The 115,343-nt window shown below is 45.6% G+C and carries 105 protein-coding genes and 12 pseudogenes (1 of these 117 running past the window's edge); 27 read left to right on the plus strand and 90 right to left on the minus strand.

The genetic code is table 11. The features are described from left to right. Positions 1–367 precede the first annotated feature (367 nt). The 3 genes and pseudogenes from J7E85_RS34520 to J7E85_RS08495 all read right to left on the minus strand — a co-directional run. Positions 368–493, minus strand: coding sequence for a hypothetical protein (locus tag J7E85_RS34520; RefSeq protein WP_285228798.1), 126 nt, complete (start codon positions 491–493; stop codon positions 368–370). After that, on the minus strand, positions 490–969 hold the full coding sequence (locus tag J7E85_RS08490) for a DUF5946 family protein (protein ID WP_285228799.1): 480 nt from the start codon (positions 967–969) through the stop codon (positions 490–492). The genes J7E85_RS34520 and J7E85_RS08490 overlap by 4 nt, the downstream gene beginning before the upstream one ends. A 108-nt stretch (positions 970–1,077) precedes the next feature. Then, positions 1,078–1,428 (minus strand): annotated as a pseudogene (locus J7E85_RS08495) (DMT family transporter); the annotation flags it as partial. On the opposite strand from J7E85_RS08495, the gene J7E85_RS08500 reads away from it, so the two are divergent. Beyond that, complete coding sequence (locus J7E85_RS08500) at positions 1,403–1,603, plus strand: EamA family transporter (protein ID WP_483311309.1); 201 nt, start codon at positions 1,403–1,405, stop codon at positions 1,601–1,603. The pseudogene J7E85_RS08495 and the gene J7E85_RS08500 sit on opposite strands and share 26 nt — an antisense overlap. Before the next feature lie 322 nt (positions 1,604–1,925). On the opposite strand, the gene J7E85_RS08505 is transcribed toward J7E85_RS08500, so the two are convergent. Beyond that, positions 1,926–2,951 (minus strand): SGNH/GDSL hydrolase family protein, encoded by a 1,026-nt coding sequence (locus tag J7E85_RS08505; protein WP_215156855.1) that lies wholly within the window; start codon positions 2,949–2,951, stop codon positions 1,926–1,928. Between the two features lie 269 nt (positions 2,952–3,220). On the opposite strand from J7E85_RS08505, the gene J7E85_RS08510 reads away from it, so the two are divergent. Continuing rightward, positions 3,221–4,282, plus strand: a complete 1,062-nt coding sequence (locus J7E85_RS08510) for a GntR family transcriptional regulator (RefSeq protein ID WP_215156857.1) — start codon at positions 3,221–3,223, stop codon at positions 4,280–4,282. A 42-nt stretch (positions 4,283–4,324) separates the two neighbouring features. Next, entirely contained in the window at positions 4,325–5,332 is a 1,008-nt protein-coding gene (locus J7E85_RS08515; protein ID WP_215156859.1) for an SGNH/GDSL hydrolase family protein, read from the plus strand. Positions 5,333–5,402: 70 nt separating this feature from the next. Here the strand turns inward: J7E85_RS08515 and J7E85_RS08520 are convergent, their stop codons facing one another. The 3 genes from J7E85_RS08520 to J7E85_RS08530 form a co-directional block, all read right to left on the minus strand. Further along, positions 5,403–6,941: an extracellular solute-binding protein gene (locus tag J7E85_RS08520; protein ID WP_215156861.1), complete on the minus strand. Its 1,539-nt coding sequence runs from the start codon at positions 6,939–6,941 to the stop codon at positions 5,403–5,405. 447 nt (positions 6,942–7,388) lie between these two features. Further along, positions 7,389–8,300 carry a carbohydrate ABC transporter permease gene (locus J7E85_RS08525; RefSeq protein WP_215156863.1) on the minus strand — a complete coding sequence of 304 codons (912 nt, stop codon included), beginning with the start codon at positions 8,298–8,300 and terminating at the stop codon, positions 7,389–7,391. Positions 8,301–8,332: 32 nt separating this feature from the next. Next, positions 8,333–9,244 carry an ABC transporter permease gene (locus J7E85_RS08530; protein WP_251035570.1) on the minus strand — a complete coding sequence of 304 codons (912 nt, stop codon included), beginning with the start codon at positions 9,242–9,244 and terminating at the stop codon, positions 8,333–8,335. A gap of 301 nt (positions 9,245–9,545) precedes the next feature. Between J7E85_RS08530 and J7E85_RS08535 the strand changes: the two genes are divergently transcribed. Further along, positions 9,546–11,837: an AraC family transcriptional regulator gene (locus J7E85_RS08535; RefSeq protein WP_215156867.1), complete on the plus strand. Its 2,292-nt coding sequence runs from the start codon at positions 9,546–9,548 to the stop codon at positions 11,835–11,837. A gap of 111 nt (positions 11,838–11,948) precedes the next feature. Here J7E85_RS08535 and J7E85_RS08540 read toward each other — a convergent pair whose 3' ends face one another. The 7 genes from J7E85_RS08540 to J7E85_RS08570 all read right to left on the minus strand — a co-directional run bounded on the left by J7E85_RS08540 (position 11,949) and on the right by J7E85_RS08570 (position 22,254). Beyond that, on the minus strand, positions 11,949–13,559 hold the full coding sequence (locus tag J7E85_RS08540) for a DUF4185 domain-containing protein (protein ID WP_215156869.1): 1,611 nt from the start codon (positions 13,557–13,559) through the stop codon (positions 11,949–11,951). Between the two features lie 368 nt (positions 13,560–13,927). Then, the gene (locus J7E85_RS08545; RefSeq protein ID WP_251035571.1) at positions 13,928–14,302 is read right to left on the minus strand and encodes an SGNH/GDSL hydrolase family protein; all 375 of its coding nucleotides are present in this window, start codon (positions 14,300–14,302) and stop codon (positions 13,928–13,930) included. Positions 14,303–14,418: 116 nt separating this feature from the next. Continuing rightward, positions 14,419–17,466, minus strand: coding sequence for an alpha-mannosidase (locus J7E85_RS08550; RefSeq protein WP_215156871.1), 3,048 nt, complete (start codon positions 17,464–17,466; stop codon positions 14,419–14,421). Between the two features lie 93 nt (positions 17,467–17,559). Next, positions 17,560–19,185 carry an ABC transporter substrate-binding protein gene (locus J7E85_RS08555; RefSeq protein ID WP_215156873.1) on the minus strand — a complete coding sequence of 542 codons (1,626 nt, stop codon included), beginning with the start codon at positions 19,183–19,185 and terminating at the stop codon, positions 17,560–17,562. 110 nt (positions 19,186–19,295) lie between these two features. After that, entirely contained in the window at positions 19,296–20,192 is an 897-nt protein-coding gene (locus tag J7E85_RS08560) for a carbohydrate ABC transporter permease (RefSeq protein ID WP_215156875.1), read from the minus strand. Between the two features lie 11 nt (positions 20,193–20,203). Beyond that, positions 20,204–21,118: an ABC transporter permease gene (locus J7E85_RS08565; RefSeq protein WP_215156877.1), complete on the minus strand. Its 915-nt coding sequence runs from the start codon at positions 21,116–21,118 to the stop codon at positions 20,204–20,206. 287 nt (positions 21,119–21,405) lie between these two features. After that, the gene (locus J7E85_RS08570; RefSeq protein WP_215156879.1) at positions 21,406–22,254 is read right to left on the minus strand and encodes a helix-turn-helix domain-containing protein; all 849 of its coding nucleotides are present in this window, start codon (positions 22,252–22,254) and stop codon (positions 21,406–21,408) included. Between the two features lie 146 nt (positions 22,255–22,400). Between J7E85_RS08570 and J7E85_RS08575 the strand changes: the two genes are divergently transcribed. Both J7E85_RS08575 and J7E85_RS08580 read left to right on the plus strand, forming a co-directional pair. Then, positions 22,401–23,342: an MTP-1 family protein gene (locus J7E85_RS08575; protein ID WP_215156881.1), complete on the plus strand. Its 942-nt coding sequence runs from the start codon at positions 22,401–22,403 to the stop codon at positions 23,340–23,342. Positions 23,343–23,673: 331 nt separating this feature from the next. After that, the gene (locus tag J7E85_RS08580; RefSeq protein WP_215156883.1) at positions 23,674–24,753 is read left to right on the plus strand and encodes a substrate-binding domain-containing protein; all 1,080 of its coding nucleotides are present in this window, start codon (positions 23,674–23,676) and stop codon (positions 24,751–24,753) included. A gap of 349 nt (positions 24,754–25,102) precedes the next feature. On the opposite strand, the gene J7E85_RS08585 is transcribed toward J7E85_RS08580, so the two are convergent. Then, a complete protein-coding gene (locus tag J7E85_RS08585) occupies positions 25,103–25,867 on the minus strand; it encodes an ArsR/SmtB family transcription factor (protein WP_215156885.1) in 765 nt (254 codons plus the stop codon). Between the two features lie 199 nt (positions 25,868–26,066). Between J7E85_RS08585 and J7E85_RS08590 the strand changes: the two genes are divergently transcribed. The 4 genes from J7E85_RS08590 (at position 26,067) to J7E85_RS08605 (ending at position 28,852) form a co-directional block, all read left to right on the plus strand. After that, entirely contained in the window at positions 26,067–26,621 is a 555-nt protein-coding gene (locus J7E85_RS08590) for an NADPH-dependent FMN reductase (protein WP_215156887.1), read from the plus strand. A 186-nt stretch (positions 26,622–26,807) separates the two neighbouring features. Beyond that, a complete protein-coding gene (locus J7E85_RS08595; RefSeq protein ID WP_215157164.1) occupies positions 26,808–27,974 on the plus strand; it encodes an SGNH/GDSL hydrolase family protein in 1,167 nt (388 codons plus the stop codon). 57 nt (positions 27,975–28,031) lie between these two features. Next, positions 28,032–28,379, plus strand: a complete 348-nt coding sequence (locus J7E85_RS08600; RefSeq protein ID WP_215156889.1) for an ester cyclase — start codon at positions 28,032–28,034, stop codon at positions 28,377–28,379. 71 nt (positions 28,380–28,450) lie between these two features. Then, positions 28,451–28,852, plus strand: coding sequence for an ester cyclase (locus J7E85_RS08605; RefSeq protein WP_215156891.1), 402 nt, complete (start codon positions 28,451–28,453; stop codon positions 28,850–28,852). 161 nt (positions 28,853–29,013) lie between these two features. Here the strand turns inward: J7E85_RS08605 and J7E85_RS08610 are convergent, their stop codons facing one another. From J7E85_RS08610 to J7E85_RS08645, 9 genes and pseudogenes are all read right to left on the minus strand, one after another. Continuing rightward, a complete protein-coding gene (locus tag J7E85_RS08610; protein WP_215156892.1) occupies positions 29,014–29,322 on the minus strand; it encodes a hypothetical protein in 309 nt (102 codons plus the stop codon). Further along, positions 29,319–29,555, minus strand: a pseudogene (locus J7E85_RS08615) (helix-turn-helix domain-containing protein); the annotation flags it as partial. The pseudogene J7E85_RS08615 and the gene J7E85_RS08610, both read right to left, overlap by 4 nt. 12 nt (positions 29,556–29,567) lie before the next feature. Further along, on the minus strand, positions 29,568–29,927 hold the full coding sequence (locus tag J7E85_RS33900; RefSeq protein WP_251035573.1) for a GNAT family N-acetyltransferase: 360 nt from the start codon (positions 29,925–29,927) through the stop codon (positions 29,568–29,570). Positions 29,928–30,054: 127 nt separating this feature from the next. Then, complete coding sequence (locus tag J7E85_RS33905; RefSeq protein WP_251035574.1) at positions 30,055–30,285, minus strand: hypothetical protein; 231 nt, start codon at positions 30,283–30,285, stop codon at positions 30,055–30,057. Positions 30,286–30,353: 68 nt separating this feature from the next. Further along, positions 30,354–30,845 carry a hypothetical protein gene (locus J7E85_RS08625; protein WP_251035575.1) on the minus strand — a complete coding sequence of 164 codons (492 nt, stop codon included), beginning with the start codon at positions 30,843–30,845 and terminating at the stop codon, positions 30,354–30,356. Positions 30,846–31,119: 274 nt separating this feature from the next. Next, entirely contained in the window at positions 31,120–31,416 is a 297-nt protein-coding gene (locus tag J7E85_RS08630) for a putative quinol monooxygenase (RefSeq protein WP_215156894.1), read from the minus strand. Between the two features lie 10 nt (positions 31,417–31,426). After that, positions 31,427–32,065 (minus strand): nitroreductase family protein, encoded by a 639-nt coding sequence (locus J7E85_RS08635; RefSeq protein ID WP_215156896.1) that lies wholly within the window; start codon positions 32,063–32,065, stop codon positions 31,427–31,429. A gap of 27 nt (positions 32,066–32,092) precedes the next feature. Beyond that, complete coding sequence (locus J7E85_RS08640; RefSeq protein ID WP_215156898.1) at positions 32,093–32,551, minus strand: MarR family winged helix-turn-helix transcriptional regulator; 459 nt, start codon at positions 32,549–32,551, stop codon at positions 32,093–32,095. A gap of 252 nt (positions 32,552–32,803) precedes the next feature. Beyond that, complete coding sequence (locus J7E85_RS08645) at positions 32,804–33,490, minus strand: endonuclease/exonuclease/phosphatase family protein (RefSeq protein WP_215156900.1); 687 nt, start codon at positions 33,488–33,490, stop codon at positions 32,804–32,806. Between the two features lie 460 nt (positions 33,491–33,950). Here J7E85_RS08645 and J7E85_RS08650 point away from each other — a divergent pair. Both J7E85_RS08650 and J7E85_RS08655 read left to right on the plus strand, forming a co-directional pair. Next, positions 33,951–34,514: pseudogene (locus J7E85_RS08650) on the plus strand (sigma-70 family RNA polymerase sigma factor). Beyond that, on the plus strand, positions 34,504–35,007 hold the full coding sequence (locus J7E85_RS08655; RefSeq protein WP_215156907.1) for a DUF3600 domain-containing protein: 504 nt from the start codon (positions 34,504–34,506) through the stop codon (positions 35,005–35,007). The pseudogene J7E85_RS08650 and the gene J7E85_RS08655 overlap by 11 nt, the downstream one beginning before the upstream one ends. 90 nt (positions 35,008–35,097) lie before the next feature. Here the strand turns inward: J7E85_RS08655 and J7E85_RS35125 are convergent. Next, positions 35,098–35,236 (minus strand): annotated as a pseudogene (locus tag J7E85_RS35125) (DNA alkylation repair protein); the annotation flags it as partial. Positions 35,237–35,412: 176 nt separating this feature from the next. Between J7E85_RS35125 and J7E85_RS08660 the strand changes: the two are divergent. Continuing rightward, positions 35,413–36,567, plus strand: coding sequence for a lyase family protein (locus J7E85_RS08660; RefSeq protein ID WP_215156909.1), 1,155 nt, complete (start codon positions 35,413–35,415; stop codon positions 36,565–36,567). Positions 36,568–36,677: 110 nt separating this feature from the next. On the opposite strand, the gene J7E85_RS08665 is transcribed toward J7E85_RS08660, so the two are convergent. The 3 genes from J7E85_RS08665 to pruA form a co-directional block, all read right to left on the minus strand. Next, positions 36,678–36,827, minus strand: coding sequence for a hypothetical protein (locus J7E85_RS08665; RefSeq protein ID WP_215156911.1), 150 nt, complete (start codon positions 36,825–36,827; stop codon positions 36,678–36,680). Between the two features lie 53 nt (positions 36,828–36,880). Beyond that, a complete protein-coding gene (rpoN, locus tag J7E85_RS08670) occupies positions 36,881–38,191 on the minus strand; it encodes an RNA polymerase factor sigma-54 (protein WP_251035576.1) in 1,311 nt (436 codons plus the stop codon). 142 nt (positions 38,192–38,333) lie between these two features. Then, positions 38,334–39,881 carry an L-glutamate gamma-semialdehyde dehydrogenase gene (pruA, locus tag J7E85_RS08675; protein WP_215156913.1) on the minus strand — a complete coding sequence of 516 codons (1,548 nt, stop codon included), beginning with the start codon at positions 39,879–39,881 and terminating at the stop codon, positions 38,334–38,336. Between the two features lie 191 nt (positions 39,882–40,072). On the opposite strand from pruA, the gene J7E85_RS08680 reads away from it, so the two are divergent. Together J7E85_RS08680 and J7E85_RS08685 are read left to right on the plus strand one after the other, a co-directional pair. Then, a complete protein-coding gene (locus tag J7E85_RS08680; protein WP_215156915.1) occupies positions 40,073–40,993 on the plus strand; it encodes a proline dehydrogenase family protein in 921 nt (306 codons plus the stop codon). An 85-nt stretch (positions 40,994–41,078) separates the two neighbouring features. Beyond that, on the plus strand, positions 41,079–42,818 hold the full coding sequence (locus tag J7E85_RS08685) for a sigma-54 interaction domain-containing protein (protein WP_215156917.1): 1,740 nt from the start codon (positions 41,079–41,081) through the stop codon (positions 42,816–42,818). A 456-nt stretch (positions 42,819–43,274) separates the two neighbouring features. Here the strand turns inward: J7E85_RS08685 and J7E85_RS08695 are convergent, their stop codons facing one another. From J7E85_RS08695 to J7E85_RS08725, 7 genes are all read right to left on the minus strand, one after another. After that, positions 43,275–44,501, minus strand: a complete 1,227-nt coding sequence (locus J7E85_RS08695) for a copper amine oxidase N-terminal domain-containing protein (protein WP_215156919.1) — start codon at positions 44,499–44,501, stop codon at positions 43,275–43,277. A 345-nt stretch (positions 44,502–44,846) separates the two neighbouring features. Beyond that, complete coding sequence (locus J7E85_RS08700) at positions 44,847–45,209, minus strand: hypothetical protein (RefSeq protein WP_215157168.1); 363 nt, start codon at positions 45,207–45,209, stop codon at positions 44,847–44,849. 12 nt (positions 45,210–45,221) lie between these two features. Continuing rightward, the gene (locus tag J7E85_RS08705; protein ID WP_215156924.1) at positions 45,222–45,413 is read right to left on the minus strand and encodes a putative immunity protein; all 192 of its coding nucleotides are present in this window, start codon (positions 45,411–45,413) and stop codon (positions 45,222–45,224) included. A 457-nt stretch (positions 45,414–45,870) separates the two neighbouring features. After that, positions 45,871–46,104: a transcriptional regulator gene (locus J7E85_RS08710; RefSeq protein ID WP_076106729.1), complete on the minus strand. Its 234-nt coding sequence runs from the start codon at positions 46,102–46,104 to the stop codon at positions 45,871–45,873. Between the two features lie 231 nt (positions 46,105–46,335). Beyond that, entirely contained in the window at positions 46,336–46,473 is a 138-nt protein-coding gene (locus J7E85_RS08715; RefSeq protein WP_251035577.1) for a DUF2992 family protein, read from the minus strand. Positions 46,474–46,622: 149 nt separating this feature from the next. Continuing rightward, positions 46,623–47,015, minus strand: a complete 393-nt coding sequence (locus J7E85_RS08720; RefSeq protein WP_215156925.1) for a peptidase M56 BlaR1 — start codon at positions 47,013–47,015, stop codon at positions 46,623–46,625. Positions 47,016–47,385: 370 nt separating this feature from the next. Next, positions 47,386–47,733 carry a MerR family transcriptional regulator gene (locus J7E85_RS08725; protein ID WP_353049479.1) on the minus strand — a complete coding sequence of 116 codons (348 nt, stop codon included), beginning with the start codon at positions 47,731–47,733 and terminating at the stop codon, positions 47,386–47,388. A gap of 267 nt (positions 47,734–48,000) precedes the next feature. On the opposite strand from J7E85_RS08725, the gene J7E85_RS08730 reads away from it, so the two are divergent. Beyond that, positions 48,001–48,756 carry an SDR family NAD(P)-dependent oxidoreductase gene (locus J7E85_RS08730; RefSeq protein ID WP_215156927.1) on the plus strand — a complete coding sequence of 252 codons (756 nt, stop codon included), beginning with the start codon at positions 48,001–48,003 and terminating at the stop codon, positions 48,754–48,756. Between the two features lie 648 nt (positions 48,757–49,404). Here J7E85_RS08730 and J7E85_RS33910 read toward each other — a convergent pair. Together J7E85_RS33910 and J7E85_RS08735 are read right to left on the minus strand one after the other, a co-directional pair. After that, a pseudogene (locus tag J7E85_RS33910) lies at positions 49,405–49,524 on the minus strand (virginiamycin B lyase family protein); the annotation flags it as partial. A 40-nt stretch (positions 49,525–49,564) separates the two neighbouring features. Then, on the minus strand, positions 49,565–50,053 hold the full coding sequence (locus J7E85_RS08735) for a DUF6022 family protein (RefSeq protein ID WP_215156929.1): 489 nt from the start codon (positions 50,051–50,053) through the stop codon (positions 49,565–49,567). Positions 50,054–50,206: 153 nt separating this feature from the next. On the opposite strand from J7E85_RS08735, the gene J7E85_RS08740 reads away from it, so the two are divergent. Beyond that, positions 50,207–50,899 (plus strand): MerR family transcriptional regulator, encoded by a 693-nt coding sequence (locus J7E85_RS08740; protein WP_215156931.1) that lies wholly within the window; start codon positions 50,207–50,209, stop codon positions 50,897–50,899. A 312-nt stretch (positions 50,900–51,211) separates the two neighbouring features. Here J7E85_RS08740 and J7E85_RS33915 read toward each other — a convergent pair whose 3' ends face one another. From J7E85_RS33915 to J7E85_RS08815, 13 genes and pseudogenes are all read right to left on the minus strand, one after another. After that, positions 51,212–54,244, minus strand: coding sequence for a DUF4855 domain-containing protein (locus J7E85_RS33915; protein ID WP_251035578.1), 3,033 nt, complete (start codon positions 54,242–54,244; stop codon positions 51,212–51,214). 329 nt (positions 54,245–54,573) lie between these two features. Next, the gene (locus J7E85_RS08760; protein ID WP_215156933.1) at positions 54,574–55,833 is read right to left on the minus strand and encodes a Gfo/Idh/MocA family protein; all 1,260 of its coding nucleotides are present in this window, start codon (positions 55,831–55,833) and stop codon (positions 54,574–54,576) included. A 96-nt stretch (positions 55,834–55,929) separates the two neighbouring features. Continuing rightward, complete coding sequence (locus J7E85_RS08765) at positions 55,930–57,612, minus strand: response regulator (RefSeq protein ID WP_215156935.1); 1,683 nt, start codon at positions 57,610–57,612, stop codon at positions 55,930–55,932. 12 nt (positions 57,613–57,624) lie between these two features. Then, positions 57,625–59,351, minus strand: a pseudogene (locus J7E85_RS08770) (sensor histidine kinase). 39 nt (positions 59,352–59,390) lie between these two features. Then, complete coding sequence (locus tag J7E85_RS08775) at positions 59,391–60,275, minus strand: carbohydrate ABC transporter permease (protein WP_215156937.1); 885 nt, start codon at positions 60,273–60,275, stop codon at positions 59,391–59,393. 37 nt (positions 60,276–60,312) lie between these two features. After that, positions 60,313–61,218, minus strand: coding sequence for an ABC transporter permease (locus tag J7E85_RS08780; RefSeq protein WP_215156939.1), 906 nt, complete (start codon positions 61,216–61,218; stop codon positions 60,313–60,315). A 115-nt stretch (positions 61,219–61,333) separates the two neighbouring features. Further along, positions 61,334–62,943 (minus strand): annotated as a pseudogene (locus J7E85_RS08785) (extracellular solute-binding protein). Positions 62,944–63,448: 505 nt separating this feature from the next. Beyond that, positions 63,449–63,670: a hypothetical protein gene (locus tag J7E85_RS08790; protein WP_215156941.1), complete on the minus strand. Its 222-nt coding sequence runs from the start codon at positions 63,668–63,670 to the stop codon at positions 63,449–63,451. Between the two features lie 39 nt (positions 63,671–63,709). Continuing rightward, positions 63,710–64,978, minus strand: coding sequence for a cytosine deaminase (locus J7E85_RS08795; RefSeq protein ID WP_215156943.1), 1,269 nt, complete (start codon positions 64,976–64,978; stop codon positions 63,710–63,712). Then, a complete protein-coding gene (gene codB, locus J7E85_RS08800) occupies positions 64,947–66,224 on the minus strand; it encodes a cytosine permease (protein ID WP_215156945.1) in 1,278 nt (425 codons plus the stop codon). Before codB ends, J7E85_RS08795 begins: the two co-directional genes overlap by 32 nt. Positions 66,225–66,537: 313 nt before the next feature. Then, the gene (locus J7E85_RS08805; protein WP_215156947.1) at positions 66,538–67,905 is read right to left on the minus strand and encodes an MFS transporter; all 1,368 of its coding nucleotides are present in this window, start codon (positions 67,903–67,905) and stop codon (positions 66,538–66,540) included. A gap of 188 nt (positions 67,906–68,093) precedes the next feature. Beyond that, complete coding sequence (locus J7E85_RS08810; RefSeq protein ID WP_215156949.1) at positions 68,094–68,381, minus strand: hypothetical protein; 288 nt, start codon at positions 68,379–68,381, stop codon at positions 68,094–68,096. 21 nt (positions 68,382–68,402) lie between these two features. After that, positions 68,403–68,759: a HesB/IscA family protein gene (locus tag J7E85_RS08815; protein ID WP_076321491.1), complete on the minus strand. Its 357-nt coding sequence runs from the start codon at positions 68,757–68,759 to the stop codon at positions 68,403–68,405. Positions 68,760–68,920: 161 nt separating this feature from the next. Between J7E85_RS08815 and J7E85_RS08820 the strand changes: the two genes are divergently transcribed. Beyond that, complete coding sequence (locus J7E85_RS08820) at positions 68,921–69,571, plus strand: helix-turn-helix transcriptional regulator (RefSeq protein ID WP_215156951.1); 651 nt, start codon at positions 68,921–68,923, stop codon at positions 69,569–69,571. A gap of 147 nt (positions 69,572–69,718) precedes the next feature. On the opposite strand, the gene rplD is transcribed toward J7E85_RS08820, so the two are convergent. The 14 genes and pseudogenes from rplD to J7E85_RS08875 all read right to left on the minus strand — a co-directional run bounded on the left by rplD (position 69,719) and on the right by J7E85_RS08875 (position 79,317). After that, on the minus strand, positions 69,719–70,318 hold the full coding sequence (gene rplD / locus J7E85_RS08825; RefSeq protein ID WP_483311310.1) for a 50S ribosomal protein L4: 600 nt from the start codon (positions 70,316–70,318) through the stop codon (positions 69,719–69,721). Positions 70,319–70,767: 449 nt separating this feature from the next. Beyond that, on the minus strand, positions 70,768–71,031 hold the full coding sequence (locus J7E85_RS08830; protein ID WP_076321494.1) for a CD3324 family protein: 264 nt from the start codon (positions 71,029–71,031) through the stop codon (positions 70,768–70,770). A gap of 150 nt (positions 71,032–71,181) precedes the next feature. Further along, positions 71,182–72,237 (minus strand): Cfr family 23S rRNA (adenine(2503)-C(8))-methyltransferase, encoded by a 1,056-nt coding sequence (locus J7E85_RS08835; RefSeq protein WP_215156956.1) that lies wholly within the window; start codon positions 72,235–72,237, stop codon positions 71,182–71,184. Positions 72,238–72,627: 390 nt separating this feature from the next. Next, a complete protein-coding gene (locus tag J7E85_RS08840; protein WP_215156958.1) occupies positions 72,628–72,972 on the minus strand; it encodes a hypothetical protein in 345 nt (114 codons plus the stop codon). A 6-nt stretch (positions 72,973–72,978) separates the two neighbouring features. Further along, positions 72,979–73,410, minus strand: a complete 432-nt coding sequence (locus J7E85_RS08845; RefSeq protein WP_215156960.1) for an SHOCT-like domain-containing protein — start codon at positions 73,408–73,410, stop codon at positions 72,979–72,981. Between the two features lie 79 nt (positions 73,411–73,489). Beyond that, on the minus strand, positions 73,490–73,855 hold the full coding sequence (locus tag J7E85_RS08850) for a DUF2089 domain-containing protein (protein WP_215156962.1): 366 nt from the start codon (positions 73,853–73,855) through the stop codon (positions 73,490–73,492). A 321-nt stretch (positions 73,856–74,176) separates the two neighbouring features. Then, positions 74,177–75,997: a sensor histidine kinase gene (locus tag J7E85_RS08855; RefSeq protein ID WP_215156964.1), complete on the minus strand. Its 1,821-nt coding sequence runs from the start codon at positions 75,995–75,997 to the stop codon at positions 74,177–74,179. After that, positions 75,994–76,671: a response regulator transcription factor gene (locus J7E85_RS08860; protein WP_215156966.1), complete on the minus strand. Its 678-nt coding sequence runs from the start codon at positions 76,669–76,671 to the stop codon at positions 75,994–75,996. The genes J7E85_RS08855 and J7E85_RS08860 overlap by 4 nt, the downstream gene beginning before the upstream one ends. A 179-nt stretch (positions 76,672–76,850) precedes the next feature. Continuing rightward, positions 76,851–76,982 carry an SGNH/GDSL hydrolase family protein gene (locus J7E85_RS34525; protein ID WP_285228800.1) on the minus strand — a complete coding sequence of 44 codons (132 nt, stop codon included), beginning with the start codon at positions 76,980–76,982 and terminating at the stop codon, positions 76,851–76,853. After that, positions 76,979–77,194, minus strand: a complete 216-nt coding sequence (locus tag J7E85_RS33920) for an SGNH/GDSL hydrolase family protein (protein ID WP_353049477.1) — start codon at positions 77,192–77,194, stop codon at positions 76,979–76,981. The genes J7E85_RS34525 and J7E85_RS33920 overlap by 4 nt, the downstream gene beginning before the upstream one ends. 31 nt (positions 77,195–77,225) lie before the next feature. Continuing rightward, positions 77,226–77,609 (minus strand): SGNH/GDSL hydrolase family protein, encoded by a 384-nt coding sequence (locus J7E85_RS33925; protein WP_251035580.1) that lies wholly within the window; start codon positions 77,607–77,609, stop codon positions 77,226–77,228. A gap of 151 nt (positions 77,610–77,760) precedes the next feature. Further along, positions 77,761–77,961 (minus strand): annotated as a pseudogene (locus J7E85_RS33930) (hypothetical protein); the annotation flags it as partial. Positions 77,962–78,204: 243 nt separating this feature from the next. Beyond that, positions 78,205–78,774 carry a YdeI/OmpD-associated family protein gene (locus J7E85_RS08870; protein ID WP_215156968.1) on the minus strand — a complete coding sequence of 190 codons (570 nt, stop codon included), beginning with the start codon at positions 78,772–78,774 and terminating at the stop codon, positions 78,205–78,207. A 79-nt stretch (positions 78,775–78,853) separates the two neighbouring features. After that, positions 78,854–79,317: pseudogene (locus J7E85_RS08875) on the minus strand (VOC family protein). 98 nt (positions 79,318–79,415) lie between these two features. Between J7E85_RS08875 and J7E85_RS08880 the strand changes: the two are divergent. Beyond that, a complete protein-coding gene (locus J7E85_RS08880; protein WP_215156970.1) occupies positions 79,416–80,333 on the plus strand; it encodes a helix-turn-helix transcriptional regulator in 918 nt (305 codons plus the stop codon). Between the two features lie 496 nt (positions 80,334–80,829). Here the strand turns inward: J7E85_RS08880 and J7E85_RS08885 are convergent, their stop codons facing one another. After that, a complete protein-coding gene (locus tag J7E85_RS08885) occupies positions 80,830–81,726 on the minus strand; it encodes a LysR family transcriptional regulator (protein ID WP_215156972.1) in 897 nt (298 codons plus the stop codon). 144 nt (positions 81,727–81,870) lie between these two features. Between J7E85_RS08885 and J7E85_RS08890 the strand changes: the two genes are divergently transcribed. Continuing rightward, on the plus strand, positions 81,871–82,890 hold the full coding sequence (locus J7E85_RS08890; protein ID WP_215156974.1) for an alpha/beta fold hydrolase: 1,020 nt from the start codon (positions 81,871–81,873) through the stop codon (positions 82,888–82,890). A gap of 370 nt (positions 82,891–83,260) precedes the next feature. Here J7E85_RS08890 and J7E85_RS08895 read toward each other — a convergent pair. The 6 genes and pseudogenes from J7E85_RS08895 to J7E85_RS08920 form a co-directional block, all read right to left on the minus strand. Then, positions 83,261–84,008, minus strand: a pseudogene (locus J7E85_RS08895) (ABC transporter permease). Continuing rightward, positions 84,009–84,769 (minus strand): annotated as a pseudogene (locus tag J7E85_RS08900) (ABC transporter ATP-binding protein). A gap of 13 nt (positions 84,770–84,782) precedes the next feature. After that, the gene (locus tag J7E85_RS08905) at positions 84,783–85,646 is read right to left on the minus strand and encodes a pentapeptide repeat-containing protein (protein WP_215156976.1); all 864 of its coding nucleotides are present in this window, start codon (positions 85,644–85,646) and stop codon (positions 84,783–84,785) included. 14 nt (positions 85,647–85,660) lie between these two features. Next, positions 85,661–85,990, minus strand: coding sequence for a PadR family transcriptional regulator (locus J7E85_RS08910; RefSeq protein WP_215156978.1), 330 nt, complete (start codon positions 85,988–85,990; stop codon positions 85,661–85,663). Between the two features lie 249 nt (positions 85,991–86,239). Continuing rightward, positions 86,240–86,851, minus strand: a complete 612-nt coding sequence (locus J7E85_RS08915) for a hypothetical protein (RefSeq protein ID WP_215156980.1) — start codon at positions 86,849–86,851, stop codon at positions 86,240–86,242. 504 nt (positions 86,852–87,355) lie between these two features. Continuing rightward, positions 87,356–88,240, minus strand: a complete 885-nt coding sequence (locus J7E85_RS08920; RefSeq protein WP_215156982.1) for a LysR family transcriptional regulator — start codon at positions 88,238–88,240, stop codon at positions 87,356–87,358. 107 nt (positions 88,241–88,347) lie between these two features. Between J7E85_RS08920 and J7E85_RS08925 the strand changes: the two genes are divergently transcribed. Continuing rightward, complete coding sequence (locus J7E85_RS08925) at positions 88,348–89,091, plus strand: MBL fold metallo-hydrolase (protein ID WP_215156984.1); 744 nt, start codon at positions 88,348–88,350, stop codon at positions 89,089–89,091. 314 nt (positions 89,092–89,405) lie between these two features. On the opposite strand, the gene J7E85_RS08930 is transcribed toward J7E85_RS08925, so the two are convergent. The 5 genes from J7E85_RS08930 to J7E85_RS08950 form a co-directional block, all read right to left on the minus strand. Continuing rightward, complete coding sequence (locus J7E85_RS08930; RefSeq protein WP_215156986.1) at positions 89,406–90,038, minus strand: Vat family streptogramin A O-acetyltransferase; 633 nt, start codon at positions 90,036–90,038, stop codon at positions 89,406–89,408. A 190-nt stretch (positions 90,039–90,228) separates the two neighbouring features. After that, positions 90,229–91,026, minus strand: a complete 798-nt coding sequence (locus J7E85_RS08935; RefSeq protein WP_215156988.1) for a sulfite exporter TauE/SafE family protein — start codon at positions 91,024–91,026, stop codon at positions 90,229–90,231. A 340-nt stretch (positions 91,027–91,366) separates the two neighbouring features. Then, positions 91,367–91,627: a nuclear transport factor 2 family protein gene (locus tag J7E85_RS08940; RefSeq protein ID WP_215156990.1), complete on the minus strand. Its 261-nt coding sequence runs from the start codon at positions 91,625–91,627 to the stop codon at positions 91,367–91,369. A 2-nt stretch (positions 91,628–91,629) separates the two neighbouring features. After that, positions 91,630–92,517, minus strand: coding sequence for an RCC1 domain-containing protein (locus tag J7E85_RS08945; RefSeq protein WP_215156992.1), 888 nt, complete (start codon positions 92,515–92,517; stop codon positions 91,630–91,632). A 391-nt stretch (positions 92,518–92,908) separates the two neighbouring features. Then, positions 92,909–93,766, minus strand: a complete 858-nt coding sequence (locus J7E85_RS08950) for an SDR family oxidoreductase (protein WP_215156994.1) — start codon at positions 93,764–93,766, stop codon at positions 92,909–92,911. Positions 93,767–94,037: 271 nt separating this feature from the next. Between J7E85_RS08950 and J7E85_RS08955 the strand changes: the two genes are divergently transcribed. Further along, positions 94,038–94,631, plus strand: coding sequence for a TetR/AcrR family transcriptional regulator (locus tag J7E85_RS08955; RefSeq protein ID WP_215156996.1), 594 nt, complete (start codon positions 94,038–94,040; stop codon positions 94,629–94,631). A gap of 95 nt (positions 94,632–94,726) precedes the next feature. Here J7E85_RS08955 and J7E85_RS33935 read toward each other — a convergent pair whose 3' ends face one another. From J7E85_RS33935 to J7E85_RS08975, 4 genes are all read right to left on the minus strand, one after another. Then, positions 94,727–95,707, minus strand: a complete 981-nt coding sequence (locus J7E85_RS33935; protein WP_251035581.1) for a sigma factor — start codon at positions 95,705–95,707, stop codon at positions 94,727–94,729. A gap of 125 nt (positions 95,708–95,832) precedes the next feature. After that, entirely contained in the window at positions 95,833–96,636 is an 804-nt protein-coding gene (locus J7E85_RS08965) for an undecaprenyl-diphosphate phosphatase (protein ID WP_213646690.1), read from the minus strand. Positions 96,637–96,844: 208 nt separating this feature from the next. Next, positions 96,845–97,678 carry a squalene/phytoene synthase family protein gene (locus J7E85_RS08970; protein ID WP_251035582.1) on the minus strand — a complete coding sequence of 278 codons (834 nt, stop codon included), beginning with the start codon at positions 97,676–97,678 and terminating at the stop codon, positions 96,845–96,847. Between the two features lie 405 nt (positions 97,679–98,083). Further along, complete coding sequence (locus J7E85_RS08975; protein ID WP_215157000.1) at positions 98,084–98,398, minus strand: ArsR/SmtB family transcription factor; 315 nt, start codon at positions 98,396–98,398, stop codon at positions 98,084–98,086. 156 nt (positions 98,399–98,554) lie between these two features. On the opposite strand from J7E85_RS08975, the gene J7E85_RS08980 reads away from it, so the two are divergent. Together J7E85_RS08980 and J7E85_RS08985 are read left to right on the plus strand one after the other, a co-directional pair. After that, the gene (locus J7E85_RS08980) at positions 98,555–99,721 is read left to right on the plus strand and encodes an MFS transporter (RefSeq protein WP_215157002.1); all 1,167 of its coding nucleotides are present in this window, start codon (positions 98,555–98,557) and stop codon (positions 99,719–99,721) included. A 45-nt stretch (positions 99,722–99,766) separates the two neighbouring features. Continuing rightward, the gene (locus J7E85_RS08985) at positions 99,767–100,675 is read left to right on the plus strand and encodes a pyridoxamine 5'-phosphate oxidase family protein (protein WP_215157004.1); all 909 of its coding nucleotides are present in this window, start codon (positions 99,767–99,769) and stop codon (positions 100,673–100,675) included. A gap of 109 nt (positions 100,676–100,784) precedes the next feature. Here J7E85_RS08985 and ppsA read toward each other — a convergent pair whose 3' ends face one another. From ppsA to J7E85_RS09020, 7 genes and pseudogenes are all read right to left on the minus strand, one after another. Continuing rightward, complete coding sequence (ppsA, locus tag J7E85_RS08990) at positions 100,785–103,439, minus strand: phosphoenolpyruvate synthase (RefSeq protein WP_215157006.1); 2,655 nt, start codon at positions 103,437–103,439, stop codon at positions 100,785–100,787. A gap of 313 nt (positions 103,440–103,752) precedes the next feature. Then, positions 103,753–104,493 (minus strand): metal-binding protein ZinT, encoded by a 741-nt coding sequence (locus J7E85_RS08995; protein ID WP_215157009.1) that lies wholly within the window; start codon positions 104,491–104,493, stop codon positions 103,753–103,755. Positions 104,494–104,724: 231 nt separating this feature from the next. Then, complete coding sequence (locus J7E85_RS09000) at positions 104,725–106,068, minus strand: FAD-binding oxidoreductase (RefSeq protein WP_215157011.1); 1,344 nt, start codon at positions 106,066–106,068, stop codon at positions 104,725–104,727. 176 nt (positions 106,069–106,244) lie between these two features. Beyond that, positions 106,245–106,625, minus strand: coding sequence for a VOC family protein (locus J7E85_RS09005; protein WP_215157013.1), 381 nt, complete (start codon positions 106,623–106,625; stop codon positions 106,245–106,247). Beyond that, positions 106,625–106,902: pseudogene (locus J7E85_RS09010) on the minus strand (ArsR/SmtB family transcription factor). The gene J7E85_RS09005 and the pseudogene J7E85_RS09010 overlap by 1 nt, the downstream one beginning before the upstream one ends. Positions 106,903–107,045: 143 nt before the next feature. After that, positions 107,046–107,507: a phage tail protein gene (locus tag J7E85_RS09015; RefSeq protein ID WP_215157015.1), complete on the minus strand. Its 462-nt coding sequence runs from the start codon at positions 107,505–107,507 to the stop codon at positions 107,046–107,048. A 78-nt stretch (positions 107,508–107,585) separates the two neighbouring features. Beyond that, positions 107,586–108,065 (minus strand): GyrI-like domain-containing protein, encoded by a 480-nt coding sequence (locus J7E85_RS09020; RefSeq protein WP_215157017.1) that lies wholly within the window; start codon positions 108,063–108,065, stop codon positions 107,586–107,588. Between the two features lie 111 nt (positions 108,066–108,176). On the opposite strand from J7E85_RS09020, the gene J7E85_RS09025 reads away from it, so the two are divergent. Then, positions 108,177–109,139, plus strand: a complete 963-nt coding sequence (locus J7E85_RS09025) for a helix-turn-helix transcriptional regulator (RefSeq protein WP_215157018.1) — start codon at positions 108,177–108,179, stop codon at positions 109,137–109,139. 409 nt (positions 109,140–109,548) lie between these two features. Here the strand turns inward: J7E85_RS09025 and J7E85_RS09030 are convergent, their stop codons facing one another. Further along, positions 109,549–110,217, minus strand: coding sequence for a phosphotransferase (locus J7E85_RS09030; protein WP_353049480.1), 669 nt, complete (start codon positions 110,215–110,217; stop codon positions 109,549–109,551). A 195-nt stretch (positions 110,218–110,412) separates the two neighbouring features. Here J7E85_RS09030 and J7E85_RS09035 point away from each other — a divergent pair, with 195 nt between their 5' ends. Both J7E85_RS09035 and J7E85_RS09040 read left to right on the plus strand, forming a co-directional pair. After that, a complete protein-coding gene (locus tag J7E85_RS09035; protein ID WP_215157020.1) occupies positions 110,413–111,159 on the plus strand; it encodes an EcsC family protein in 747 nt (248 codons plus the stop codon). Between the two features lie 318 nt (positions 111,160–111,477). Continuing rightward, entirely contained in the window at positions 111,478–112,827 is a 1,350-nt protein-coding gene (locus J7E85_RS09040; protein ID WP_215157022.1) for a glycoside hydrolase family 64 protein, read from the plus strand. A 317-nt stretch (positions 112,828–113,144) separates the two neighbouring features. Here J7E85_RS09040 and J7E85_RS09045 read toward each other — a convergent pair whose 3' ends face one another. Both J7E85_RS09045 and J7E85_RS09050 read right to left on the minus strand, forming a co-directional pair. Further along, positions 113,145–114,593, minus strand: coding sequence for an MFS transporter (locus tag J7E85_RS09045; RefSeq protein ID WP_076321536.1), 1,449 nt, complete (start codon positions 114,591–114,593; stop codon positions 113,145–113,147). A 452-nt stretch (positions 114,594–115,045) separates the two neighbouring features. Continuing rightward, positions 115,046–115,343, minus strand: the 3' portion of a protein-coding gene (locus J7E85_RS09050; protein WP_215157024.1) for a dihydrofolate reductase family protein. The gene runs 290 nt beyond the window's last position; 298 of the gene's 588 nt are visible here — the last part of the coding sequence; the start codon falls outside the window, past its right edge; its stop codon occupies positions 115,046–115,048.

Here is a 115,343-nt window from a genome sequence, read left to right on the forward strand (position 1 = left end):
TTTGACGGAGCAGACTGTCCTTCGGTACAACGATGTCATACAGTACCGCATAAGGACTCAGAACCAAGGCTTGTTGTTGTCGAATCATCCGCTCACCCGCTTTCCATGATGCGTTAATTATAAACGAAAAAAAGGTACGGCTCCTCAACTTTCTTGAGGAGCCGTACCTTTTTTTATGAGAAGGACTTTTTCAGTGGCCTCCCGGTGCCGGAAGAGTCTTTGGTCGTAAAATGCATGTTGGATGTAGTAGACGCCTGGTTATCAAGCAGGCATTCATACTGAAGTTCGTATCCCTGATCAGAGGCATACTTGCGGATTGAACGCACCACTTCGCGATCGAGAGTATTTCCCCTAAAAGGCGTCAGAGTCAGTACGCCGCAATCCGCAATTTGCGCATTCTTCCAAGAATAGATGCTGGCAGCGCTGACCCATCGGTTTTGCTCAAAAGAGCCGCACGCCGTTTGACTTGGTTCTGATTCGCATCATTCATCATAAAACAAGCGCTCCCATCTCTTTAAGCGTCGTACGCCCCCACTGCTCAATGAGCTTACAATAGCTTTCGGCGTCATGCATCTGTACAGCTACGTCGGCAATCGTCATGGTCCAAGCCACCTTGGGGAGAGGCGACGCATTCACTGGCCTTCGAATCCCCTTGGTGCTCCCTGGTCCTCTGGCCATATCTTGGCGAATCAACTCCGTAGCGTAGCCTTCTTCCAGATGCTTCTGTAATGCAGTTTGGACCCAGACATACATCTCATCGCTATAGCCTTCATGTTGAACCATGTAAGATGCAACAGTGAGAAAGTGAACCCGTCCATAGCTAGAATCGGTGAATTCAAGTGCCATAAATTCGTTAAAAATCGATTGACATGTATTCCCCATAGGTAGATGGGCACTGCATTTTTCGCAAGTATTCGACACGATTTCCCCTCCTAACAGCTCATAATCCCCTCTTTCCTTTAGTATCATAATCCTTAACCTTGCGAGAAAGTCAATACCTAAATGAATGGAGTCGTTCTTATCCGCCCAAATCTTACCGAAAAACCGCTAATGTTATGCGGAGATCCGTTTGCAGCGCATTCCAATTGAATTCAGAAGTGGTGGAAGGACGCCGCTGAATATGCCCAGAGCTAATCCATAAGGAATGATTCCCATAAGTACATCCAAGTCAAACAACAACGTTGGCGGAAATACGATAAATACGGTCAATGCGCCTCCCGTGGAAAGAAGTGCGCTTTTTAAAATAGGAGGGGTCTCCTTTTCAATCGACCCACTCAAAAAAACGAATGTGGAAAAGGATAATGCCGCAAGCATTCCCCAAAAGCTTCCCTGCCATGACAACGCCAAGGGTTCCTGAAATAGGATATTGGCAGCCAACACGGAACCAACCAGAAGCAATGCGATGGAAATAAGTTTTGTTGGTTCGGGATTGGGAACCATTCTTACGTCATCCGAATTGCCGGTTGTCGTTATCATGTCCTCTTTAGTGCTGGGAGAAGCCATAAGCTGGCCTCAGTGGATAGGGGTGATTATTATTCTATACGGGATTGTTAACAGTAACATTCGATTTCGATCGTACCGCTCAGCAAAATCCTATATGTAGGTTATTAGGCTCTCATATGCTTGTAGTACGCACTTTTTTGTATGGTCCGATCATTTTTGTAAGGGTAGGATACATTTTGATCCTGGGATTATGAGGAGTCATCAAGAATCTTTAGCGAAAATAGAAAAGGTTCATGACGTTTAACGCCATGAACCTTTGTTGTCCGAAGAAAATAATATGGGCAATTCATTACATACAAGAGCCGGGCATTATGGGAATCCGGTTCTTGTAATAGCAAAGCAGCGGGGCGAGTCTATTGAACTCAATATATTTTTTGTTGCAGCCATATATCACAAGTTTCCTTCCCAATAAACGAGCGATTTCAAAACACGCATTCCGTGGCGATCGACGGACGCTTAAGCAATTCCCATCCGGTCTTGGCGGATATAAACGAGGCAAGCTCCAAGCCCATTCGGTAATGCGTCTGATAGCCGGGATGATATCGGCCGCCCCATCCTTCCACCTCCGGATGAATCAACCCCAGATCAACTACGAATACCTTCCCGTTTCCGCTTTGATTGAAATAGGACACGACCTTATTCACGCTCGCAAGATAGTTGTTATTCATGGTTCCGACACAGCAAAAGACGTAGGGATTGTTATACTTTTCCTGGATAACCTGAATGAATTCAATATAAGCGGCAATATACGCCTCATCGTCAATTGGCGTAGAATAATCGTTCTGGCCCAAATTAATGACGATTCCATCAGGCATATACCGGGAAAAGTCCCATGGCGCCGTCCCTTTGCCGAGCGTCCCCGAAAAATGTTCCGGCAATCCTTGCTTGTTCCCTACCGCATCCTGCCAAACGCCAATTCCGCATATGGCCATCGTATGATATTCCGCATTCAACATTCTGGCGCTGATCCCGACATAGGACATGTATCCGTCGTCAAGATGCGGAGCTTCAGCGAGCACATGCGGATGACCGATCCCTGCTCCATCCGTGATGGAATCCCCAAAGTATTCAAGCCGGACAGGTTTTGCCGCGGGCGGGGCAAGGAAGCTTCCGCCGTCAGGTAGAGAAAAATGATGAAATGCTATACTTCCGGTGAGGATCCCCGTTCGCTTGTGGATCTCTAAAGTGTGTTCACCCTCCGGCAGCCCCTGTTCGATTATGTATTCATGTACCCCCTTCTTCAAATTGATCCAATTACGAGCGACACCGTCCACTACGATTTCAACATAATCCTGGCCGTCGGAATCCTCAGCCGTCATCGAGATGGCCGTACCTCGGAAGGCAACAAAAACCGCGCTGTTGACCCATCCGCATTTCGGCTTCTCTTTCACGGTCAGATCGAATCTCCCCATCAGCCTGGCATATTTGATAAAACTAAACTCCAACATAATTCCTCCCTTCAGCTTTTGCATAGACAAACGAAATCCTTATAGTGCAAATTAAAGTATACTTTATTTAGTCAATAACTATATTTATATTATCAATCGATATACTTTTAGTCAATTACAAAGCAATGAAACTCCCTTAATTTATACGTATACATGTGCATGAAATTCAAGATAACAGCCTTGATTTCAATCCATTAATAAAGTATACTTTTATAAAATCATTTGAAGTACCGTGATTAAGCACCAGTCTGTAAAAGAGGAGAATTTTTGTGAACGAGCCGAAGTACATGAAGGTAAAACAAGCGCTGCTGCATCAGATTCAAGTCGGCAAGCTTCGCTCTGGCGATAAGCTGCCGAATGAAGAAGATCTTATGAAACAATTTCATGTAAGCGGAATAACGATTCGAAAAGCAATGACGGAACTGGCCAACGAGGGCGTAATCACCAGAATCAAAAGAAAGGGCTCTTTTGTAAATGGAGATCAAGCCGCAGACCATTCGAGTCACTTGATCGCGTTCATTTTATCGGCGGAGGACAATTACGATGTATCGTATATGAAGATCATCAAAGGCGCCCAACAAGTGGCCGCCGAATTCAATTACTCCTTAATCGTGGAATGGAGCAACGAAAATTTGGCCGTTGAACAAGCATCCATTCAGAAAATGCTGGACCGGAAAGTCGACGGCTTCTTGATTTATCCGTTCGATCCGATCCAGAGCAAGGATAACTACCTATTCATCGAACAAAATAACATCCCATATCTATTGGTAGACCGGTACAATGTGGATCATCCCAGCTATTTTTCCGGATGCAACAATTATGACGGAGCGATCCTGGCTACCCGGGAGCTGATCCGTCTGAAGCACACCAAAATAAAGTTCGCAAGCTATCACTTCTTTCTTCATTCCGAGCAGGAGCGGTTCGCCGGCTATTGCAGCGCCATGCGTCACGCAGGGTTTCCGTTAACCGACGATAACTTGCTGACCCGCGTGGACTATGACGCACTAGCCGACAGTATTTTGAAGCGGAATGTTACTGCTTTGTTTTGCTGCAATGACAAACTTGCCATAGAAATGATCGAGAAGCTGACGGACCGCGGCATTAGAATTCCGCAGGATGTTTCCATTATGGGATTCGACGATTGGGACCATGCCAGCAACCTGTCGATCGGTTTGTCTACCGTCCGGCAAGATTTCGAGGAAATCGGCAGAAACGCTGCGCATTTACTCCACCAAGTTATTCAAGGCAAAACTCTTGGAGGCAACACGAAAATATTGTCTGGCGTTTCTTTGGTGATTCGGGAGTCTACATGCGAGAACCCTTACGGGTAACGTTGTCAGCTCAAATAAATCAATGAGAGGAAGGAATGCGTTATGAAATTCGACTTTGCGTCTTCCAGTCTGAGGCACGGGCTCTTTCATCAAGAACCGGATGGCATCTCCTGTTTTCTTCCCGGAAGTGCGTTAACTGTACGCTTTCAAGGACGGGAAATAACGGCCGAGATCGAGGATGTCAACGGAGAGGGGAAAAGCTGGGTTAACGTCTATATCGACGATCTTCCGGTAAGGGTGATGAGAATCGATCCGGATAACCGGCTGTACCAGCTTGCGGATGACCTTGAGGACTCGCCACATACCTTAACGCTGCAGAAACGTACGGAAGCGGCATTCGGCAGCATTAAATTTACTGATTTGACGACAGAAAAAGGAACCTTTCTGAGCCCGCCAGCCCCTCTTCCCCACCAACTGCTCATCATCGGCGATTCGATCACGTGCGGCTTTGGTAACGAAGCGCAGATTCCCTGCGACTGCGATGCTTCACGCGAAAATATCGCGCTCGCTTACAGCTCGCTGACCGGTCAACTTTTGAATGCCGAAACTTTGATTGTGGGCGCGTCCGGCACGGGATGCTATCAGAATTTCGGCGGTGGCCAGGAAGGCCGCATGTCGGATTATTTCATGGAAACCATCTGTCCTGATCTTGATCAACAAGCCATGGATCCGTTTCATCCTGAAATGGTTGTCGTTAATCTCGGAACCAATGATTGGTCCGCGCCCATCGAGCCTGCGGATTACCTTGAACAATATCGCAAATTGACGGGTTTTATTCGCGATAGATATCCATCGGCCCCTTTGTTCTGCGCAATCGGTCCGATGACGCTGGATCCCGCTCCCCATTTGAAGGCTCTCGTCAAAAGCCTCAACGAAGAAGGCGACGACAATATTCATTTTGTCGAATTCCCGCTCATCAAGCGGCTGGAAGACGGAATGGGAGGCTGCGGGCATCCCTCCGTCAAGAAGCATCGGCAAATGGCTGAACAGTTGGCCGGGACAATCCGTCAGGTTATCTCCGGTCCTGCCCCGTTTACCGGAAGCCGTTAGAACAAAAGGACCGCTTCCTATAGGAAGCGGTCCCTTTTTTTACGGTCGTTGTTCCGATGAACAGCGATTACTATTTTTCCAAGAAGGCGTCGACCTGTTTCTGCAGCTCCGTCTGGATTTGCTTGAGCACCGCTTTACCTTCCGTTTTAAATCTGGCAAAGTATTCGTCCGAATCAAGCGCGCCGTTAAATAGTCCGCTATAATATTTGGCTTGAATGGTCGCGAACTGGGCCACTTCGTTCTTTACCGGAGTCGGATCGAATGTGAAGCCGGTCATGATATCCTTCGTGAAGTTGTCGGCTTGCGTAATGAATTGACTATACTCTCGGGTCTCTTCGTCGATACCGGCCCACTCCCGCTCTAACGTAGGATTCAACATGAGCTGGAACGAGACGATGCCGCCATCGTTGTTCAGCGTGTCGTATTGATGATCGCCGACCGATTTCCAGTTCACGCCTTCGATGCCGTGCTCCAACAAATCATAATTCTCCTGCCGGTTCGCCCAATCGAGGAACATCATCGCGCGGTCTTTATGTTTGCTCGTCTTTACAATGCAGATGAAATTATCCATCTTGAAATTGGATAGGTTCTTTCCAGGGGTCAGATCGAATAGACGAACGGCTTCCAGCTCTCCATCGGACACAACCTGCTTCAACTGGTCGTTGTACGTTTTGGGAATGCCAAAGGCCATTTGGGGCGTGGCCGCGACTTTATTCTGGAGCTGCATGTCCCCCGGACTGCTTTTATTCGTCAAGACGTCCTGCGACATGACTTTGTCAACGAATAGCTTGCGGACATCCTGGATGCCGGACCAGATCTTAGGTTCCTGGGTTTCAAAGAAGTTGTAGACCTTGCCATCGTTGCCCTTGTAATACAGCATCAGACTGGCTCCGGCAAAATTCGTTGGACGAATGTTGACGCTGGTATCGTCCCGGATCAGCCAGTTGACCCAGCTGTAGGTGACGTCGTCTGCGCCAGCGAGGAGCGGCGTAATACCGGAGTTACTGTCACGAACGGCGTAGAGATAAGCTTTTAAATCCTCATATGTCTTTACGGGCGGCAAGTTTAACTGCTCCCTCAGATCCTTTCGGATGAAGATCGATCTCTGTTGGGTATAGGCGCTTCCCAAGGGAACGCCGTAGATGCTCCCGTTAATTTTGTTCGCGTCCCACATTTGTTGCGGCCTCGTCTTTTTTACGTTAGGGCCGTATTGCTCCAGCAGTTCGCTTAATTCTTCGTAATAGCCCTGGGAAGCCATCGTGTCCAAATGCAGCCACGGGGCATCAAACATCAAATCCACGCTCTCTCCCGAGGCCAGCATGACGTTGGTCTTCTGATTCAGATCGGCAAAATCGACAAATGTAAATTTAACCTGCGTATTGATTTCGGCTTTTAGTCGCTTGTTGACTTCGGTCAGCACCTCGTCATAGTTAGCCCCCTTTGCCCCCGGAATGACAACCTCCAAAGTGACCGGTTCAAGGGACGGATCGCCGGTTTCCCCGGAATCGCCCGGCGCGGAGGCGTCCCCGCCGGATCCGGAGCACCCGGACAATGCGATGGCTAGTCCGAGCAGTGTCGTCGCCAAGAACTTGCGTTTTGATTTGACCATGTAAATTACTCCCTTCAAATCATCATCTTATAGTGCGTGTTCAAAAAGTCAGGTTTTCAGGACCAAGAAGATTGGATGAAGCTAGGGACGCCCGGTAGCGCGGCAGTGTAACGGACCGTAATGTCCTTATTTGCCCATTTTCCGGCTATTTCCCGCTGTAACGGACTCCAGAGGCCTTATTGGTCCCTCATGACGGCCATTTAGCCGGTTTTGACCGAAATAAGGTCTCCTCGGTCCGTTAGAATCAGGAACTACCACAAAGCGGACCAATAGCGTTTCTGGTGTCCGTTAGCTTGCTGGGGGCTACGTGAGCAACTGAAATGTTTCCGCATGAAACATGCTTCGGGAGCATACGCTTTGGTCCAGCTGAATTCAAGATTCGACCTCGAAACCACTTCATAATCTGCTTCGTCATGGAAAGATGGCATTTTGAACAACCTCTTATACTCAACCTTTCACCGAGCCGAGCGTCAGACCTTTGACAAAATATTTCTGAACCATTGGATAGACGAGTATAATCGGGCCGATCGTCAGGCATACCGTTGCCAGCTTGACTCCTTCCGCCGGCGGCAGCGTCAGCACATTGCCGTGATTGAGCGACGTGAGCTGCATCTGCGACATGAACTGCCGAAGAAGCAGCTGGAGCGGGTACATATCGCTGTTATCGATAAACAGAAGCGACAGCCACCAATCGTTCCAATATTGCAGTGCGTAGAACAAGCTGATCGTCGCAATAACCGGCGTTGAGATTGGCCGGATAATTTTGAAGAAGATCGTCCACTCTCCGGCGCCGTCCATGTTAGCCGATTCGTTCAGCTCATAAGGCAACGAGCGATAGAACGAGACTAAGATAAACGCAAAGAACGGATTCATGACATAAGGGAGCACAAGCGCCCACAGCGTATCTTTCAGATGCAGCCATTGGACAACCAGAAGATAGAAGCCGACGAGCCCCGAGCCGAAGACCATCGGCACGTAGGTCATAAACGAGAGGAAGCCGCCGTATCGGTTCTTCGGATGGCCCAGCACGTAAGCAAACAACGCAGTGACAACGAGGCCGAAAACGGTTCCGATGGCTGTTACCGCAATCGTGATGCCATAGCTGGTAAACATTTGCTTGCCCTTAAGGAGGAAACGATACGACTCCAGCGTAAATTCATCCGGCCATATGGAGTATCCGTTCACCGCCAAGCTTCGGGTGCTGGAGAACGAATTAATGACCATCAGCCAAAAAGGAAACAAACAAACCAGCGCAAATAAAATCAAAAACAGTCCGAACAACAACACCGCCATTTTATCGGAGAACCCGTTTGTCCGTTGGACTCGTGTGGGCGGGATCAGAGCATCCGGACGATTCATATGGAATTCACCCCCTTTACATTCCGCAAAATTTAAAATAATCTGGAGTCTTTATCGATTTTCCGAACCAGTGCATTGAACGAAACGACGGCGATAAGCCCCATGATAGACTGATAGAATACGATAGCCGATGACATGCTGAAATTGCCAAGCTGCCTTAACGCCCGATAGGAATATGTATCGATGACATCGGTCGTCGGGAATAGAATTCCGTTGTCCCCGATAATTCCGTAGATCATGCCGAAATCCCCGTAGAAGATCCGTCCGACTCCCAAGAGGACAAGAATGGTGATTTGCGGCTTCAGCAAAGGCAGTGTAATGTATTTCATCTGCTGCAGCCTCGTGGCTCCGTCCAGACGGGCGCTCTCATAATAATCGGAGGAGAAACCGGTAATGGCAGCGAGCAGAATAATCGAGTAGTAACCGGCGCTCTTCCATATTCGCGTTAAGGTTAGAATAATCGGCCATACCCACGGGGTCTGGTACCAATCGACGGCTTGAAGTCCGCTCATGTTCAGCACACGGTTAATCAGTCCGTCCGTGTTGTTGAATAGAATGAATGTCATATATCCTACGACGACCCAGGAAATGAAATAAGGCAGGAAGACGACGGATTGGATCGTACGTTTAAACCATTTCAAGCGAATCTCATTCAAGAAGAGCGCAATGAGAAGCGCAAAGACCATCTCGAAAATAATGAACAGCGCATTTAAATAAACTGTATTGACCGTAACTTGAATCCAATCCCGATTGGAGAAAAAGAAGCGGAAGTTTTCCAGCCCCACCCAATTACTGCCCCATATGCCTTTGCTGATCTGAAAGTCCTTGAACGCTAGCAGATGTCCGGACAGAGGAATATAGGAGAAGACAACGAGAAAGACGATTCCCGGTATCGCCATCGAATACAAGCCCCGGTTCTTTACAAGATCCCTAAACATTCTCAATTTATAGTATCCCTCCATTCGATCTGGTCTGTCCGATGTGGCCATATCCTGACAGTGTTTATTATGTACGGAAGGATGACTTTGGAATAGTCCTCATTGTGTCACAAGGAGTACTTAAACTTAAGGATTGTGAGTTCTTTGGGCTTCCGGTATTATCTTGATTTCTACTTTTGTCAAAATGAGGACTTCACATGAAGGTCAGGATATGATTGAGTAAAGAGGTCTCGGTTCGTTACTTCTATCGAACGGTTACGTTATGCCCTTAAACCGTCAATCCATCAGCAAGGGGTGCTGGCATTATATGAAGATCAAACCTATTTTACAGAAGACCTATTTTCGAACCTTTCTTTTACTGACCACTGTTCTGATCTGTTCCATTATTCCCTTCGTCTATTTACTGTCTGCGGAATTCGCAAAATACACCATGCTGGAGGTGCGCAGCAATTCGCAGAACGAAGTCAACAACCTGGCTTCGAAGGCCGAAATGATTCTCGGCAATTTGAAAGCTAACGGGCTCAGCATGTACGCCGATCAGAATATTCAGAACTGGTTCTTCAATACAAGCAACGATCCGCTCATCAACCATGCTGTACTCGTCGCCCAATCCAACTTCATGTCCACCGAACCGCTCATCCAGCGATCCTATCTGATTAATTTGAAGCAAAATCTTGTCGTCGATTCCAAAGCCGGAATCGTCCGCAATGAATCCTTTGCCGACCCGAGCATGCTGGAGCGCGTGAAGTCATCCCACCCCCAATATTTGCGGTTCTTTAATCATTCGCTGGATGGCTCGGACTCCCTGGCCCTTATTCTGCCTGCAACCCCCGAGAAGCCGTCTGACTTCTATCTCGTGCTGCTCGTTGATAAACCGCTGCTGTCGAAGCTTATGTTCGGCCAAACGGTCTCCTCGCAGCAAGACATTCGGATTCTCGACGAGCATGGGCAACTCCTATTGGGCGTGTCCAATCCCGCACTGAGCGGACAGCTTTATCAAGCGAGCCGGGAGCAGCAGGGCAGCGATTTTCAAGTTCGGCTCCCGCATCAGAGATGGTTCGTCAATACAGCAAAGCTGACTACTGAAAATTGGTCGGTATACTACTCGAACGAGTATCATATTTTGACTCGTCATATCTCCTTATTCCAGCACAAAATGATAGCGTATACATTACTGCTGCTGGGGATCGTCTCCGCGTTGTTCTTCTGGAGTTCGCGCCGTTCCTTGCGTTCCATCACCTTTTTGTCGGAAAAGCTGAAAGGAAAGGTGGCATTCGCAAACTCCACGCCTGATGCCAAGCCGGATATCCAGTGGATCAACGACGGCATCGATATGCTGCTGAACAACGTGGAACAGCTTCATGTATCCATGCGAAACCAATCCGAGCTCGTTCGAACGGAATTACTTGCCCAGTGGATGCTGCACGGTACGCCGGGTACCAAGGGTTATGAATATATCCAGACCCAGACCAAACTTGCTTCCTGCGACGTTCTGTTTTTGGCCGTCCTTCGGATCGAAGCCTATACGGTTTTTTGCGAACGTTACGATTTCCCCTCCCGGAAATTGATGAAGTACGCCATACGCAATATTAGCGAAGAAGTGTTTGGTGCAGGTTCTTATGCGGCCGAAGGCTTGGATATGGGCGGCGACCACCTTATCCTGGTCCTCGGAGGCCAAGAATTGGGCGAGCTTCAGCTACAACGTCTTCTGGAGGAGACGCACCATCAGATCGCACGCATTCTGAACGTTGATACAACCGCTGCAGTCAGCAATGCCTATGACTTCGGCGCCAATATCCGAAACATCTACGACCATATTTACGAATTGACGAAACTGCGATTTCTTAACGGAGAAAAGCAAATTTTTCTGGAGAGCGATTATGAAGAGTTTATGGCAGGGTATCCTTCTGCGTCTGAGGCGCTGGAGACAACCGAGATCCTCAAGTCGATCCGTCGCGGCCGCCCGGACACCGCCGTTGTTTTGCTGCGCCAGCAGATGAAACACGTCCAAGAGCTGCCTTATCGCGATTGCAAGCTTAACCTGACCTACTTTACTTATGACCTGCTCAAAAATTTCAACAAGTCCAGCGTCCTGCATGAAATCAGCAGCATCCATCAATTGCTTGAACGGTACAGCACGCTGTCCGAGTTTCAAGCATGGCTGGAGAGCATCGTCACGATGCTCTCGTCCGAGACCGAAGTTCCGAAATCTTCGAGCCGCAAGGAAGAGGTCGTCTTGGAGATCAAAGAATACGTGGACAACCACTTGCAGGATGCGCAGTTGTCGATCGAGCAGGTAGCCGACAATTTTTCCTTCTCGGTGAGCTATATCCGGCAGTTATTCAAAGAGATCATGAACGTGTCACTGTCCGAGTACATCCTTCAGGAACGAATCGAGAGAGTGAAAGAAAAACTGACATCCAGCCAGCTATCGGTGCTGGAGATCGCAGATCTATGCGGTTTCATATCCAAAGGACATTTTTTCTCCGCATTCAAGAAGTTCACGAATCTAACTCCGAAGCAGTATCGGGAAATCCACAGGGACTCCGCCGGTAAAGATATCGCTCCTCCCAGCTTATCGTGGAGAAGCAACAGCTAAATACGCTTGTCCCTCAGGAACAGGCTCAAGATGAAAAGGACCTTTCCGGTAAAGCCCCAAAGCGCTTACGGAAAGGCCCTCATTCGTTTAACAAAAACGCTCTGGCGCTATTTATTGAACCGGCTCAAGCCCTAGCTTCGGATTCGCCAAGTCAAGTTTATACATGACTTGATTGTAGTTATACCGCGGCGTTGGGACATGATTCGTGAATGTATTCGTATAGGTTCCTTCGAAGTAGATGACCCGGCCGCCGTCCTTGTTGAAGTGTTTATGCTGGGCTACGTTATAAAAAGTATAGTCGTTATGCGTAACGATATGCTTGGCATTGGTCCAAGGACCTTGAGGCGATGGTGCTTCCGCGTACCAGATTTCCCCGAGCACCGACGTCTTGCCCTGCAGCTGCTGTCCGATCATCACGTAACGCTGCCGATATTCATTCCATTCAATGGAGCTTTGGGCGATTTGAACGTCTTCAACAGTATCGATATCCTTCAATTGATAATAACGCGGGTCGTCAGCTTTTATCAGGCCTAATTGGATCAGTTCTTTCTCTTGTTCTTGGTTGAGCGGCTGAGTGTCCTTTTTCCAGCCCCATACGAGCTTGCCGTCCGCATCGCGTTCCAGCGACGTTTGAGCCCCGTTGTATGTCGTTCCCGGCATCAAGCAAGTAAACGATTCGTATTGGGTATAGTCGATGATGGCGTCATAGCTGGCCGCAACGCGTAAATTCGGAATTCGGTGTTCGGTAAAGAGCCAGTATCCCTTACCACCCTCCTCGTAGTAGGTCGCCTGTCCGCCCGGATGACGCCAGTCGTCTTTGGAAGGGAACTGGACAACTTGTTCAAATTCCTTCGTCTTGTCGTTAAAGGCGAGAATGCCGAAGGCGGTGGGTTCAGGATTGTGCGTGCTGTAGCCGGCGAGCAGACGCTCCTGTCCGGCGCCGTCCTTAGCGGTCATCAGACCGAATACCCAGGCTATGCCTGCACCATCAGGCAGAGGCGGCACCAAACTTTTGACGAAACCGTCTTGATTCGTAAAATAGTCCAGGTTCACGCCGACATCCGGGTCCAGTCCCCCCTTACTCGGAAGCTTGGAAGTCGCACCGGTCACGCGGAAGTTCCCCAGCGGATAGGCCGGTCTGTCCGTATCGCCCCAGAACCAGTACAGTTTATTGTTGTACTCGATCGTCTGCACAGAATCCTGTCCCATGACCAGACCGTTGATCAGCGGCTCCTTAATGGGCGGCTTCTGGCCAACGAGTAAGCTGTCGCGATAAATGCCTTGGCCTGTCAGCCGGTACAGCCGCTCTGCAATGTTGATCCGATTCATCTCCAGCGTTACACTGCCCTTGGGCTTAACCTCTACAGCCTGCCCCCGGTTGCCGAACATATCGGCAGGAATATCGTAGCCGTCACTCGACATATGGAAAAAGACCGTCTGATCCATCAGACCTGGCTCGTCGAATGCCACAATACCGGCACTGTCCGTATAATATAGCACACTGTTCGTCGTCTTCAGTTGGACATGAGGAATGCCCCTGCCTGTCTCGGCATCCACAACCTTGATCATGAATGGCTCCTGGATTTTCATCTTCTCGCTGCTCACATTCTGCTCGGCGCTGCTTCCGGCCGCCTGCGCTGCCATCGCGGCGCCCGGCGTCGTCATGACCGTCAGCAGGATGCACGTCCATATTCCCGCACGTTTCCACTGTTTCATTTTCATTTCCTTACCTCCCGACCTTTTATCGTTTTGATAGAATGAAATCGTTGCATTGACCGGACACCGTCTGTTCATACCCTATTTCTACAGCTATGGTTACGAAATACATCTGGATGCGTTCGGTCTATCGGCCAAGCGATCGAAGCGATGCTGAACAGCAGCGCTTCTCCGTTGATGAACTCCTCACTAACCACCTCCTTTCGCAGCAGGGGAGCAATGTTCGAAATAGAGCAATAAAAAAACGTCTATCGACTTGCATTTTCAATGAAGCCAAAACACATTTAGCGGAAGTTTTTCTTGCCATATGAGGAAGCACCGTCTCGAGGCTTATAATGTAAGCGAATACAATACTCTGTATGTGTAACAGCCGCTCAAGCTGCGCGGCCGTTCTCTGTGAAGAAATGTCTTTCGAACCCATAATTCTGCTTATGAATATCAATGACCCGATCGGACGCCAGCGCAGTCGGATGCACGTAGTCGAGATGGTTGGCGAAAGCCGCCTGCGTATCCACAAACAATGCGCCTGCCCCCTCAGCAACCCTCTTGGCAGCGCGCCCGAACTCATCCATCCGGCTGCGCATGTGATCTTCGGCATTCGGTTCCAGATAGAACGGCGTCATGATCACAAATCCTTGCAGGCCGGGGAGTGCCGATCGAACCAGCTCCCGAACCGTATTGCCACCGATACCCATATTCGTTACGCGAATGGAGAGCTCGGGATATGCCGCCTGCAGCATCGCGTCCACGAGTTCGACATACCCTTTGCAGACGCCCTGGAACAGTCCTTCCCCTTACGGATATTTACGTTCGCAGTCCGTGATCGAGTCGCCGATCATGACCAAGCGTTGTCCTTCTTTCAGCTTCATCCTCTATTCCTCTCATTCGGCCGGAGCCTGATCGTCTTCACCTCGAATGGACGGAACCAAAGCGATACCTCTTCGCCCTCGTGCGGCAAATCCGCCAACTTCTCCTCCAGCATATTTGCCTCATAAACCGCCGCAACGGACAGGCCGAAGGTAAGTTCGCACGCTACGGAGGCTCCCTTGCTCTCGTACAGACGTACGATCCAATCGCCCGTTCCGTCTTCGGCAAGCTTGACCGTCTCCGCGATCACATGGGCTTGATCGATGCTGAGCAACGATTGCTCCTCCCGGCCTCCTCCAGACGCTAGACTGACTGGATAGTTCAACTCGTAGGCTTCACGTATGACAGGACTACCCAGGAACGCGCCGTTCCAGAACGTAAATCCATATGTAAAATGGTGCGTCCCTTGGTCGGACGTCTCATCCGGCCACGTCGGAGCCCGAAGCAGCGTTAGGCTCATCGTGTTGTCGTTGACGGAAATCCCGTATTTGCAATCGTTCAGCAGCGCGAAGCCGCGATTTGCTTCAGCAAGCGCCGACCATTTATGCTGAACCACTTCGTAACGATCCGAATCATGCGGACGAGAAGCATGATTCGGCCGCTTAACGTAACCGAACTGAATTTCCTGCAGCGACTCATTCGCATGAACGCGAACAGGGAAATCGACTTTTAGCAGCTTGTTCTTCTCGCGCCAGTGAATCGTCGTATGGAATTCCACCCGGCGGCTGCCGGCACAAAGCCGGATATCCTGGATCAGGGTCGATTGGTTCAGTTCTCGCTCAACCCGAATATTCGCGAAGAGCGGGCCGTTCGCGGTAACAGATACCTTGGCGCTCGCATTCAGCTCGATGGGTGCCAAGCGGTAGCGCCGATCGATCTCCCAAGCATCGAAATCCGAATTTTGATCCCGGTACATTCGCATGACGTTGCAGCGATCCGCTGCCCATTCCGTGCCGGTCTCCTTATCAAAAATAGTCGTTAACTCGCCCTGTTCGTTTATTTCGATGGCGATCCATTCGTTCTCCAGATGCGATTTTGTTGCAGTAACTGCAGACACGGCAGGAACATCTGCCGCTACCGATTCAGCCTTGTACGTTGACCAGCCCATGGAAGGAGCCTCTACCTCGGCATAGCGAACACCTTCATGCAATTGCACCGGCATAACCGCTCCATTCCCGTCCGCAATTCCGTGGACGCCGGCAGGCAATGCGACCAGTTCCTTTCTCGGCCAGGACAGCGAATTAAAGATGGTAACCCGGGAGGCATCATCGTCCGTGAGCGCATCTCTTGCGTCTGAGGCCATGTCATATACGTTCTGATTCAATTCCTTCAGCTCCAGCTGCGCCTCTTCGTGGACGCGATGAATGGAGGAGCCCGGCAGAATATCGTGGAATTGGTTCAGCAGCAGAACCTTCCATAGACGGTCCATATCCTCGTGAGGGTAGCTCCGGTTAAACAGCAGCTCCGCCGCAGCCCCCCAAAGTTCCACCTCGCGGAAACCGATTTCCGCCTTCCGGTTCAGCTTTTTGATGATCGCTTGCGTCGTGTAAGTCCCGCGGTGAGCAGGGTAATAGAGCTCTCCTACATATTTGGCGTCAGGAATGCCTTTTTCGATCTGATCTTCGAAAAATTCAATCGGCGAACCATGCTTCGTCTTGGGAACGTCCTCCAAATTGCCGAGCCTGCGCATAAATTCGAGATCATCCCGATTGGAGCCGCCGCCTCCGTCGCCGTGTCCGAACTGCGTGAGCCGCGTGGAAATTCCTTCAAGCTGGACGCGATCGTTCCACTGATGGATCAAGAACGACGGGTTGATCCGAATTGGATAGTAATCGCCGTAATTCATCAGATGCGTCAAAATTTGCGAACCGTCGATCCCTTCCCACATGAACGTATTATGCGGGAACGGGTCCGCTACATTATCATAAGTACCGAACAATTTTGTAGACGCGAAATAATGGATCCCGCAGCCCTTCATAATTTGCGGCAGGTTCCCGGAATAGCCGAATACGTCAGGCAGCCACAGCATCTCGTTGTCCACGCCGAATTCGTCCTTGAAGAACCGCTTGCCGTGCAGCGCCTGACGGATCAGGCTCTCGCCGCTGGGCAGATTCGTATCAGGCTCTACCCACATGGAGCCTTCGGGAATGATCCGCCCCTCCTTCACAGCCTGTTTGATGCGAGCATACAGCTCCGGATACAACGTCTTGACCAGCTGAAACAAATACGGCTGGCTCTGGGTGTAGGTGTATTCCGGATATTCGTCCATGAGTGCCAACTGATTGGACATGGTCCGCGCAATCTTCCGCTTCGTCTCCGCGATCGGCCACAGCCAGGCGACATCCAGATGGGACTGTCCCATAAGGTACAGGGTCGGCGCCGTTGAACCGTTCACGCAGGCCAAGAGCGGCTCCATCAACTTCCGGCACTGCTTTGCGTTCTCACAGAGCGATTCCTGACGCAGGGTCAGGTCGATCGTCGCGAACACCTGAGTCAGGCAACGATCAATCTCCGCGACGCGGAGGGATTTGGCATCCAGATGATTGCGAAGATCGTACAAACATTCCAAATCGATGAAAAACTGGTAGACTTCCTCTTCAAAAACGCAGAGCTGCGACTCTCCGAACATTGGCCTGGAATCCGAATGGCCGGCGTACGCCTCCGCGACGATTTCAAATGGCTCGCCGGCTTTCGCCGAATGGGTTAAAGTTACATAATGATGGTTGAGGTCCTTTGCGCCGCTCACGATGCCATTTATGTATATGGTCGCTTCGGATCCAAAATCAAGCATGGCCACAAGCCGTTTGCCTTCAGCCTCTTCGGGAACGACGATGGTCGTGCGGAACCAGCCGTATCCCCAATGTTCTCCCCACCGCTGACCCGGAGCGAAACTCTCAAACGGTTGTCCATCCATTTCATGAATGAACCGTTGTTCCATTGTCGTAAAACCGGAAAAATCTATAGCAGAAAGCTTCGTCATCATAAATTGATCTCTTTTGTTTAACAGCTTTTCCACATGGAATAAAATCTCTTTTTTTTCATTCAAGGTTTCTCACATCCTATGGTTTCGTTATCTATGATCCTATCGCCTTGCGACATGTTGCCCCTCCGCGGCGGCCTTGCAGTGGAGGGACGATTTCTATCCGTTTCCTAGAGATCTTTGGGCAGCATCATTATAGATTTTCAGCGCTTCATCAATGTTACCCATTTTTTGGACCTTATCGATGAATGCCTGCCAATTGTCGAAGCTGTTCTTGCCTGCTACGAATTTAGCCTGTTCTTCCGTAACGAACGTCTTGATCGGGTTCATAATCTCCGAGACCCGCTGGCTTTCACTGCCCGTAAGTTGAATCGACGGCTCGCTCAGCCAGGAAGGAACATAGTCGTTCTCGGGCATGGGCAGACTCGTCAGAAATTCCGCCTTCTCAATCGGCACCTCTTCATATTTGCCGTTAAATACCGTATAGTCTGTCGCGGCAAAATCCACGAACGCTCTTGCGTCGCTCACCATCTGCAAACCGGGGTTATGGTTTCGGCTTGCGCGCATGCCGTATTTATCGCCCTCCAACCAGGGATCCTTGGCCGTTTTCAGCGAGTCGACAAAGGTTGGAACGCCGTCCTCCCCGATCGTGTAGGTCGTGCCCTCGATTCCCCAAGTGATGAGCTGGATCATTTCATCCGAATACTGATAATCGATGAATTTGATCAATCCTTCAGGGTTTTTAACTTTCGAGCTTACGCCGTAGACTCCCCAGCCCAAGTCAGGGGTATTGCCGTTCACAACCTCCTGCCAGGCTTTTCCGTACTTCGGATTGTCGGGATACAACGAAACCGCGAAAATCTTCCCGTCGTCGGCCGTTCTCGTGTACTCGGCCGGCGTCGTAAACCACTGCGTCAGCCACATGAGGTTGTCGCCGTTCAGCGCTTTTCTTTTCAGCGTATCGTCTGTATCAATGGTATACTCCGGATCTAACAGCTTCTCGGCATACAGCTTATTCGCAAATTGGAGCGCATCTTTATATCCTTCATCCAGAACTCCGTATACGTATTTCTCGCCGTCCCAGAAAATTTCATCCCGGATATGGTTCGCGGAGAACAGCGATCTCAAGCTGTTCCATTTTGTCGCGACGGGATATTTGTCGGGGTAGAGCTCTTTAAGTTTTTTGGCAGCCCCATAAAATTCATCGAGCGTTTCCGGAATTTTGATGTTATTGGCTTCGAACACGTCATAGCGGTAAGCAGACGTATTCTGGATGAGCATGCCTCGATCCTCGGGGAATCTCGGCGTGGAGGTTTCTTTAAAGGTGAACATGTTGCCGTCGGCATCCGTTACCCGCTTCCTCCCGTTCTTTACCTTGCTAATGTAGTTCATATAGTTCGGCATTAAATCTTGATACTGGCCTAGCTCAAGAAGCTGGCCTTGTTCGGCCATTTCGGTCGTATCATAGAATAACGGCGTCACGAAGAAATCCGTCAGATCGTCGCTTGCGATCATGAGCTTGACCTTCTCATCATATTCGGAAGAAGGAATATAGTTATATTTGATTTCTATCTTTTTGCCCATATAAGCTTCCATGCGTTTGTGCCATTCCTTGCCTACCAGACTGTTCGGATTATCCACACCGTTCGCAGGCAGCGTCACCGAGAAGCGCATCACTTCTTGATTGTCTTCATCGGTAACGGATTTTTTGGAATCATTTGAACATCCGGAAAAAACCATCAGCGCGATCAACCCAAGAACAAGCATTTTTGCCAATTTGTTCATTCCATTTCCCCCTAATTTGCACAATTAACCGTTTCTTCTTCAAATCTGCTATTTATTACTGGTCATGAATGACTGCACACTCAGCTTGCTTGCACCGGCGCATCCGGAATTTAGCCTTTGATGGAGCCGACAAATATCCCTTTGGTGAAATGCTTCTGGAAGAGCGGATAAATACACATGATCGGAAACATGGTAATAATGATGACGCTCATTCGTACCGCCTTCGGATCAAGCGTTTCCCCCGGAGCATTAATGGCGACCGCGCCGCCTCCTACTCGTCCTTGAATCGCAGTCGTATCCAAGGTAAACAGGTAGTTTCGGAGCACCATCTGCAATGGATACTTATCCTGATCTCGCAAATAAATCAAAGCCTCGAACCAACTGTTCCAGCTTCCCACCAGACCGAATAGAGCAAAGGTTGCAAACAGCGCTTTCGACAACGGGAGTATGATCCTGAAAAGAACCACCAAATCACTCGCCCCATCGATATAGGCGGAGTCCTTCAGTTCAGAAGGAATATTCAGAAAGAAGGTCCGAAACAGAAACACATTATAAGCACTGATCGCACCGGGGAGAATCATGACCCAGACCGTATCCAACAGGTTCAAACCGCGCATAAGCAGATAGGTCGGGATTAAGCCGCCGCCGAAAAACATCGTAATCATGAGAAAAATGGTCAGAAATTTCTTGCCCGCAAATCCCGGGATCGTGAGCGGATACGCCATCAGTGCCGTAAACAGCAGCATGACGCCCGTAGAGCCGGCCGCATAAATAATCGAGTTCAGGTATCCTTTAAAAATGTACGGATCCTGAAATACCGTCGTGTATGCTTCCAGATTAAATCCCTTGGGCCAAATCGTTACGCTCCCCGAGGAGATGTAACGCGTGCCGCTTAGCGATGTCGCGATAATGTTCAGAATCGGATACAGCACGACAACCAGGATGAATAGCATGAAGACAATATTGAATACATCGAAAGCTCTGGAACCCAAGCTAGCCTTTTTCAACATCTCACCACCTAGAACAAACTCGTTTCTGATACTTTCCGGCTCATCCAATTGGTCAAGTAAAGGATCGTAAAGGAAATAACCGACATAAATAATCCGATTGCCGTCGTATACTCGTATTGTGCGCCTAGTATACCTTGTCGATAAACATAGGATCCGATGACATCTGCTACTTCGTAAGTCTCAGGCGAATAGAGCAGAATGATCTTCTGGAAATCGCTCCCGAGGATTCCCCCCACGGCGAAAATCAGCAAAATGATTGTGGTCGGCTTAAGCGACGGCCATGTGATGTGCAAAACCTTCTTCCACCGGCCTGCGCCGTCTACCTCGGCTACGTCATACAGCGTAGGATCGATTCCGCTTAAAGCAGCAAGGTAGATGATCGTGCCAAACCCGACGCCCTGCCATATGCCCGAAGAGATGAAGATGGTCCGGAAATAGTCAGATTCAAGAAGAAACATGATCGGATCTCCGCCGAAGAAACCGAAAATATGGTTAAACAAACCGTCTCTCGCCGTAAATTCCTTAAGCATCCCCGCAACAATGACGACCGAAATAAAATGCGGGAAATAAGAAACCGTCTGCACAAGCTTCTTAAACCCCTTGTTTTTCAGTTCATTAAACAATAGAGCCAATATAATCGGTGCTGGAAATGACCAAAATAAAGTATACAAACCGAGAAGCAATGTATTCTTTAATACCCTGAACGCCATCGGATCGTTAAAAAAAGAAGTGAAGTACTTTACCCCCACCCATTCGCTTCCCCATATCCCTTTGGAAGCATTGAAATCTTTGAAAGCGATTAATATTCCATACATCGGAAAATAGTGAAAGATTAACAGAGTCAGAAAGCCGGGAAGCACCATAAGGTAGAGATAGCGGTGCCTGATGATTCTGGCCACTAGCCTGTTATTGGTTGTTTTCAAAGGAACACCTCCTGACTGTTAACATGTTGTGATCGGATACGGCTGGTGCTATTGCTCCAGATCGCATGAGGCTGACCATTTGGTTCGTTTTATATGTAAGCGCATTCATTTTCACCCCCAGACTGTATCCTAACGTTCGTCGAAAGCGCATTTGCTTCCGGCTACCGTCCCCTATAGATATGATCATCATGATGTCTAACAAGTTATTATGCTAAGTAGAAAATAACACATACCATTTTCTTCGTCAACACATAAATAGGTTTGTAATTCCATCGGTAATTAGCATACTATCTTTGGATTATTCCGAACTGACGATACCGATGCGGCGTTAAATTATGCCTCCGCTTAAATAAATCGTAGAAGTAGCTGACGTTATCAAGTCCGATCTCAAGGCTGATGTCAACGATATCCATATCCGTGTTTAGCAGCAAATTCTCGGCGTAGGACATTCTCAATTCGTTAATGTACTGGGTCGGGGACATCCCGATATGCTTCCTGAACATTCTGCATACGTAGGCATGCGATTTGCCCGACAGCTGGGCAAGCGCAGCCGTTCCCCGCGTGAAGTGCTCTTTCTTCCTCGCATCTCTGCATAGGGCCTTAAACCATTCCGGCTGTCCGGTAAGATCAATGGGATCCGCTTCGGCCTTGATGTACCTGGAGAACAGGTCGGTCAAGATAGCTCTTACCTCCGCTTTGACGACCAGCTTCTTCTCCTGCGGAATCAGACTGAGCTGGCCCAGCCGGTATCGCACATATTCCTTCTCCGTTTTGGACAATAAGGTTGACGGCGGCATGGCCGGCTCAAGCAGTCTTTCACTTGGGAACCCTTCTCCCAAGAAAGCAATCAGGTCGTCCAGAACTTCTCGATTGAACGACAAATTGATGAACTGGCAATCGCCATCCGTCGTCTGCTCATAGTAATGAACGTCCCGGTCCCGTATGAACACGAGTGTATTTTCCTGCAGCAGCTGCCTTTTACCGTTAATGACATGCACAACGCTTCCCTTCAGGATAAGAAACAATTCAAAGAAGTCGTGTGTATGCATGCCGATCGTATCGCGCACCGAAGCGATCAGTCGATAGTGGGCCTGAATTTCAGAATCAATGCCGTCTGCCGCAAGAAGCTTCAACATATGCGATATCCCTCCTTGTTTGTGTATTGAACTAGTTCCTCCGATGTCAAAACACCATAATGCATTCAAAAATAGAGCAAGATTGGGAGCAGCACTTTCGATTAGGATAGAGTTGTTACTATAGCTTGAAAGGAGATTTGCCACGAATGAACTTATTAGAACTGCGTCAGCAATTCGAAGAAAACAAACGCATTTATGAAAGCTCCAAGCTTGTCTTCCACGGAGTCGAAGGCTTCGATGTCTACAATCCTTCCATTCCGTTCGAATGGAACGGCAAGCGCTACATTTACGGACGGATGGAGAAACGCCAAGAGTGGGCGAGGTCCTGGGTTCGCCTGTTCGAGCAGAGCGGTCCGGACGAGTGGACAGCCGTGCCGAATACGATGATTTATCAGCTTGAAGATCCTTATATCAGCGTGATCAACAAACAGCTCGTACTGGGCGGCACGCATGTCCGTTACAAGCAGGGACGGCTCGATACGTTCTACGGTTATTTCTACAAAGGCAGTGATCTTCATGATCTCTTCTACTTCACGACCGGTCCGGATTATATGAAGGACATTCGGCTCGTAGAGCTCCAGGACGGGAGGATCGGCGTGTTCTCCAGGCCGCGCGGCGAAGAGATTCGCAAGGAATTCGGAAGCGAATCCTTGGTAGGATTCACCGTCATCGACAGCCTCGACGACCTGTCTCCGGAAGTCATCGAGAACGCTCCTTATATCCGCGGACTGTTCCGAAAAGATGAGTGGGGCGGCTGCAACCAGGCCTACTTGCTCGAGAGTGGGAAGATCGGCGTCATCGGCCATATCTGCTACGCTCAAGGAGATACATCGACCTATATGAACATGGCCTTCGTATTGGACCCGCAGACGAATCAATTCTCGGATTTGAAAATCATCGGCACCCGTCCTTGTTATCCGGATGGCCCCGCCAAGAAGCAGCATCTGACCGACTGCGCGTTCACCGCCGGCATCGAAATGCGTCCCGACGGAAAGGTCAATCTGTACAGCGGCATCGGCGATACCGAATCGGCGCGCATCGTCATCGACTACCCGTTCGAGAAGGATGGCGCCATTGTAACCTTCTAGATGAACTTCCAAGATCGAGCTGCTGGATTCCCCAGCGGCTCGTTTTTATGTCCGATTACGGCTCGATATAAAACCATTCATTTTTTTCTAAGGTGTCCATTTCGAAGTTATTATTATAGGTAAATGAAAACACATACTTTATTCGACCCCATCGTAATACAGACCTCTACGAAATTCAAACCTTTTATATCATTTCACTCTTTTTCTGCTTGATTTCCGAATATTTCCGGCCTATTCGACAAAATTTTCAACGAGATGTGAATCAAGTACGTATACTTTTTAAAGCAATGTGCGTTATAATTGAGGAAATGTTGAGACGAGGTGAACCTACTTGAGCAATAAGGACTTGGCTCAGCCAAAGTACCAGATGGTAAAAGACTATGTCTTATCCCAGATCGAGAATCGGGAATTTACGAAGGACGATCGGATTCCTAGCGAGTCGGAATTCTCCAAGCTGCTGGATGTCAGCTCCATCACTGTGCGTAAAGCGCTGTCAGAGTTGGTGAACGAAGGCGTGATCTACCGCATCAGAGGTAAGGGGAGCTTTGTCGCCAGCCAAGCAGCCGTCTCGGAGAAGACCTCCAATTTGGTGGCCTTCGTCATCTCCGGCATCGACCTTTACGACAGTTCGTATATGCAGATCATGAGAGGCATTCAGTCATTTCTAGGCCAGCATGGCTGCAAGCTGATCATCGAATTCGTGGAGAACGACTTCGAACAGGAACGTGAGCTCATTCTGGGACTGATTCAAACGGAGCTAAGAGGATTACTCATCTATTCCTCTGATCCCGAAGCTGCAAAGGGCTATCTTGGAGAGATTCGAAAAAAATCGATTCCATTCGTTATGCTTGATCGTTCCCCTTCCGGCTATCCGGTCAACGTTGTCACCTGTAACAACCATGACGGTGCTTATGAAGCCGTAGAATACTTGATCCAGCAAGGACATCGACGAATCGGATTCGCGGCTTACGACTATCATCTGAGCCCGGAGATTGACAGATATAACGGTTATTGCAATGCCATGTCGAATGCGTCCCTTCCTATACCCGATTCGCTCTTGTTCCTGAATAAGGAACTGGACTATGCTGCGCTTGCGCGCCTTATCCAAGACGGAGAGCTGACCGCGCTGTTCTGCGCGAACGACAAGCGGGCCCTTGAGGTAATCGAACAGCTCACCGTACTTGACATACGTATCCCCGAACAAGTATCCCTAATGGGCTTTGACGATTTCGAAAGCTCCAAATTCGCCAAGGTGGCCTTGAGCACCGTGAAGCAATATTTCGACGTCCTCGGCTATGAGAGTGCCAAGCTGCTGCACGACATCACCGAAGGCTCGTCTTACGGCAAAAAGAAAGTCATGCTGCCTACTAGCTTGGTCATACGTGACACGATCAAGATAGTCCAAGGTTAAAGCAAAGCTAAAAAGGCAATGGATTCCAGGATATGCTGGTATCCATTGCCGGTCATAATGCCGCAAAACATGCTAAGGGAATTGGTCCATTGTAATTGCGTGGAAGATTATGGATCAGCCCCTATCCATAATCCTCCACGCGATTACTAATATCACAATTGGGCTTGATGATCTTGTTTTCTGTTTCAATTGGCCAGCTATCCAGGTTTAACATCATGAGAAACTCTGTACTTTTGATGATATATCCCTCCGCATCATAACCATCCGTTTTTCATCAGAAAACACAGTGAGCCAGTAGTCTTCTTTGATGTCTTGTTTATTAATGGTTTCAATAACATGTGCTGGGTTTTTAGTGGTCAGCGAGCATCTCTCCGGTTTCAAGCAACGTCTTCATACCTGAAAGTACAATCGGCAACCCGTTCTCAAGAATTTTTGCAGTGCTCATCGCCTGTTCGAATTCATCATGTATAACGGTTACGAGCGTCACGCCATGAAGTTCGGCATGCGAACCGATCTCCCACGTAATGCGCGACTGGGTGTCACCCTCCGTGCCCGGAAACGAAGTAAAACGCCAACTCATCACGAGCTTATTCGGAGGATCAAGTTCCAGAATGATTCCTTCAGCTTTCTTCTCTTCCCCGTTCCATAGTTCGAATGGAGATTCGATTTCCCAGGTGGTTCGGATGGCGCAGTTGAACCAAAATTTCGACGTTTTGGTCGGATCCGTGAGAGCTTGCCACACTTGTTCAGGCTTTGCTTTAATCGCTATCTGGTTTATATTCCGGGGTTTCTTATCCATATTCGTATCAAGCTCCATTTCTTTTTGAAGAGATGTTAACTGGGCCGCCCATGGTTCGGCGTATTTACTCACCCACCGCTCATAAATTTGACGTATGGGCACCGAATTCAAATAGTGTAACTTTTCCCGCCCAACTTTTCTCGTGGTAATGAGCTCGGCTTCCTCCAATATATTCAGATGCTTCATGACGCCGAACCGGGACATGTCTAGTGGCGCGCAGAGATCGTTCAGCGTCTGTCCGTCTGAAGCGTGAAGCAGGTCCAAAAGCTTACGGCGGCTGGGATCCGCAAGTGCTTTGAATGTGTCATTCTCCAATCGAAACACCCCCTTTCTGTCGATTTGAAATAATTTCGTTTGAATCTCTTGACACGTTACTATTTGGTAACGTATTATAAAAACACAACAAGTTACCTAATGGTCACATTTTATCACAAACGGACCTGTTTGTCAGCCGGCGACATACAAATCCATCTGCCCACAACCAACTTTTTAAAAATGAAAGGTGATGTTGAAGATGAAAATAACGTTGATTGCGGGAAGCAACCGCGCAAACGCCACAAGCACGTACCTTCTCAAGTACATCGAAAGCCTTTTGAAAGCCCAGCACATTCCGGTCACCTTTGTCGATTTATCGGAGCTGCCGCTGCCGCTTTTTTCACCTGATAACTGGGATTTCCATCCCAATGTTAAGCAGGTCTTGGAGGCAATTGCAGATGGGGACGGTTTGGTCCTTGCTACCCCGGAATACCATGGCTCAGTATCAGGAGCTCTTAAAAATGCCTTGGACTATATTACCGGAAGCCAGGTTGCGGGCAAGGCAGTGCTTTCCGTAAGTTCCGCAGGTGGTCCGCTCGGAGTAAGCTCGCTCTCGCATTTGCAGACTATTGTACGTAATTTGCACGGTATTAACTGTTCGCAGTGGATTTCGATCGGATATGGATCGAATACATTCGGTCCCGACGGCGCTCCGATAGATGAGGGAATGAGAGACCGGGTTCGAGATGCGGTGGGCAGTTTCGTGGATCTCACCCGTAAGCTTACAGCAACAGCAGCTGTGGCAGCAAACTAACAGCACAAGCCTTTTTTAAGAGATCAGAAAGTATAAATTTCCGCGGTTTAACGCCCTTATCTCGCAAGAAAAACTATAGCTAAAAGCGATCTGTCTTCTTTGAAAGTACGTCGATAGATTTTTTTCTTATTACTATTATGTTACCAAATGGTAACATAATACCAAAGGAGATGTTTCTTCTTGATAATGAATGAACAGATGGATTCTGACAGCCATTGGATGGGATCTTGGTTTGCAAGTCAAACGTACGTTGATGGGAACTTTGCCGAAGAGCGATTCGAGGATCAGACCCTCCGAATGATTATACATCCGCATGCCTTTGGTTCCAAGATCCGGCTGAAGTTATCCAATCTTTACGGTTCCAAGCCTGCGGTATTCGGCACAGTGACGGCAGCTTTATCCGCAAAAAATGGGGAATTCGTTCCCGGAACCGGTCGACAAGTTACCTTGAATGGCCAACTCACCATCGTTATCCCTGCAGGAAAAGAAATATATACGGATCCTGTCGATCTCCAAGTAAAGGAACATGTTGACGTAACCGTCAGCGTTTATGTACCTGAGTCGACCCCTACCTCAACATGGCATTTTTCGCCTCCTAGGTCCACTTATGTTGCCGAGGGAAACCATACCGACGATAGCAACGCGGATTTTTTTCGAAAGAAGATTCATTCATACTACTGGCTTTCGGGTATGGAGGTTTTATCACAAGATGAGCATTTTCGAGTCATTGCCGCCTTTGGTGATTCCATTACAGAAGGGAGTACGTCTACTCAAGATGCTAACCATCGTTGGCCGGATATTTTCTTTGAACGACTTCATCGAGAAAATCCAGCCTCTCCGATCTCCGTGCTCAATGCAGGAATCGTTGGCAATCAAATTTTGAAAAATGGTCCTGAGGTCGGTTTGCCAATAGGTGGACAGAGTGCACTTTCCCGGCTGGATCGTGATATATTGTCTCATTCTGGAATTACCGATGTAATCTTTCTCGAAGGTATAAATGATATCGGACTCGGAAACGCGACCGCGGATCAGATTATTGGTGGAATGAGAGAATTGGTAGCCAAAGTACATGAGAAAGGACTTCGCATTTTTGCTGGCACACTCCCACCATTTGGCGGCGCCCCTTACTACTCCAATGAAAAGGAACTCACCCGGCAAGAAGTGAATCGGTGGATCCGAACCAACGAAGTATTTGACGGCATTATAGACTTTAACAATGCGCTGGCTGATCCGCAGCGTCCTGAACAACTGCTTTCCGACTATGATTTCGGGGATCATCTTCATCCTTGCGATGCGGGATTCAGAGCATTAGCCGATTGCATTCCATTGTCCCTGTTCATGGATAAAATCTAATTTGTTTTGACCCAGTACAACTGATTTCAACAAACAACGAAAAAGGAGCTGTTTTGTATGAAAACGATGGAACAAAGAAATGTAGCAGCGGTGACCGCGTTTATCGAGGACATTACGAATCGGAGCATGTTGGAGAAGACCGATCAATTCTTTGCACCGCAAATCGTTGAGGCATTTACGGATCGGCGGTTTACCGTGGAGGAAATTCTTGCCCAAGGCGAGAAGGTCATCGCTAGAATCTTCATGACGGCCGTGCATGATGGTCATTTTGCAGGAAATGCACCTACAGGCAGAACCGTGAAGGCGACACAGTTCCGCGAATTTCGCGTCATCGACGGGAACATCGCTGATCACTGCGGCTGGTTCGATACGGCCACGCTTTTGCCTCAAATCCAAGCTCAATAACCGCCTATGAAGAACGGCATTTCGTCGTTAAGTCAATTCCTAATAACCCATTCATAAGGAGATGTTTAAGGATGAAAACGATAGAACAAACCAATGTGGAGACGGTAAACCAATTTATCGAGGCATTTTGGAATCAGAGTGAATTGGACTCTGTGGATCGATTTCTGACCGACGATTATCAAGAGCTCTCTTATCAATCCAAGGAAGGCCTAAAAAAATTCGCTGCAACGATCTTGGAGGCATTTCCCGATAAACGCTACACCGTAGAAGAGATCATCGGTCAAGGGGATAAGGTGCTCGTGAGAATGACTGTGAAAGGCACACATCAAGGAATATTCTTTGGAACCGCGCCTACGGGCAATACGATTGATGTCACGCTTTACCGTCAATATCGCGTTGTGGACGGCAAGATCGCCGAGCATCGGGGCTGGATCGACATGGTGTCCATGTGGAGCCAAATTCGGGGCATCTAACTTCTGTAAAATAAAACGCTCACATACTACCGACCCAAAACCGGGTCGGTTATGTGTTGTAATGAAAGATCACAGAGGCAGAATTAGAGCCTTACTACTTGTCGTTTGTTTTGGGAAGCTTCTCATCTAGTTAGATATTCATCTAATCGGCAATAAAGACATTACCCTTCCACGATATCTGCCCGAAAATCAGTTGCAATTTCGATCATGAGGGGCACGATTTCTTGATGAGAGACGGCTACATACAACTCCCCCATATAGTGTCTGAATGGAATAAGGGCTTCACCCTGTTTCCACATAAAGAAATCCCCTTCTATAAACATGGTGCTTTCCTCCCCTTTTACAGTCAGCACCGTCTGATAAGTAAAATCAGCTTTGGATGAAAAATAAGCTTGGCATTCTTCCAATGAAATCTCTTGACCACTTGAATTTGGTTGCATGGATCTCGTAATCCGATAACGTTGATTCATAAAATCCTCCAAAAATAAAATGACCTTGTATCCTCCAATACATTAATTGTTAAGCTGGTCTCTGTCAATTGAGTTGGATGACTCCGACTAAAGTAAGTGTCATACTCAAATCCGGTAGCGCGTGCAATTTCATCAAGCTTCATACCTGTACGAGTTAAAAGATCACAGCCAACTTTCAAACGATGTGAAAGCAAGTAACCCATTGCTTTATTTCCGCATCTTTCCTGGAACTGTTTATTAAGAGTTCATGAGAATGACTTACACCATACAAACATATTTCCAAGTTCTTGGAAGCCAACCCTCGTGTAGACGCGCATCGCTTCATCCGGTTCAGGATCTAGCGTCCGCATTCCCCCATGATTAATGTAGAGCTTGCTGACGCCAACTTCTTTCAAGCGGCGCATACACTCGTATAAGAGGTTTGTCGCCAATCCCCTTCTTCGATGCGTGGGAGCCGTTCCGAACGGTTCGATAATCGCGATGTTGTTCTCGCTGTCGAGCCAGATATTTGCAAAGCCGACGACTCTATTCGCCTCGTCTAGTAGAACCAAGTCGAAATCCTGACTGTACGTTGGACAGGACATCAAACGACGGTAAATATTCATATCCGGCGCAGTCAACCAGCTGAACCGCTCATCATCATAACCTTTTGCTCAATATTACCCGTCTTAATCGGACGAACCTTGAACCCCTCGGGAAAACGAGGCTCGTGATTCGCAGTTTCCAAATCGATTACATAATTCGATAATGCCCCGGCCAGATCGCACCGATGATCGTTCCGTCTTCGATTTCACAGATTGTCAGGCTTTGAAGGAACTTATCACCGCCGAAGGCGCGGTTGTAGTCAAAATCTCCAAGACTCGGGTAAAACCGGCGGTTACGGTCGGCAAACTTTTGGGTGATCACCTTGCGAAGCGCCATGTAATCGCTCTCATCCCTATATGGCCGAAATTGTACTATCACGTCTATACACTCTCCGTTTCTCACTTCTGGACACCGATAACCGTAAAACCTGTGTTATCGACATGTACTCATACTCTGTTTATATAAAATGATTCGAATTCAGTGACAGAGTCGAACTGGTTCAATGATACACCTTCTGTTCTAAGGTGATTCTCTAATTTTTCTATAAGCTGCAGAATTGCTATTCGCAACGGTTCGAGATCTTTGGGATCCAGCAACGCAGTGAGATCTGGATACCCGAAGCGATGATAAAATTCCCGATACTCGCCCAAATCGAAAATGCCAGGCCAGTGTCCTTTTTCGGCTGCGTACAGTATACGAGCCAATCCATCTTGAACACCTATAGCAACGAAAAACGCGGTTTCATAGTGGCCTTTTTCGCAGGCGGTTAGAAGTTTGTTCAGCATTCCTTTTTCCTCTTCGTAGTATCCCTTCATCCAATCTTGGTATGAACGTAATCCTTTGAGCTTGTTTCTTCGTTCTGAAATTAGATTAAGAGTGTCTAGAGTCAGTTTCTCGCAAGCGGACTTGATTTCATCTTTAGAATGGCTGAACATCATGGTGTCAAGGTAAAGATCCAGTTGTTCTGGCTTTTAACCTCCTTGTTCATACTCCTCTTTGACTACGTATTTGGGGATTCTGATCATGACATATGTTGATCGTATCGCTCATTCTAGTGGCTGTACTTCAAGTTTAGGTTGTTATCCAGTAAGTGTAAAAGGAAAAGATAATTATAAACAAACAGTCCGGTTATAGGAATATCTCTACGATCATAACTGGCGCAAAAAAGGTCAATCCTCAGGGATCGACCTTTTTTTAACTTTAGATCTTTAATTATTTTCTAATAGGCTGACCTGTAAAAGCTTGAACCTGTAACGGAGCTGTCAAGTATTTTGGAGCATTAGCTACGAACGCCTGAAAATGGGTGCTCGCATTGTGATCCACTACTGCTTCATCATCTTTCCATTGTTCAACCATCACATATGTGTCATCCTGATCTGTATCCTTCAGGAGTTTATACGACACATTCCCTGCCTCCGCGCGGGATGACGCAATAAGTTCTTGTACGGACTCCAGAAATTCCGCTTCTACTTCACGGTTTACTTTCATTTCTGCATGAATAATAATCATAGTCATAACCTCACTTCCACTCCGCAATGCGGTCAATAGGCAGACGAGTTGTTCTACGTGCCTCTTTAGCAACTTTACCTACAGATATGAGCATAACCGGTACATAACGTTCCTTTTCCATACCAAATGCTTCCGCAATTCGGGATTTGTCATATCCGCCAATCGGGTTTGTATCATATCCACGGGCACGAGCAGAAAGCATGAGCTGCATGGATACCAAGCCGCTATCAATAAGAATCATTTCGCGAAAAGCTTGTGCTGGTATACGTGCAAAAAGATCAGTATAGTTAGCCATGAGTTGATCTTTAATCTCTTGCGGCAAATAGCCTCTTTCCACAGCAGTACCCATAATTTCGTCAGCATTATCAAATGCGTTCATATCTCCGAAAACGGCAATGACTGCAGAGGAAGTTGTAACTTGTGTCTTGTTACCTGGGGCAAGCTCTTCAAGCGTCGCTTTACCTTCTGGGCTATCAACGACAAGAAATCTCCAAGGCTGAAGATTAACGGAAGACGGTGCCAAAGTTGCTTCTTCCAAAATCTCAGTCATTTCCTCACGGCTGATTTTGACCGCTGGATCGTACTCACGCACAGAGCGACGGGAGGTAATTATTTCTTTATAATCATTGTTTAGGGATGTTACAGTCATGATAGTCTCTCCTTTAATCTCTATAAGTTAATTGGTCTTACTAGATTCTTTCATCTGTTGAATCTGGCTGTTCAGCTTCTGTAGCACTTGTACAAACGCAAGTCGTTCTGATTCAGTAAGGTCTGCCTGCAGGTCCTCCATAAATCGATCTTTCTCCGCTCTAAACGTTGCTACTTTACTTTTGCCCACTTCGGTCAGCTGAACCAACGTAATCCGGTTGTCATTCTCACATCTGGTACGCAGAAGCATTCCCTCCGCTTCCAGCTGCTGAACATGACGGGTCACCGCAGCAGGATCAATAGACACTGCCTTCTGCAGATCCGATTGGCTAATTTGGCCACCCGTCAGTTTGCATAGGAGTTCGAGCCGATTGGGACTAACTCCAGCACATCGTTCAAACCGGGTCGCTATATGCTTGTTTAAATGCATTAGCAAGTACAGCAGGTCTTCTGTATGACATGTAGAGATGATAAATACCTCCTTCAATTCATTGACTCATCAATAATTGACGGATCAATCATATATCTTTATTTACAGAAAATCAAGTCTCCTTGCAGAAAATAAGACCGACTAAGATTCCGTTCAGGGAACTTCATCGGTCTTTTAATTACTTGATGGCATCGTCCAACGAGAAATATAACGATGATCCGCTATCTGCATTGTCCAGCCCCAAGCAGCCCCTTTTCTATTTCCGATAAAACCTTCTACACCTGCATGAGGTTCATTGAAGTTCGTAAGTTACTGCCAGCGAAGTTCTGCAATGACCGGATAATGATCCGAAGCGTCGTAAGGAATAACCCTGGCTGTCGCCAGTTCTGTCGGCATGTTTACAAAGATGTGATCGATCTCCTTACCATTCTCTATGGTAGGCAGGTTGTTCTGAAGCGTGATTTTTTTCCATCGGGAGTTCAACTGTTTCATGAAAGGATCGCCCATCTCCATATTAAAGTCCCCGGCCAGGATTGTCGGTTGTTCCAGTTTCTCTAAAACACTCCAAAGAATTGGATTCTGTTTTATCCGTTCCCTCATATGTACCCCCAAATGCGTATTTACTACTGTAACCACGTCTTCATTAATTTGCAGTTTTACCATTAAGATGCTTCTTCTCTCTTTAGATCCGCCAATATACTGAATTTCTTTTGAAATTATCGGATAGTGGCTTAAAATAGCGTTTCCATATTGAAAGATAATGAGATTAACGCTAGGAGAGAAACAAGCATGCATCCCGAGCAGTTTAGCCAGCCTTTTCAGCTGATCTCGAAAGCCGCTTCGGGGCATAAAACGGTCCACCCCTTGCAATGCAACAATATCCGGTTGGGCATTTGTAATCACTTCCGCTATGCGGCTCAAACTTGCTTTCCCATCTAATCCTTTTCCGTGCCGTATGCTGTAGGACATCACTTTCAGATTGATGTTGTTATCCATATGAATCACCTTTTCCATTTTATCTATCTAACATTAGTGTAGTTTACAATGGATATAAAAGTTATGTTCAGAGGAAGCGATGAAATCTAACAGCATGCTTAGCCCCGGAACCCTTTGTTATTTTTTCACAAAAGGTCAAAATTCATAAGTCCCAATTAATGTTAATAACGCTATATATGAACTACCATCCTTTACCCTAAATAAGATCAAAATTTGAGTTGAGTTACATTCCTGAAACTTAGCTCGTCCATGACCTCCTTCGCCGGAATACCTGTTAATCTCATTTTAATTGCCTGTAATTTCACTTTAGGAGATTAATTAATCTCTGATATAAAACATGGATGATACACCGAAGAAGTTCCTATAATGGCGAGTATCGTCAAAAAAGTTTATTCTCTTACTGAACCTTTTTCGCTAAGGGAGCGAATTAAGGGTTGTAACATGTTCAGGAGGGGCCCCCATGAATGATAAAGAGTTACTTGCCTGGCTTGAAAAAGCGACGCTTGGCGACGAGTCGGCCTTTCTGCTTGTCTATCAGGCGACTCACCAAGACGTCTATCGAACGGTTGCTTTTCTCGTCTACAACAAACAAGACATTGAGGATATCGTGAATTAAGTTTATATGCGCATGTGGAGGTCGATTCACAAGTATGACCCGAACCGGCCGTTCCGGTTTTGGTTGCACGGGATCACGGTCCGTCTTGTCCAAGATTGGAAGAGAAAGGCCTGGCGACGAATTCGCCTCTTTGAACGAAACCGCCAACTGACTTGCGAACAATTCGAATGGACAGACAAAGCTGTCCTGCAGTCCGAAATGCAGCATGAACTGTTCAGCCTTGTCCGCCAGTTATCGTACAAACTACGTGTGGTCATCATCCTTCGCTATTTTCACGACTATACTCTGGAAGAAATCGCAGACATTCTGCAGATCCCCGTTGGCACAGTGAAATCCAGGCATCATCTGGCACTGAAAGAACTCCGGAAACGATTCGAAATGACGGGAGGAGACGCGTATGTCCATTGACAAGGAATTGCGTGAAGAGCTTCGCCAGGTGGCAGATTCGATGCACTGCCCACCCGATTTGTATGGACGTGTAAGGCAGTCCTATCAACACTATGTTAACGAAAAGAGAGGTGGATCTCACATGAAAAAACGCATGCTCACAGGTATTATCGCAGTAGCAATCCTGATTCCATCTGCCGTATTTGCTTCTTCCTATCTAGCCGATGAAATATTCGAAACTGTTGAAAACATTGAACTACACGGCGTATCACCGGAAGAGTATCAAGAGATTGAGGGAATGCTGCAAGCCGCAAAAGGCAAGCTCACGGAAGACGAATTCAAGGAGTATATGGAGCTGACCAAGCAGGTGGTGCAATTAAAGCTGAAGATGACCGATGAAAAAGGAGTCAGTCATGAGGAGATGCTGACTCAAGAAGAACAGCAGCAGTTTGAGCAACTTGCCTCCAAGCTGGCCCCGTACTTCGAGAAGATTAACGGAACCGCCAAGCCGTAAGAAATGAAGCAGGGACCCGTTCCGTTGTTGGATTGGGTCCCTTTTTCACACCGACTCCACCGCGCCTTCCAGACCCTCGCATTTTGTACACATTAATTTTTCTAGCAAACTCAAATTATGTTGTACATCATTTTTTAATGGAGGAATCTTTTTAGCCCATGGTAGCCGTGGGCGCGTTCCTTCATACTAATCTTCTAACATGTGAGTTAGGGTCCTTTATCCAATTTTGAAAATAAGTCATGCAGCGGTCGCTAAGATTAACGTTTCAGAGAAGGACTCGTCTTGATGAATGAATTGTTCATCCAAAGAGCCCATATCTCGGAAAATCCCATCTTGGTGGCACGAAAATTGCTTGTTATCCCCATAAGGAAATGACGACACAACATTTTCGAAAGGGATGAGATGATGATGTTAAGAATTGAGCGGGACAAGAACGGAGAGGTCAACGAGCCCTCCCATGCATACTACGGTGTGGAGACGATGCGCGCTGCCGGAGAATATCCCAAAGTGAACGCTCGCGTCCATAGCGAATTTATTAAGGCTTTGGCTTCCGTCAAAAGCGCAGTCGTACGTGCAGGCATAGACCATAGCATCGTGCCGGAGCGAATCGGAAATCTCATTATGAAGGCGACGGATGAAATCATGGATGGAAAGCATTCGGAGCAATTTATTACAGATTATATCCATGGTTCTTCAAGCAATATCCTGAATGTGAATATGAACGAGGTGCTTGCCAACCGGGTACTGGAGCTGATGCTTGAGGATAAAGGAACCTATGCGGTGGTTGATCCAGACATTCACGTGAACGGCCCTCATACAGCCGATTGGATCATTTCGACCACGCTAAATGTCGCCACCCATCAACTTTCGCACAAGTTAATCACAGCCATCGAGGGATTAAAGTATCGATTATGGATGGCAAAAGAACTTCTCGAGGGACAACATCCGGCCGATACCGCGGATTGTGTTATGATGGTGTCGACACGACTGATCCGTTCTTTCAGGGAATCCGCGAAGCAGCTGCAGCTCGATGCGACGCCGCTCACGGAAGCCGCCTCCCGATTAAAGAGCATCCGGATCGATTCCGCACCGGATGCTGCCATGCCCCATTCGTATTGCGAATTAACGGAGAGAACCGTCTCTTACTTAAGGCAAATTACCCGTACTGATTATTTTGCAGAAAGTCACTACCAAGATTCTTCTTCCGGCAGCAAAAGCGCCTATGCAGACCTTTCATCGGTTCTGAAAACATTGGCTGTTAATCTGTTCAAGCTATGCTGCGATATTCGGAACGCCTCTATGAGTGAGCAGGATATGAATCCGACGAACCGCATTTACTATGAATCGGTCGGATTTTTGCATCAGATCTGTATGCAGGTTATTGGATATGACCATATCATCAACCTCGCAGAGGAAGCCGGGATGCCTGATGACGACACCGTTCCTCCGGTAATCCTCTACCATTTAATGGAGTCGCTTGACATTATGATGAAGGGAATCGGATCGTTTGCAAGTTCGCTGACACGAGAGCAGAACGATGCCGATACAACAGACGACTGAAGGAAAATGAACGCACCGCCTCAGGAGGATTGAAAATCGAATGGGAGGCTACCCATTAGTTGAGTAGCCGACCTTCCACACCACCGTACGTAAGTTCGGTATACGGCGGTTCAATCGCTTAAGTGCAAGTTACGCAGGCTCTCGTACTGCGCAGGAAAGTCATAGTATCCTGCCTGTGCGAGCTTTTCGTTTGTAATCGAGCGCTGTAATATCGCGCATACGGCTATACGCGGACTTTTCATCTCCAAGTTATCGCCCATGCTGGGCGCACCCAAGAAAGGGTGTCTCGGAAACCTGTCCGAGACACCCTTTTCTATCTACGCTTGCGGAACGAGGAGGACATAATCTGCATTTGTTCCCGATACTTCGCAACCGTTCTGCGAGACAGCCGGATTCCCTCCGCACGCAGCATATCCGCTATGTGCTGATCCGAATAGGGAATGTTTTCATTTTCGGCATCGATAAGCTCCTTGATTCGGGCTTTAACACTCCGGGAGGATACACCGCTACCGCCCGTCGTCGATAGTCTAGCGGAGAAAAAATATTTGAGAGGGAGCACACCGTGCGGCGTAAGTACGAATTTACCGTTCAGCGCCCGGCTAACGGTCGATTCATGCAGGTCCAGTTTGGTGGATATCGTATTCATCTTCATCGGTGCAATTCCCTTGATTCCTTCAACCAGAAACTGTCGCTGCTCCTCCATAATGGCATTGACGACCCTCATCAGCGTCCGGTTCCTCTTCTCCAAGCTCCGAACCAGCCAACGGGCAGATCGGACGCAGCTGCTCAAATACGAAGTGGCTTCGGCTGATCCCCGCAACTTAACCCATTCTCGGGAGGAGTTGTTAATGGAGAGCTTGGGGAGATTTTCCGGATGGATCGACACTATGAAGCCACCCTCATAGTTTTCGACGATCGCATCCGGAACGATATACGCTGGCTCTAACGAGGCATACGCCAGCCCCGGACGAGGATTCAATCCGCGAATATATTCCGATGCCGTCCTTGCCGTCTCCATGGGTATGTTCAAAGCCATTGCGATCTTCTCCAGCTTCCCGTATGCCAGCTCCGACATATACCGGTCTGCGACTTCATAGGCATACGGAGCGGCCGCCGGATCTCTAATAATCTGCAGCAGCAGGCATTCCCGTAAATCTCTGCAGCCGACACCGGCAGGCTCTAACGATTGCAATGCCTCATGCGCGGTCCGAATAAGCTCTTCTGATACGCTAAGCTTCCGTCTGATTTCGGTGATCGGGATATCCAGATATCCGTCATCACTTAGATTCCCCGCCATAAATGCCGCAATTCGGTATACCTCCCTTGGCAGGGGGAGCATACGCAGTTGGCTCCTAAGCCTTGACTCCAACGTGTCCTCCGACTGCCTTGCGTTCCGTAATGGGTCCATCTCGTACCCATTGCTGATTGTGGCCCTGCTCCTGTAGCCATAAGCGTCGTAATCCCGTCTGAATTCCAGCTCAAGGACCGGGTTTTCAGCTTCCTGCTCCTGTAAATATCGGACCAGGTCTTCGGCGGACATGGTTAATATATGAATCGATTGCTTCAGTTCAGGAGTTATCGCCAGCTTCGTGCTTTGGTCTTGCACTAATTGATAGCCCAGCAACAGATTCTCCTCCTCCCGCATGCTCTCTTCAATGAATATACTGTTCCCTCTTGACTATACTCAAAAACATTCAAAATGAACATCATGATTTCGTGTCTAATATTTTAGACTACATATGTTGAGCGATTTGATGTTCATCCTGTTAGAAGCGCTCAGCTACCAGCTTTGCCTGCGTAAACAACAGCAAATAATCCCGACCGCCGGCTTTTGAATCCGTGCCTGACATATTAAATCCGCCGAACGGATGCGTTCCGACCAAGGCGCCAGTGCATTTGCGATTGAAATACAGATTGCCAACGAAAAGTTCGCGTCTTGCCTTCTCCAGATTCGGCCCGCTACGAGAAATGACGGCACCGGTCAAGCCATAATCCGTATTGTTGGCATACGCCACCGCCTCATCAAAGGTTTGCGCCTTCGTGAATGCAACCACCGGACCGAATATTTCTTCCTGCGAAATCCGGGCATTCGGGTCTATATCCGCGAAAATCGTCGGTTCGATGAAGAATCCGTTCGGATCTCCTGTGCCGCCACCAAGAACCAAGCGTCCTTCCTGTTTTCCGATTTCGATATACTCCTGAATTTTGAGGTATGCCTTTTCATCAATAACAGGACCTACATCGGTTGCGGCGGCTGCCGGGACACCCATTATCAGCTGACTTGCCCGCTCCGCTACACGTTGCAGCACGATGTCGTAGACTTTCTCATGTACGATAGCCCTGGAACAAGCCGAACACTTCTGCCCGGAGAAACCGAAGGCGGACAGCGTTATGGCGTCCACCGCGAGATCGAGGTCTGCATCCTCATCAACGATGATCGCATCTTTGCCGCCCATTTCCGCAATGACACGTTTGATCCATTTTTGCCCAGGCTGCGCCTTGGCCGCCCGTTCATTGATGCGGAGTCCAACATCGCGGGAGCCTGTAAAGCTGACGAAACGGGTCAGTGGGTGGTCAACAAGGTAATCGCCGACCTCCCCACCCGGTCCAGGAACGAAGTTGACGACGCCTGACGGCAACCCCACCTCTTCGAGCAGTGCCATAAATTTGGCAGCGATGACAGGTGTTGGACTGGCCGGTTTAAGGACGACGGTATTCCCGGATACAACGGCAGCCATCGTCATGCCTGCCATAATGGCCAATGGAAAGTTCCATGGCGGAATGATGACACCGACGCCTAAAGGCAGATAATACAGCTCATTCTCTTCTTCCTGGCTAACCGTTAATGGCTGCGGCTGGCTAAGCCGCCGTATCTCGCGTCCATAGAACTCCAGGAAATCGATCGCCTCCGCCGTTTCAACATCCGCTTCTACCCGGGTCTTCCCAGCCTCAAATGTCATCAAGGCGGAAAATTCATGTCTGCGCCGGCGCAAAATAGCTGCTGCCCGGAATAAATAACGAGCACGCTCATTCGGATCAGTCCGCTTCCAAGTCTCAAAGGCAGCTGCAGCCGCCTGCATTGCCTGCTCCGCATATTGTACATTCGCCTGAGATACGATACCGACCAGCTGAGCTTTATTCGCAGGGTTAATGGAGACGGCTTTGTGCTCAGTCATGATGCGCTCACCTCCGATGATTAGCGGATACTCTTTGCCAAGTCCTGCCTCCGTCTGCTCAAGTACGCGGTCATATTCCGCATTGTTACGCTCATCCTTAAAGTTAACAAACGACTCGTTCCTGAATTCAGTTCTCATAATTATTACCCACCCTTTTTTGTGTGATTTGGGTGGAATCGTCAAACCCTATTCCACCGGTCCTCTTGGATAATAAGCAATTATCGTGCCAACTGTGCTTGTTTCTTTCGTCTGGAACGATTTTTGCTTGCAGTTTAATCTGGTAAAGATTCATTGCGCGAGCAATGACAGCCTGAAAGGAGAAATCAGCCGTGGATAGTACTGAACTCTATCGAAAAGTATTATTATCAGTTTCCGGCAATAAACTGGTCGAGCATCTTGCCCTTCGTTACGGCCGTAAATTAGCAGCTAAATTCATTGCAGGTAACAGCTTGCAGCAAGCGTTGGATGAAATTGAGAGGTTGAACGAGAAAGGGATCATCGTCACATTGGATCATCTGGGGGAAGGAATCACACAGTTATCGGAAGCAGCAGGCTACAGAGAGGAATATATACGCTTAATTAATGGGATCGCCATGCGGAAGGTGAACTCCAACGTATCACTCAAGCCAACGCAGATGGGCTTGGCCCTTGATCCGGAAGCATGCTATAGCAACATTCGGGACATCGTCATCCAGGCTGAACAAGATAACAATTTCGTACGGATCGATATGGAGGATTCCCCCTTTACACAAGCGACAATCGATATCGTTCTTCGCCTTCACGGGGAGGGATTAACCAATGTCGGGACTGTGATTCAAGCCTACTTGCTGCGTTCACGAGAAGATGTGAAGCGATTGATTGAAGCTGGTGTAAACCTCCGTCTCGTAAAAGGAGCGTACAAGGAGCCGGCATCCGTTGCCTATCAGCAAATGAGCGAAGTCATCGATAACTTCAAAACCCTCATTCAAATGCATCTTGACCAAGGCGTGTACACCGCCATTGCCTCGCATGATGATCGCATCATCGATTGGGTCAAGGGATATGCTCTTAAGAACGGCATCCCGAACGATGCCTACGAATTCCAGATGCTATACGGCCTGCGAATGAACGACCAGGCTCAATTGGCGAAGGAAGGCTATCGAATCCGCTGCTATATGCCCTACGGCAGCATGTGGTACCCGTACTACACCCGACGGCTGGCAGAAAAGCCTGCTAATTTATGGATGGTCGTCAAAAATATGTTCAAATGATTTACACTGGAAAACAAGCCCGGTATAATGGCCCTAATACAAGATTGTAAGCATTTACATTTCCCATAAAATAGGGGGCAATCGAATGAAGCATCTATTGCCGGCCGTGGAGCATTTCATCCGCACGGACTGCATAATTGTAGATCTGACCGACCTTGTAGCCATCCGGGGTGCGCGGATGGCTGCCGAGTTTACCCCTGTTTTTGTCAGGGATGAGTCCGGTCAATATGCACTGCTGCCTGTATCGGCCGCCGAAACCATTCTGAATGTTCAAGATATCCTGATCAACGTCAAGACTGTAAACACAGATGATCCGTTAACGATAGTCTCTGCTGCCTTCAACTCTTGTTCATTGGCGATCGTTCTTAACGACGGCAAGGCTGTCGGTTACCTTTCCGCACAGGATGTTATGGATGCGGCGGTCCAGGCTCACCGGGTGCTGGAGGCTTATTTTGCAACAACGCTGGATACCTTGGACCCGGACGTTGCCATTACGCTGATTGACGAGGAAGGATGTGTAGCCGTCTGGACGTCAGGAGCGGAGCATATATTCTCCATTCCGAAAGACGATATCATCGGCAAGCCTGCTTCGGATTTCTTTCCCATCGATCGTCTGCAGTCTCTTCGCACGCTCGAAACCGGCCAGCCTGCCCATAAAATGCAGCATCGGCCGCGGCACGACCTATTCGTCCTAATTAATTCGAATCCGGTTACTCTCGAGGATCGGATTATTGGCGCCGTTGCGGCGGAATCAGACCTGACCACCCAAATGCGGCTGCATCAAGAGCTGCTGCAGATGACAAGCAAGGTGCATCATCTTCAGAAGGAAGTGGCCCTGCTGAACCCTGCGGCAGACCCATTTCAGCATATCAAGGGAACGAGCCGCGCGATTAAACACAGTATCGAAACGATCAAGAAGATCAGTTCGACGAAAGCGACGGTGCTTATCCTGGGTGAGAGCGGTACCGGAAAAGAATTATTCGCGAAGGCGATCCACGAGTCCCGCGAGTCGATGAACGCCCCCTTCATTGCAATCAATTGCGGAGCCATACCAGCCGCACTGTTCGAGAGCGAATTATTTGGCTACGAACGGGGCGCTTTCTCAGGTGCAGACCCGAAAGGGAAGAAAGGAAAGATCGAACTGGCCCGCGGCGGCACCCTATTCCTTGACGAGATCGGGGAAATGCCTCTTGATCTTCAGGTCAAGCTGCTGCGCGTGCTCCAAGAACGGAGTTACTTCCCGGTCGGCGGCACGAAGTTGCTGCAGGCCGACTGCCGGATTATCGCAGCCACAAACCGTGATTTGAAGCGGATGATTGATGACGGCAGCTTTCGCGAGGACCTATATTACCGGCTAAACGTCGTAACGTTGGAGGTTCCCCCCTTACGCGACCGCAAAGAAGATATTTACGAGCTGACACAGTCCTTTCTTCACGAATTCTCGCTCGTTTATGGCCGCCATATCCATTCGTTTACGCCGGAGGTATTCGAGGATTTGCTTCATTACGATTGGCCTGGCAACATCCGCGAGCTGCGTAACACCATTGAGCGCCTCGTCATCTTCTCTACCGAAGGAGAGATTCGGCGCGAATATTTGCCAGACCATATTTATTCCGGCGATAAGAGTCCGCAGCCAGGAGAGGGTGTTGGTCCAAGCACCGCACCCATCGACGGTGCTACTTACCAAGCTAGGCTTGACGAGTACGAGCGGAACCTAATGCGTGAGGCGATTGAAGCGGTCAACGGGAACAAGTACACGCTGGCGAAGCAGCTCGGCATTTCGCGGGCTACGCTCTACAATAAGCTCAAACGGCTGAAACTGTGAAATTAGCTTGGATGGACGATGTCTAATATTTTGGACACTTCAATTTTGAATGTCTAAAATTGCATACATAATGGAATTATCAGTCAATTATGAATCATACACGCTTGTACTCTTGTTTTTCTCGTTGACTTCCATCGTATTGATCTGTTCATTATTCCCCAAAAACGAAAGGCAGCTGATCGTTTGATCAGCCGCCTCTTTATCATGGTTCAACTACCGTATTCAGTTAGCTAAATGAACTCTACTTCTCTAGCTTGTCATTGATTGTTATTTCAACCTCTGATAGGCTAATCACGGATCTCAAGCTTTCGTTTCTGTAGTCCATACAAAACGGCAGCAGCAATCGCCACAAAGATTGCGCTGGATGCCACGCCGAGTTGCAAACCGTACTGTTCAACCACCACGCCTCCGACGATGGGACCGGATAATCTGGTCCAGAGGCAAAAAAGCAGCTTCTTATTTCATGTCCTTCCAGCTTTTGAAATCGTGAATGGCGAAGCCGGCATAGCTTGCGTAGTGCGCCAATTGATTATGGGCGGATTGCAACTCTTTTTCCATCACTTCGCTGCTCATGGAATAGAATGAGACCCGCGGCCCTTCTTTGCTTTCGAGCGTTTCTACAGCAACTACAACTTTCTTCTTCAGCATGGAGGCTTCTCTCAGTATGGCCTGCGCATTCTTCACAATTCCATTGCTGCCTAACACATAATTCCGATAATTCATGATGACTAGGCAATCGAACTTCTCCAGCATCCATGCGCTCATACTGTAATCCTTCCCCGGTACATTAATCGTATTCAGCCAAAACGGAACGTCGATCGCAATGTTCAATCCGCTCCCTTTGGTCTCTTTCTCGATCAGTCTCAAATTGTCCATCCAGCTTTCAAGAATCGTCTTATTGTCCTTCGTCCATTCACTTAGCGCATAAGGTTCAATATCGAAATGCAAACCCGAAAAGCTTGCTTCCGGGCCAACAGAGGCGTTATAGGCTTTAACCCACGCTATAAATTTTTGAATATCCTCCTGCTTAGACCTATAGGCCCATGCGGGACGACCCTCAAGTGCCTCCACTTGAATTCCTTCGCTCTTTGCTTTTCGAATAAAGCCCTCATATATTGCTGGATCTATATCTCTATCAACCTGAAGGTAAATATCCGTTATCCCTTTTATTCTTGCAAAGCTTATAATTTTATCTTGATCCTGTTTCAGAATGTGACTGTCCCATATCCATGTTCCTTTCGGAACACGGGCCACTGAGGTCATGATGCTCACCAGATTGTTTGAGGGCTGCCAATCTACATTTGAATGCAAGGCTTCACTAATAAAGCGAAGCGGAACCATCGTGCGACCGTTTTTGAGCACCGCCGCCCCCTCAAAGTCTACTCTTTTTCCATTCACCAGTGCATGATTATCGCCAATCACCAATATAATGATGTCACGGTTAAGCAAGATCGTGATTTGTTTCAATTTCCTGTTCCATTTCGTAGTAGCTCCGAGCTTGTAGGATACAAAAGCAAGTGGAACCATCGTAAGGTTGGTTCTTTGATCGACGTATGGGTGTTCATCTGGGAATTGTACTTCACGGCCATCCACGGATACTTGGACTTCAGAAGCGTAGATAGCGGGGGTAAACGCAGCTAAACATAGCATGATAGCTAACGTGCATACTAGCAATTTTCTCATGTGTGACTTCCTTATCTTCATTTTGATTTTTTATTTTCCTTACTGTGCACGCAATGTACGACAATAAGATTATAAGGTATGTAATAATTGGTAACAAGAACAACGACGCAACGAAGCGTCGTTGTTCTTCTGATACTTCCAAGTTAAATATGGAGCTTCGGTTTCCGGCGTTATTTTTTGAGCGTAATCCTGCTGGTCTTCTATCCTTGATCCAGTATCGTTTTACGCCGAGAGCCGCATTAATAACATTCCTGCTCCAACAAAAAATTAATAGACTTATGTTATTTTTATATCAAGGCTATTTTAGACGGTGTATAACTAGTCGCCATCCTTTTCACTTAAAATTTATTGTGTGTGGTCCTCAAGGGCTTCTATAGCTGCTTCAATAGAAGCAATGCGTCTTTCAAGTAACGTCTTCTGAGGACTACCTTCTTTAGCGTTTTCATACTGTTTTTCAACAGATGGAAGAATACCAACTATAACCTTTCGGGCTTCAAGGATGTTTTCCTTTTCGTATGAAAATTCTGCTCCATGCCAAGCATTTTCTAGACTATTTAATGCGATTTTCACTGCATCCAGTCGTTTCTTAACGAGGGTTGCGTTTGTTCCTTTCTCAATCATATTCTTATAGGCATTTTCGAGTTTGCTTAAAGTTGACTGCATCGATTTTATCAACAATGTTTGGCGTTCTGGGCTAAAGGCTCTCATTTTTCTCACACCTCACTTCCTTATGTATTGTACTGAACGTAAGGCGCTGATCCCATAGGTCGCTGCACCCAACTCGTGAGCGGTTACATGCGTCACAGCCAGGGCCTGCCCGGCGAGCCTGTGCTGCGTTAGCTTCAAAGGCGGCCTTACTTGAGTGAGTTCAATCATTCGACGATGGCGGTCTTCATTTGGTTGTGCTTGCACGAATTAATGTAGCTCATGTTGTGCGCAATTGGCTGCCTATATCGCAAGAAGAGGATAATCCGTATCCTGCAATGTACCGCCCGACTCATAGTGACGAAGCTAGGGTCTCCCATTACAATCCCCTTCCTTTGGAATGACACAATTATGGCTACAAAAATGATCTATCAGGCTATTCGGCTTTTTTGATGTGTTTCAATTAGAAGCTCTTGTCATCGAGTCACGACAAGAACTTATATACTTAGAATGAAAAAGCCGCGGTGTTCGCGACTTCTTATACTTGTATGTTCGTATCCCGATATGGGTTCAGTCGTGTCGGAGGCGGAGGTCAAGTTAGTTTAACAAAGGCAGTCGATCACAATGATCAGCTACCTTCTTATTTTAATTGAGTTGTCGTTTCCCGTTAGCTTAGCTTAATGGATCATATTTGTAGTCTTAATGTAACCTACCACTTATTCCATTAATCACCCTTTACTTCATTATCGTTCGGAATTAATTCATACAAGGCACGAACATCACAACCGATGGAATCAGCGATCGATATGGCAATTTTGAGCGGCATCACTCTTTTGTTTTCAATAAAGTCGTAAACTCGTTCCGGTTTAAAAAGCAAGTCTTTTGCCAGCCATTCCGCTGACTTCCCGGATTCCATCAATCGTTCATTCAGTAAGCAACGTCCTAGTTCAAATTTCAAGAAGCGATGACCTCCCGCATAAGATAATATTTAACCTTAAGCGTTGTCCATTGCCAGCATGAATATACTTCATAAAGGGCCCCATAACGATGAAGTTCCCCATGCGTCTGCCCAATTTGTTGGGCGAGTTCCATTGCCGGGATATCGTTTCCCGTTAGTTTAATGATCCATCCATTGAAAAAGGAAGTACGTCTATAAGATTTGCTTCCTCAGAAAGGATACTTTTTTTAACTATTTGCCCCTGTGCTTTTGCTTTGCTTTCTGGACTTCAAGTTGATATTTACTTTCATTTTCTTCAAGAATTTGTTGCCGATTATGCACTTTTCGTTGCAGTCTCCTGGAGTTACGACAAGAACTTATATACTTCAAACAAAAAGCCGCATTTTATGCGACTCTGAAAGTACTCATGTTCTTTACGTCTGTCAATTGTCTTCTTAAAATAAACCTGTCGGCCTCTTCCCTGACGGACAGAGCGGTGTTCATGAATTGTGGAGGCATAACACTTAACATCCTTTTTATTACTTTCCACCAACATGAAACACACCAATTACAGTTTCACCATCAACATCAAACAGCGGAATATCACGACCATCTGGTGATCTACTGTTCTGTATTGCAATGGCTTCCTCGGGTGATTTTGGTAGCTCACCGTCTAAGTCTTTTTTTAGCACATATCCTGCAGTGCCATCCACACCTATAGCACTGACTAATTCAGGTTCCGCTTCTGGAGAAGTAGCATCTGCGCTAGAACCGTATGTCTGTCCGTTTTTATTTTCAGGATAGTTAGGAGAATTTGTGTGGCTTTGATTAGTCGTACTTTTAGCATATGTGCTTTGGAATACCATTACACCTCCTACTACACAAACTATAATAACCACACCAATCAATATTCTATTGCTTTTAGAATACATCCTCACATTTTCGCTCCTTTCTCACTCTTCACTCTGTAACCGTTCGTCCCGTCCTTTTCACTTCACATACTACACCAAATAATGGAAGATGCGCAATTCAGCCCGTTAGCTTAATGAAATTGCATGGAAACATAGTTAGATACTTATCTAATCGGTAATCGGCTCATGTTCTTGTCCTCGACAAATGTAGGCGCATTTGTGCATTTTTTTCATGATACAATTTCTCCTCAATAAATAAAAAACCTGATTCATCAGGCTTTCTTCACATTTAAATTTGTTGGTAACTTTGTGTCATTAGAGACTCCGTTCACGGCATCCAGCGTTCCCCTGAGAACGGTTACTTCTACCGTTCCTCCGGTTTTTGTATTAATCAAATTTTGATGTTAGTTCGTTCAATCTGAGATTCTATTACATCATATAGAGCAAGTTTATAGTTTATTTTATCCAAGTTAAAATATAGTTCCCTTATGCTTTTCTCAATTTCTTTTTTATGATGGAGCATCATCATTTTTCGTTCCGAAATCGTCGAGTCCCCTTCTTTATACAAGTATACATACTTCTGAATTTGAGCAATTGGCATTCCTGTTGCTCTAAGCGCAGTAACGAAGTGTATCCAGCTTAAATCATCTTCGTCATATAACCGCTTCCCATTTTCATTTCTCTTCACATGTGGAAGCAGCCCCTCCTTTTCGTAATATCGAAGTGTGGGAGCCGCCATTCCTGTCAATTCAGTAACTTCCCTTATAGTCAACATAAATTAAACTCATCGCCTCCTATTAAAGTGAACTTTAATTAATTTTTTGGCAAATCTAGTTAAAACATCCGTATTTACGCTATAAAAGATGAGGAAGATATGATTAAACCAAAGATTACACTGTTTAATTATACACTTATTTTTTCAGTGAAAAAGGCTTGACTTAAAGTGAACTTTATATTCTATGATAACAATGCAATTAAAAATGAGTTCTGAAAGGATGAAGTTACAATGAAAAATATCTCAATCGTCACTGGCGGTAGCCGTGGACTTGGTCGCAATACTGCCATCAGTATTGCGCGTCATGGCGGTGATGTCATCCTGACCTATCGTAGCCAAGCAGAAGAAGCAAAGTCTGTTGTTGCTGAGATCGAATCTCTGGGTCGTAAAGCAGTGGCATTACAACTTGATGTTGGAAACATTGCCAACTTTACGGCCTTTGTTGAGACAGTTCGTTCGACCCTGCGGTCTACTTGGAATAGTGCCACTTTCAATCATCTGGTGAATAATGCCGGCCACGGAGAAATGATAGACTATGCCGAAACTACAGAAGCTCAGTTCGACGGCCTGTTTAATGTGCATGTCAAAGGCGTATTTTTCTTGACTCAGGCCCTTCTGCCGCTTCTTGCAGATGGTGGTCGTATTGTGAACTTCTCATCGGGTCTCACTCGCGTCTCTTTTCCCGGATTCTCCGCCTATTCTGCCGCAAAGGGGGCGGTCGAGATTTTAACCATCTATTTGGCAAAAGAACTTGGTCACCGAGGTATCACCGCTAATACCATTGCACCTGGAGCAATCGAAACCGATTTCCTAGGAGGTTCTGTACGCGACATGCCTGCTTACAATGACACGTTTGCCGCGATGACTGCCCTTGGTCGAGTCGGCGTACCCGACGACATTGGTCCCGCAGTCGCCAACCTACTTGGATCCGACAATCGCTGGGTTAATGCGCAGAGAATCGAAGTCTCGGGTGGTCAGAACATCTGATCGCAAGTAATGGCAGCAAAGACAATCCGTGAAACTGGGGTTCCGGGGATGTCGGCAAAAAAAACTTTTGACATTATTGAAGGATTAGATGAAAAATGTCTCAATCGTAGCGTTTGCAGCTAGCCAAATCCCCAAACAGCGCATTATTGAAACTCCCTTCTTCTCTGACTGTCCTAACCATGAACAGGGGTTGTTTCCGAACGAATACGACAAAACCCAATCAAGTCCATATTTAGGAGGCTTATTCGTTTACACGATCTACTTATATTTAAGTAGACGCCCATCTTATCGGTTAAGTTTCGTCCATTACGGCAATCGGAACAAGTTCTGGTCCTTAACTCGGGACAAGAACTTGGTTCCGATAAACAAAAACCGCCAATTTAGCGCCAGAAGTGAAGGGTTCTTTTATTTTTACCCATGTGTCTGCGGATCGTGTCAGCTACGTTGGTACTACCAAGTAAAGGTATCCAATATTGAATTACATTAGACATTCATCTAATCGGCTAAGTAACCATGTTCTTGTCAATTTCGGTTAAGTATATAAGTTCTTGTCATTGTGTTACGACAAGAACTTATATACTTAAAAGAAAAAAGCCGCATAGAATGCGACTTACACAGTCTTCATGTTCTTGTCGTCCGACAATTCAGTGTTGGAATTGGAAATTCTGTTACATCACCTTCGGTGGTTATTCTGCCGACCGAATCACCTCGATTCTGCGTAAACCATAACGCCCCGTCTGGGCCGGGAACAATAAATGAAGGAAATGAGTCTGAGGCCCGATCCGATTGCCCCGTTGTTCCGTTATTCTTATTCCTTGATCCGTCGAATCCCTCGGGCGATTTGTTCCCTCTCATACTCTTTCAGCGAATATAGTACAGGTGCCATAGGAATGTCGAACTTCAGATGAGAATGAGGGATTTCCGTCAATAAAGTTCCAATGGGTTGTTGACTACCCTTACTACGTATAACATTCCAGAAAATTCTGGACCTATTTTCCTCGGTCCCCCATTTTTCAAGCGAGTTGCGAAATAGCAGACATTTCCCGATTACGAAATCATGCTCCTTGAGGGGTTCCGTTGTTTCGAAACCTGCATCTTCAAGGCTATCGAAGATTACGGGCATCAACTGGTCCAAATAAAGCCCATAGGCAGCATCCTCGATTTCACGAAAAGCGATCGTTAACTCATCAAGCATCGAATCGTATAATGTTTTCCATACCGATTCGATATATTGATTACCTGCCCCACAAATCTCCTCAATGGTCATGTCGTAACGGAATACTGGTTTTACTGTCATATATACTCCTCCTTGAATTGGATTATCTCCATCATACAACATGTAAGCCAATTGGAAGGTTAGAGGATAAATTTGAAGGAAATCAATAAATAATCCAGAATAACATTACAATGGTTTTAATGTTTGCGCATTTTTTTATCAAGGTGGGATAACATGGGCTTTCGACCAAAAAAACTGGCAGAAAAATACGGGTTAAGCGGCAGCACCCTGCGGAACTACGAAGCGAAGGGATTGATACCTCCTGCAGATCGATCTTCAAATGGATATCGTATGTATACAGAACGGCATGAAGCTTACCTGGCATGTATTCAAGCCATGGCTGCCGCATTCGGTATGGAAGTAACGAGCGAGGTAATGCATTGTCTTGGGCGAAATGAGTTGGATGACGCATTGTGGATCGTCAGGGATCGGGAGGTCATGCTGCATCGGGAAAAAGCAAGTTTAGATCAACTGGTAAGAGAGTTGAAATCGTATTCTGAAGGTAGTCAAGCTTACGACTTTAACCAACATTTCAGCATCCACGAGGTTTCCAGCCGGACAGGGGCTCCTAAATCGGCAATCCGTTACTGGGAGCAAAGCGGCCTGTTTACGGCTAAGCGAGACCCTGATAACGAATACCGTCTTTATAATGAAGCGCATCTCTTTAAAATTAGGATGTTTCAGGTACTGCAGAGCGCTGTTTATTCCGAGGAAACCGTGAACTTAAAACAATCCATTGCACGCTTAGATCTAGAGAACATCGAGCATGCGATGAAGCTTTCTGAAAGTATCCAGGCTTACCTGCACAAAACGATCAAACTTCAGGTGCGAGCGCTCTATTTTCTATATCGCTTGATTAAAGATTAATTTTAGTGTAGAGATTATTAACATTGTAACATCGATACTTTTACTATTATGTTTTTATTATTTCTTTTCGGCTGACAGAACATCTCCGGCACATATTTCCCATGGGGGCATCAGGACCGATTCAAAAGAAGAAGCCATAGGTCACAGCGTGAGATTATCGCTGTGACCATGGCTTTTATTTATTTGGAACTATAAGTTATCCGTATCATGGCGCTACAGTATTTGTCATGAAATGCCTTGGTCCAAGGTCGAAATCAACGAAAACAAGCCGTTTGTTATCGAATTCTCGCTTGCCCGAGAAATAATTACCATTCACTGTGGCTTGTAATCAAATGTAAACTTCACGGGAGTCGATATACCATCCATTGAGAGATAGGCAACGTTAGTTCCCTTTAGATTACCGGTAAGCTTGATCGTGAATTGGAAACTTCCCGTTACTGTACTTGTCGTCTGGCCTTCATACGTAACTTTCCCTTTCGAATCGAGTACTTTCAAATTCACTTTGGACTGGCTGCTTCCATTCATTACCAGACCATCGATCGTCAGTTTCCCTGCGGCGACATCTGCCACAGCTCTTACGCCGTCGATCGGAGTTACCGCATCGCCTCCCGCAAGGTTGTACACGCCAAACTCATAGAAGGAGTAACCATAATCCGTATTTCTTTCGAGCCCTTGGAATTTGACGTATCTTGCTTTGACCGGCTCAAAATGAAGTGTTTCTTTTCCGTCACGTGCCGTAATGATTCCCTCGTTGTTCTTGATCACACTGGTCCAATTCTGCTTATCGTCAGATACAAGAAGTTTGTAGGTTTTAGCACGCGCAAATTCCCAGCTGATTCGTACGGTATCAAATTCCTTGGTTTCGCCAAGATCGACCTGGTACCAGCTATTATTCGTGTAATCACTGGCCCATCTTGTCGCTGGGAATCCGTCCACCGCTTTTTCAGGTTGCAAATTCGGGCTGCCGCCTTCTACTGAAGAGGCTTCCGCCTTTTTATTTTGCGCCAAGTTTCCAATCAGGTAATAAACGTCTTCCTTTAGCGCGCTGTACGCTGGTTCTTTTATAACGCCATCTTTCAACAAAATATCAAGTTTCACGTTAAAACCTCTCAGATATTTGTCAAACTGTGTCGCATCCGTTCCTTCGTAGCGTTTCATCAGCTCTAGATAATTGTTCAAAGAACGAGGCGCTTCGGCATTCGTAAACTGATTTTGTTCCGCAAATCGGTTCACCAATGTTTTCATGCTGTCCGCGTTTGCACGGGCATCGATAATATAAGACGTTTTTTGCGACTTGCCCGCCGTTACGGTAATAAGCAATTCATGTTTTCCCGGTGCACCCGACAGATTTATGGTTGTTCCGGCCGTATAAGGCTTGCCGTCAAACTGAGCCGTCACTTTCGTCACGCCATCGTCATCCTTTAACTGCCACGTAAACTGGAGCGGCTCTGTTTCATTTACCAAAGCGCCACTTTGAAGAGGCTGTCCATTCATTTGTACGGCTGCCTCCGGCGGAGCCGCATTATTTATTTCATATGTTCCATTCACATATTGATACAACCAATCATACAAAATGCGATTGGAAGGATCTTGGTTGACCGCCGCATTGTAAACGGCATTATTCCCTTGATAATAAGCTCTGAATCCGTATTGCATCAGGCCTGTTTCAACGCCGCTGTTCAAGTAGTCGATAAATCGCTCACGGAACACGCCGTCGGTCAACATCCGGTCATCAAACTCGACTTCGTTGGATATGCCGTATTGCTTTGCCAGGTTCGCGGCATCCTCCAGACGATCGTAACCCAAGGCCTCGAAGAAATAGTTCGGCTGGAAGGCAACGTTGTCAAAGCCTACGTCCTTCCACATAAACACTTTGTATCCCATAAAATGCGGAATCCAGAAAAACTTAAGGTTTTTATTATGAATTTTTTCACTAGCAGCCTGGAGTAAAGCCGGACCCGATTTGCTTGTGCTGATTTGTTCATCGAGCCAGTAGATCCCGACAAGCTCCAGATTAGAATACCCGGCAGCATTCCATCTATTTTCAACCTCATCAAGCCACCACTGTATCGCCTTGACTCGGTTTGCTAATGCTACTTCTTCTCCGCCATCAGCTGCGTCAAAACTTAAATTTTCTCCATTAATGACACCAAAGTCTCTCATTGATTCTCCGGGATTTGGAACCATCAACACGACTTTTTCCTTGTGGTCCGGCTGGCCCAGTTTCTCGGCAACCTCTTTGGTAGCTTCGTTTAAATGCTGCATATCGCCATCCGTTTTAAACGTTTTTTCCAAATACCAATTCCATTCATTCAGGTTCGTTTCCCCCAGGCCAAAATCATGGCCTTGGGGGGTGTTAAGCCCCAAATACAAAATGCCGTCAAACAGCCAATCTTTCGGGTTGCCCTCTTTATCCACATAGCTGATGTTCGGGATGATCCGCTCTTTACTCCAATCACCTAAACCATCCGCATAATACCCATTATAAAGCAGTCCGAGATTGCGGATGCCTGCAGTGGCTTCTCCCGGCGCCATAAATTGCGGATGCTCGGCAGGGACCTTTACTGATCCGTCAGCCTGTCCATCGGTACCCCGAATTTCAATCTCATCAATATATGACCATTGTGTAGGATGCATCGTAAAGGTGACTTTGACATAACGGGCATAAGCCAGCTTGCCGTCCGTATTCCCACCTTTGATTCCATCCCGTTTGCCGTCCCATTCAAAGGTTTCCTGTCTTGGCGGTCCTTCCCCCCAGAGCAGCTGGGTGGCGTTATGGGACAACAGTCCCCAATTTTCTTTATCGTCGGAGACATACATGGATACCGTCAAAGGTACGAGGATCGAGTTGGTAGGATAATCTTGGTAAAAGTGTGCTGTAATCTTTCCGATTGATTTTTCCTCACCGAGATCAAAGACGACTTCCCGCGTTTTTCCACGCTGATGCCCTACCCATGCCGGGTCATTCATATCCAATGTGCCGTATTTTCCATCCGTAAGCTTGTACCCGCCGTCAGGACGCGACGCGTCTGGCTCCTCAGACCATTCATAAGGGAGGCCGGCCGCAAGATTGCGGAATTGCGTCTCCTCTACTGCCGAAGATACTCCCGCCTTGTTTGCATTCGGTGCTGAGGATGCCTGTTCCGCATCCGGTTCCCCGACATCTGTCGGTTGATCCGATACGAACTGTGGATTTCCCGCATTATTTCCTTCCATCTGGTCTGCATCTTCCGCCTGCGCACTAATTACTGCCGGAACAGGCGATTTCGCCTGCACCGCAGAAACCGGGGTCATCAGCAGTACAGCTGCCAGCAGGGCGGATCCCCATTTCTTATTTGAATTCATCTGTGTCAACTCCTTTTTTAGTCTCGTGTGTGTAGAAATACCTGAAATCTTTACCACATCGTGATGAATACCTGAATGGATCCCCCCTTTCACGAAATTGGATACAAGCCTTAATTGAAATCGCTTTCAAAAACAAAAAATCTCATTCCCCACTCCCTTCTTTGCTCGCGAAATGTCTTTGAAGATCAGTCCGACGGTAAACCATTTGCCGGCAGATCATCATCTGCAGCGGCAATGGCGCCGTCCACCGTCGCGGCTTCATTCAACTCATACGGTGAGTTTGTGGTTTAATTCAAATTCCGTAACTTCAACAATTAAACGCCCACTTCTTACTTCTGATACATCTCTGCCAGCTTTATGCTTCTGCCTTGCTGTAAACGGGATCGTTCGGAAGCGAAGGCAATCAAATGGCTTTGCAAGGAAGCTGTAGCCGATGTGAGGCCTTGAGACGGGTTGCGGTCGAACTTATGTACATTTTTGAGGAAGGAGCTCACCATGCGCTCATCGCCTCCGCCGTGGCCGTCTCCCTGCACACTGCATTTAATTTCAATCTCTTCGCCCGTCGCATAGCGGTACAGCGTAAATGAGCCCTTATCCATGTCACCAATGATCTCTCCCTGCGTGCCCATAATCTGCACACGGCGGGTAGCGCTCTTGGTTAATCCCGACATAATAAAGTTAGCGTTGGCGCCGGTGGCAAATTCCATATTGACGACCTGATGGTCAACAACATTGTTATCGCAGCGATAGACGCAGCGGCCGAACGGTCCTTCCTTAAGCGCCCGGATAATGCCTTCCTGTGATAAATCGTGCGTCATATAGCGCGCCCAATGATCGGCAGGTTGCTCCAAATACATTTTAATCGCTGAAAAGGCACATTCCCTCTCCGCTTCGCAACCATCGATGCAGCGGTCCGTTGCACCCTCGGGCGCGTTCTCGGCTTTAAAATGCAGCAATGAGCCAAAGGAGCTGACCGCTGTGCACGGCTCATCCATCAGCCAGGAGATGATGTCCAGGTCATGGCAGGACTTGGCCAAAATCATCGGGCTTGTTTCCTCGGAATTGCGCCAATTGCCGCGTACGTAGCTATGAATCATATGGTGATAGCCTACGTTCTCGGTCAGCTGAATGGTGCCGATTGCGCCCAGTTCCCCATCCTCGATGCATTTCTTGATGCCCGACCAGAACGGGGAATAGCGAAGCACATGCGTGACCACCAGCAAACGCTTATGCTTAAGTGAAGCTTGCTCCAGTTCTATACATTCCTGCACATTCGGCGACATCGGCTTCTCCAGCATGACATGGTAACCAAGCTCCAGCGCTTTCATTGCCGGTATATAATGCATCCGGTCAAGCGTGGAGATGATCATCACGTCGGCTATTTTTCCCTGCTCGAATGCTTGTTCCCAAGAATGATAAACATGCTCTTCAGCGATTTGATGAATCTCTGCAAAACGTTGTCTGCGTTCATCATCCGGTTCGGCTACTGCAACAAACTTCAGCTCATTCGGAAATTTTTCCGCATACGGTCCATAGATGTATCTTCCTCTACTGCCTGCGCCTAATAGTACAGCCGTTAATGTTCTCAATGTTAGTCCCCCTTGCCTATACAATTGCATCATATTTTCATTGTAAGGGGTGATTCCGCGCATCAAAATAGATCATTGCTTACATTCCATATACATTTATTGACCTTGCTGCATCGATTCAGCTCGGGCCGTCCGATAATCCTGCGGCGTCATATCATTTTGCTTCTTAAAGAAGCGGATAAAGGCAAGCGCTGAATTGTAGCCGAGCTTGGAGGAAATTTCATTGACCTTCATGGATGTATTGAGCAGCATGTCCTTTGCAATGACATTGCGGTAATCATTTACGTATTTAGAGAGTCCAATTCCCGTTATCTGTTTGTAAAGCCTTGATAGATAGGATGGATTCAAGCTGACATAATCCCCAATAGCGGTTAGGGATATATCATCCGCAATATGCCCCTCTATATAGCGATGCACCTTATTGACGACCTCCGCCGGCAGTTCTGTTCCTCGAATCGCATTCCATTCAAAAAAGCAGTCCGCCATTTGCCAATAGTATGGAATGAGCTCCGTCCATGAAGCGGTCTCCTCCTGGCGGAACAGCATATCTAAATTAATCTGGGAATTCAGATAGTCTCGCATATCTTTATTTTTGTGCAAATGCGCCAGAAATACCGCAGATAGGAAATGGTACAACTCAATCTTGCGCTCATAAGGAGTATCCTGATCGTTCCAGATGTCTGTCAATTCAACAAATAGATGATTAAACTGCTCACGGTGATTGTTTTCAAGACTGCTCATCAGCAGCTGGACGCGAGCGTGTAAAAAGCTGTCATGATAGCTGTTCGCCTTCTCTTTTTCTTCGGACTTCTGAATATCTTTATCTGTCATGATGACCTCATGGAACAAACCATGGCCTTGCATAAGACCGTATTTCATCGCATGAAAACGATCCGACAGCCGATTCCATGGGACAGCCTCGCTGCCAATAAGAAAAGATACGGAGAGGCTCAGCAACTTTTTGCTGGTCGCCTGTATCGTCTCCAAATTGCCGCTCACATAGCGGTATGCCCTTGTCCATTCCATCGTACCGGTATCCGTCGTTATCTCCGGACTGGCTTTAGGCTGAAAGATCCATACCATTTTGTTCATATCAAATACGACGGAGAAGCAGCGCATGTGGGAGGATAAATACTCATCGCCGATATTTTGCAGAGCGTAAGCGAGCAAAGCCTTATCCGGCGCCGTGAACATTTCCTTCCAGGCATCGATCCGGCCAATCAGTAAATAGACAGGCAGCGATGCGTCGAGCGGAATGTCAATTTCCGCAAAAGCGTCCCGAAGCTGCTGCCCCGTCATCGTCTTGCCTTGAAATAAGCCCCAAATATATTCCTTCTGCAAGGAAGGCATCGCTATTCTCATTTTGGACTGGGCACGCAAGATCATTTGCGCCTGATCCTGTTCCTCTTCAATTTCCTCTATCGCCCGTTCAACTGTATGAATGATCTTCTCGTCACTTTCCACTTTCAGCAAATAATCAAAGGCGCCAAATGTAAGCGCGCTCTTCGCATAGTGAAAATCATTGAACCCTGTCAATAAAATAACTTTGCACGCAGGCCACTGCGATTTTATTTCCTGCAGCAGCTCAATGCCCTCTATGCCGGACATCTTAATGTCCGAAATCACAATATCCATCCGGTGATGTGACAACACCTCAAGCGCCTCTTCGCCGGAATAGGCCTTCATGACTTCAAGCTCCAAATGCTCCGTCTTCTCAAACAACTCCAGAAGACCATCTACAATAATCGGCAGATCATCCACGATTAAAAGCCTGTACATGGCGATTCCTCCTTAGCTCATGCTCAGTTTAATAATAACTTGAAGCCCGCCAAGCTCAGAGCGTGATACGGTAATCCCATACTCTTCTCCATAACGAAGCTGAATTCTGCGATGAACATTAAGCATGCCGGTTGTCTCCTCAATCTGGTTGGTTGAATAACGCTGCCTCTTGCCAAGGACTTCGATCTCCTCGTCCGTAATGAACTCGCCGTTATCTTCTACATAAATGTAAAAAGCATCATTTCGCAGCTTGCTGTGCACCCATAGCTCGCCCGTACCGCGCATATTGCCGAGGGCGTACTTGTAAGCATTTTCAATAATAGGCTGCAAAATCAATCGGGGGACTTCAATCGGCTGGGCTTCGACTTCAAACAGCACTTGGATTCGATCCCCGTAACAGATCGACTGCATCTCCACATATGTGCGGGAATGCTCAAGCTCCATCTCCAGCGGGATGTCGTCATCATTATGACGAGTAATGAACTGAAAATATTGCCCGATGTATAAACAGAACTGGTAGGCTTTTTCCTTCTGGCTATCGGATTTAATCAAGCGGCAAAGCACGAAAAAACAATTATATAAAAAATGAGGATTAATTTGCGATTGCAATCTTTTCAGCTCCGAACGCTGATTGCGTATTTGCTGCTCATAATTTTCCTCAATCAGTGTTTTCAAAGATTTCACAGTATCGTTAAAAGCCTGGTATAAATAGCCGAACTCATCCTTCCTGCGGTCGATCAAGATCGGCTCCAGCTCGTTTTGCTGCATGCGGCGGAAGGAACGCACCAGCTTTAACAACGGACGGTATATTAACCGGATTATAAAATAGGTGAAGAATAAAAAAATAAAAACAGCAAGCGCGCATGCCCACCAAAACCAAGCTTTATAAACCTGCAGCGAACCGAGAATCATCTCTTCCGGTATGCTCGTTACCATGTATGAATTCCAGAGGCTGGAATACTTGAATACGGTTAGAAATCGCTTACTTTTATAATGAATCGTATCATAGCCTTCATCCATTTTTGCTGCCTGCTTTTCAAAAGCCAGCTGCTTCATCAGATCATGCAATTCAAGGTCGGAGCCGCTATTGATTTCCCAGCCGCGCTCCAGATTAAACAGTACGGTCTGGCCTCCCCTGCTATTGCCGATTTGCGCTAATTTTTCTTTTTGCCGGTTGAGAGCTCTACGCCTACCACATAGAGCGGGTCCTTTTTGCCTGCAGGGTATTGCATCGTAATAAACAGCTGATCCTGCCAATAAATAAAGGGCTCCGTATACAGCTTCTTCTCTGACTGCATCGCTTCATATTCTTCCGCATTCAGTTTGGTTTCAAAGCTGTTGCTCAGCACGGTGCGCTCGATAAGCGGAATGTACGCCTTCGCCTCGCGAATAAACGGACTGGAATTTTTCATCAAATCCAGGCGGTGCTGAATGTCCAATATTTTATACGACCGCTCATAGGAGTTCATATGCTCACCTGTCGCCGCCACTTCCATTAAATCCCTGTCCATGACGTAATTAGGCAAATATCGGCTGATCCGGTCTGCTTCCTGATCCAGGGAGTCTAAATAAAACCGCGTCGTATTCAAAATCGAATCGGATATTTCACTGCGGATATGATTGGCCCCTTGCTCATTAATCATCCACGTAATAGCCATAAGCGGCAGCAAGGCCGCCAAAAAGGCAGCCATTATTTTTTTGAATATAGAGGAATCCTGTAAAAAGAATATACTTTTCATCGTTTGTTCTCCTGTGCCCGAGTTCTACGACCTTCCTGTCTATTCTTTTACACTTCCCATTACAATGCCTTTGATGAAAAACCGCTGCAAGAATGGATAGACAATAAGAATCGGGAAAGCCGCAACGAAGATTTGTGCCGCCCTGCTTGTACGGTCAGACAGCTGGAGCATGAGTTCCACATTTTCTGATTTAAGAAATCGAAAATCCATCTTAATAATAACGGTTTGCAAGAAAGTTTGCAGCGGGTAATTTTCTGGATGATTCATATACAGCATGCCATCGAACCAACTATTCCAATGCCCTACCATCGTAAACAGCCCCGTTGTCGCCAGTGCGGGCAACGATAGCGGAACATATATTTTCCAAAGTGTTGCAAAATGCCCGGCTCCGTCAATCCGTGAAGCATCCTCAAGCTCCCTGGGCAAATTACGGTAGAAGTTCAATAACAGGATGACGTTGAACACGTTAATCGCCATAGGAAGCACCAACGCTCCGAGAGTATCGATAAGTCCCAAGTTTTTAATTGTCAAATAGGTAGGAATTAGCCCGCCGTTGAACAAAATTGTAAAAACGAAGATCCATGCATAAACGGTTCTTAGACGAAACGTATTGCGATCCTTGGATAAAGGATAAGCTGTAACAATCGTTAACAGCATGCTTAATGCCGTCCCTATAAAAACTCGTTGAATAGACACGCCAAAGGCTCTCAAATATTCAGGCTTGCCGAACACGTTATCATAAGCCGCCGTTGTAAATTCTACAGGCCACAGTGAAACCTTGCCGGCTGCTGCCGCCGAACCCGAGCTAAACGAAATCGCCAAAATATGAATAATCGGCATTAAGCATAAAAAAGATATAAACGCTAGAAAGACTAGGTTGCAAACTAGAAAAGCCCTTCTTCCGAATGACGGTTTAATGACCACGGTCTGTCTCCTTTCTGAATCACCGACTTTTCCGCTATTAGAAAATACGGTAATTCGCTAGCCGGTATGCAAGTACGTAGGATACGGAAATGAAAATAAAGGATACGACTGATTTCAATAAGCCGACAGCTGTGGCAAATCCGAACTGGGCTTGCTGTATCCCCATGCGGTAGACGAAAGTATCAATGATATCGGCACTTTCATAAACCGGCGCGCTGTACAGGTTAAATATTTGATCAAATCCGGCATTCAGCACATTGCCGATATTAAGCGTCAGCATAAGAACGATGATCGGCATCATGCCCGGCAGCGTCACGTGAAGCGTTTGTTTCCAGCGGCTCGCGCCATCAATTTCAGCGGCTTCATAAAGCGTAGGATTAATTCCAGTCAGCGCCGCCAAATAAACAATGGTGCCAAATCCAAATTCTTTCCATACATCGGAGATGACCATGACATAAGGAAACCAGTTATTATCGCCAAGAAAGAAAATCGGCTTCATGCCGAACCATCCAAGCAGCTGGTTAAATATGCCGGAGGAAGGAGACAAAATATCGACCAAGATACCGCTCAGCAGCACCCAGGATAAAAAATGGGGCAGATAGACCAGTGTTTGGAAAGTTCTTTTAATCCATTCTCTACGCAATTCATTAAGCAAAATTGCTATAGTGATCGGCACGAACAAACCGGCAACGATTTTCATTACAGCAATGTATACCGTGTTAAAGAAGATGCGGCCGATATCCGGATAATCCATTAACAGCTGGAAGTTCCTCCATCCGATAAACGGGGAGCCGAACAACCCTTTATTCGGCACATATTTTTGAAAAGCCATCATGATTCCTGTCATAGGAATGTAACTAAAAATAACAATCAAAGCCAAACCCGGCAGCAGCATCAAATGAAGCGGCCATTCCTTCTTCCACATGCGCGTCAGACTATTCATATCTTCACCTCGCTGATTCACTTTTCATGCTGTGCATTCCCTGCTCAAGAACCTGATTGTTCTTGAAAAAAAAAGAGGGATTGCATCGATTCAATCCCTCCCTGCACTACAGATCCTATTGAAGCGATTTATACCACTCGTTAACTTCTTTCGTGATTTCATAGCCGCCAAGCTTCTTCCACTCTTCAACGAATGTATCGAACTCGTCTACGGATACTTGGTTCATCATGATTTTGATGAATATTTCATCACGTTTCTTCGTTAAGATTTCTTGACGGTCTGCCATCGTCGGAGTAGGAGCGCCGTAGAATTTGTTTTGCAGGTATTGCTTGTTCTTTTGAATTTCTGGAACATGAGAAAAGGCACCATTAGGACCAGAGATTATATACTCCCACCACATGCTTGTATCGCCTTCAACATGCTTTCGTCTTTGTTTTCAATGGCTTTAGGCAGAATTTCGCCGTTATTGTCAAACTGTTTGCCTACACGAAGCGGGTTAAGCAGCCAGTAGTTGCTGCCTTTTTCCACACGGTCTTTACCATACCCATATACCTTCTGCTCTTCTGTCGGATGATTGTCAACAACGATCCATTGGTTTAATAAACCGATTACGCCTTCCGGATGCTTGGCTTTTTTAGAGATAACATAGTACTCATCAACGCCAAGACCAATTTGATTCAATGTAGGCTTATTATCTATTGAAGGGATAGGGAACACTCCCCATTCTTGAACCCCCTTGCCGTCTTTCACAGCCCCTTGCGCAAGCTGCGCCGGTGTCCAGGAAGCGCCAAATACCATGCCGATGCTGCCGTCGTAGATTAGCTCAGTAGCTTTTTCCGTATCTTTAACCGCAAACTCAGGATCGATCAACCCTTTTTTGAACATGTCTTGCAGCGCCGCAAGAGCCTGTTTCATCTCGGGCTGAATATCACTGTTCATCAAACCGCCGTTCCCGTCTTCCATCCAAATATTTTCATAAGCATGATAGCCGTTCAAGAACGCTCTCAGACCGGTAACACCTGTCTCTGTACTAAATGGGTTCTTGCTGACCGCAATACCGAAAGCTTCTTTTGTACCGCCAGGATTCTTGGCTTTGAATGCTTCAGCAATTTTAATGAAATCATCGATTGTTTTAGGTTCAGGCAAGCCAAGTTCTTTCAGCCAGTCGGTACGAACGAACAAGAATTGATAGTTGAACGGGTTGTATGAGCTTGGAATACCCATCATTTTCCCGTCGATCATCGCTGTTTTCATCTGCATACCGCCGTCCATGGTCAGAAACTTTTTCGTCTCTTCCGTAGCATGCTGATCATAAATCTCTGTCAAATCCATAATCATATCCGCTTCAGTTAGCTCTTTAAGCTGTGCAGCGTTTACAAGCAAGAAATCCGGAAGATCGTTGGATGCGATAGCAATTTTTACTCTCTCTTTAAATTGGCTAATATCTGCAATCCACTTGTTTGTAATTTTGACACCGATATCTTTTTCATAAGCGTCATAGACTGAGTTTTTGTCGAAGTCTTCACCTTCGTCAAATTTCAAGTAAGGATCGCTTGGCGAAACCGTTGAAACCTCAATCATATCATTGCCGTTTCCTGTGCTTGTTGTTTCGACCGGTTCCTTGGTATTTCCAGGTGGTGGCTCAGACGACTTTTTGAAACCGCAGCCTGTAATCGCCAATGCAAGCGTCAAGGAGATCATGACAAGTGCCTTTTTGCTCTTCAAATTTTACCCCTCCGGTACATTTCGTTATAGTTTTCGCTGCAAATGATAATGCAGTATTTCATATTTCAAGTATAAAAAGAAGCCCCCCGCTGTTCTATATACTAGTCTTTACTTTCGTATACACCTCTTGACACCAGACAAAAATAAATATTTACTGTGTTTGATGTCAACGTCGGCGTTTACTTTTCATTTAGAAACACCTCAAAATGTATGTATAAAAGTAAATAACAGTATCTGGTTGAAGGCATCTCTTGTCTATATACTTAGCATATAAATTCATCATTGTCTGGAGGCTATTGGATCATAATGAAACTTCATGCTACCACCTTTCTGGCAATAGAAAAAAGCCCACCATCAGTTGTGATGGCGCGCTTTTTTTAATAGTTCAACATTGATTTCGAACGATTATGACCGTTAACTGAAATAGGCTGCCGATTCATTGCTGGCGCCACCCATCTCCAGATGATTATGGATCAATAGTTTCCCGATAGTTCACTTCATAAATCTATAACCACTTCACTCCGTAATGTATCCTGATGAGTGTGTCTAAAGTGACTTTTTCGCCATGAATCAAGAATTCCTCGAACCATGCACCCGTCATCTTATATTTCTCCTGCTGTTCAAACCATTCGCAAAATGCTTTTCCTGTCGGCTCCAACATACGATGAAGTGCGGGTATGACGATAAACAATCCGCCTTCATGATCCATCAGGCTGTTGTTAAACAAAAAAGTCCGCGGAATCCGCGGACTTTAATACATGGTAGATTATTTATTGAAAGTAACTTTCTCTGAACCGCCCTCAAGAACGATCGACGTGTCCCGCGGCTTCGTTTCCGCGATTTTGCGGCCGCCTCTGAACGAATAAAGCACTGCCGCCTGTTTGCGAATAGCCTCATATTCGTTCTCCGCTTCAAGAACGATGAAGTTGGCAGGCTTGCCTTCTTCAATACCGTACACGTCCTCGATATGCAGCGTTCTCGCGCTATTTTTCGTAATGAGATCGATTGAGTTCACGATTTGATCGTAACCGAGCAACTGCGATGCATGGATGCCCATGTGCAGCACCTGAAGCATGTTGCCCGTGCCTAGCGGATACCATGGATCAAAGATGTCATCGTGACCGAAGCACACATTGAGACCGGCTTCCTGCAGCTCTTTGACGCGAGTCAGCCCTCTTCTTTTCGGATACGTGTCGAAGCGTCCCTGCAGGTGGATGTTAACCAGAGGGTTGGAGACGAAATTCAGGTCAGCCATCTTCAGCAATCTAAATAATTTGTACGTATAGGCATCATTGTATGAGCCCATCGCCGTCGTGTGGCTTGCTGTCGTGCGGGAGCCCAGTCCGCGTTCGTAGGCTTCTTTGGCGACGACTTCCACGAAACGGGATTGCTCATCATCGATTTCGTCGCAATGGATGTCGATAAGACGGTCGTATTTTTCGGCGAGGTCAAACGCAACCTTCATCGAATCGACGCCATACTCCCTCGTGAATTCGAAGTGCGGAATGCCGCCGACCACGTCAACGCCCATTTTCAGCGACTCTTCCAGCAATTCCGCGCCGTTCGGGTAAGAGTGAATGCCTTCCTGCGGAAAAGCGACAAGTTGGATGTCAATGTAAGGTGCCATTTCTTCTTTTACTTCCAGCATCGCTTTAACTGCGGTCAAGCTTGGATCGGTGACGTCCACATGCGTCCGTACATGCTGGATGCCCTGCGCCATCTGCCACTTTAATGCCGTTTTGGAGCGCGTTTTGACGTCTTCATGCGTCAGGAACGCCTTGCGTTCTGACCAACGCTGAATGCCTTCGAACAACGTTCCGCTCAAATTCCACTCCGGCTCGCCCGCCGTTAATGTTGTGTCCAGATGAATGTGAGGTTCAATGAACGGCGGCAGCACAAGCGAGCCGCCAACGTCAATGACTTCCTCATTCGCAGTTGTTTCCAATGACTGCGTGATTTGTTCAAACTTCCCGTCTTTCACGACGATATTCCATAAGCCTTCTTTACCCCGCAATTTTGCGTTCTGTATAATCATTTGTTTTCCCCTTTTCTTTGGATTCTTTGGCAGGAACGATCAGCATTAACACGATGTAGGCCACTGCCGTACCGATCAGTGCGTTCAATGGCGTGATTCCCGGAGCCAGCTGGGCGAAGGCAACGCCGATGGCCCAAGCTACCATCGCTATCCAGTTTACCTTCTTGAAAGTCATGTCGGCAAACGGTTTATAGTTTCTGCGCTTCACGAAGAAGTAGTCCGCGATGATGATGGCCCCGATGGACGGGATCGCCGCGCCCAGCACATTCAGAAAACCGACGAAATTGTTGTACATCCACATGGCCAATATGGTACCTACGATGCCATTTACAATGACTAAGAACTTTTTCGGAATTTTCGTAATGTTGGCAAAGCCCAGCCCGGAAGCATAAAGAGCGTTATCGTTGGTCGTCCAAATATTCAGTCCCAGAACGATGATCGCCGGAATGATCAGCCCTTGCAGGAACATGACCTCCGAGATATCTGCCTGCTTATATGCCATTGCGCCGACTGCGCCGAACAGGAACATGAGTGAGTTCCCCAGGAAGAACGCAATGACCGTTGCAGTAACCGCCTGCCGGGACGTGCGAGAAAACCGGGCGAAATCGGGAGTCAGTGTTCCGCCGCTAATGAATGACCCGATACAAATGGTCAATGCCGCTGCCGCGGTGAGCGTCTGGGTCGGGGTGTAATCGAGCAATCCTTGCAGTCCGCCCAAGGAGCCTGTCCCTTCGAACATGGAGTAACCGCCAAGAATGGTAATAGCCGGTACCGCAATATAGCCCAGAATGACGAGCGATTTCATGCCGAAGATTGCTGATGCTGTCATGGCGAGACCAAATATGAAGATCAACAGGTACACATTCCAATCCATCGCTTTGGCAACCGGAATCGCGAACATGGCCACACCGACGCCGAACCAACCGACCTGCGTAAAGCCGAGCAGGAATGAAGGCAGGTACGAGCCTTTCTCACCAAACGCATACTTTGCCAGCAAATGCGTGGAAAGGCCCGTTTTCGCAGCGATATGTGCCAGCGCTCCCGTATAGATGCCGAGTGCCAAATTACCTGCAAGCACGATTCCAATGAACTCCATGAACGTCAAGCCGACTCCGAGCGTCCCCCCTGCCAGCATGCTTGCCGAAAAGAAAGTGAATCCTAACATGACGGATAACGTCTTCCAAAAATGGTTTCTCTGCGTTTTCGGTACCGCTTGCCACGAAAACTCTTGATCTTGTTTGCTCATCAGAATACCTCCAGGTTAAAGTGTTCTGATACCAAAGAAGCAGAAAAAAGAGGCTACTCGTCAAGTCTTAACTGACAAGTAGCCTCTTTTTCACATCATAACCCGCGCGAAGACGCAGAGCATCCCCTGACGGAATACGCACTAATCCTCGCATGATTATAAAAATCCGCTGCCCTTGCCAGCCTCTCTGGACTGAATTAAAGGTACCAGTATTCAATTACATTCTATTATTTTGGAAAAACCTACAGTTGTCAATGTTATAATTATCCAATGGTTAAAATCCTCTTCATATCATGTTCTTTTTTCAGGTTGTTCAATGTTTGATACGGAAGGAAATCGCAAAACTCAAGAGCAAAAAGATAAATTGGAGAGACAAAGCCAATAATATCCCCGTCAATATACCCAAATCCAGCGACTGACTAATCGCAATGAGGGCTCCGCCGATTCCAATACTCAAGCCAGGACTAAATGCATCTGTAAACTGAAGACTGGCGGATATTTCTCCCTCTTCCCCTGCTTTCGCGTGCTGCAGCGCAATGGCTCCGGTGGTTGGATGTGCCAGACCGATGCCAAACCCAGTGAAAAGCTGCGAAATAACAGCAAATCCAATCCCCCCTGCAGGCAGGCCAACAGCCAGCAATACTGATAAAACTCCAATGATCATAAACGCAATGCCGATGATTACCCGTTTCTTTCGTCCCTTCCCGTGGTCTTTAAAATCAAGCTTTGACTGTAACCAAGCTGCCGTTGACCAACTTAACGCACCCGCGGCCACAATCAGTCCCGCTAAATCTGCGGGGAGCTTTTTCACATCAGTCAAAGCCAGAACGACATAGCTTTCAGTCGCGTTATAACAAGCCACGAAGAATCCTCTTGAAGCAATCGTAGCTGGCAGACCTGCTCTAGCGCTTAAGGTACCCTCAGGCAGCAATGTTCGCAAAGGCTGAATCAAGATCACCAATCCTGCTACCGAAAGCAAAATACCATTCCAATTGGTTATCAGACTTAATCCAACCAGCAGCAGGCCCGTTCCAATTGTTAGAAGTAACGCAAATCCTTCTTTTCGGCTGTTCTTTGGAGCAGAATCCCGTCTCACAGGAAATTTGAGAAAAGCGGGAAGCGTCAGCAGTAAAGCCAAACCAATAAAAGGAAGCACCAGCCAAAAAACAAATCTCCAGGACACATACTCCGCTATTAATCCGGCAATATAAGGGCCGATTAATGCAGGCAAAATATATGCCCCAGAAAACAAAGCAAGTATTTTCGATCTCAGCTTATCGGGATAACCCAAAGTAATGCTGTAATACACGCACGTAATAATAGCCCCTGCACCAAATCCCTGAAACACTCTCCCTGCGAGTAGCATCATCATGTTCACAGAAACAGCCGCAATCACGATGCCTGTCACAAATATAAAAATCGAGATGCCAAACGACGCAAAAACGCCGATTCGGTTGATTCGCTGACCTATAATCATCGTTCCGAGGATTTGTGCCAAAAGAAAAGCGCTGAATATCCAGCCGAACAAATGCAGCCCATCCAATTGTTGAGCCAGGGTCGGAGCAATCGTCACAAGTGCCAGTCCTTCAAACGCAACGGTCGTTACCGCAAGAATGATCCCTATAGTTAGTGCTCTATACTTGGCATCGAATACCCCGGCTTTTTTGGAGGTCATCTCCATCCTTCAGTTCTCCTTATGTATAGCTCCGAATTGGTTTTAAAAATAATTGCTTGCCTCAGCATTCGTATCTCCAATTCTCTGTTACAAGAATATTTGTAAAATTATCATTGTGAATTAGGTGAATTTAAGCTAAACTTTTTTCTCCTCGTTCACGTTAGCCTACAGAATCGGGGGCACAACTCGGAAATTCAATACGTTATTCTATCTAAAGTTATTCCTTCCTCGTCACAACCGATTTGAAGGAGCTGCTTCTCCAAAATCCAGGCATCCGTATGTTCAATAAAGAAATGAATTCCCTCTATGGATTGAACCCATACGGGATCGATCGGTGTTGCATTGGCATTTAGACCCACTGTGAAAGCATCTGAACCTCCACCTGCGTATTTAGCATAAATTCTTACGTGTTGTCCCTCTTCCAAGCTCCAATCATGCTTAAAAGAATAGATTGCTCTATCAGATACTACCAGTGACTTCATTCATATTTATCCTTCCTGCTTCTAATCGCATTTTTTAACTTCGCCACGATAATTCGCCATTCTGAAACTGGCTCCGCATCCACAAGAAGCTTTTGCATTGGGATTATTCATGGTGAAGCCGCCTAACATCCCGCTTTCTTCATAGTCAATGACAAGACCTTCAATGAACTCAACGCTATTAGCATGTACCAAAATGCGAAACTCTCCTTGGTTCAGTATGATATCTCTATCTCCTTGCAATTCATCCACGGTAAGCGTGTAAGATAGTCCGCTGCAGCCCCCTTCTTCAATACCTACCCTGAGAAACGAGTTAGGAAGGTTTTCGTTTGCTATTATTTCGGCTACTTTTCTTGATGCTGTTTCAGTGATCTGAATCATTGCATATCCCTCCAAATGATGATGTATATATTGAATTCGAATACTTAGTAAACATTTCCCTTTACAAAGTATACCGTACATTTCGTTTTTGACTTTGTCAACATTTTTGTTTAAAATGTACTGGTTCGCGTAGATTGAATGGTTTAATTGGAGGTATGCAAATGAGTCGAATTCAAAGTAAAAGAGATGCCTCCACAAGGACACGGAGAGCAATCATCGATCAGCTAAAAGAGCATGGTAGAATGGACGTTTTGGCACTCTCCTCCCACTTTTCTCTTTCAGGAATGGCGATTCGTCAACATTTGAGTGCGCTAATCGAAGAAGGATTGGTTACATACGAAGAAGAACCTCGCCCCATGGGCCGACCAACCAAACTATGGAGACTGACACCGGCAGCGGATCGTTTTTTCCCTAGCGGTTATTCGGAGTTATCACGTAGTCTAATCCATTCAATGAAAGAGGCATTCGGGAACGAAGGAATGGATAAACTGCTGACTGTCCGGAATAAGAGCATGCAAGAACAATATATGAAGTACATTGGGGATACACCGGATGTAATGGAAAGGCTGGAAAAACTAGCGGAGATTCGAACAAGTGAGGGCTATATGGCTGAAATCAAGGAAGAAGACGATAAGAGTCTTTTGTTTATTGAGAAGCATTGTCCGATTTGTGAAGCGGCCGCTGCATGTACTGGTTTATGTAAGAACGAATTGCAATTATTTCAACATGTTCTTGGAAATGATGTTACTGTCGAACGGATCGAATACATCCTATCAGGTGGAAGAAGCTGCATTTACAGGGTTCATAAATGAAGAATCCCCTCCAAGTGAACTTAATGTGCTTTTACACACAGTCTACTTAAAGGGGATCTTATCCATTTGGAGATCGTTGTTCTGCGACTCTAAAAGTTCATATGGGCCTTGTACTTTTCTTCATCACCCCATTTCCAATTGTGCTTTTTAGTTATAGACTTCTGTAACTATATTTATAGCATCCTTAGCTATAATGAGCGTATCACAATTAAGGATATCATATACATTCAGTGAGTTGGCTTCAGTGGTCTGCACATCTGGAATGTTATTTGCACTTTTATACACGATGTGATCCGCCTCAGGTGTTACAATAAGCACTTTCTTATTGGCATGAAGAGCTTTAAACATCGCAACGATAGCTTTTGTCCTGTAGCCTTCAAGTTTAATACGGTCAACTACAATGAGTTCGTCATGTTGTACTTTGGCGGATAAAGCTGATTTGATCGCAAGACGTTTAACCTTTTTATTGAGACGATAACCGTAGTCACGAGGTTTGGGCCCGAACGCAATACCTCCGTGACGCCAGTGCGGCATACGAATTGAACCTGCTCTAGATCTATTAATTTTATTTTGTTTATAGGGTTTTCTACCTCCACCTCTAACTTCGCCACGAGTTAAAGTCGAGTGTGTCCCACTACGCTTGTTCGCAAGATGGTTAACAACAGTTTCATGCAGAACTGATTCGTTGGGTATAATACCGAAGATGGATTCTTCAAGTTCCATTTCACCCGTAATGTTACCTTCCATATTATAAATAGAAACTTTTAACAATCTTAGCTACCTCCTGATTATCATCATAAAAAAGTGGATTTTATTATAGGAACGGACAGCTCATAAGTGAGCAGAAATAATGATAATCAGCAGTTTTATTGGATCTAGAATATCAACATTTTCTTTCTACTCGCATATATTACAATCGAAGTATCTACGATAACATCCATCACTTCGACCCCCTCTTGGTGCAAATTTAAATGGTTTATACCCAATGTTTCCCTTACATCTACACGATAGCAGATAGAATATTCATGATCTATATACAAAACGATGCTGTAGTATTTTATATTTGTTAACTTTGAACTAATGCTACTTAACATGTAAGAGGTTACTCAGAGTGCAGATTTCCGCTTTTCATTATAAAAATCCCTTCAAGAGTAATCGTGCTCGAGTTTAGCACGCTTGAAGGGAAAAGCAGGCTTCTATTTCTGATATATTATTTTTCTGATAGCATAGGTTGATAAAAAGAATGATTCTGCGAGTTCCTCGACTGAAGCGCCAGCTAAATATGCATTCAGAATATCATTATTTCTTTTGTTAATCTCTTTTCGTGCGCCGGACAGCTCTCCCCAGACTTTATGTTCATTTTTTTTAGCGGGTATATAGAGGTATTCTCCTTGTATATAATCCTGCAGTTTTTCAACTAGTTCCTCCGGCAAAACGACAGTAGCATTAATATATCTCACGAACGACTCACTCCTTGAAATTATAGTTCAAGTAGCAAAGCCAGTTTAAATTTTGTTGGCTACTCCATGCAAAAACTCATAACTGGCTCTGCATGGAGAATCACATGTGTTATCGTTGTATTTTTAAAGGACATTGTATTTCCCCCCTGGTCAGTTGATCGACTTATTAATTTTTCCGTTTGATCCATATAGTTGACCGCATGCTGCGTTGATGTCTGATCCAAATTGGGTCCTGACTGTGACGTTGATCCCCTTTGACTTCAAGATTTTAAGGAACATATTGATGTTGTTCTGATCCGACTCTACAAAACTTTGTGATGTGGCATCAGTGGAATTGTAAGGGATTAGATTGACATGATATAAATGTTCCCATGACCCTCTCCCACGCAACAAATCAGCCACAGCTTCAGCATGTTTAGTTGAATCGTTTATTCCCCTGAGCAGGATATAAGCAATGTAGACCTTTCGCTTCGTTTGTTGAATATGCTCATCCAACACGGTCAAAACTTCTTCCAATGGAAAATGATTGTTAATTGGCATTAACTCACTTCGCTGATCATTAAACGGTGAATGTAGGGAGAAGGTTAAATTAATCTGTGGAAATTCCTTCGTCAACTTTTTCACTCCTGGTAATATACCTATTGTGGAAACCGTAATTCTTCGATGTCCTAAACCGAAATGTTTAGGATCCGTCAGCACATGCAATGCATCAAATACATATGGGTTTGCAAGTGCCTCTCCCATCCCCATAAAGGACACACTGTCCAAGGGATAGTTATTCAAAGTGAAGTAAAGAAGTTGATCCGTTATTTCATCCGTTGTGAGATTCCTTTTCAAACCAAGTGTTCCTGTTGCACAAAATGTACAACCAAATCCACAACCACACTGCGAAGAAATACAATAGGATTCCCATCCCGTTTTATAACTTAACCTTACGGACTCAATGTATTCATCGCCAGGGATGGCAAACAGTATTTTACTAACTTGATTGGATTTCTGCTCCATTTTTGGTGTAATGCTTAACACGTTGTTTCCAAGCTCTTTGATTAATTCAGTTCTTAATGGCTTAGGCAAGTTGTTCATTGCTTCAAAAGTTCCAATCTTGTTCTTGAAGATTGCCTCTGTTATTTGCGAATATCTATAATTAGGTTGCTTTAGAGCCGATAAGATCTTACGAATTTTCTCATACTTAGATAAATGCTTCATATCTATCTCCCTTTAAACGGAGAAAACGCAAAAAAAGCACCAGCTTACCGGTGCTTTTTTGCGTACATTAACCTAACTATACCTATACAAAAATAAGAGACTACCTATAAATAAGTCACGAACTGTATATATGCATAGAAGGATAAAGTTCCGGTATCTGATTTGTTATTTTGTGAACCTGATCAAACATCGCCTTAAATGACAGGTTCACATTTACATCTACAATTTCAGAAGCAGTCATCACTTTATCCCTCCCATTCAATTCATCATTGTAATCACATGAAAAACTTAACACAATATATATCTTACGGTCAAGCAGCATCATTTACGTTATATTTCTGCATCCTTTGGTTCTGCAACGTGTAGAGAGGCAATAAATGAAAGATTCGCCTACAATTTAATCAACACTTCCGTGCCGTCCTGAGTCTGTACATCGACCAGAACCGTTCCTTTGCAACATTGCAACTCCTTGATGAGCTGCCTGATCGCTTGCTTCGTGCTACCGTTTTCGAGAATCGACAGCACCAGCTCAATCCCGAACCGGCTGCTGTCCGAATCGAAATCACCCTTCCGGTTCAAGTGCTCACTCGCGTGTCCGTCATGGTTGCTTAGCCAATCCTTCATTTTGCGCTGAACTAAATTGGAAGTTAGGATACCGCTCCCCATACGCAATACGGCATATGGGACTGGAATCGTAAAAGCGTGTTCCTTGCTCTTAACCTTCACTATCATCATGACTCATCACTCAATCACAACAGTGACGGTATCTTTTTCACCGGAGCGGATGTCAACGATTTGCCCGTCAAGCTCGTTCTCGATTGCATCGATCAGCAGATCAATATCGATATCCTTCACATATTTCGCGGCCTGCGGAATATTGGACGCGATGCTGTGCCCCGCTCCGAGAACGGCCTTCACTAGTTTAATCGGCAAATTGATGTTGACATTATCGTTCTCTTGGGAGGTTACCCGTATTTTCAACGTTTTGTCTAAATAACCGCCGGATGAAGGTGACAATTTCTTTGAATAGTCGGGTTTCCCCAGCACCTGCACGGCATGTGATGGATGAGCCGTTTGCTTCTCCTTTAGCGCGTCGATCAACTCCGAAGCCTTGTCAGAATCAATTTTGCCTTCCTGCAGCATGGACAGCACTTTACTGATTTCTTCTTTCATCGTTTCTTCCTCCTAAAAGTTTTTTGTGAACGATGCTTCCTGAATCGGCTTCGTAAAAACTCGCTTCGGAAGCATAGGCTCATTCATCCTTCAACATTTTGACCGCTTCATCCGCGGTGATATCGCCATTCTCCAGCATGGAAATGACTTTCTTCTTATCAACTTCCGGCTTCTTCCGCGTATCATATCCGAGGGCTGTAATGATATCATTGAGCTTGCCCCGCACCGTCGGGTAAGATATGCCCAGCTCTTTCTCCACTTCCTTTATATTGCCTCTGTTTACTAGAAAGGTGATCACAAAATGGAGCTGTTCGGGCGAGAGTAGAGCCAGCTTTGATAATTCAAACGTATTCTCAATCGTTGTTCGGCAATGTCCGCATTCCAGCTTGACGGCGTGCAGCGGATGGTCGCATACAGGACACTGTGTGATGATGGGATATTTCATACTCTACCCCTTTCTTTTTTTGAATTATAAATCAATATATTCAATTTGTAAATGCACATAAAATTAATTTATTTAATTTGTTTATTAATTATATTTATTCATTGAGTTATTATCCCAAAAAAAGCTGACCGATTATTTTAATAATAGGGGAAGGTGCAGAAAAGGTGCAGATGAAATAAACATAAGAAAAACATCTATCGACGTACTTTCTCAGTAGACAGACCGCATTTAGCGGAAGTTTTTCTTGCGAGATAAGGATGCTATGCCTCGGATGTTTATACTTTCTTATCTCTTAAATTAAAAAAAGCGCAGAACCGGGTTCTACGCTTTCTTATGCAAATGAAAATAGAATAGGACTCCATTGGGAGTATTGGTTACACCATATGGGGCACCATGCATTTCCAGAATCTTTTTGGAGATGGAAAGGCCAAGCCCAGTCCCTCCAGTCGACCGTTTTCGGGAAGGCTCGCCGCGATAAAACCGGTCCCAGATCTTCTCAAGCTGTTCGCCTTGAATGCGGGCTCCTTTATTCTCAATGCATACTTTAACGGTATCCCCATCTTCCAAGATACTGACGAGAATGGACTCCTGGTCCGGCGTATAGCGAATCGCGTTGCTGAGGAAATTGACAACGACTTGCTCAATTCGCCGCTCATTAGCCAGCACTTCGACAGGTTTCAGTGACATATCAAGATGCAATTGCTTTGCCTCGATGTCCGTAGCCAATTTTGCGCATACCCGCTTGATAACGGCGTCGATATAAAAAGAATCCATATCCATGGTATACGTTCCGGATTCATATTTGGCCAATTCCAGCATATCCACGATCAGCAGATCCATTCTCTTGACTTCGTCCTCCATCGCCTTGAAGTAATAATCCCTTTTATGGCTTGCCACCCCGTCCTTCATAATGGCCAGGCAGCTCTGAATGACACTTAGAGGAGTTTTCAGCTCATGGGATACGCCGGATATAAATTCTTTTCTCGTATTCTCCAGCTGCTTTTCTTTCTCGATGTCCTGCTCAAGCCGAAGAATATGAGAGTGCAGGCGCTCGGAGAGCTCGTTAATGTTGCGTGACAAGTCCCCGATTTCATCCTTCGTTGTGATAGGGATTTTTTCCGAAAAATCAAGGTCTGCCATTTGCCGTGTGGTACGGTTGATGCGCAGCAGTGGCCGGGTGATCTGACGAGAGTAATAGAACGATGCCAGCACCACGAGAAGTAGAGTGGCAATAATGATGTACACATAGTAATTTTTGATCATCCCTGCCGCTTCATTGACTGGCTGGAGTGACGTCATCGCGAACAGGTATGCGGGATTTCCGTCGTGATCTTGAATACGATTCACGAAAATTTTGTAATTAACATCGTTTTCTTCATAATCTACGATCTGATTGGCGTTCTTGCTATCCTGCCAGTCGCCGTATAATAGATCCGCTTGGAAAGCTTTAATAGGTTCCAGTAACAAGTGGTTGGTATAACGCGAAACTCTTGCACCTTCCGGTGTCCGGACTTTCGTAATGGTTCCTTTGACCAGAAATGTGGGATATTTTTCACGATATTGGAACGCGTTGGCATATCGATTGACGACCTCGCCCTCTTTCCTCACCATATGCCGATTTTCCAGCCGACTTTCATCTCTTAGACTGGAATCGCCCCTCCCCATCCGCTGAATAACCGGCTGTCCATTCATGATCAAGCCTTCCATGGCGATCTCTTCCCCTTCTTCAATCCAGGGAGTGAGGAACGGATTATCGCTGCTGAAGTCCTCTACGTTGATAAAACTGTACAGAGGTAAGGTCATTGTTTTATTGGAAAACATAACATCATCCGAATGTCCCAGCTTGATTTCCATGAAAAAATCGTCAGTATACTTTAAATTACCTTGAGTGTCCACAGTCGTAATCCAGATGTTATGCTTTTGATACAAATCTTGCTCCAGCTTTGCCGTCTCCTCCGTGTCCGCTGCATGATTTAGGTAGTCTTGTTCATAAGCCAGAAGGGCCGCTTTCACGTCCTTCACTTTCTGATGAACATAATACTGTTTGAAAAATACGGTCTGCAAGGTAAAGATAACGGCAAGAATGAATAAGCATAATCCCGTCGTCAATAGGAACAGCTTAAGAACAATGCCTTGTTTCATAACTTGTCCTCGAACTTATAACCTGATCGAACGATCGTGGCAATATGCTTGGCATGCTCCCCCAACTTGGAACGCAAATTACGGATATGGCTGTTGACGGTCCGATCGTCACCGACAAAATCATACCCCCAGATTTTTGTAATCAGCTGTTCTCTGGTTATAATAATTCCTTTGTTTTTCATCAGATACGCCAAAATTTCAAATTCCGTATGCGTTAAACTGCTGTTTTCCCCATCCACCTCAACCGTTCGGGATGGAAAGTGAATGGAAATACCGTTGCTGGACAATGTACTGTCTTCCTGTTCCCGAGTCTGTTTGCTCTCCAAAAGCCGCTTCGCCCGTGCCAGCAGGATTGGAGGGCTGTACGGTTTAGTTACGTAGTCGTCGGCTCCAAGTTCAAAACCCATCAAGGTATCATCCTCATCCGAACGGGCCGTCAGCATGATAATCGGAACATTTGATACTTTTCGAATGCGTTTGCATACGGACCATCCGTCCAATTCAGGGAGCATGATATCCAGAATGATCAGATCCAGCTCATGTTCTTGAAATAGCGCCAGAGCTTTTTTGCCATCGTCCGCTTCAAGCACTTCAAAACCTTCTTCAAGCAAATAATCTTTTATGATTTCTCGTAAAATCTGCTCATCTTCTACAATCATTATTGTTTTAGACATGTGACAACCTCTCAAGTTTTAATGAGCATGACATTAGCCCTTAGACTCACCAGTATGTGCATCATTTGGATAGTAACACTTTTTCAAATACTAGACAAACGTTGTTATCAAGACACAACTCTAATCTATTTTGGGACCAAAACCGCAAATCTGGCGGATCTCCTAAACCTGCCACTTCCCTACTTTACGAATTCCATCAGGTAATCCAGAAGCAGCGGATAGAAATCCAGCTTAAAGTGAACTCCGTTGTCCACGTAACGGATTTTGTTGGCGGCAAAGAGCGGTGACAAGTCCACGTAATCGACTTTCATTTCATCGGCCAACAGATCAAGTGCTGGGTTGAAGAGCCGTCTTCATCGTATTGAATCTTGTGCTCCCGGAAAATCGGGGCAACGTCAATGTAGTCTACTCCCTTCTCCTTCGCCATCTTCTGCAGAGCCGCATTGAATGTTTCAAACTGTGGGTTCATGGTCGTACTCAACGGTGTTGCGGTATCTATCGGCGTAATCGACAGTACGTACACGCGCGCCGTCGGCAATGGTTCCCTTACTCGATCAACCAGTTGTTGTGTAACGCTGTATGAACGTCTTCTTCGCTTCCTCCGTCGGTTCCCCTAGATCGTTCTGTCCCATTGACAGGAGCACGTGCGTCGGCTTGCGGATCGTGATCTCTTCGACATTGTCCAGCGTAGATTGGACCGTTGCGCCCAATCCCCCCATAACGTTTGCCCCAGGCAGCAGGTCCTCGTTTGTCAGTCTTCCGATAATAGAGCCGCCTACGAACAAGCTGCTGCCGAACAATTCCTGGACGCCATTCACAGGCTCCTGCGTCGTACCGAGCTCAGACTGACCCTTGTTGTCAGCCACACTACAGGCGACCAGGGTCGATAGTATCACTGTTGACAAAAAAATGCTTACCCAGCGTTGTATCATTTTCACACACAATAACTCCTTTCTTGCAAGGTATCCCTATCATAGGATAAAGAGATCAATTTCAGGTGCAGAAAAGATCAATTCGTCTGCAATTTATTTTTCGTTACCATTTTAGGAAGAAAGGCAATACCGAGGGGAATGACAACGGGTAGGCTCAGGCGCATAGAACCTCGTTCGCACTGATCGTTAGGGTGCCGCTTAAGTCTTCATCATCATGAACGATGCTGCGAGCTTCGTTTCATTTGTTTACCACGCCTTCGATATGAGTTAACAAGCGTTTACTCACAGTTGTAAGAACGAGCTGCTTGCCCAAGCAGTTTAGTTTAAGAAGGATATGGAAAAGTCCGACTAGGATAATAAATTGGAGTGAATAATGCGGAGAAGGTGGACCATGAATAACAAAATGAATGAATTAAGGCGCTATTGTACGCGGATATGAACCTGAATTTGAAGAAGTTGAAAAAGCAGCAAATCATCTTGAAGAATTTTTTGAATTCATTATGTCGAACACAATAGAGTTCCAATGACAAAATAGGTAAGGCACACAACCTTAGTTCGGTACTTAACCGGACTAGGGTTGTGTGCCTTCAACCCAGAAATATCAATAATCTAGTAGACGGCCATTATCGTTCCATTGACCGTACATTTTATTCTCTCTCGTGTTGATTATGAATTTGTCTAATCTGCTCTTATATAATTCCGGCTGATTCTTATTGCTTTGTATCGTGTCGATCCGAACTCTTCTATAAAGATCTGGAAATGCCATGAAATTCTCATATACTTGCTTTTCCTCTTTTAGTCTTTGCTCAATAACTCCATCGATTCTGAAAGAATCGTGATCCATCTCAGGAAGAACCATTCTGCCTTCGTCTCTCATGAACCCCAGCTTTTCGAGTCGGCGGACACGCTCTTTATTTAATTCAGTCCATGAACTTTTTTTACTCCTAGCCGATAGTCTCTGAGCCAGCTCTCTTTCAGAAATTTTCTTTTTGACGCCATCAATCCATCCAAAGCATAATGCTTCCTCAACGACGTCCAAATACAACAACTTATCAGGGGTTGGCGTCATACTAACCAAGACCCAGCAAGACTTCTCAGTCTTGCCATGGTTCTGCAGCCAAATCCTTAAATCCTCTCTCGATTTTGCTGGAATTACATGCTCAATTTCCATAGCTAAAACCCATCCTCCTCCTCTCTAATGAGAATATCAAAACATGGCCCTTTCATTGGAAGGCCATGTTTTGAATGAGTTACTGTTTGTTTGAAATGACTCTATCAAGGAAGCGATCTGCGTCACTATTAAATTTCCAGGCAACTCCGAATTGATCAACCAGCATTCCAAAACACGAAGACCAAGGAGTATTAGATAACGGCATCACAACATGGCCGCCAACAGACAAATGATTAAAGTACTCTTCCAATGTTTGTTTATCGTCCATAACTAGACTTATAAGTACGTTGTTTCCTTTCACCAACTCACCCATCACCGCCTTCATGGAAGGCAAAATATCCGACATCATAATTTTCCCGCCTGCAAATTCTACCGAAGACTCCATGATCATATTGAGTTCATTTTCTGGCAACGGATAGTTTGGATCCTGCGGAAAATCCCTAAATTTCACTTTTTTACCTCGTTCGCATTTAGAGCCTCCGAATAAAATTCAATTGCTCTTTCTGCGATTCCATCAAAGTTTAAATATACAATAGCTGACATAAAGTTGTACCTCCTTCTTTTGATAAATGAAGTATAATTTATTAGTGGTGACAGACGCATGTCACCATTTAAAAATTTGTACCAAAAGAGGGGCAGCTATGGAGAAAGTTGAGAGATTAATATCCATTATCATGATATTGCTGAAAAAAGATATCGTTGCAACAAAAGAATTCGCACAATTATTTAACGTTTCCAAAAGAACGATTCTTCGCGATATGGAAACACTAAGCTTATCCAACATTCCCATCTATTCAGTTCATGGAATTCATGGTGGGTACGGTATTATGGATGAATACAAGGTGGATAAACGTCTTTTAAGCAGCTCCGACTTAGAAAATATATTGACTGCACTCGGCGGATTGGAACAAATTCTAATTAGCGAGGAAGTTGAAATCACGATTAAAAAAATGGAAGCCATGGTTCACCCCATATCACTGAAAAGTTCAGTCCGACTTTCATTTTATGATTGGGAGGGTCGGTCCGAGATTCTTCAAACCTTGAAGACATGCCAGGAATCGATAATAGGGAGAAAGTTAATTTCATTCGATTATATAGATAAAAATAGCATGATAACGAATCGAATTGTTGAGCCATATCAGCTTCATTTTAGCGAAACGAGTTGGTATTTAAAGGGGTTCTGTTTACATCGTCAGAGCTATAGAACATTTAAATTATCCAGGATCGATAATCTCAATATGGATGAAGAAACCTTTATCCCTAGAGATTATACATTAGAACAAAATGAAGCCGGTTATCAACCTCAACTTGTTACTATCAAGGCGTTGATTGTGCCCAGTATAAAAGATCAATTCATTGAAAGATACGGTCGCAAAAGCATTGAAAACTTTAACTCTGAATATTTCTTAGCCACTATCCATATTCCTCAAAACAATATTGGATTTCAATTTTTAGCAAGTTTCGGTACGAATCTAGAAATCGTAGAGCCCCAATCCTATGTTGAAGAATTCCGTAATTATTTGCTCAAAATGGTAAATAAATATTCCCGAAAGCTTTAAAAACGCCATGGATCTGCACAAACCCGATGTGGATATTCTGGTAGGGACGGATGTATCCCCCGTGTCTGTTCCAATCTTGGTGATCCAACAACGAAGATCTCGGATTCCTTGTCAATCAAATCCGTGTGGTTCAATGGTGTGCTTCAGTTAGGTTAATATAGTTAAGGCGACTGATGAGTGAATCAACGCCCCTTTTAAAGCTTATCGTCCCCCCCTATGTGTGAGGACTGTGGTTCCGCTATTTGTTTTTTTTCTGCTCATTAGCGGATGTATGAGGACATGAGATCCGCTATTGTAGGTTATCGCAGGCTAAATTTGTGGTTATGGGTAGATTAACGGAACATGTGTCCGGATAGACTCCCAAATGAACCGATTTTCGGTAAATAGCGGATTATGTGTCCGCATGGACCCAATAACAGCGCGTTTTTGCAGTAATCAGTGAATCCTAGATCCGCACGGACCCAAAAACATTCGTTAAAATAGGTTAATCAGTCTTTTAATCCTCCTCTATAGCAATAACCTCCCTTGCTGCTTCTATGAAAGATAATATGATGGGTGAAAGCCACTTATCTTTATGCCATAACATCTGTGTATACACGTGCAAGTCTGGAATTTGCCATGGAAGAGCAACAAGTTCGCCCCGTTTAATTTCGGCTTCCGCTACGATTTCAGGAAGAAAGGCGATACCAATTCCCGAAATTGCACATTGTTTAATGGCTTCGGCACTTTGAAACTCTAAATAAGTAATAGTATCAATGCCCTCTTTCTCAAATTGCCGGTCAAACATGGTTCGATAGGGACATCCTTTTTCATTCGTAAGAAACACTTGTCCATGAAAGTCTTCCAGCTGCAGTACCGTTGGTTTCACAAGTGGATGGTCAGGAGCAGCGAATAAGCGGAAAGTTTCTTCCACCATCGGCTCCACTGCAAGTCCGCTCGAGCGAATGGGTTCGTCCAACATAAAGACGACATCCGCGGCTCCTTCAAAGAGCGCTTGCTTGAGTTCTTGATTGGGAACGGAGCGGAAGATGAGACGCACTCCTGGATAGCGTGCACGAAATAGTTGAAAGACAGCTGGAAGCCGATAGGCGCAAATAACCTCATTGGCACTGATCGTTAGGGTGCCGCTAAGGTTTTCATTATCATGAACGACGCTACGGGCTTCGTCCAATTTGTCTAAAACACTTTGGATCTGAGTTAAAAAGCGTTTACCCGCTGTTGTAAGAACGAGCTGCTTGCCCAAGCGGTCAAAGAGACGAACACCAAGCTCATCCTCCAAGGCTTTCATTTGCATCGTGACGTTGGAGGGGACGTAGTTCAGCACTTCCGCAGCCCGACTGAAATTTAATGTTGATGCAACCGTGCGGAACGTGTTCAGTTGGCGTAATTCCATTATATGATCCCCCTTCTTACTTTCAATAATATTGAATACTACTTTGAATTTTGTTCACTTTTATTGAGAGTATCACGAAACTATACTGAGTACAAGAACTACACGCTACATGTGTCGTTTCATTTTGAAGGGAGAGACAATACGATGGATTATGAAATTTTTGATTTGGGTGACGTAATCTTACAATCAGGTGTGACGTTACCGAGCGCTTTTCTTGCTTATAAAACTTATGGAAGATTGAATGAAAAGAAAGATAATGTCATCGTCTATCCGACTGCTTTTGGCGACCAGCATATTCAGAATGAATGGTTGATTGGTAACGGCATGGCACTAGATCCGCGAGAATATTTCATTATCGTTCCAAATCTATTGGGCAACGGGTTATCCTCGTCTCCCAGTAACACGCCTCCCCCATTCGACCGAGCTCATTTTCCGCAAGTAACCATCTATGACAACGTTAAATTCCAGCATCGGCTGTTGACCGAAAAATTCGGCATTCAAAAGATCGCTCTCGTCGTTGGATGGTCAATGGGAGGCATTCAAGCATTCCAATGGGGGACAAGTTATCCTGACATGGTGGAACGAATTGCACCTTTCGCTGGAGTTGCCAAGACTTGGCACCATACGTATGTCGTTCTGGACGGAATGAAATCTGCGCTTATGGCTGCAGCCCGCTTCGATTCAAGTAAACTACACCAGTTGACTTCTGCAGACATGCGCGCCGTTGGCCGTGTCTATGCGGGCTGGGGCTTATCGCAGGCGTTTTACAGAGAGGAGCTTTATCGTGAGATGGGGTTTGACTCATTGGAGGATTTTGTGGTTGGCGTCTGGGAAGATAGCTTTATGAAGATGGATCCGCACAATGTCCTGGCCATGTTATGGACAGGACAACATGCAGATATTAGTGCAAACCCCTCCTATAACGGAGATTTCGATAAGGCTCTCAGAAGTATTAAAGCGCATGCCTGCATCATGCCAGGGAGCACGGATCTCTTCTGCTCAGCGGATGACAACGAATACGAGGCTAACCTTATACCTAATGCTCTTTTTAAACCTATCGATTCAATCTGGGGCCATATTGCCGGTCGCGGAATCAACCATGCCGATAATAAATTTATTGATGATAACCTAAAACGCTTGTTGACGCTTCGTACAGACGCATAGATCATCACTGAGGTCACCAGAACTTACTGGTTGACCTCCTTTTTGTGTAGTCGTGCTTGCTAAGCAGTTCTGCCCATTAGCTAAATACGGTCGCCAGTCTAATGCCCATATTTTCTTTTGACAACAACAACAGTTACAGCACAATGTTCTTGTTCCTTTTCGGCAAAGGAACCAAGTCCTTGTCATAGACTGGGGACAAGAACTTATACCGATAAAACAAAAAGGCCGCTAAAATAGCGACTTTTAATGGGACAATGTTCATTATCCATCGACACAAGCCTACGATTATGTCTCCTGGCTTGGCGTTTTCTTTAATGCAGCAGCTAACGTGAAAATAAAGTTCTAGACTGCGCTTCGTTCCTTAATTATTTCACACCCGCTTTTTATACACCCTCATCGCAAAGAAATACGCTACGAGCAAAATCCCAACACACCAGGCAAGAGCGACCCATATATCATTGCCCACCGGCTGACCTGACAGCAGCGCACGAATGGCTTCCACGATCGCGGTCACCGGCTGATTTTCGGCAAAGGCGCGAACGACCGATGGCATCGACTCGGTCGGCAACAAACGCCGAGCTGATAAACGGCAGGAAGATGATCGGATAGGAAAAGGCGCTTGCGCCATCCACCGATTTGGCGGACAGACCGGCGATCGCCGCGACCCAAGTCAATGCCAGTGTAAACAGCATGAGTGTACCGGCTACCGCAAGCCATGGCAGAATCCCAGCCGACGAACGAAAGCCCATAACGAGCGCTACAAGAATAATGACGACAACCGATATGGCGTTGGATACCAGCGATGTCAGCACATGCCCCCACAATACAGTAGAACGTGAAATCGGCATGGTGTGAAACCGCTCGAGTATGCCCCGTTGCACATCGGTGAACAGGCGGAAAGCCGTGTAGGATACCCCGCTAGCAATAGCAATTAGGAGTATGCCGGGCAATAGGTAATTCACATAGTTATCCGTTCCGGCTTGAATGGCGCCGCCAAACACATAGACGAACAGTAACATCATCGCGATTGGCATGACAGTGACCGTGACGATGGTGTCCATACTGCGGGTAATATGGCGCATGGAGCGCCCGAGCATAACACCCATTACCGCCTCCATTTACATTACCTCCTTCTTGCCGACGATTGCAAGGAATATTTCCTCTAACGACGGCTGTTTTTCAACATACTCCACCTTCGCTTGCGGGAACAGCTTTTTCAGCTCCGAGAGCGTGCCGTTTGCGATAATCCTACCTTCGTGCAGAATGGCAATTCGGTCGGCAAGCTGCTCAGCCTCCTCCAAGTACTGCGTGGTGAGAAATATCGTCGTACCTCCAGCGGCAAGCTCCTTGACAATCTTCCAAACCTCAATGCGCGACTCGGGGTCAAGTCCGGTGGTCGGCTCGTCGAGGAAAACGATCTGTGGTTTTCCGACGAGACTCAAAGCGATGTCAAGCCTGCGACGCATACCTCCTGAATAAGTAGACGCCCTGCGGTCGGCAGCCTCTGTCAGACCAAAACGTTTAAGCATGTCGTCTACAACCTGACGCGGATTTTTGAGGTAACGCAACTTGGCTATCATGATCAGATTTTCCCGGCCTGTCATCATTTCATCCACGGCGGCAAATTGCCCGGTCAGACTGATCGCCTGTCGCACATGGTCGGGCTTGGAGTAACGTCGAATCCGTTTACGCTGACGGTTCCGCTGTCTGGTTTGAGCAGCGTGGTCAGAATTTTGACAACCGTTGTCTTGCCCGCCCCATTGGAGCCGAGCAGGGCGAAAATACTGCCCTTTTCCACTTCGAAATCAACGCCTTTTAGGACTTGATGCTGCTTGTAGGACTTTTGCAGTCCAATGACCTGAATCGAATTATTTGGCATAACTTCCTCCTCCTTATCGAACTGTTACCTTGGACAAATCGGCCTCCAAGCCTTTTAGCGCCGCATAGGTCAGCTTATCCATGACTGCACCATCAAAGCAGATGGTTTTGATGGCACGGTAATACTTCTTGGACAACGAAGACCCTTTGAAAGACACATTCTTGAGTATAGCGTTCTTAAACGAAACCTCGTTCAGTCCTGCCTTATCAAATTTGACGCCGATAAAGGTTTGCCCGTCAAGACACAGGCCTTCCAGACTGGATTTACTGAAGTCCACTCCGTCAAAGATACAGCTTTCAAAGATTGTTTTACTAAGATCGGTCAAAGTCAGGTTGACGTCGGTCAGTTTTACGTCTATGAATTTTACTCCGGCCAGCCACGACTTGCTGAAGTCGGTACGTACAAGAATGGATTTGTTGAAGCTCGAATCCGCAAGGTCATTAGCAGATAGGGTGCAGTCAGTCAGATTTGCATTGTCAAAATTGGCTTCACGCACATCACTGCTCGCAAATATGCTGCCCGTCAAGTCGGCACCTGAAAAGTCGGATCCCCGCATTGCACTCGCCGTAAATTTTCCTTTATGCGCGATAACGCCCGCGAAATCGCTCTTTGCTAGGTTACTTGCACTGAGGTTTGTCAGCACCTGCCGCTCCAGCGAACGGGAGAGGTTGGCAACCTCCTGTACGGTTTGCTCAATGTCCCCTATGCTGTCAATAGTCATCTCAAAAGCGGTTTCATCATCCTTGCCTTCGGCTTTGAGCTCGCGGAACCGCTCCTGCAAATCGGAAAGCAGGTCGGCCTTTAATTCGGTGACGCTTTTCACCCCGTCGTATGGTGCAAAAACGCTGTTCAAATAGTTGTTCAATTTCTCATTCATAACATCAATCCTCCCTATAATAAGTTTTCAAGCACGCGCTTTGCGTACTCCCAGTTGCTCTTGTTGCGTTCGTAAGTCACCTTGCCCTTTTCGGTAATCCTAAAATATTTACGCCGTCCTCCCTGAGATTCATCGCCCCAATACCACTCGATATCACCGTCCGCCTCAAGCCGGCGAACGCTGGAGTACATCGTGGCTTCCTTTAATTCATAATCGCCACCCGAGCGCTCGGCAATTAGCTTGACAATTTCATAGCCGTAGCGGTCAGCTTCGGACAAGAGCCGCAAAATCATTGTGTCGGTATGGCCGCGTAATAGGTCGGATGTGATTTTGTTATCGCTCATATAAGCACCTCCACATCTGTGTGATACGACACACTACCTTGACTGTCAAGGTAGTGTTTTAATTATATTACTTTGTCGAATTCACTTCTTCGTATGCCTTTAAAACACAAAAAGCCGCAACGATGCGGCTTTCAATGTCTATATGTTCTTGACCTCAGACAGAACTTAAACAGCAGATCCAGTGTCTTTTTCGAGCCCCTTGCATGATTCCCGTCTCTTCTGGAATAATCGGTGCGGAAACCTCATTCATTATGAATCGTTTTGAACCGTAGATAACGAAACGAGAACCGGACCGGCAAAATCCGAAGCCTCCTCGCCTTTGGGATTGTGAAGGCGGAACAGGAATGCGTCGCCTGTTTCAGACTGCCACACGATATAATCGTCAATCCCTTCACCACTCGAAGTTTGTAGGTAGAGCTCGGCGGAACCCAGCGGATGCTCAACGAGCTCTCCACTAAAATCGGATACTTCGCCGAACTTTTCCAATTCCTTTTTTCCTGCAGCTTTAAGCTGCGTTAGGTCATAATTTGCAGGCAGTGACTTAATATCAACATAGTATTCTGGATCGCTGCTGAGAAACAAACGTCCTTCGGCAGCGTCGAAAGCAAACTTTTCGAATACGTATAAGGAAAAGCCCTCGCCTTGATGCAAGGTGGCTGTAAGTGACTGGTTACCCTCACCCGTCATCAATTCAAAGTCTTCGCTCTGGGGACGCGTCCCTTCGGAAGCTTGCTCGTTCTCGGTTTCAGGAGCCGTGACCCCTTCATTGGCAGGTGTTGATACTTCAGGCCTGGCGGGAGGCTCAGCTGCTCCAGAGCATGCCGTAAGCATTAGAACCATGACGAACATCGAAATTTTCATAAATGCAGAGCGTCTTGGATACACGTTGGATCACGCCTTTCTGTATTTAAGTTCAATTACGTTTCAAGACTGCACTTGATGATCAGACAGCCACTGATTTCACGATATTGCAATCGGTTAGAGTCATTGAGTACTGTTAAGGCAACATCGTTTTGTGTTTCATCACATTAATATGATCTAATATGGGTTATTACCCAAGAAAAGGTTTAGAAACGCAAAAAGTGAAAGCTAGTGTCCTGCTAAGCTCTCTTCTTGAAATCCCTCCTAGGCTTGTTGCCGTTATATGAACATACAACGGTTAAACGCCCCTTTGTTAGATATTTGTCGACATTAAGCAAAGGCTATGGGCTAACACGGTCGGCGCGATTTCTTTCAAGTGGTCGTAGATAAGCTCGTATCTGTCCACCTTTTATTTAGATAGACGTGACCACTCCATGTTAAGTTACGCCCACTACCCGTATAGTTCATTAAGTTAAACTGCTCGTTAGCATTCCAATCAGCTTTTTATGAGCGATCGGAAACCATAATCTGTACATAATCCGAAAATCGTTTCGTCGCCGGTGTGAGATATCCGCCTCGCTTCATGACAAGGCCGATATCGCAGCAACTTCCCTCATCCTTGATCGGTAGCCATACCAACCCGTTTAGCATCAAACCGTTTGTCTTAGGGAGTATCGAGACACCGAGCCCTGCCGCCACAAAGCCCGCTACAGTCATCAAGTCCTCCGCTTCATACGCAGCAGTCGGTGTAAATCCGACCTGTTGGAAGCAAGTGTTCAGCGTCGTTTTCAGCCCACAGTGATGTTTTACTTCCACATACGGTTCGCTTTCCAATTCCATTAGGCTAATATCCTCCCGCTGCGCAAAACGATGAGTGAGGGGAACAACCACATACAAAGGAACTGTCCTCATCGGAATCCACTCGTAAGCGTCCGACCCCAACTTCGCTGATGAAATCAGTAGGTCGCATTCTCCGTTTTCCATCCGATTGCTAATGAATGTGTGATTGCCTTGCACCAACTCGAATCTGATCTTCGGGTAACGTTGTTGAAAACCGCGTATGAGCTTCGGCACGAGCTCCGCACCAAGTATATTCAAATAGGCGATACTGACGATGCCCGAATCAGGATTAGAGCATTCTTCTAGCGTTTGTTTACCCCTCTCTAGTTCGAGTAGCGCACGTTCTACGGAATCGGCAAACATTCGCCCATATCGGCTTACTTTAATGTTCCTTCCGCTGCGTTCGAATAACGGCACTCCCAACTCATCTTCTAGTTTTGAGATCGAATGGCTTAGTGCAGGTTGCGTAATTGCTAAAGCTTCTGATGCCTTCGTCACATGTTGGAGTCGAACCACGGTTAAAAAATAGGCCAGTTGAGTCAGTTCCATCTTTTCCAAACCCCATCCATTATTTTAATTCATGATTATGATAATTATTATAAATTAGACGTAATAAATCTATCAAGAGTAAGCTTATAAATAAGGAGATGATGATAATGAAAGCAACTGCTGGAGTGGAAACGATTGAAATCACAACTAATTTTAGAGGTAGGCCGGAAGTGTATCATCCTACATTAATTTGGGACGATCATGAAGCCATCCTGGTGGACGCCGGAATTCCGAATCAATTGTCTGTTTTCAAAGAAGCGATGACGAAAGCGGCGATCCCATTTGAAAAACTTAGTAAAATTATTATTACTCATCAAGATTTGGATCACACTGGAGGTTTGCCGGAAATTCTGAACGACTTCCCTCAAAAAATCGACGTACTGGCTACCGCTGAGGAGAAGCCATATATCCAAGGTGACCTAAAGTTGCTTAAAGTAACACCAGAGTTTATCGACCAACTTAGTGGTCTGATCCCAGTTGAGGCATCACCGGAAAGACGCAAAGCCATCCTTCAAGTGTTTGAAAATCCACCAACAGCAAAGATTGACCAAACCGTAGCTGACGGAGATGAAATCCCTATGTTCGGTGGAATTACAGTCATTCATACCCCGGGTCACACACCCGGACATATTAGCCTTTATCTTAAACAAAGTAAGATCCTTATTGCAGGAGACGCTTTTATGATTGAAGAGGGGAATTTCGTAGAGCCTGATAACTGCGTTGATGTGGATTTGGCTAAAAAGTCATTGAAAAAATTCATCTCCTACGATATACAAACCGTGATTTGTTATCATGGAGGCATTTTCAAGGATAACGTTAATCAACGCATCCTTAATTTAGCGAACAGCTAGAAACCAAAAACGTGTGAAGTTCCATAAAATTAGAAACCAGAGCCCGCAAACCTGCGTGGCTCTGGTTCAGTGCTGCCAATGAAGGAGAATCAGTTGCCGCATTTCAGTAAATATGAATGTAGCAGTAAGTAGATAAGCAAAGCAAAAAAAGGTCAACCCAATTATGGTGGCCTTTCATTACTTGTAGATCGTTAATTATTTATGGGTGCTCGCATTGTGAGCCACTACTGTATCCTTCTGTATAAGGACGAAAGGCTTGGTTTTCGGGTTACGGGATTTTCCCGAGAATGCCCTATTTTGCTCATAATGAGCTATTAAATCCCCTTGATTTTTGTCAGATCCCCGCTGCATAGAGTTTCAAGATTATCAAATATCTTACGAACAGGCCAATCCCACCATTTAATGAAAAGGAGATAATCGATGAGTTCGTCGTCGAATCTTTTCTTAATAATTTTGCAAGGATTCCCGCCTGCAATATGGTAAGGGAGAACATCTTTTACCACAACAGAATTGGCTGCAATGATTGCTCCATCGCCAATATGTACACCGGGCATTACGGTCACATTTTGACCGATCCATACATCGTTTCCAATTACAGTGTCGCCTTTAAGGGGTAAGTCTGCCAGTGTCGGAGTCACTTTCTCCCAACCATGGCCCATAATGTTAAACGGATAGGTAGTGACACTGTGCATTCTATGGTTTGCACCATTCATTACAAATTCAATACCCTTTGCTATTGCGCAAAACTTTCCGATAATCAGCTTATCTCCAATAAACTCATAGTGATGTGTGACACGCTCTTCAAACTTTTCAGCACCGTTGATGTCGTCATAATATGTGTAGTCACCGATCATAATATTTGAGCGTGTTACTACGTTTTTAATATAGCATATACTTTTAATTGCCTCATTTGGGTAGATTGCATTAGGATCAGGTCCATATTGCATATAAAAATCCCTCCTTCGTGTTTTCTAAATAAAGAGACTACAGCGCTCTACTAGATTATTACTAATATTTATTATACCTCGATTCTGTATCAAAATATCTCGATGAGGGCCGATACCAAAGACAAACTTTTACGCCAAGATCCATTATATTGCCGAATGGTTCATCGAACAAGTCATCCTGTTTGATGGGTTATTCTATAATCATCGTAACGACCACGATGATAAGTAACCATAAATAAATTCTAAAAAACAAAGTATCTGGAATTTTCTGAGCCCACCTTCTCCCGATTGGTACTCCGATCAGCCCCCCAAGCGAAAATCCAATCAATGCAGGTATATAAATAAAACCTATGGTCAAATCTGGCATGCCAGCTACCTGTAATCCTGAAGCAAGATAAGTGGATGCACCGACAATAGCGACAGGCAGACCTAGAGGTGTAGCTAAAGCGACCGCATGCAGCATCCGCATCCCATATTTTCTAAGGTATGGGATCGTCATAACGCTACCTCCAATCCCTAGCAACGTTGAAATAATGCCAATGAACGACCCAATAACGAAACGGGACATGCGTCCTGGCAGAGGAGAGATCGGGAATTCATCGTTGTTATTCGCTGTTTTCTTGAACAAATTAGATATAATGACATAACAAAGTAGCATAATAAAAGCAAATTTGAGCAATCCACCATCGATATAGCGGGCCAACAGCCCGCCGATCAGAGCGCCTGATGCGATAAAACCAGCTAATTGTTTAAATACCATCCAATTGATGTTACCTTGCTTCCAATGATTATAGGTGGAATTCGTTGAATTTATAATCATGACTGCCAGTGATGTCCCCACAGCTGTATGCATAACATATTCTGCAGAAACAACGTGAGGAAGGAATACATATAGAATTGGGACGACAACGAAGCCGCCACCTAGGCCGAAAAGGCTGGATAATACGCCGATAAACACCCCGATGAAAGTAAACACAATCAATGCCATGATACTACTTCCTCCTTTAAGTCAGCCCGCACTCATCGCGAATGACCCGCTCTCGCCTAGGTCCGACGGACTGTCGTAATCGGTACCCTATCTCCGACTCGATTTGTTCAACAAAATCCCTTGCAGCTTATACAGTTATGACTCCTATTTGAATTGGCTTACAAAATTAATGATAATGAAATAAGGCGTATTATAATAATTGATATTTGTTATACTCGATATAAATAAAGGTAATGGTTATGCGAGCAAAATCTGGGGTAGTATCGCGTCTTTTATTGGATTTGAGTCAGCTGAACCAGCGAAAAGCAGCCGATCACATTGATCGGCTGCTTTCCTTTATTTATGCAAAGCTCATCACTAATTCTCTTTGGATCTTATCTCCAGTTTTTAATCCGTTCGGCAAATCAACGGCCAGTATCCCTTCATAATCAATTATCACTTCTATTTTGTCGTCAATAGCACTACAATTTACTATCGTCTGACGGCGACCAGAGAAAATCTTAGTCGACTTTTCCGCGATCTCTCTAAATTCTTGAGTACCATTGGTCTCCAGGTTAACTTCATCATTCGAGAAATTTCTGAGCAGTATATCCTTATGCAAAACTAATTGCCGGGTAGTTGGATGTTAGTCCAAGTGTTTACATCGCATTGGCCATATTCATTATCACCCACAGCCATCACCGTGCCGTCCGATTTAAGTCCGATGGTATGAGCGCAGCCCGCCGCAACTGCTACAATATCGCACCAATCACTTACATTGCATTGACCATACTCATTCCAGCCCACAGCTGCCACCGTACCGTCCGACTTAAGCCCGATGGTATGAAGACTACCCACCGCTATTGCCACAATACCGCTCCAGTCGCTCACATCGCATTGGCCTACCTTATTTTGACCCACAGCAATCGCCGTGCCATCCGATTTAAGCCCAACGGTATGAAGATAACCCGCCGCAACCGCCACGATGCCGCGCCAGTCGCTTACATTGCATTGGCGATACCTATTATTACCCACAGCCATCACCGTGCCGTCCAATTTAAGACCGATGGTATGCCAGTCACCCGCTGCGACCGCCACCATATCACGCCAGCCACTTACATTGCATTGGCCTTCATTATTTCGACCTACAGCCACCACCTTGCCATCCGATTTAAGACCGACGGTACGACGCCAACCCGCCGCAACCGCTACCATATCACGCCAGCTGCTTACATCGCATTGGTCATACTTATTCCAACCCACAGCCGCCACCGTGCCGTCCGATTTAAGACCAATGGTATGAGCATTACCCGTGTTCGTCGCCATATGAACATTACCAGCCGCAACCGCCACCATATCGCGCCAGCCATTTACATCACATTGGCCATATTTATTATCACCCACAGCCATCACCGTGCCGTCCGATTTAAGACCAACGGTATGACGACGACCTGCTGCTATGGTATCTTTGGGAATTGCCCATATCTTGCTCAAAAGATTCCCCTTTTCCATGAAGGTTCTCCCCCTTGTTTTTTCTTTCCAACTTCAATCATACAACATTCACGCAAGTGCTAAGGCATAGCCTGCACACCTTTGATTGTTCGTAATCTCAAAACTAGAAAGCTTAGCTAGCGCATAGAATAGACTGAAATCTTTGGCAAAACGTAATATCCCCAACTTGGCCCCATCCATCACGACCAGATATCGCCGTCTTTTGAATGATCCAGGAGGATTCGCTTTTTGCGCATAGGTAAAAACTTTAGACTGCTAATGATCCAGTAGTCGATTGTCGTTCCGACATCTCATTCCTAATCAAAAAAAATGACCGGGGTTCGACCGGTCATTTTCCATTATATGATTCGGTATTTATTTCACTGGTGTATAAAGACCGACTATACTCCCATCATTGAGAAATCGAGTCTTTTAAAAAATCCGTAAAATTCACTGGAGATCTGCCAATCAGGTTTTCCAAAGCGGGATTGGTTTGCGAGAAATCTCCTTGTCGACTTGCCTGAAACATACCCGTAAGCATGCCGACCATCGCTTCCGGCAGTCCTCGGGACATTAAGTGGTTTCGATATTCATCATCCGACACGACAATTCGCCGAATCGGTCGATCCAAGACCTTGGAAGCAATCGATGCGATTCTACCCATGTCAATCGCTTCGGAAGCCGTAAGGTGAGGGGTCATACCGTCATATCTCTGCTCTGTCAAGATGACCGCTGTGGCTTCAGCCAGGTCGGAATGGCTGGTCCAGGCAACAGGACCATCTTCCGGAGCAATCAATTCCCCTGTTTTCAAGGCATCACCCATCCACATCATCGCTGATGCGGCATAAAAGCCGTTTCGCAGCGACGTGAAAGCCATTCCCGAAGATTTTAGCATCTCTTCTGTAGCAGCATGAACGTTCATGGGAGGAAAATGCGACGTTGCAGATGAAAACATTTGGCTAGTGTACAGCAGTCGACTAACACCCGCTTTCTTTGCCGAGTCGATTGCGGTTTGATGCTGACGAACAGCAACTTCTCCCAAGGAGTGGGACGAGATAATAAGAACTTGAGACGCTTCCTCAAAGGCGTGTAGAAGACTTTCGGAATCATCGAAATTTCCTTGCCGGATACGAACTCCTCGTTCTTTTAGATCCTGTGCCGTGTTCACATCACGGACACTTACACCAATATCCCCGGCAGGAACACGCTTGAGCAGTTCCTCTACGACCTTCCGGCCTAATTTTCCATTCGCTCCTGTAACAACAATCATTTCTATACTCATCCTTTCGTTTGCAAATCAGATAAAGAGTTTGCCATACGATTTTGTTTGTGCAATCATAATCGTATAAGTGCGTGTTAACAAAAGTCGCTGAAGACACAAACAGATCAATGGATTTTAAGTGAGTTTTTGAACAACCTCTTAAGTAAAAGATAAAAGGATTGAGTTATGCAAACAACCAGCAAAAAGCTGTTTTTGTTGTGTTCCCAACATTTTTGCCCTTTTGTCTGTTATTTGAGTTTGAGAGAAAGAGGGGGATAAAATGTCGGTAAATCCCGAGGATCCGCGTGTTAAAAGAACCCGTCAATTGTTCGTGCAGGCTTTTAACGATTTGGTTGGGAAAAAGAGAAACATCTATTCCATTTCTGTGCACGATATCACGAATCAAGCAACCGTAAATCGAACAACATTTTATGCTCATTTTCAGGATAAATATGACTTTCTTGAATATTGGATGACGGAAAAGTTCCAAAGGACTATAAGGGATAGATTGCCGGAACAAACAAGATGCAATGCGGACAATTTGCGCATCCTTATTCAAACCATATTCGATTTTCTTGTGCGGTTTCAACAATGTAGTACGCCGGGAGACAAGCAGTTAGAAGCGATGTTTGAAAATGCCATGCGTCAGGATCTTCATCGACTTCTGCTTAAACGGGTAAATGAAATGGACACACAGGGCTTTTCGCAAGAAAAATTGGAAGCTGCTGCACTCGTTATCAGTTGGAGCATATTCGGATCGGCTTTGCAGTGGAGCCGGAACCCTCAAGATCGTTCATTGGAAACGATGTTTGAAGAAGTCATTGAGGTTATATCGGTCAATTTGGCCCCTTTCTGGGAGCAAACAACCAGCTAAAGATACACTCTCGTTCAATAAAAAAAGCCGCGATTTACGCGGCATCATTACCATATCTCCGGAGCGGTGTATCCTGACCGCCAGCTGTTATCAGCCTATATACTTTTTGCGGCTTCCATTAGTCGCTCTTTTGTCATCGCAGGCGAATCGCTGCCTAACCGATATAAGATCGCCTGCCCCTCTTTTTCGATCATCCAACTGATTTCTTGGTAGACATGGCTATCGGTATATACAAATGAATCGTTTATTAAATAATGGGCAGCGTGTCCATTCAGCTCCATTTCTTCATATTCAGCTGAAGATGGGGCTAACGTCTGTATTTTCACTTTGGAATCGCGAGGTGTTTCCATGACCAAATACAGCGTCTCTTGATCTGAATTGCGATATACGGTGGTGTACGATAACAACGGAAACGAGGTTGGAATGGAAGTTTTTCTCCATATATAATCTTTTCTCGACTCTTCGCTCTCGGCCTTCAACTCTTCAAGCAAAGCTGCGATATCCGTCTCGGAACCCGCATAAGCGCCAAAAGGAGACAGCTCCATTCCTCCCGTGAACCTATACGTTCCAAGCAAGGAGTCTGGAGGCAACACATCAAAATGACGGTCCGTTAATGCCTTTCTCCATGTATCCAGGTCCTCATTCACGTCCGGTTGTGAGACAGGAATGAACGGCAATCTCTTGACGTTATCCAAATCGGTTAAATAGACGACAGCGGACTCTCCCGGGTTCAACTGGGCTTTCACCTCATTCCGGGCCTGACGGATGCTGTCGAGCTGAGTTTTGCTCAAGCTTAAATCCTCTAACGTTTCGGCGGACATCGTCATATTGCCTTTCGTCTCTTCGAACAGCAGCGTCCAAGAACTGAATTTCTGCTCCAGCTGATAATTGTCCAGGCTCTTGAACAATTCGATATACACCTCGCTCATAATATCCGGGACATCGTGCTTGTTGGGAGCAAGATAATAGATTAAACCGAAAGCCTGATCACGCGTTAAATCATAAATTGTTTGGAACGCTTCTTCATCTCCCTGACTCATCCGGATGAGCCAAGGTTTGATATCCATTTCATTCATAGGGCCGGCCTCCATTTAAGGACTTACACCTGATATTGGCTCTATTGCCCAATAAGGTTCAATTTGATGTCAAAAAAGAAAAAACGCAGCTTTCCGGCTGCGTTTCATCTTATTATGCTAGGGCCTTACAGTATGACGATTAAATAGAAGAGCGCTGCTAAGACAAAACGATACAGAGCAAACCATTCCAATCGAAGTCGCTTAATCAGTTTGATGAACGTCACTACTGCAATCATGGCCACAATAAAGGATGTCGTAAAGCCAATTAACATTAGAAAGAGATCGTCAGCATTCAGCAAATCACGACTATCGTATAAATCTAACAAGCTTGCGCCAAACATAACAGGCACAGAAATAAGGAATGTGAAATCTGCGGCGGCTTTTTGACTAGTACCAAGCAAAAGTCCGCCGGAAATCGTGGACCCCGATCTTGAAAATCCCGGCCACAAAGCCAAACATTGGAACAGGCCAATCCCGAAAGCTTGTTTGTAATTAATCCCATCCATCGTATCAGCGGTTTCAGTTCTCCTGCTCCGTGCTGCGACGATCATCAACAAGCCACCGGCTACCAGACCGATCAAAACAGGGGTTGGGCCGAATAATTGGCTTTTTATTGTGTCTTTGAAGACAAGATATAGGATTAATGCTGGTAACATAGCCAAAATCATATGAATAACATTTAATCCTTTACTTTGGGAAAAATCCATTCTAATCAGATTAGCCCCAATCTGCAAATACCTTTTCCAATAAAGAATTAGAACTGCCATGACTGCACCCAACTGGATCACAATTTTAAAAGTTATTGCAGCGTCTCCCTCAAAGCTAAGTAGATGGCCTGCTAAAATCAGATGTCCAGTAGACGATACCGGTAAAAATTCAGTTAAGCCCTCTATTATGCCAAGTATTATTGCTTTAACTACATCAGTCATCAATGGATGTCCTCCTTCGGAAAAAACTCGTTCAAGCCTTTTCCAGTATAAGGTAGACGTCTATATATTCCCATCGATTAACCTAACAATATTCCATTCCGTATGACATTCTTGTCACATTGCTCAAAAGGACAGAAGAACGAACAGAAAGAAGCCGATATACCATAGCTTACGGCTCCTTATCCAAGTCTAACTATGCACAATTACATTATCCAGTCACACGATTCACAATTTTTAGAACAGTATCCCGCGTTAATTTGCTTCCGCCCGCAGAAATGAGTTTGACGGTAGCATGAGCTAACGCTAATGGAATCTTGCAAAATTTTAACGCTGGACCATCCTTCAGGTCTGCGACATAAGAATCGGCGATTTGTAAATTACGGCATGTGTACTGGTGCATCTCATGAAATCCCCAACCATCAGGAAAGAAGTCAACACCACGTTTAAGATCCTCATCTCTATTTCGGAGTATATTTACCGCTTGTAGTCCTCTTCCGAAGGCAATCGCCTTCGTTAGATCAGATTGCGTCCCGTCATGCCATAACCAAAGTTCTGATAACATCTCTCCAACCATACCAGCCACGCTATAGGTATATCTGTCCAGATCCTCTTCTGTATGAATGTTCCACCCGTTCTGAACCCATTCAGACATATGTAACGACATCTTGGCGATGTAATGATTTACGATGGCGACTCCGGAAGACGGACACAGAAGTACCCATTTATCTAGCTGCATCGTAACTTCCGGTAATACCGCCCGATAAGGTGATAGTAATCTTCGTGTTGCTTCCATAACTTCCATAACATCCTGGGACTTAAATATTTCAGAAATCCCAAAAAGTAATTCAACTTTCAATTCGTCAGTGAGTTCATGATGATCTTCGATTTCGTCTATTGCTCGCATACATAGATAGGCAGATGCAACTGCCTCCCTTATTCCTAATTCCAAATAGCTTATGGGTATATAAAAAGTACGGCTCGTCTTCTTTAACATGGACATTGCTTCATTCAGGTCGACGTTATTTATGAGTACTCCCTCCAAGTATTCGTTCAGTTTTAAAATTACTCATTGCTTTATTATGATAACATACGTTGATATGGTCAATCCAAATACAATAATTTGGCTTTGTGTTTTGATCCGATTCGACGATAAATTTGACGAACTTATATACTTAAAGCAAAAAAAGCCGCAATTTATGCGACTTTCAAAATCTATTTAGTCATCACTTTTATTCTACTTTACCCCCTCTTTTTTCTAACTCATCTCCAATACATTTACGATGGAAATGCAAATTCAGATTGAGCCATAACGACTCTTTTTGGTGCAAACTCACTTTTCACAAAAACATTACTCATACAAATTTCTCCTTTACAAAAAAACTCAAGGGAACGGTTGTGGTGTTCTTCCGCTGCTCCATTGAGCTTTTTGTCATTTTCTACAAAAATCCTACTCGATGAGCTCCGGTTTCACATTGAGGACGATCCCCATCAAACCAGGGAATAGTTGTTCTAGATCCTCCATTCGTAATGAATAGAAATGTTGTGTCCCATCGATCCTGAGTTTAGTCACACCTGCCTCCCGAAGGATTTTGAGATGATGAGTTAATGTGGATTTTGGCATTAAATCTTTAAAAACTGCACAGTTCTGCTCGCCGAGTTCATGTAGCGTTGAAACCATTTGTATACGCCTAGGATCACTTAAAGCATTTAAGATCGGCAACAATCGAATATCATTCACATTAGGTTGATAAGGTTTTCTCATAGCGAGAGCATATCACAAGAAAATCTTATTTTCAATATCCTAAAATACCAAAAGATTAGTACAATAGTTTTTTGTTGACAATAAGGTCGATGATATGGTTTATTTCTATTGTACTAAAATATTAGTACATAAATACTAAACAATAGGAGTGGAAAAATGTCTCGTTACAACTCATTTATTATCTTCATTCTGGCATTCGGTGTATTTGGTATCATTAACACCGAGATGGGCTTTATTGGTATTCTGCCTCAGCTGGCCGCCCGTTTTGACATTCCATTATCACAAGCGGGTTTACTTGTCAGCTTATTTGCTCTGGCCGTGGCGATTTCTGGACTGTTTATGCCCTTGCTTCTCTCGGGAATAAACAGCAAAGCATCCATGTTACTTGTCATGGGACTATTTTCAATTGCTGGGTTTGTTTCCGTTTATGCACCGACCTTCGAGGTGCTTCTCATCGCGAGAATTATCCCGGCCTTTTTGCACCCTGTTTTCTTCTCGGTTGCTTTCGTCGCAGCAGCTAATTCCGTAAGCAAAGAGTTCGTCACACGCGCGAACTCCAGAATATTCATGGGTGTCACTGCCGGGATGGTCATCGGATCTCCCATCGCTACTTTGCTCGCGGACGTTCTAACGCTGCAGGCATCCCTCTATTTCTTTGCCATCGTTAATGCGATTACGTTTATTGCCATCCTGATCTTTATTCCGTCCATGCCTGTAAAAGAAAAACTGACGTATGGTTCTCAATTAGGAGTGTTACGCAAACCTGTTGTGTGGATCAGTATCATCACCATGATTGTATTAAATGCTGGAATGTACGCGACTTTCAGCTTCTTTGCAGAGTTTCTAGATGGAATCACTGGCATGTCCGGAAGACAAATCAGCCTTATGCTGCTGGTTTTTGGGGCCACGGGATTCATTGGCAATATTTTATCAGGCATCTTGCTGAACAAACGCGCGATGCAAACGGCATTGGTTTATCCGATTATCTTCGGGATCGTTTACCTGCTGATCTATATGTTGGGAGATTACTCTATCCCAATGACCCTATTGATTGCTATATGGGGAACGTTGTATACGCTGGGGCTTAATCTCTGCCAGAACTCGATAACTACCGCAGCATACGAAGCGCCTACATTTGCGAATGGCATGTTCATTGCGTTCGGGAATCTGGGAATATCTTTCGGAACCTTTGTTGGCGGGGCATTCATCGCCGATTTCGGGACAAGATCGATTATCTGGGCAGGGATCTTGTTTATGGTTCTGAGTTTTGTGTTTATCGCTGTTCGTGCATTCCGCTACACCCCAAAGAAAGTACACGCCTAGGAGATATTTAAATGATTCTGTAATCCATGAAGGAGGGGTCAGTCGATGAGCGTATTCCACGAGGGTGAGCGCATGGTTCAGAAGAGAATTGGCGTGCAGGCAACCGCCGATTTGATGGGGAGAATGATTCAATCTGTTATTCCTCAAGGATTCGATGTGTTCCTGGAGGAGCAATCCATCGTGGTCATAGCATCGACGGACGCGGCATGTTCCTTGTGGGCGTCTCTGATCACGGGATACCCGGGCATGATCCAAGTGAAGGATCCGAAGACGATAGAGATACATACCCAGTTTGTGTTGCAAGATCCGTTTATCTCAAATATTAAACATAATGGGAATGTAGGCCTCATCGTTATTGACTTTGAACACCAAATTCGGATTCGAATTAACGGGAAGGCTAAGTTCACGGACGAGAATGCTCTAAGAGTAGATGTCGAACAAGTTTATGGGAACTGTCCGAAGCATATTCAAATGAGAAGCCTGACACCGAGTGATCGTAGACTCGGACCTTTACAAACATCCGGAAGACAAGCGAAACTGACCCCGGAACAAGCCCAATGGATTAGAGATGCGGATACGTTTTTTATTGCAAGCAGCGGTCCCGAAGGGAAAACGGATGCTTCGCATCGCGGGGGCAATCCGGGCTTTATACAAGTGTTGGGAAATGACACGTTGGTTTTTCCCGACTACAGAGGGAACATGCAGTTCAATACGCTTGGCAATATTCAGATCAATCCCCATACAGGAATTTTGTTTATCGATTTCCATATGGGCAGAACACTCCAGCTTACTGGACGTTCAACAATCGTTTGGGATATTTGGGAGGAAGAAAAATTGAGATTTCCCGGGGCACAGCGTTTGGTGGAATTTCGAATGGATGGAGTCATCCAAACAGAACACGTCATCCCATTTGACTGGAACTTATTGGGCTACTCTCCTTACAACCCAAGGTGATGACTTTTTGAAGAATAAGCAATTATGATGGTAAAAAAGGTTTAAGAGGCGATTTACTCCAAGTAATTCTACTGGGAATAAATCGCCTCTTACTTCACCTATTCAGTCATTACAATATTTCGATATACCCTTCTGTTCCATGCACGCGAATTCGTTGCCCATCTTTTATCAGCTTGGTGGCATTTTCCACCCCGACAACGGCTGGTAAGCCATATTCACGCGCGATAACGGCTCCATGGGTCATCAGTCCACCCACTTCGGTGACCAGACCTTTTATGGATACAAACAAAGGTGTCCAGCTGGGGTCAGTAAAGGAGGTGACTAATATATCTCCATCATCCAGATCCGCATCTTCCATGTTTAAGATGACACGTGCTCGCCCCTCTATAACTCCGGAAGAAACAGCGAGACCTACAATCGCTTCGGCTGGAAGATTTTCTCGTTTGTACTTACCTGCAATGATTTCACCATCCGACGTGATAACACGTGGGGGAGTTAGTTTTTCATACAATTTGTACTCGTCTTTTCGTTTGCCGATGATCTGTCTGGTCGCAAGCTTCGCTTGCTGCTCGACCATGCAACCCGGGTCATCAAGTTTACTGGTGCGTACGACTTCGTGAAGTTCTTCAAACGTGAGATAATATATATCTTCTCTTTCATGAATAACGCCCACTTGCACGAGTTGTTCGGCTTCTTTCAATAAAGCCTGCTTATAAACGAAGTAGCGATTAACCATGCCGTATTTGGGATATTCCCGATAACCGATGAAATTCCGGACAAGGTCGATCATTCGTTTGGTTTCTTTGGCTTTTTGTTCACCTTCCGGCAATTGCTTCAATCGCTCTAATAGTTCTTTTTCTTTTTTTAAAGCCTCCTGTTGCCCCTGCTCAAATTTCCGGCCGCTTTCATTAGGTTCGAAGTTTTTGATGTTACCTAGGATCAACGGGACAAGCGTAATGGGTTTTTCGCTCCAACGAGTTCTGGTGATATCGATTTCTCCGGCACAGCGCATGCCGTATTTGCTGAGATAAGTATAGATCGCGTCTTGGGTTTCCTTCCCGCCTTCCAACTTAACCAGTTCATCCAAAAAGTTGTCGTCTTTGACATGTTGTAAATAATCAATGACTTCCGGATAAGGACGGATCGCATCTGCGACATCGAGTAGCGCCAAACCCATTTCCGAAGTAATATTATGTGGTACAGATTGAGAAAGCGTGTCTGCCGCGTTTTTTTCACCTAGCCACTCGTTCATTTTTTCATTGATCCATGATGAAGCATTCATGGCAGCCATAAACACAGCCGTACTTTGTGGGTCAAATAAGATCTTCTTTAATTGCTGAATATCTTCCAGGATAAAATCAAACAAATCCGATCCAGACTTCGTTTGGATGTTTTGTTTTAACTCTTCGATCGATGTTTGACTACGCTTAATCAAATCAGAAACGATTGTCGGATCGTTTTCGAATTGTGGTTGAGCACTGGCAGGCGGCATACCTTTATTGCTTTTACTTGGACTCGATTCTTTTTTATCGTTTGGTAATGGTTTAATGAAATCTCGATCTATTATGATCATAAGCGCGTCTTTTAAGAGCGGATCGTGTTGTCCCATGCCATTTAATAAAAATTCTCTGCTGTCAGGTGATGCCAGATTATGTGTGACATCAACAAATAACCTTCCACCAGCTTTACGCATGGGTGCAGCAGTCGTCAACAGAAAAAAAGACAATCCCAGTGGTTTTATGGGATCCGTCATCATTTGTTGATGACCAACAGATATATAAACGTGATTTTCGTGATCGCTCGCTTCAGGGATGGGGTATAAAGTCGTTATGGGCCGACTCTGGACAATATAAAACATGTCATCGACTAGGCACCATTCGATGTCTTGGGGCTGGCCGAAATAAGCTTCGATCTGTCTCCCGATGCGTGCCAGTTCTAAAATTTGCTCATCCGTAAGAGTTTGCAGCTTTTGCTGATCGGGATCGATTTGCTTTGTTTCTGTTCCGCCTTCTTTTCGTCCATAGATCGCCAATGTTTTGGTAGCTATCCGCTTCTCAACGATTTCTCCTTCCCGTACTTTGTAACCATCGGCAGATACCAAGCCAGAGACGAGTGCTTCTCCAAGTCCAAAACTGGCATCGATGGATAGCAACTTTCGGCTTGAGGTCATCGGATCAGCGGTAAATAAAATTCCCGAAGCCTGTGAGAAAACCATCCTTTGAATGACAACGGATAAATAAACTTGGCGGTGGTCAAATCCATTTTGCATCCGGTAGATCACCGCGCGATCCGTGAATAGGGAAGCCCAGCATTTGCTGATATGCTGCAAGATGGCATCGACGCCAATGATGTTTAAATAGGTGTCTTGTTGACCGGCAAAAGAGGCATGTGGCAAATCTTCAGCAGTCGCACTGGAACGCACGGCATACGCATGTTCCTCGCCAAACTGGGAGAGATAGTGGGTAACTGCTGTCACGACATCGGATGGAATTTCTGTTTCCATCATGGTTTGACGAATCTTCCTGCTGATTTCACCAATTTGGTCTCGATCTTCTGTTTTTAACATGGTTAGTTGACCCAGCAAATCCTGATACGTTTCATTTTGTTCGATGGCTCTTTGATATCCCACGGTTGTAACACAAAATCCTTCGGGAACCTGTATTCCTTCAATTTTTGATATTTCTCCTAAATGAAACCCTTTTCCGCCAACGAGCCAAAGCTGCGTTTTTTCCATTTCCTGAAAACTGAGAACCAACGAACTCATTCAACATCTCTCCTAACCATTAAATTGAGAAAAAAATATTTGACAAGGTTTTTCAGGCATGGTACAATTAAATTGTAAGATAAGATATTAATGTCTAAATCATCATTGTCAGACGTGATCCGATTATAGCATTGTGTCTGTTTATATGCAATATCAAAGAACCTGGTTAATTACCCTGGTTCTTTTTTTGATGACCCGTCATACCTCCAAGCATAACTTCATGAACAGCCAAAAGACCGCCATGACGGCGGTCTTTTCGTGATCCAGGCAAAAATGATGTACTCTAGAATGCCGATATCGAGCATCGCAGCGGTTAGTGTGCCATCATTTCATGGGCAATGCTATGGCCATCCATTGCGGACGGGTAATAGGTGGGCCAATTCGTAACCTCTTGAAGTAAAGCCTCGCGGTCGTCTCCCCAATATAAATGGAAATGGTCAGACTTGGTTGGCGTGATGCTATGGTCGCTAAATTGAATGTAGCGTGGCAGTCCCTCGATGTCTTCAATTGACTTAAATATGTAACGGACCCCGCGGTTACCTGCTTCGTAAGTCAGTATTTCGTATCCATCGGCTTGGTATTCGACCGACTGCTCCTGACCATTCGTGAAAAACGTGACAGTGTCACCTTCGATGACAATACGTTCCGTATCGGTCTTGTAGCCGACTTCATAATATTCCTTGTACGCTGCCGCCGTCATTTTTTCGGTATCCTCCGCTTTGTGCACAAACACCTCATCCAGTGTTCCATCCAGCAAGTATGGATAAACCGATTGCCAGTCTCCTTCCCAATCTGACAGTGTGCGATGCTGGATTAGGCTGTCATCAAAGAACCCCTTGTAGATCGCTTCTGCTTCCTCATCATGATCATGATTGTGGTTGTGGTCATGGTTGTCCTCATCATCATGACTATGGCTGTTGCTGCTTTCATGAGTACCGCTGTCTGCCTCAGTCTCATTGATAGGACGATTCTCATTAGAATCAGCGCTTTGACACCCTGCAAGCAATAACCCCAATGCTACTAAAATAACTCCCATCCCAAGCTTAAGTTTCATACTTAATCCCTCCATTTAATAGTAATCATTACGATTAAGGATTATACGGTGGAGATTTGCCTTTGTCAATGTAAATCGTAATAATTACGAAATAAAAGCGAACTCAAAGAAAGGACCATCCCACAAAGGGCGGTCCTTCTGGTCATAAACGATGATCAGCGTCTTGTTGCTTATTTACCTCCCCTACGATTTTTACACCATCTGAATCCAAACCATAGCTGCTCTGTTTCTTTAAGCCGGTGGAATGCTCTGCGGATTGTTAAATACATTTTTTGGATCGTATTTCGCTTTTACTTTTCTCAATCTGGCATAGTTCTTTCCATAATAAACCGGCCCTGAACATTTTATGCCTTGATCCGGAACGTTAATATAGGACCCTACAATATAAGGCTGCAGTTTCTTCCTGGTGTTTCTGGCTAAGGCAATATTTCTGGCCGCATGAGATGGCTTCACCCACGAGCTGTTCCATTCGACATAAAATTTAGCTTTTCGCCAGTAGAATGCAGTTGCTTTTGGTGCGATACGGCTTACAGCCCCACCCCAGTTAAGGAAGAAGAAACCGGCCGGAGTCCCTCCCTCTGCTGTTTCTAGAAACTCACGCATGATCTTAAAGGCTTTATCCGGGAATGGGCGTCTGCCGAAGCCGCTTGAGAACTGATTGCTAAATTTTTGGGTAAGAACTGGATCTGGGGCTAGCAAAAACTTCGTGGCTTCCCTGTATGGCAGCAACAGAATGGTTTTTTGAGTAGGCGTCCCCACGCTAAGAATAGGCTCTAACTGGCGGATGGCCTCGCTTTTTGATCCCAGGTACACCCCCAACATACTGACATTCCCGCCTTTTTTGGGACCGATGCTTAATTCGCTGCCCAACTTGGTGCTGGCGTTAGGTGCCCATACTTGCCACTTTTTTACGACTTTTTCGAACTGCTCCCATGGCCAGATGATGCGGAATACGGTAGCGTGGGCTGGAGCGCGCAGTGCTTTTAATTTATATTTGGTATATATGCCGAAGTTACCGCCACCGCCGCCGCGGGTAGCCCACAGGAGGTCGGAGTTTTGTTTTTTGTTCGCCCGTATGACTCTTCCTTTAGCATCAACCATTTCGAGTTCGACCAGGTTATCGCAGATGAGGCCTGTCGTTCTTTGCAGCGGCCCAATTCCCCCGCCAGGTGTGATTCCGCCGATACCAACCGTTGGACTGTCACCAAATGGAGCCATATAGCCTTGCCGCGCCAACTTATCTACAATTCTTCCTACCCGATTACCTGTCTCAATTACAGCAGTGCCACTTTTTTTATTCAACTTAATGTTCTTCATTTGGCTAACGTCGATGACAATGCCTCCATTAACCTGTGAAAGGTTGGTCTCTAGAGCATGCCTTCCGCTTCTCGGACGAATAGGGACATTATTTTTACGTGCCCATCTTATGGCATTGGCAACATCCTGTGTTTTTTGAGCGAAGACAAAAACTTTAGGGAATCTGTCCGTATGTGGATCCCAATTCTTACGAGCGGCTTCATAACCAGGATCACCCTTAAAAATCACTCGCCCTGTAAGCTTAATTTCTGATTTCACGATCTATCCAACTCCTTATTAATAAATGATCATACTTTTCATCAACCAATTAGGCAGGTTACATATAACGTATGAAGGAGTTCGATGTCGCGTATGGGCTGAAGCTGATAAGGTTTTATATATTGTTTTGGGTATAAAACAAAAAAAGCCGCGGATTCCGCGACTTCTTATGCGTGTTACTTTTGCACAATCTGAATAAGGTTGCCACATGTATCGTCGACAGCTATTGCGAGTTCGCCCATTTTCGTCGGCTCCATCGTAAACTTCACGCCTTTTTCCACTAATCGTTTATATTCTTGATGAATATCCGCAACACCAAACATTGTCGCTGGGATCCCATCGGCAAATATCTTCTTTTGATAATCCTTGGCAGCAGGATGGTCATTCGGTTCGAGTAAAAGTTCGGTACCGTCTTGCTCATCGGTAGAAACAAGCGTTATCCACCTAAATTCTCCGACAGGAACGTCCTCCTTTTTTAGAAACCCCAGCTTTTCTGTATAAAACTCCAGTGCCTTGTCTTGATCTTGTACGAATATACTGGTAACAATGATCTTCATTATTCTATCCATCCTTTCAGCAAATTTTTAAGTGGTTCGTTGTTGAATATAACTACTCGATATTTTCCCTTTCGTTTGATTTTACGAGCCCTGCATCTTCTAATGTAGAAAGATGTTTGGCTATCGCTTGTCGCGAAATGGACAGGTCGTGCTTCATAATGAGACGTACCGTTAGTTCATACAACGTAAGCTCGTTGCGTTCGGATAGTTCGTCTAAAATAAGCCGCCGAGTCGAGTCTCCTAGTGCTTTGAATATAGCGTCTTTGTCCCAATTCATATATCCATGCTTAACCAGCCAATGCGAGGTCGGACTATGCACGTCATGAGCGATTGGATGAAATGCTGCAAAAAGCAAAAAACACGCCGCAAGGCGTGTTCCGCGAGTTGTGTTTACTTTTCGAGCTACTACTAGTGAAGACTTTAATATTCTCCCTTAATGACGAAAAACGAGCCTCGAATCGTTCCAGCTAATTTAGACTTCTGCCTGGCAAACTTAAACTTCCCTTCTAACTCCGGTGGTACCTCCATCCCCTCAGAAAGCTTAAAACCAACGGCCCGCTTCTTAGGGTCATCAACCGTATACATGACATTGAGCGCAAGACCATCCTCATAAAAGACGTAGGCAAACTTAATATTCTCCACTTGAAAACGCGATGTTTCTAATGGTTTGGCCCCAAACTCAATATCACGTTCTTTTAAAATTCGGTTTACATAATCGAGGGTCTCCTGGCTTTCTCTTGCCGGTACAACCGTAAATTCATGCTTGTATTTGTTCATAAAGTAACGGGCTTCATTCGCTCGTAAACCAGCAAGCGCGTCTGCTACGGGGGAAGATTCTAAACCAACCGTAGACACATTTTTAAAATCAACGATATAGGACATATTCATCCCTCCTAAAAGTTTTGTGAGCGTTACTTCTTAGAACCTGCTTCGAGCAAAGCTTGCATCGGAAGCGTCCACTTATTTCCTAACAACGGGAATCCATACTTCACCAAATACTAGGCCGTTTCGCTCCCCCATCTCAACAGTCGCGTTTGGCCCACCAACATAGGCAAAATTCTGTGCTTCCGGCAAAACTTGTCCAAAGGCAATGCCAGTAAGTGTATTACTCAACTCTTCCGCCGTCTTCCCTTCCCCTTTAACAACAAGGTATTCCCCCTTAGGAAACTGAATAATCCTGGTTGCTTCGGGTAGCGATGCCTCTGTCATAACACCAGCATAATACATCATCTTGTTATTAACCGCTTCGTTCACGGCAAAAATGTAGTCATTTGCGGCGATGGTCTTCAGAGTATCAAGCCTACCATCTTGTTTCACAGCCTCCCAAAAGTCTGCTTTCTCTTGGTTTATGCCAGCATAGTCTGTGTAATCGCTCTGCAGCTCAGTTCCAATTCCTAAAACGATAAAGCTGTCTTTTTCCTCAAGTGTAAAATTTGTCATATTCAAAACCTTCCTCTTTTTTAAATTTATCAAATGATTTGTCTTTTCACTTGATGGGTTTATAATATCCTTAAATCGTGTCAAAAAATGATACTGTTTAGGGGAGGCCCTATGAAAAAAGTTGAACGGATCAATATCATTATGCGCTATATCAATAATCGTGCCCACTTTACTATATCTGAAATCATGCAGGAATTTAATATCTCTCGCTCAACAGCGATTCGAGATATCAGAGAAATTGAAGCGATGGGGATGCCACTTGTCGCTGAAGTTGGGAGGGATGGGGGTTATTTTGTCATGAACAACTCTGTCCTGCCCACAGTCCGCTTTACCGATAATGAAATTAAAGCTCTGTTTATAGCCTTTATGGCTACAAGAAATCAACAACTTCCTTATCTCAAGAGTCGTCAATCTTTAGCTGAAAAATTACTAGGGCTCATCTCGGAAAACCAGCAAGATGACCTTGTTCTGTTAAATCAGATATTGCTTTTTGAAGGAACCAATCCTCATAACCCCGACCTTCTTGATCTGTCTGACCTGCCCCATCCGATGTTAGAAAAGCTCATTCAGATCCTGCTTTTGGACAGATATTTATGGCTATCCATCAAAGAAGAGAAGGTAATCAAGTCTTATCCCATGTATCTCTTGCATCTTTATCGTGAAAAAAGCTTATGGCTAATTGAAGGTTTTGACTTGGAGGAAGAAAAGAGGCGGATTGTACCTGTTGACAATCTCACCCATGTAGAACCATACCCTACGAAAAAAAGAGTAAGTAAGAAAAAGATATTAGAACAACTAAGTAAGCAGGAAGAAGAAATCAACCTTGTCCTTGATCTCGGTCCAAAAGCGATTGCCCAGTTCAAAAAATACCATCCTTTAAAGTTTTCAGTTTCATATACGAATCCTTACCAAACCACAGCCACCTTAAAGACTTTTATCAATGTTCATCATTCAGAAGAATTAACCGAAATAATCAATTGGCTGCTTTTCCTTGGTGGAGATATCAAGGTCAAAGAGATACCAGATGAAGTCTTAGAAGGTTTACAAGAGCGCTTAAGCTTATACTTCCCATAAGCAGAGCCTGTGAAACGCCCCCTTCAGCGATACCCTTCCTGATGTCTTTCTTTGCAAGCAGCATTCATAAAAAAATCCGCTTTAAAAGCGGATTTTAATGAAACTATGTTCTTGTCTTCCGGCAGTTCTTCTGTTGTCAGAGGACAAGAAATTATATCCCTAGAGCTATTCTCTATGCTCCTAAATCTCCAACTTAATTTAAACCCTCAGTGGATATTATTATTAATTGTCCAACAAAAGCAACAGCTCAGCAAGCCTAACTACAAATACCGGCCAAAAGAAGGTTTATTCGATAATTTTCCTGTAATAATAAAGCAGTCGGATCACAAACTCCGGCTGCTTTATTTATAGAATGGTTTGCTTATTTTAATGGCTGGGAATCGTTCCCTTATCAAAGCCTACTGAAAGACTAAATCTTTCGTTCCTCATACTCAAAGGGTTCTTCACAAGAGTAAATGTCATGAAAAAATCCTTCATACGGGATATCGTCTTCCATGCATTTTATAAGATACGACAGTCCTTCGTCACACTCCGGCTCCTCACCGTTGTTCTGCATCACCTCGAATGCATCAACAATATTTTCCATGACACACACCTGAATAAATAAAGACAACTGATCCAACATCGAATCTTCGATCGTGGTCTCGGATCTGTACCCCGCGAGGACGGTTTCAAAATAATCATCCATAAACTTTTTACGTTTACCGGCGTCTGGTTCAAATTGGATCCAGCCCACTCCGTTTCCCCAGACACTGGCCAAGTCAAACATATACCAACCGAAACATGAATTATCGAAATCATATACGTTGATTTGCCCTGTATCAAAATCTATTGAATAATTCCCATCGTTGTAATCAAAATGGATCATACCAAAAGTCTCTTGGTTCCTGTCCAATCCTTGTAGAGTATTAAGGAGCTCTACCAGCTTCTCCTTAAGCTGAGGTAAGGACTCAGGAATCAGTTTATCGATATATTCGGCATTGAATTTGTCAAAAAAATGATGCCGGCGATGGACAGGTGTATACCCTTTTGATATGTGGTGCATTTTCCCCAGGACTTTACCGCAGTCTAAAACCACTGATTTCAATACTCATCAGTGGTAATCAAGAAAATGAGATGACCTTTGATAGCCTTGAAGATGAACGTATACATCTTATTCTTGCCTCCATGCGAAACTGGACTTTAGTCGAGGTCTGCTACCTCCTGCAGTCTGTTTCGAATTACGGAGATATTCGTTACAATATAGCCAAGTATTTTTGAGGAGCGATTGATCATGAATTACGAACATAAAGTACAGAGGGAAATTGCCGACTGGGAACATAAAATGTTCAAACCACCAGGATGGCTGGAAAAGACATCGAAAACCATCGGCAATCGGATCAATCATTTGATTCCCCCGAAGGTGCACAGCATCATTACGACCACCATTCGATCAATCGTTCGCACGGCATTGTTCGGTGCGGAATATACGCCAAGTCGCGCGGTGGAGCGTACACTGGAACTGGAGGCTGCCGATCAAGAAGCGAAAGAGTTGTTTGCCCTGTACCAAAAAATCGCTGTTGCCGAGGGCGCTGGAACAGGGGCTGGCGGCATTATACTTAGCATGGTGGACTTTCCAGCTTTAATTGCGATCAAGATGAAATATTTGTTTGAGCTGGCCCATGTTTACGGTTATGACACTAAACACTTCTCCGAGCGGGTATTCATTCTCAAGGTATTTCAAATGACATTTTCCGGGCCAGAAAACCGTGCAAGGTTGCTCGATTCCATCAAGCATTGGCATATAGAAAAGGAACAATGGCGCTCCGATGCCGATTACGCCAAGAATATGGACTGGGAGACATTTCAGATCGAGTATCGCGACGCCATGGACTTTCGGAAAATGCTGCAGATGGTGCCTGGGATCGGCGCTATTGCAGGCGCATGGGCAAATTACAGCATCCTTGAGGAATTGCGTGAATTCGCTATGAACGCTTACCGCCTCCGCAGATTGCATGATGATTTCGTGGTTGTGGATTGATCGCTTTCTGTCGTCATATACATCCAAGGAACATCATTGCTTGGGAAACAACAAAGACAGCTAATCCATATGATTAGCTGTCTTTTGGTTAGCCTTCAATTGTCATTACTTCGTGATGAATGCGCCCACATCCGAAATTGCGAACCCCATCCCGAAATTCCAATACTACTATATTTTGGCAAAACGAATTATAATCCTTTTTGTGATCACATTAATTCTAAGTCAGACAGCCATATTCCACCGCCATACAAAGGAGGGATGCCGTTTCAAACCCAATTGCGAAGTTGACTTTATCTCCATACTAAAGGAGGAACTCTGATGATGCGAAAGAGAATGCCTTACCTGCTGATCCTGTCGTTGCTGCTGACCTCTTGTTTCATCTTCGGTACGAAAGCCGAAGCTGCAGACTATACGCAGGGCGTCGATTTATCCGGAAGTACAGCTACCGTATGGTTCAAATCCGCCGTCAATACGAGTTGGGTCGATGTGCATTATAAAGTGAACAGCGGAGAACAGCAAAATCACAGAATGGCTTACAACGCTAGCAAATCCCGATATGAACAGGCCATCTCAGGCATGGCCACCGGCCACGTGATTGCGTATTCTTTTACTTACAATAACGGAACTCCAGCCTACGACACCGGTGTCTTTACTTACACCGCCGGATCCATTTCACCTCCCTCTACTTCCGGCTCCATTTATGACATTCATCCGTCCTCAATTCCCATGCCTCCAAACGGCTCCGTCTCGGTGAAGATCATGAACGGGACCAATGGCGCTTATACCGACTCGCAAATATACTGGGGCGTTCTCGGCATCAATCCCGTTAACAATCAGTGGAGCTATCTGGACCTCAATGGCAATCTGATCCCCATCTCCATCGCCTTGAATGATGCACCAGAACATCTAACCAAGAACGGCATCAACTACGCCAACATTTATCACAAGGTCAGCGATGCTTCCTGGGTCACCTTGCCCCGGATCACGTCAGGTCGAATGTTCCTTAGCGTTGGCACTCCAATGTACCTGAAGACCTATAACGATGGATTCGCCGGCCCCGATCTGAACAATCCGACCGATCCAAACCGCGATATCTATTTCGATTTCGTCGAATTCACGATTGACGCGGCTGGCTATCACGGCAATACGACACGTGTAGACGGATTCGGTTTTCCAATCCAGCATCGACTGATCAACAAATCCGGTTCCTTCGATCAAACCGTAGGTGAGTTCGAAAACGAAACCCGAAACGGAATCTTCGCCAAATTCCAGGCCGAAGTTCCTGCCGCCTTCAAATCGCTGGCCACGATTCAAGCGCCTTATCGCATCGTCGCGCCGATTCACGGTTCTTTCGCACAAGGTGGCGCTAATGCCAACTATTTCGGCGGGTACGCTCCATACAGTACACAGGATATTTTCCGATGCGACGGCGCTTTAACGGATGCGGCAACCTGTGCAGCCATCAATCGCCATGTATATACGACTAATGACTGGAATAACGTGTCGAATTACTATCAGGCTGCGCCTGCCAATTATTACGCTAAATTCTGGCACGACCACAGCATTAACCGTTTGGCCTACGGGTTTCCATATGACGATGTCAACGGCCAGGCCGCTTACCTTGAAGTGGGCGATCCGAAAGGCCTGATCATCCGCATAGGCTGGTAAATCTTCCGTGATCGCTAAAGCGTTGAAAATCGCCGATAGGCAAAAAGAAACGCCGTCTTGGTATGAATGAAGTTTCCTGTGTAGTAGACCAATGTTGATCAACATCAGGCATCCCTCTAATCGGCAAGTATATAAGTTTTTGTCTACCGACAGTTGATAAATTCAATCTTCAATTATAAACAAAAACGATGCCACAAAGTCATCGTTTTTGTTTTTTAACTATCAATAGATTGCATGAATCCCACTGTTTACGCTTTAGTTGCAAAACAGCAGTCATTACTCTGGTTAGCCATCTCTTCAGTTTTGTTGCTCAACGATTACATCGCTTTCGGAACGTTTGATGAATCTGTCTGTTTAGGAGAACGGATAAACATCAAGGCTAATATCGCACCCGCAAAAGCAACAATTCCAGACCAAAGGAAAGCTTGCTGAAAACCATGATTAAGAGCTGCCACAGGATTAGAATCTGATATGGAAGCCGTAGTTGATGCAGCGATCGCTACCATGATAGCAAGGCTTATAGCTGATCCTATCTGATAGCTTGTATTAGCAAGTCCAGATGCAAGCCCCGCTTCTTCAGGCTTGGCTCCCGACATAGCAGCCATCATAGAAGGAATATAGGCTAGAGACATTCCGAGAGCACCTAAAAGTGAAGCTGGAAGTACATTGATAAGGAAACTGCCATCCACAGGCGTATTGGTTGAGAATAAGAGCATTGAGCCTCCAAGGGCAATCAATCCAATCACAATGTTTGCTTTTATACCGAATTTACCGATCAATTTGCCCGTAATAACGATCATGAAGATAGCAATCAAAATCGTCATCGGAAGCAGACCAATCCCTCCAGCGAAAGCTGAGAACTTTAGTACCTGCTGCATATAAAGGTTCAGGAAGTACCATAATGGTATCCAACCACCAGATAACATGATAAGCGCGATATTGCCGGCAGCCAGGTTAGGCGCCTTAAAGATTCGAAGGGGTACAAGCGGTTCCTTTTTGATTAGCTGAATGATGAGGAAAAGAATAAACAATATCACTCCTGCGATAAGTGTCCACACGGTGATCGGTGCTCCCCATCCATTATGTTCTGCAGTCACGATGCCGTAAACGATTAAAACCAATGATGCTGTGACCGATATGGATCCTGCTATATCGATGCTTCCTTTTCTGCGTATACCTTTTGCTAAAAGACCAGGAGATAAGAGTAAGGCGACAATCCCAACAGGTACATTAATTAAGAAGGTCCATTGCCAACTTAACCACTCCGTTATAACACCACCCAGAAATACCCCTGCTGATCCTCCCGCAGCTGCCGAAGCACCCCAGAACCCCAGCGCTTTACCCAATTCTTTAGGATTACCGCTGAACAACATCATCACGATGGTTAGAGCTGAAGGTGCTATTAATGCGGAACCGAATCCTTGCAGCGCACGACCGATGTTTAGTGACTCTTCGTTCCATGCAAAACCAGCGAGTAAGGATGCTACTGTGAGAATCATGAAACCCCACATGAACATGCGCCGTTGTCCAAAGAGGTCTGATAATCGGCCACCGAGTAGTAAGAGCCCCCCGAAGAAAATCACATATGCGTTAAAGACCCATTGTAAACTTTCCTGAGTATATCCAAGCGCTTCTTTGATTGCTGGCAATGCAACTCCGATAATCGATGTATCCATAATCACCATAAAATTCGCAAGACATAACAATGCTAGTGCCATCCATCGTTTTGGATCTGCTTGTAAAAGAACCTGCTCTTGTTTTGACATTATAAATCCAACCTCCTTTAGCTACTTATCACCAGGTTCTTTTGATTCAATAAATTAACGCTCGCGGCGGCCGCCTTAGAAAGTGAGTTACTTCAAACCATTATTTACCGGTGAGATTTGTAATTATAGTATACCCCCCTATACTATACTGTCAATAAATTTTTATTTTTAAAAAATAAGTTTTTTGTTGCATTTGCAACAAATAAGATGATAAATAGATCGCGTGCGTAAAATGACCAGTATAAATTGATTCACTCGACTTATAATGCGTATTAAACCTCGGATTGCGAAGGACACGGCACTTTCAGGTTGCGTTCCATGAACAAATGACCACTTCAATGAATTGTCCTTATTCATCGAAATGGTCATTAGATTCAAGCTGCACTCGTATTCTTGACGGCACCGACCAGAAGAAGAAATCCATGAACTGATCAAACAGAGCTTTGTTTTAACTATGGCGTCTTCTCGAGGTTAACATGGTTCACTTCATTCCCATCCGAATGATAGATGAGCTGTACAACCCCAGTGGAGAACGTTTTTGCATTTACCAGCTTTAAATTCAACCTTTGCTTGATATCCATAAACAACGGTTTTCCTTCTCCCAAAATGACAGGGTGAACCGATAATCTGAATTCATCAACCAGCCCTAACTGGATAAAGGTTGTAATAAGGCTTGCTCCCCCATATAACCAGATGTCTTTACCTGGCTTATTCTTTAATGCATGTACTTCCTCAAGGATATGATTGTTG

Source organism: Paenibacillus sp. ISL-20 (genome assembly GCF_018613005.1).
GTDB lineage: Bacteria > Bacillota > Bacilli > Paenibacillales > Paenibacillaceae > Paenibacillus_AQ.

Excerpts from the sequence above, each read along its gene's own strand:
- J7E85_RS34520 (WP_285228798.1), bottom strand. The coding sequence starts at position 493 with ATGATGAATGATGCGAATCAGAACCAAGTCAAACGGCGTGCGGCTCTT.
- J7E85_RS08490 (WP_285228799.1), bottom strand. The coding sequence starts at position 969 with ATGATACTAAAGGAAAGAGGGGATTATGAGCTGTTAGGAGGGGAAATC.
- J7E85_RS08500 (WP_483311309.1), top strand. The coding sequence starts at position 1,403 with ATGGAAATAAGTTTTGTTGGTTCGGGATTGGGAACCATTCTTACGTCA.
- J7E85_RS08505 (WP_215156855.1), bottom strand. The coding sequence starts at position 2,951 with ATGTTGGAGTTTAGTTTTATCAAATATGCCAGGCTGATGGGGAGATTC.
- J7E85_RS08515 (WP_215156859.1), top strand. The coding sequence starts at position 4,325 with ATGAAATTCGACTTTGCGTCTTCCAGTCTGAGGCACGGGCTCTTTCAT.
- J7E85_RS08520 (WP_215156861.1), bottom strand. The coding sequence starts at position 6,941 with ATGGTCAAATCAAAACGCAAGTTCTTGGCGACGACACTGCTCGGACTA.
- J7E85_RS08525 (WP_215156863.1), bottom strand. The coding sequence starts at position 8,300 with ATGAATCGTCCGGATGCTCTGATCCCGCCCACACGAGTCCAACGGACA.
- J7E85_RS08535 (WP_215156867.1), top strand. The coding sequence starts at position 9,546 with ATGAAGATCAAACCTATTTTACAGAAGACCTATTTTCGAACCTTTCTT.
- J7E85_RS08540 (WP_215156869.1), bottom strand. The coding sequence starts at position 13,559 with ATGAAAATGAAACAGTGGAAACGTGCGGGAATATGGACGTGCATCCTG.
- J7E85_RS08555 (WP_215156873.1), bottom strand. The coding sequence starts at position 19,185 with ATGAACAAATTGGCAAAAATGCTTGTTCTTGGGTTGATCGCGCTGATG.
- J7E85_RS08570 (WP_215156879.1), bottom strand. The coding sequence starts at position 22,254 with ATGTTGAAGCTTCTTGCGGCAGACGGCATTGATTCTGAAATTCAGGCC.
- J7E85_RS08575 (WP_215156881.1), top strand. The coding sequence starts at position 22,401 with ATGAACTTATTAGAACTGCGTCAGCAATTCGAAGAAAACAAACGCATT.
- J7E85_RS08590 (WP_215156887.1), top strand. The coding sequence starts at position 26,067 with ATGAAAATAACGTTGATTGCGGGAAGCAACCGCGCAAACGCCACAAGC.
- J7E85_RS08595 (WP_215157164.1), top strand. The coding sequence starts at position 26,808 with ATGAATGAACAGATGGATTCTGACAGCCATTGGATGGGATCTTGGTTT.
- J7E85_RS08600 (WP_215156889.1), top strand. The coding sequence starts at position 28,032 with ATGAAAACGATGGAACAAAGAAATGTAGCAGCGGTGACCGCGTTTATC.
- J7E85_RS08605 (WP_215156891.1), top strand. The coding sequence starts at position 28,451 with ATGAAAACGATAGAACAAACCAATGTGGAGACGGTAAACCAATTTATC.
- J7E85_RS08610 (WP_215156892.1), bottom strand. The coding sequence starts at position 29,322 with ATGAATCAACGTTATCGGATTACGAGATCCATGCAACCAAATTCAAGT.
- J7E85_RS33900 (WP_251035573.1), bottom strand. The coding sequence starts at position 29,927 with ATGAATATTTACCGTCGTTTGATGTCCTGTCCAACGTACAGTCAGGAT.
- J7E85_RS08625 (WP_251035575.1), bottom strand. The coding sequence starts at position 30,845 with ATGATGTTCAGCCATTCTAAAGATGAAATCAAGTCCGCTTGCGAGAAA.
- J7E85_RS08630 (WP_215156894.1), bottom strand. The coding sequence starts at position 31,416 with ATGATTATTATTCATGCAGAAATGAAAGTAAACCGTGAAGTAGAAGCG.
- J7E85_RS08635 (WP_215156896.1), bottom strand. The coding sequence starts at position 32,065 with ATGACTGTAACATCCCTAAACAATGATTATAAAGAAATAATTACCTCC.
- J7E85_RS08645 (WP_215156900.1), bottom strand. The coding sequence starts at position 33,490 with ATGGATAACAACATCAATCTGAAAGTGATGTCCTACAGCATACGGCAC.
- J7E85_RS08655 (WP_215156907.1), top strand. The coding sequence starts at position 34,504 with ATGTCCATTGACAAGGAATTGCGTGAAGAGCTTCGCCAGGTGGCAGAT.
- J7E85_RS08660 (WP_215156909.1), top strand. The coding sequence starts at position 35,413 with ATGATGTTAAGAATTGAGCGGGACAAGAACGGAGAGGTCAACGAGCCC.
- J7E85_RS08665 (WP_215156911.1), bottom strand. The coding sequence starts at position 36,827 with ATGGGCGATAACTTGGAGATGAAAAGTCCGCGTATAGCCGTATGCGCG.
- pruA (WP_215156913.1), bottom strand. The coding sequence starts at position 39,881 with ATGAGAACTGAATTCAGGAACGAGTCGTTTGTTAACTTTAAGGATGAG.
- J7E85_RS08685 (WP_215156917.1), top strand. The coding sequence starts at position 41,079 with ATGAAGCATCTATTGCCGGCCGTGGAGCATTTCATCCGCACGGACTGC.
- J7E85_RS08695 (WP_215156919.1), bottom strand. The coding sequence starts at position 44,501 with ATGAGAAAATTGCTAGTATGCACGTTAGCTATCATGCTATGTTTAGCT.
- J7E85_RS08700 (WP_215157168.1), bottom strand. The coding sequence starts at position 45,209 with ATGAGAGCCTTTAGCCCAGAACGCCAAACATTGTTGATAAAATCGATG.
- J7E85_RS08720 (WP_215156925.1), bottom strand. The coding sequence starts at position 47,015 with ATGTATTCTAAAAGCAATAGAATATTGATTGGTGTGGTTATTATAGTT.
- J7E85_RS08725 (WP_353049479.1), bottom strand. The coding sequence starts at position 47,733 with ATGGCGGCTCCCACACTTCGATATTACGAAAAGGAGGGGCTGCTTCCA.
- J7E85_RS08730 (WP_215156927.1), top strand. The coding sequence starts at position 48,001 with ATGAAAAATATCTCAATCGTCACTGGCGGTAGCCGTGGACTTGGTCGC.
- J7E85_RS08735 (WP_215156929.1), bottom strand. The coding sequence starts at position 50,053 with ATGACAGTAAAACCAGTATTCCGTTACGACATGACCATTGAGGAGATT.
- J7E85_RS08740 (WP_215156931.1), top strand. The coding sequence starts at position 50,207 with ATGGGCTTTCGACCAAAAAAACTGGCAGAAAAATACGGGTTAAGCGGC.
- J7E85_RS33915 (WP_251035578.1), bottom strand. The coding sequence starts at position 54,244 with ATGAATTCAAATAAGAAATGGGGATCCGCCCTGCTGGCAGCTGTACTG.
- J7E85_RS08765 (WP_215156935.1), bottom strand. The coding sequence starts at position 57,612 with ATGTACAGGCTTTTAATCGTGGATGATCTGCCGATTATTGTAGATGGT.
- J7E85_RS08780 (WP_215156939.1), bottom strand. The coding sequence starts at position 61,218 with ATGAATAGTCTGACGCGCATGTGGAAGAAGGAATGGCCGCTTCATTTG.
- J7E85_RS08795 (WP_215156943.1), bottom strand. The coding sequence starts at position 64,978 with ATGATTATACAGAACGCAAAATTGCGGGGTAAAGAAGGCTTATGGAAT.
- codB (WP_215156945.1), bottom strand. The coding sequence starts at position 66,224 with ATGAGCAAACAAGATCAAGAGTTTTCGTGGCAAGCGGTACCGAAAACG.
- J7E85_RS08805 (WP_215156947.1), bottom strand. The coding sequence starts at position 67,905 with ATGGAGATGACCTCCAAAAAAGCCGGGGTATTCGATGCCAAGTATAGA.
- J7E85_RS08810 (WP_215156949.1), bottom strand. The coding sequence starts at position 68,381 with ATGAAGTCACTGGTAGTATCTGATAGAGCAATCTATTCTTTTAAGCAT.
- J7E85_RS08815 (WP_076321491.1), bottom strand. The coding sequence starts at position 68,759 with ATGATTCAGATCACTGAAACAGCATCAAGAAAAGTAGCCGAAATAATA.
- J7E85_RS08820 (WP_215156951.1), top strand. The coding sequence starts at position 68,921 with ATGAGTCGAATTCAAAGTAAAAGAGATGCCTCCACAAGGACACGGAGA.
- rplD (WP_483311310.1), bottom strand. The coding sequence starts at position 70,318 with ATGGAAGGTAACATTACGGGTGAAATGGAACTTGAAGAATCCATCTTC.
- J7E85_RS08835 (WP_215156956.1), bottom strand. The coding sequence starts at position 72,237 with ATGAAGCATTTATCTAAGTATGAGAAAATTCGTAAGATCTTATCGGCT.
- J7E85_RS08840 (WP_215156958.1), bottom strand. The coding sequence starts at position 72,972 with ATGATGATAGTGAAGGTTAAGAGCAAGGAACACGCTTTTACGATTCCA.
- J7E85_RS08845 (WP_215156960.1), bottom strand. The coding sequence starts at position 73,410 with ATGAAAGAAGAAATCAGTAAAGTGCTGTCCATGCTGCAGGAAGGCAAA.
- J7E85_RS08850 (WP_215156962.1), bottom strand. The coding sequence starts at position 73,855 with ATGAAATATCCCATCATCACACAGTGTCCTGTATGCGACCATCCGCTG.
- J7E85_RS08855 (WP_215156964.1), bottom strand. The coding sequence starts at position 75,997 with ATGAAACAAGGCATTGTTCTTAAGCTGTTCCTATTGACGACGGGATTA.
- J7E85_RS08860 (WP_215156966.1), bottom strand. The coding sequence starts at position 76,671 with ATGTCTAAAACAATAATGATTGTAGAAGATGAGCAGATTTTACGAGAA.
- J7E85_RS34525 (WP_285228800.1), bottom strand. The coding sequence starts at position 76,982 with ATGAAAGTCGATTACGTGGACTTGTCACCGCTCTTTGCCGCCAACAAA.
- J7E85_RS08870 (WP_215156968.1), bottom strand. The coding sequence starts at position 78,774 with ATGGAAATTGAGCATGTAATTCCAGCAAAATCGAGAGAGGATTTAAGG.
- J7E85_RS08880 (WP_215156970.1), top strand. The coding sequence starts at position 79,416 with ATGGAGAAAGTTGAGAGATTAATATCCATTATCATGATATTGCTGAAA.
- J7E85_RS08885 (WP_215156972.1), bottom strand. The coding sequence starts at position 81,726 with ATGGAATTACGCCAACTGAACACGTTCCGCACGGTTGCATCAACATTA.
- J7E85_RS08890 (WP_215156974.1), top strand. The coding sequence starts at position 81,871 with ATGGATTATGAAATTTTTGATTTGGGTGACGTAATCTTACAATCAGGT.
- J7E85_RS08905 (WP_215156976.1), bottom strand. The coding sequence starts at position 85,646 with ATGAATGAGAAATTGAACAACTATTTGAACAGCGTTTTTGCACCATAC.
- J7E85_RS08910 (WP_215156978.1), bottom strand. The coding sequence starts at position 85,990 with ATGAGCGATAACAAAATCACATCCGACCTATTACGCGGCCATACCGAC.
- J7E85_RS08915 (WP_215156980.1), bottom strand. The coding sequence starts at position 86,851 with ATGAAAATTTCGATGTTCGTCATGGTTCTAATGCTTACGGCATGCTCT.
- J7E85_RS08920 (WP_215156982.1), bottom strand. The coding sequence starts at position 88,240 with ATGGAACTGACTCAACTGGCCTATTTTTTAACCGTGGTTCGACTCCAA.
- J7E85_RS08925 (WP_215156984.1), top strand. The coding sequence starts at position 88,348 with ATGAAAGCAACTGCTGGAGTGGAAACGATTGAAATCACAACTAATTTT.
- J7E85_RS08930 (WP_215156986.1), bottom strand. The coding sequence starts at position 90,038 with ATGCAATATGGACCTGATCCTAATGCAATCTACCCAAATGAGGCAATT.
- J7E85_RS08935 (WP_215156988.1), bottom strand. The coding sequence starts at position 91,026 with ATGGCATTGATTGTGTTTACTTTCATCGGGGTGTTTATCGGCGTATTA.
- J7E85_RS08945 (WP_215156992.1), bottom strand. The coding sequence starts at position 92,517 with ATGGAAAAGGGGAATCTTTTGAGCAAGATATGGGCAATTCCCAAAGAT.
- J7E85_RS08950 (WP_215156994.1), bottom strand. The coding sequence starts at position 93,766 with ATGATTGTTGTTACAGGAGCGAATGGAAAATTAGGCCGGAAGGTCGTA.
- J7E85_RS08955 (WP_215156996.1), top strand. The coding sequence starts at position 94,038 with ATGTCGGTAAATCCCGAGGATCCGCGTGTTAAAAGAACCCGTCAATTG.
- J7E85_RS33935 (WP_251035581.1), bottom strand. The coding sequence starts at position 95,707 with ATGAATGAAATGGATATCAAACCTTGGCTCATCCGGATGAGTCAGGGA.
- J7E85_RS08965 (WP_213646690.1), bottom strand. The coding sequence starts at position 96,636 with ATGACTGATGTAGTTAAAGCAATAATACTTGGCATAATAGAGGGCTTA.
- J7E85_RS08975 (WP_215157000.1), bottom strand. The coding sequence starts at position 98,398 with ATGAGAAAACCTTATCAACCTAATGTGAATGATATTCGATTGTTGCCG.
- J7E85_RS08980 (WP_215157002.1), top strand. The coding sequence starts at position 98,555 with ATGTCTCGTTACAACTCATTTATTATCTTCATTCTGGCATTCGGTGTA.
- J7E85_RS08985 (WP_215157004.1), top strand. The coding sequence starts at position 99,767 with ATGAGCGTATTCCACGAGGGTGAGCGCATGGTTCAGAAGAGAATTGGC.
- ppsA (WP_215157006.1), bottom strand. The coding sequence starts at position 103,439 with ATGAGTTCGTTGGTTCTCAGTTTTCAGGAAATGGAAAAAACGCAGCTT.
- J7E85_RS08995 (WP_215157009.1), bottom strand. The coding sequence starts at position 104,493 with ATGAAACTTAAGCTTGGGATGGGAGTTATTTTAGTAGCATTGGGGTTA.
- J7E85_RS09005 (WP_215157013.1), bottom strand. The coding sequence starts at position 106,625 with ATGAAGATCATTGTTACCAGTATATTCGTACAAGATCAAGACAAGGCA.
- J7E85_RS09015 (WP_215157015.1), bottom strand. The coding sequence starts at position 107,507 with ATGTCCTATATCGTTGATTTTAAAAATGTGTCTACGGTTGGTTTAGAA.
- J7E85_RS09020 (WP_215157017.1), bottom strand. The coding sequence starts at position 108,065 with ATGACAAATTTTACACTTGAGGAAAAAGACAGCTTTATCGTTTTAGGA.
- J7E85_RS09025 (WP_215157018.1), top strand. The coding sequence starts at position 108,177 with ATGAAAAAAGTTGAACGGATCAATATCATTATGCGCTATATCAATAAT.
- J7E85_RS09035 (WP_215157020.1), top strand. The coding sequence starts at position 110,413 with ATGAATTACGAACATAAAGTACAGAGGGAAATTGCCGACTGGGAACAT.
- J7E85_RS09040 (WP_215157022.1), top strand. The coding sequence starts at position 111,478 with ATGATGCGAAAGAGAATGCCTTACCTGCTGATCCTGTCGTTGCTGCTG.
- J7E85_RS09045 (WP_076321536.1), bottom strand. The coding sequence starts at position 114,593 with ATGTCAAAACAAGAGCAGGTTCTTTTACAAGCAGATCCAAAACGATGG.